Origin of the sequence: Ancylomarina sp. 16SWW S1-10-2, from assembly GCF_009669305.1 — a bacterium.
Classification (GTDB): domain Bacteria; phylum Bacteroidota; class Bacteroidia; order Bacteroidales; family Marinifilaceae; genus Ancylomarina.
Genome location: NZ_SADB01000007.1, coordinates 1 through 115,343, shown reverse-complemented (window position 1 = coordinate 115,343; position 115,343 = coordinate 1). Strand labels below are relative to the sequence as shown.

Annotated in this window: 96 protein-coding genes and 1 riboswitch (1 of these 97 running past the window's edge); of the genes, 38 read left to right on the top strand and 58 right to left on the bottom strand. The window is 33.5% G+C overall.

Annotation, left to right across the window (positions count from 1 at the left end):
• From carA to EMN46_RS07505, 3 genes are all read left to right on the top strand, one after another.
• Positions 1-896, top strand: partial view of a glutamine-hydrolyzing carbamoyl-phosphate synthase small subunit gene (gene carA / locus EMN46_RS07515; protein ID WP_154200185.1) — the 3' portion only. The gene continues 181 nt to the left of window position 1, outside the view; 896 of the gene's 1,077 nt are visible here — the last part of the coding sequence; its start codon lies beyond the left edge, outside the window; the stop codon is at positions 894-896.
• Between the two features lie 66 nt (positions 897-962).
• Positions 963-4,187 (top strand): carbamoyl-phosphate synthase (glutamine-hydrolyzing) large subunit, encoded by a 3,225-nt coding sequence (carB, locus tag EMN46_RS07510; RefSeq protein WP_154200184.1) that lies wholly within the window; start codon positions 963-965, stop codon positions 4,185-4,187.
• 254 nt (positions 4,188-4,441) lie between these two features.
• Positions 4,442-5,212, top strand: a complete 771-nt coding sequence (locus tag EMN46_RS07505; RefSeq protein WP_154200183.1) for an alpha/beta hydrolase-fold protein — start codon at positions 4,442-4,444, stop codon at positions 5,210-5,212.
• A gap of 4 nt (positions 5,213-5,216) precedes the next feature.
• On the opposite strand, the gene EMN46_RS07500 is transcribed toward EMN46_RS07505, so the two are convergent.
• Both EMN46_RS07500 and EMN46_RS07495 read right to left on the bottom strand, forming a co-directional pair.
• Positions 5,217-5,990 carry a hypothetical protein gene (locus EMN46_RS07500; RefSeq protein ID WP_154200182.1) on the bottom strand — a complete coding sequence of 258 codons (774 nt, stop codon included), beginning with the start codon at positions 5,988-5,990 and terminating at the stop codon, positions 5,217-5,219.
• 171 nt (positions 5,991-6,161) lie between these two features.
• The gene (locus tag EMN46_RS07495) at positions 6,162-7,664 is read right to left on the bottom strand and encodes a M28 family metallopeptidase (RefSeq protein WP_154200181.1); all 1,503 of its coding nucleotides are present in this window, start codon (positions 7,662-7,664) and stop codon (positions 6,162-6,164) included.
• A 120-nt stretch (positions 7,665-7,784) separates the two neighbouring features.
• Here EMN46_RS07495 and EMN46_RS07490 point away from each other — a divergent pair, with 120 nt between their 5' ends.
• The 3 genes from EMN46_RS07490 (at position 7,785) to EMN46_RS07480 (ending at position 9,463) form a co-directional block, all read left to right on the top strand.
• Positions 7,785-8,096 carry an ASCH domain-containing protein gene (locus EMN46_RS07490; protein WP_154200180.1) on the top strand — a complete coding sequence of 104 codons (312 nt, stop codon included), beginning with the start codon at positions 7,785-7,787 and terminating at the stop codon, positions 8,094-8,096.
• Positions 8,097-8,301: 205 nt separating this feature from the next.
• The gene (locus EMN46_RS07485; RefSeq protein WP_154200179.1) at positions 8,302-8,577 is read left to right on the top strand and encodes a hypothetical protein; all 276 of its coding nucleotides are present in this window, start codon (positions 8,302-8,304) and stop codon (positions 8,575-8,577) included.
• 244 nt (positions 8,578-8,821) lie between these two features.
• Positions 8,822-9,463 (top strand): protein-L-isoaspartate(D-aspartate) O-methyltransferase, encoded by a 642-nt coding sequence (locus EMN46_RS07480; RefSeq protein ID WP_154200178.1) that lies wholly within the window; start codon positions 8,822-8,824, stop codon positions 9,461-9,463.
• Positions 9,464-9,547: 84 nt separating this feature from the next.
• On the opposite strand, the gene EMN46_RS07475 is transcribed toward EMN46_RS07480, so the two are convergent.
• The 5 genes from EMN46_RS07475 to EMN46_RS07455 all read right to left on the bottom strand — a co-directional run bounded on the left by EMN46_RS07475 (position 9,548) and on the right by EMN46_RS07455 (position 16,538).
• Positions 9,548-10,723: a TolC family protein gene (locus EMN46_RS07475; protein WP_154200177.1), complete on the bottom strand. Its 1,176-nt coding sequence runs from the start codon at positions 10,721-10,723 to the stop codon at positions 9,548-9,550.
• Between the two features lies 1 nt (position 10,724).
• Positions 10,725-13,808, bottom strand: a complete 3,084-nt coding sequence (locus tag EMN46_RS07470; RefSeq protein ID WP_368667505.1) for an efflux RND transporter permease subunit — start codon at positions 13,806-13,808, stop codon at positions 10,725-10,727.
• Between the two features lie 85 nt (positions 13,809-13,893).
• Entirely contained in the window at positions 13,894-15,429 is a 1,536-nt protein-coding gene (locus EMN46_RS07465; RefSeq protein ID WP_154200176.1) for an efflux RND transporter periplasmic adaptor subunit, read from the bottom strand.
• A 146-nt stretch (positions 15,430-15,575) separates the two neighbouring features.
• Complete coding sequence (locus tag EMN46_RS07460; RefSeq protein ID WP_154200175.1) at positions 15,576-15,884, bottom strand: hypothetical protein; 309 nt, start codon at positions 15,882-15,884, stop codon at positions 15,576-15,578.
• Between the two features lie 246 nt (positions 15,885-16,130).
• Positions 16,131-16,538: a hypothetical protein gene (locus EMN46_RS07455; RefSeq protein ID WP_154200174.1), complete on the bottom strand. Its 408-nt coding sequence runs from the start codon at positions 16,536-16,538 to the stop codon at positions 16,131-16,133.
• Between the two features lie 329 nt (positions 16,539-16,867).
• Between EMN46_RS07455 and EMN46_RS07450 the strand changes: the two genes are divergently transcribed.
• Positions 16,868-17,383, top strand: a complete 516-nt coding sequence (locus tag EMN46_RS07450) for a DUF2892 domain-containing protein (RefSeq protein ID WP_154200173.1) — start codon at positions 16,868-16,870, stop codon at positions 17,381-17,383.
• Positions 17,384-17,449: 66 nt separating this feature from the next.
• On the opposite strand, the gene EMN46_RS07445 is transcribed toward EMN46_RS07450, so the two are convergent.
• Positions 17,450-18,544, bottom strand: coding sequence for a gamma-glutamyl-gamma-aminobutyrate hydrolase family protein (locus tag EMN46_RS07445; RefSeq protein ID WP_154200172.1), 1,095 nt, complete (start codon positions 18,542-18,544; stop codon positions 17,450-17,452).
• A gap of 375 nt (positions 18,545-18,919) precedes the next feature.
• Between EMN46_RS07445 and EMN46_RS07440 the strand changes: the two genes are divergently transcribed.
• The 6 genes from EMN46_RS07440 (at position 18,920) to EMN46_RS07415 (ending at position 27,404) form a co-directional block, all read left to right on the top strand.
• A complete protein-coding gene (locus tag EMN46_RS07440; RefSeq protein WP_154200171.1) occupies positions 18,920-20,014 on the top strand; it encodes a hypothetical protein in 1,095 nt (364 codons plus the stop codon).
• Positions 20,015-20,764: 750 nt separating this feature from the next.
• The gene (gene dhaK / locus EMN46_RS07435) at positions 20,765-21,832 is read left to right on the top strand and encodes a dihydroxyacetone kinase subunit DhaK (RefSeq protein WP_154200170.1); all 1,068 of its coding nucleotides are present in this window, start codon (positions 20,765-20,767) and stop codon (positions 21,830-21,832) included.
• A 131-nt stretch (positions 21,833-21,963) separates the two neighbouring features.
• Positions 21,964-22,605, top strand: coding sequence for a dihydroxyacetone kinase subunit DhaL (gene dhaL, locus EMN46_RS07430; RefSeq protein ID WP_154200169.1), 642 nt, complete (start codon positions 21,964-21,966; stop codon positions 22,603-22,605).
• Positions 22,606-22,611: 6 nt separating this feature from the next.
• Positions 22,612-25,089, top strand: a complete 2,478-nt coding sequence (gene ptsP, locus EMN46_RS07425; protein ID WP_154200168.1) for a phosphoenolpyruvate--protein phosphotransferase — start codon at positions 22,612-22,614, stop codon at positions 25,087-25,089.
• 107 nt (positions 25,090-25,196) lie between these two features.
• A complete protein-coding gene (locus EMN46_RS20410) occupies positions 25,197-26,075 on the top strand; it encodes an AraC family transcriptional regulator (RefSeq protein WP_154200167.1) in 879 nt (292 codons plus the stop codon).
• A gap of 423 nt (positions 26,076-26,498) precedes the next feature.
• A complete protein-coding gene (locus EMN46_RS07415; protein ID WP_154200166.1) occupies positions 26,499-27,404 on the top strand; it encodes a bifunctional enoyl-CoA hydratase/phosphate acetyltransferase in 906 nt (301 codons plus the stop codon).
• A 70-nt stretch (positions 27,405-27,474) separates the two neighbouring features.
• Here the strand turns inward: EMN46_RS07415 and tpx are convergent, their stop codons facing one another.
• Positions 27,475-27,990, bottom strand: a complete 516-nt coding sequence (gene tpx, locus EMN46_RS07410) for a thiol peroxidase (protein ID WP_154200165.1) — start codon at positions 27,988-27,990, stop codon at positions 27,475-27,477.
• Between the two features lie 175 nt (positions 27,991-28,165).
• Entirely contained in the window at positions 28,166-30,664 is a 2,499-nt protein-coding gene (locus EMN46_RS07405; RefSeq protein WP_154200164.1) for an ATP-dependent Clp protease ATP-binding subunit, read from the bottom strand.
• Positions 30,665-30,997: 333 nt separating this feature from the next.
• Between EMN46_RS07405 and gyrA the strand changes: the two genes are divergently transcribed.
• The 6 genes from gyrA (at position 30,998) to EMN46_RS07375 (ending at position 39,466) form a co-directional block, all read left to right on the top strand.
• Positions 30,998-33,610: a DNA gyrase subunit A gene (gene gyrA / locus EMN46_RS07400; protein WP_154200163.1), complete on the top strand. Its 2,613-nt coding sequence runs from the start codon at positions 30,998-31,000 to the stop codon at positions 33,608-33,610.
• 96 nt (positions 33,611-33,706) lie between these two features.
• Positions 33,707-34,876, top strand: a complete 1,170-nt coding sequence (locus EMN46_RS07395) for a tetratricopeptide repeat protein (RefSeq protein ID WP_154200162.1) — start codon at positions 33,707-33,709, stop codon at positions 34,874-34,876.
• Positions 34,877-35,495: 619 nt separating this feature from the next.
• Complete coding sequence (locus EMN46_RS07390; protein WP_154200161.1) at positions 35,496-35,894, top strand: BlaI/MecI/CopY family transcriptional regulator; 399 nt, start codon at positions 35,496-35,498, stop codon at positions 35,892-35,894.
• On the top strand, positions 35,881-38,091 hold the full coding sequence (locus tag EMN46_RS07385; protein WP_154200160.1) for a M56 family metallopeptidase: 2,211 nt from the start codon (positions 35,881-35,883) through the stop codon (positions 38,089-38,091). Before EMN46_RS07390 ends, EMN46_RS07385 begins: the two co-directional genes overlap by 14 nt.
• A gap of 127 nt (positions 38,092-38,218) precedes the next feature.
• Positions 38,219-38,575 (top strand): arsenate reductase family protein, encoded by a 357-nt coding sequence (locus EMN46_RS07380; protein ID WP_154200159.1) that lies wholly within the window; start codon positions 38,219-38,221, stop codon positions 38,573-38,575.
• Between the two features lie 501 nt (positions 38,576-39,076).
• Positions 39,077-39,466 (top strand): hypothetical protein, encoded by a 390-nt coding sequence (locus EMN46_RS07375; RefSeq protein WP_154200158.1) that lies wholly within the window; start codon positions 39,077-39,079, stop codon positions 39,464-39,466.
• 85 nt (positions 39,467-39,551) lie between these two features.
• Here EMN46_RS07375 and EMN46_RS07370 read toward each other — a convergent pair whose 3' ends face one another.
• The gene (locus tag EMN46_RS07370) at positions 39,552-40,400 is read right to left on the bottom strand and encodes a restriction endonuclease (protein WP_154200157.1); all 849 of its coding nucleotides are present in this window, start codon (positions 40,398-40,400) and stop codon (positions 39,552-39,554) included.
• A gap of 280 nt (positions 40,401-40,680) precedes the next feature.
• On the opposite strand from EMN46_RS07370, the gene EMN46_RS07365 reads away from it, so the two are divergent.
• A complete protein-coding gene (locus tag EMN46_RS07365; RefSeq protein WP_154200156.1) occupies positions 40,681-41,691 on the top strand; it encodes a tRNA-dihydrouridine synthase in 1,011 nt (336 codons plus the stop codon).
• On the opposite strand, the gene EMN46_RS07360 is transcribed toward EMN46_RS07365, so the two are convergent.
• A complete protein-coding gene (locus tag EMN46_RS07360) occupies positions 41,688-42,848 on the bottom strand; it encodes a twitch domain-containing radical SAM protein (protein WP_154200155.1) in 1,161 nt (386 codons plus the stop codon). The two genes, EMN46_RS07365 and EMN46_RS07360, sit on opposite strands and share 4 nt — an antisense overlap.
• Before the next feature lie 158 nt (positions 42,849-43,006).
• Between EMN46_RS07360 and EMN46_RS07355 the strand changes: the two genes are divergently transcribed.
• Positions 43,007-43,480 carry a superoxide dismutase [Ni] gene (locus EMN46_RS07355; protein ID WP_154200154.1) on the top strand — a complete coding sequence of 158 codons (474 nt, stop codon included), beginning with the start codon at positions 43,007-43,009 and terminating at the stop codon, positions 43,478-43,480.
• A 60-nt stretch (positions 43,481-43,540) separates the two neighbouring features.
• Here EMN46_RS07355 and EMN46_RS07350 read toward each other — a convergent pair whose 3' ends face one another.
• Genes EMN46_RS07350 through EMN46_RS07330 form a run of 5 tightly spaced genes read right to left on the bottom strand, consistent with a single transcriptional unit; the run spans position 43,541 to position 47,141 of the window.
• A complete protein-coding gene (locus EMN46_RS07350; protein ID WP_154200153.1) occupies positions 43,541-44,197 on the bottom strand; it encodes a TenA family protein in 657 nt (218 codons plus the stop codon).
• A complete protein-coding gene (thiD, locus tag EMN46_RS07345) occupies positions 44,197-45,003 on the bottom strand; it encodes a bifunctional hydroxymethylpyrimidine kinase/phosphomethylpyrimidine kinase (RefSeq protein ID WP_154200152.1) in 807 nt (268 codons plus the stop codon). Before thiD ends, EMN46_RS07350 begins: the two co-directional genes overlap by 1 nt.
• Before the next feature lie 5 nt (positions 45,004-45,008).
• Entirely contained in the window at positions 45,009-45,638 is a 630-nt protein-coding gene (thiE, locus tag EMN46_RS07340) for a thiamine phosphate synthase (RefSeq protein WP_154200151.1), read from the bottom strand.
• Entirely contained in the window at positions 45,625-46,434 is an 810-nt protein-coding gene (gene thiM, locus EMN46_RS07335; protein ID WP_154200150.1) for a hydroxyethylthiazole kinase, read from the bottom strand. The genes thiE and thiM overlap by 14 nt, the downstream gene beginning before the upstream one ends.
• Positions 46,431-47,141, bottom strand: a complete 711-nt coding sequence (locus EMN46_RS07330; RefSeq protein WP_154200149.1) for a class I SAM-dependent methyltransferase — start codon at positions 47,139-47,141, stop codon at positions 46,431-46,433. The genes thiM and EMN46_RS07330 overlap by 4 nt, the downstream gene beginning before the upstream one ends.
• Positions 47,142-47,262: 121 nt before the next feature.
• Positions 47,263-47,356, bottom strand: a riboswitch (TPP riboswitch).
• A gap of 131 nt (positions 47,357-47,487) precedes the next feature.
• Here EMN46_RS07330 and EMN46_RS07325 point away from each other — a divergent pair.
• Positions 47,488-48,141 (top strand): aspartate kinase, encoded by a 654-nt coding sequence (locus EMN46_RS07325; protein ID WP_154200148.1) that lies wholly within the window; start codon positions 47,488-47,490, stop codon positions 48,139-48,141.
• Positions 48,142-48,220: 79 nt separating this feature from the next.
• Here EMN46_RS07325 and EMN46_RS07320 read toward each other — a convergent pair whose 3' ends face one another.
• The 5 genes from EMN46_RS07320 to cobT (EMN46_RS07300) all read right to left on the bottom strand — a co-directional run bounded on the left by EMN46_RS07320 (position 48,221) and on the right by cobT (EMN46_RS07300) (position 52,938).
• Positions 48,221-48,955, bottom strand: a complete 735-nt coding sequence (locus EMN46_RS07320) for a hypothetical protein (protein ID WP_154200147.1) — start codon at positions 48,953-48,955, stop codon at positions 48,221-48,223.
• A gap of 257 nt (positions 48,956-49,212) precedes the next feature.
• Positions 49,213-49,743, bottom strand: a complete 531-nt coding sequence (gene cobC / locus EMN46_RS07315; RefSeq protein WP_154200146.1) for an alpha-ribazole phosphatase — start codon at positions 49,741-49,743, stop codon at positions 49,213-49,215.
• Between the two features lie 112 nt (positions 49,744-49,855).
• Complete coding sequence (gene cobS, locus EMN46_RS07310; protein ID WP_154200145.1) at positions 49,856-50,614, bottom strand: adenosylcobinamide-GDP ribazoletransferase; 759 nt, start codon at positions 50,612-50,614, stop codon at positions 49,856-49,858.
• Between the two features lie 78 nt (positions 50,615-50,692).
• Positions 50,693-51,730 (bottom strand): nicotinate-nucleotide--dimethylbenzimidazole phosphoribosyltransferase, encoded by a 1,038-nt coding sequence (cobT, locus tag EMN46_RS07305; RefSeq protein ID WP_154200144.1) that lies wholly within the window; start codon positions 51,728-51,730, stop codon positions 50,693-50,695.
• Between the two features lie 152 nt (positions 51,731-51,882).
• Positions 51,883-52,938, bottom strand: a complete 1,056-nt coding sequence (gene cobT, locus EMN46_RS07300) for a nicotinate-nucleotide--dimethylbenzimidazole phosphoribosyltransferase (RefSeq protein ID WP_154200143.1) — start codon at positions 52,936-52,938, stop codon at positions 51,883-51,885.
• A 746-nt stretch (positions 52,939-53,684) separates the two neighbouring features.
• Between cobT (EMN46_RS07300) and EMN46_RS07295 the strand changes: the two genes are divergently transcribed.
• On the top strand, positions 53,685-54,956 hold the full coding sequence (locus EMN46_RS07295; RefSeq protein WP_154200142.1) for a retropepsin-like aspartic protease: 1,272 nt from the start codon (positions 53,685-53,687) through the stop codon (positions 54,954-54,956).
• An 815-nt stretch (positions 54,957-55,771) separates the two neighbouring features.
• On the opposite strand, the gene EMN46_RS07290 is transcribed toward EMN46_RS07295, so the two are convergent.
• The 9 genes from EMN46_RS07290 to EMN46_RS07255 all read right to left on the bottom strand — a co-directional run bounded on the left by EMN46_RS07290 (position 55,772) and on the right by EMN46_RS07255 (position 66,486).
• Positions 55,772-56,929: a biofilm PGA synthesis protein PgaB gene (locus EMN46_RS07290; RefSeq protein WP_154200141.1), complete on the bottom strand. Its 1,158-nt coding sequence runs from the start codon at positions 56,927-56,929 to the stop codon at positions 55,772-55,774.
• 115 nt (positions 56,930-57,044) lie between these two features.
• Positions 57,045-57,557 (bottom strand): bifunctional adenosylcobinamide kinase/adenosylcobinamide-phosphate guanylyltransferase, encoded by a 513-nt coding sequence (locus EMN46_RS07285; RefSeq protein WP_154200140.1) that lies wholly within the window; start codon positions 57,555-57,557, stop codon positions 57,045-57,047.
• A 371-nt stretch (positions 57,558-57,928) separates the two neighbouring features.
• Entirely contained in the window at positions 57,929-58,876 is a 948-nt protein-coding gene (cbiB, locus tag EMN46_RS07280; protein ID WP_154200139.1) for an adenosylcobinamide-phosphate synthase CbiB, read from the bottom strand.
• Positions 58,858-59,883 carry a histidinol-phosphate transaminase gene (locus tag EMN46_RS07275; protein ID WP_154200138.1) on the bottom strand — a complete coding sequence of 342 codons (1,026 nt, stop codon included), beginning with the start codon at positions 59,881-59,883 and terminating at the stop codon, positions 58,858-58,860. Before EMN46_RS07275 ends, cbiB begins: the two co-directional genes overlap by 19 nt.
• Positions 59,884-60,075: 192 nt before the next feature.
• A complete protein-coding gene (locus tag EMN46_RS07270) occupies positions 60,076-60,990 on the bottom strand; it encodes a dihydroorotate dehydrogenase (RefSeq protein ID WP_154200137.1) in 915 nt (304 codons plus the stop codon).
• Entirely contained in the window at positions 60,984-61,748 is a 765-nt protein-coding gene (locus tag EMN46_RS07265; RefSeq protein ID WP_154200136.1) for a dihydroorotate dehydrogenase electron transfer subunit, read from the bottom strand. The genes EMN46_RS07270 and EMN46_RS07265 overlap by 7 nt, the downstream gene beginning before the upstream one ends.
• A 238-nt stretch (positions 61,749-61,986) precedes the next feature.
• Positions 61,987-62,421 (bottom strand): helix-turn-helix transcriptional regulator, encoded by a 435-nt coding sequence (locus EMN46_RS07260; protein ID WP_154200135.1) that lies wholly within the window; start codon positions 62,419-62,421, stop codon positions 61,987-61,989.
• A gap of 1,526 nt (positions 62,422-63,947) precedes the next feature.
• Positions 63,948-64,070, bottom strand: a complete 123-nt coding sequence (locus EMN46_RS20195; RefSeq protein ID WP_255447755.1) for a hypothetical protein — start codon at positions 64,068-64,070, stop codon at positions 63,948-63,950.
• A gap of 367 nt (positions 64,071-64,437) precedes the next feature.
• Positions 64,438-66,486: a TonB-dependent siderophore receptor gene (locus EMN46_RS07255; protein WP_154200134.1), complete on the bottom strand. Its 2,049-nt coding sequence runs from the start codon at positions 66,484-66,486 to the stop codon at positions 64,438-64,440.
• A 315-nt stretch (positions 66,487-66,801) separates the two neighbouring features.
• Here EMN46_RS07255 and EMN46_RS07250 point away from each other — a divergent pair, with 315 nt between their 5' ends.
• A complete protein-coding gene (locus EMN46_RS07250) occupies positions 66,802-67,317 on the top strand; it encodes a class I SAM-dependent methyltransferase (RefSeq protein ID WP_154200133.1) in 516 nt (171 codons plus the stop codon).
• Positions 67,318-67,323: 6 nt separating this feature from the next.
• Here EMN46_RS07250 and EMN46_RS07245 read toward each other — a convergent pair whose 3' ends face one another.
• A complete protein-coding gene (locus EMN46_RS07245) occupies positions 67,324-67,728 on the bottom strand; it encodes a thioesterase family protein (RefSeq protein ID WP_154200132.1) in 405 nt (134 codons plus the stop codon).
• A gap of 88 nt (positions 67,729-67,816) precedes the next feature.
• Entirely contained in the window at positions 67,817-68,563 is a 747-nt protein-coding gene (fabG, locus tag EMN46_RS07240) for a 3-oxoacyl-[acyl-carrier-protein] reductase (RefSeq protein ID WP_154200131.1), read from the bottom strand.
• Between the two features lie 551 nt (positions 68,564-69,114).
• Here fabG and EMN46_RS07235 point away from each other — a divergent pair.
• From EMN46_RS07235 to EMN46_RS07225, 3 genes are all read left to right on the top strand, one after another.
• Positions 69,115-70,728, top strand: a complete 1,614-nt coding sequence (locus EMN46_RS07235; protein ID WP_154200130.1) for an ABC-F family ATP-binding cassette domain-containing protein — start codon at positions 69,115-69,117, stop codon at positions 70,726-70,728.
• 176 nt (positions 70,729-70,904) lie between these two features.
• Positions 70,905-71,969: a CNNM domain-containing protein gene (locus EMN46_RS07230; RefSeq protein WP_154200129.1), complete on the top strand. Its 1,065-nt coding sequence runs from the start codon at positions 70,905-70,907 to the stop codon at positions 71,967-71,969.
• A gap of 31 nt (positions 71,970-72,000) precedes the next feature.
• Complete coding sequence (locus EMN46_RS07225; protein WP_154200128.1) at positions 72,001-73,119, top strand: lactonase family protein; 1,119 nt, start codon at positions 72,001-72,003, stop codon at positions 73,117-73,119.
• 75 nt (positions 73,120-73,194) lie between these two features.
• Here EMN46_RS07225 and EMN46_RS07220 read toward each other — a convergent pair whose 3' ends face one another.
• Entirely contained in the window at positions 73,195-75,402 is a 2,208-nt protein-coding gene (locus EMN46_RS07220) for a bifunctional alpha,alpha-trehalose-phosphate synthase (UDP-forming)/trehalose-phosphatase (protein ID WP_154200127.1), read from the bottom strand.
• Between the two features lie 101 nt (positions 75,403-75,503).
• Here EMN46_RS07220 and EMN46_RS07215 point away from each other — a divergent pair, with 101 nt between their 5' ends.
• From EMN46_RS07215 to mtaB, 5 genes are all read left to right on the top strand, one after another.
• Positions 75,504-77,312 (top strand): glycoside hydrolase family 15 protein, encoded by a 1,809-nt coding sequence (locus tag EMN46_RS07215; protein ID WP_154200126.1) that lies wholly within the window; start codon positions 75,504-75,506, stop codon positions 77,310-77,312.
• A 138-nt stretch (positions 77,313-77,450) separates the two neighbouring features.
• Positions 77,451-77,873, top strand: coding sequence for an alternative ribosome rescue aminoacyl-tRNA hydrolase ArfB (arfB, locus tag EMN46_RS07210; protein ID WP_154200125.1), 423 nt, complete (start codon positions 77,451-77,453; stop codon positions 77,871-77,873).
• Between the two features lie 309 nt (positions 77,874-78,182).
• Complete coding sequence (locus EMN46_RS07205) at positions 78,183-78,827, top strand: ferredoxin--NADP reductase (protein WP_154200124.1); 645 nt, start codon at positions 78,183-78,185, stop codon at positions 78,825-78,827.
• A 125-nt stretch (positions 78,828-78,952) separates the two neighbouring features.
• Positions 78,953-80,278 (top strand): tRNA (N6-isopentenyl adenosine(37)-C2)-methylthiotransferase MiaB, encoded by a 1,326-nt coding sequence (miaB, locus tag EMN46_RS07200; RefSeq protein WP_154200123.1) that lies wholly within the window; start codon positions 78,953-78,955, stop codon positions 80,276-80,278.
• Between the two features lie 50 nt (positions 80,279-80,328).
• On the top strand, positions 80,329-81,609 hold the full coding sequence (gene mtaB / locus EMN46_RS07195) for a tRNA (N(6)-L-threonylcarbamoyladenosine(37)-C(2))-methylthiotransferase MtaB (protein WP_154200122.1): 1,281 nt from the start codon (positions 80,329-80,331) through the stop codon (positions 81,607-81,609).
• Between the two features lie 87 nt (positions 81,610-81,696).
• Here mtaB and EMN46_RS07190 read toward each other — a convergent pair whose 3' ends face one another.
• From EMN46_RS07190 to EMN46_RS07170, 5 genes are all read right to left on the bottom strand, one after another.
• Positions 81,697-84,540 carry a PocR ligand-binding domain-containing protein gene (locus EMN46_RS07190; protein ID WP_195715208.1) on the bottom strand — a complete coding sequence of 948 codons (2,844 nt, stop codon included), beginning with the start codon at positions 84,538-84,540 and terminating at the stop codon, positions 81,697-81,699.
• A 369-nt stretch (positions 84,541-84,909) separates the two neighbouring features.
• Positions 84,910-85,560: a peroxiredoxin-like family protein gene (locus EMN46_RS07185; protein ID WP_154200120.1), complete on the bottom strand. Its 651-nt coding sequence runs from the start codon at positions 85,558-85,560 to the stop codon at positions 84,910-84,912.
• A gap of 669 nt (positions 85,561-86,229) precedes the next feature.
• Positions 86,230-86,694, bottom strand: coding sequence for an IS200/IS605 family transposase (gene tnpA, locus EMN46_RS07180; RefSeq protein ID WP_154200119.1), 465 nt, complete (start codon positions 86,692-86,694; stop codon positions 86,230-86,232).
• 308 nt (positions 86,695-87,002) lie between these two features.
• On the bottom strand, positions 87,003-89,315 hold the full coding sequence (locus tag EMN46_RS07175; RefSeq protein ID WP_154200118.1) for an ABC transporter permease: 2,313 nt from the start codon (positions 89,313-89,315) through the stop codon (positions 87,003-87,005).
• Between the two features lie 88 nt (positions 89,316-89,403).
• A complete protein-coding gene (locus EMN46_RS07170; RefSeq protein WP_154200117.1) occupies positions 89,404-89,805 on the bottom strand; it encodes a hypothetical protein in 402 nt (133 codons plus the stop codon).
• A gap of 536 nt (positions 89,806-90,341) precedes the next feature.
• Between EMN46_RS07170 and EMN46_RS20290 the strand changes: the two genes are divergently transcribed.
• On the top strand, positions 90,342-92,819 hold the full coding sequence (locus EMN46_RS20290) for a helix-turn-helix domain-containing protein (protein ID WP_154200116.1): 2,478 nt from the start codon (positions 90,342-90,344) through the stop codon (positions 92,817-92,819).
• A gap of 512 nt (positions 92,820-93,331) precedes the next feature.
• Here the strand turns inward: EMN46_RS20290 and EMN46_RS07160 are convergent.
• From EMN46_RS07160 to EMN46_RS07150, 3 genes are all read right to left on the bottom strand, one after another.
• Complete coding sequence (locus EMN46_RS07160; protein ID WP_154200115.1) at positions 93,332-93,976, bottom strand: hemolysin III family protein; 645 nt, start codon at positions 93,974-93,976, stop codon at positions 93,332-93,334.
• A 70-nt stretch (positions 93,977-94,046) separates the two neighbouring features.
• Positions 94,047-94,892, bottom strand: a complete 846-nt coding sequence (locus EMN46_RS07155) for a hypothetical protein (protein ID WP_154200114.1) — start codon at positions 94,890-94,892, stop codon at positions 94,047-94,049.
• 20 nt (positions 94,893-94,912) lie between these two features.
• On the bottom strand, positions 94,913-96,052 hold the full coding sequence (locus EMN46_RS07150) for an MFS transporter (RefSeq protein ID WP_154200274.1): 1,140 nt from the start codon (positions 96,050-96,052) through the stop codon (positions 94,913-94,915).
• A 93-nt stretch (positions 96,053-96,145) separates the two neighbouring features.
• Here EMN46_RS07150 and EMN46_RS07145 point away from each other — a divergent pair, with 93 nt between their 5' ends.
• Positions 96,146-96,661, top strand: a complete 516-nt coding sequence (locus EMN46_RS07145) for a nitroreductase family protein (RefSeq protein WP_154200113.1) — start codon at positions 96,146-96,148, stop codon at positions 96,659-96,661.
• Positions 96,662-96,720: 59 nt separating this feature from the next.
• Positions 96,721-97,686 (top strand): GTP-binding protein, encoded by a 966-nt coding sequence (locus tag EMN46_RS07140; protein WP_154200112.1) that lies wholly within the window; start codon positions 96,721-96,723, stop codon positions 97,684-97,686.
• Between the two features lie 182 nt (positions 97,687-97,868).
• Here the strand turns inward: EMN46_RS07140 and EMN46_RS07135 are convergent, their stop codons facing one another.
• The 9 genes from EMN46_RS07135 to EMN46_RS07095 form a co-directional block, all read right to left on the bottom strand.
• Positions 97,869-98,711, bottom strand: a complete 843-nt coding sequence (locus EMN46_RS07135) for a M48 family metallopeptidase (RefSeq protein WP_154200111.1) — start codon at positions 98,709-98,711, stop codon at positions 97,869-97,871.
• Positions 98,712-99,325: 614 nt separating this feature from the next.
• On the bottom strand, positions 99,326-99,754 hold the full coding sequence (locus EMN46_RS07130; RefSeq protein ID WP_154200110.1) for a pyrimidine dimer DNA glycosylase/endonuclease V: 429 nt from the start codon (positions 99,752-99,754) through the stop codon (positions 99,326-99,328).
• Positions 99,751-100,212 (bottom strand): SRPBCC family protein, encoded by a 462-nt coding sequence (locus EMN46_RS07125; RefSeq protein ID WP_154200109.1) that lies wholly within the window; start codon positions 100,210-100,212, stop codon positions 99,751-99,753. Before EMN46_RS07125 ends, EMN46_RS07130 begins: the two co-directional genes overlap by 4 nt.
• A 28-nt stretch (positions 100,213-100,240) precedes the next feature.
• Entirely contained in the window at positions 100,241-100,834 is a 594-nt protein-coding gene (gene plsY, locus EMN46_RS07120; RefSeq protein ID WP_154200108.1) for a glycerol-3-phosphate 1-O-acyltransferase PlsY, read from the bottom strand.
• Complete coding sequence (locus EMN46_RS19900) at positions 100,831-101,571, bottom strand: peroxiredoxin (RefSeq protein WP_229130300.1); 741 nt, start codon at positions 101,569-101,571, stop codon at positions 100,831-100,833. Before EMN46_RS19900 ends, plsY begins: the two co-directional genes overlap by 4 nt.
• A 5-nt stretch (positions 101,572-101,576) precedes the next feature.
• Complete coding sequence (locus EMN46_RS07110) at positions 101,577-102,353, bottom strand: DUF1295 domain-containing protein (protein ID WP_154200107.1); 777 nt, start codon at positions 102,351-102,353, stop codon at positions 101,577-101,579.
• 10 nt (positions 102,354-102,363) lie between these two features.
• Entirely contained in the window at positions 102,364-104,163 is a 1,800-nt protein-coding gene (locus EMN46_RS07105) for a DAK2 domain-containing protein (protein ID WP_154200106.1), read from the bottom strand.
• Positions 104,164-104,182: 19 nt separating this feature from the next.
• Entirely contained in the window at positions 104,183-104,590 is a 408-nt protein-coding gene (locus tag EMN46_RS07100) for a DUF2177 family protein (RefSeq protein WP_154200105.1), read from the bottom strand.
• Positions 104,591-104,613: 23 nt separating this feature from the next.
• Positions 104,614-105,168, bottom strand: coding sequence for a lipocalin family protein (locus tag EMN46_RS07095; RefSeq protein ID WP_229130299.1), 555 nt, complete (start codon positions 105,166-105,168; stop codon positions 104,614-104,616).
• 693 nt (positions 105,169-105,861) lie between these two features.
• On the opposite strand from EMN46_RS07095, the gene EMN46_RS07090 reads away from it, so the two are divergent.
• The 3 genes from EMN46_RS07090 (at position 105,862) to EMN46_RS07080 (ending at position 110,433) form a co-directional block, all read left to right on the top strand.
• Positions 105,862-107,127, top strand: coding sequence for a metallophosphoesterase (locus EMN46_RS07090; protein ID WP_154200104.1), 1,266 nt, complete (start codon positions 105,862-105,864; stop codon positions 107,125-107,127).
• Between the two features lie 400 nt (positions 107,128-107,527).
• A complete protein-coding gene (locus EMN46_RS07085; protein WP_154200103.1) occupies positions 107,528-108,016 on the top strand; it encodes a YkgJ family cysteine cluster protein in 489 nt (162 codons plus the stop codon).
• A 611-nt stretch (positions 108,017-108,627) separates the two neighbouring features.
• The gene (locus EMN46_RS07080) at positions 108,628-110,433 is read left to right on the top strand and encodes an ATP-binding protein (protein WP_195715207.1); all 1,806 of its coding nucleotides are present in this window, start codon (positions 108,628-108,630) and stop codon (positions 110,431-110,433) included.
• A gap of 550 nt (positions 110,434-110,983) precedes the next feature.
• Here the strand turns inward: EMN46_RS07080 and EMN46_RS07075 are convergent.
• The 7 genes from EMN46_RS07075 to EMN46_RS07045 form a co-directional block, all read right to left on the bottom strand.
• Positions 110,984-111,505: a 3'-5' exonuclease gene (locus EMN46_RS07075; RefSeq protein ID WP_154200101.1), complete on the bottom strand. Its 522-nt coding sequence runs from the start codon at positions 111,503-111,505 to the stop codon at positions 110,984-110,986.
• Positions 111,506-111,633: 128 nt separating this feature from the next.
• On the bottom strand, positions 111,634-112,791 hold the full coding sequence (locus tag EMN46_RS07070; protein ID WP_154200100.1) for a metallophosphoesterase: 1,158 nt from the start codon (positions 112,789-112,791) through the stop codon (positions 111,634-111,636).
• Between the two features lie 128 nt (positions 112,792-112,919).
• On the bottom strand, positions 112,920-113,339 hold the full coding sequence (locus EMN46_RS07065) for a ubiquinol-cytochrome c reductase iron-sulfur subunit (protein WP_154200099.1): 420 nt from the start codon (positions 113,337-113,339) through the stop codon (positions 112,920-112,922).
• A gap of 177 nt (positions 113,340-113,516) precedes the next feature.
• Positions 113,517-113,957: a DUF3795 domain-containing protein gene (locus tag EMN46_RS07060; RefSeq protein WP_154200098.1), complete on the bottom strand. Its 441-nt coding sequence runs from the start codon at positions 113,955-113,957 to the stop codon at positions 113,517-113,519.
• A gap of 9 nt (positions 113,958-113,966) precedes the next feature.
• A complete protein-coding gene (locus tag EMN46_RS07055) occupies positions 113,967-114,299 on the bottom strand; it encodes a 2Fe-2S iron-sulfur cluster-binding protein (protein ID WP_154200097.1) in 333 nt (110 codons plus the stop codon).
• Between the two features lie 41 nt (positions 114,300-114,340).
• The gene (locus EMN46_RS07050) at positions 114,341-114,670 is read right to left on the bottom strand and encodes a TfoX/Sxy family protein (RefSeq protein ID WP_154200096.1); all 330 of its coding nucleotides are present in this window, start codon (positions 114,668-114,670) and stop codon (positions 114,341-114,343) included.
• 11 nt (positions 114,671-114,681) lie between these two features.
• Positions 114,682-115,050 (bottom strand): DUF1801 domain-containing protein, encoded by a 369-nt coding sequence (locus tag EMN46_RS07045; RefSeq protein WP_154200095.1) that lies wholly within the window; start codon positions 115,048-115,050, stop codon positions 114,682-114,684.
• Positions 115,051-115,343: the final 293 nt, after the last annotated feature.

Sequence of the window (115,343 nt, the reverse complement as noted above, 5' to 3'; positions counted from 1 at the left end):
GAAACTATGGCGTTCCTGGAGATAGAAAAGAAGATGATTTGTTTCGCTATTTTGAATCTGATAAGATTCAACTTTCTGGTTTTGTTGTATCAGATTATACCGATGATTTTAGTCACTGGAATGCTAGCTTAAGCCTTTCTGATTGGATGAAAGAACATCAAATACCAGGTATTTATGGAATAGATACGCGTGCTTTAACCAAAAAACTCCGTACTAATGGAAGCATGAAAGCGAAAATCGTCGTTAATGATCAGGACGTAGCTTTTATCGATCCAAATTCTCGTCATTTAGTTTCTGAGGTTAGTACTAAAGAAGTAAAGACATATGGAAATGGCAAACACAAAGTTCTTTTGCTTGATTGCGGTTGCAAGAATAACATTATTCGTTGTCTGTTAAAGCGAGATACGACCGTTATTCGTGTTCCTTACGATTATGATTTTACTAATGATGATTACGATGGTTTATTTCTCTCAAATGGTCCCGGTGATCCGAAACTAAATGTTAAGGCTATTGATCATGTGAAAACGGCTCTGAGTCAGGATAAGCCAATCATGGGAATCTGTCTTGGAACCCAGCTGATGGCTTTGGCTGCAGGAGCCGATACTTATAAATTGAAGTATGGTCATCGATCTCATAATCAGCCCGCACTTTTAAAAGGAACTAAGCGTTGTTTTATTACCTCTCAGAATCATGGATATGCTATCGATACAGATACATTACCATCGGATTGGGAGGTTTTGTTTGAAAATGCTAATGATAATACCTGCGAAGGAATTAAGCACAAAACTAAGCCTTTTTTCTCGTCTCAGTTTCATCCTGAAGCTTCAAGTGGTCCAACTGATACAGAATTTCTATTTGATGATTTCATTGGAATGATGGAAGAGTACAAAGGATAAAGTACTCAAAGTAGTAAGGTTAAAGTGAAAAAAGGGATATTAGAATCAACATTAACTAAGAAAGACATGACTCATAATATAAAGAAAGTATTGGTATTAGGTTCCGGAGCGCTTAAAATTGGTGAAGCAGGAGAGTTTGATTATTCAGGATCTCAGGCATTAAAGGCGATGAAGGAAGAAGGTATCAAAACAGTACTTATAAATCCTAATGTAGCAACAGTCCAAACATCCAAAGGCATTGCAGATGAAATCTATTTTCTACCTGTAACGCCTTATTTTGTAGAACAAGTCATTCTAAAAGAAAAGCCTGATGGAATTCTTTTGGCATTTGGAGGACAAACAGCACTCAATTGCGGTATTGAGCTTTTTAATGCAGGCACATTAGAAAAGTATAATTTGAAGGTGCTTGGTACACCTATTGAGACCATCATAAAAACAGAAGATAGAGAGATATTTGCTAATGAACTTCGTAAGATTGATGTAAAAACACCCAATAGTGTCGCTGTTGAATCGATTGATGCAGCATTAGAAGCAGCAGGGAAATTAGGTTTCCCAATTATTGTTCGTGCAGCCTTTACTTTGGGTGGTCAAGGCTCAGGATTTTGTAATAATATGGATGAGTTAAGAGTCTTAGCAGAAAACGCTTTGTCGTACTCATCTCAAATTTTAGTTGAAGAGTCTCTTAAAGGATGGAAAGAGGTCGAATATGAGGTTGTACGTGATGCTTATGACAACTGTATTACGGTTTGTAATATGGAAAATTTCGATCCACTTGGCATTCATACGGGTGAAAGTATCGTTATTGCACCATCTCAAACGCTTACCAATTCAGAATATCACAAACTAAGATCTTTAGCTCTTAAAATTATTCGACACTTAGGTGTGGTTGGAGAGTGTAACGTACAATATGCTCTTGATCCAAACTCAGAAGATTATCGTGTAATTGAGGTAAATGCTCGTCTATCTCGTTCATCTGCACTTGCTTCTAAGGCAACAGGTTATCCTTTAGCATTTGTGGCAGCTAAACTTGGATTAGGTTATGCCCTTCAGGATTTGAAAAATGCTGTAACTAAAGTAACAACAGCTTGTTTTGAGCCTGCTCTTGACTATGTGGTTTGTAAAATTCCACGTTGGGATTTGAATAAGTTCGAAGGTGTAACCAAGGAAATTGGTTCGAGTATGAAGTCGGTGGGAGAAGTAATGGCTATTGGTCGTAATTTTGAGGAAGCTATTCAGAAAGGGCTAAGAATGATTGGACAAGGCATGCATGGCTTTGTGGGAAATGATAACGCCAAGTTTGATGATATAGATAAAGAATTATCTCATCCAACAGATATGAGAATATTTGCTGTTGCTCAAGCACTTGAGAAGGGTTATTCAATTAATCAAATTCATGATTTAACAGCAATTGATAAATGGTTCTTGAGTAAGCTAGAGAATATCAGTAAATTAAAATGGAAACTTAAAAAGTGTAATCAATTAGCTTCTCTCGATACTGATCTTTTTCGCAAGTCTAAAGTATATGGTTTCTCCGATTTTCAAATTGCGCGTTTTGTGTTAAAGCCTAAAGATGGGAATATGGAATCTGAGCTTTTACAGGTTAGAAATGCTCGTAAGAAACTTGGAATTATTCCAGTTGTTAAGCAGATTGATACACTTGCAGCTGAATATCCTGCACAAACAAATTACTTATACTTAACCTATAGTGGTTGTGAAAATGATGTGGTTTATGAACATGACAATAAGTCGGTTATAGTTCTGGGGTCAGGTGCATATCGTATCGGTTCTAGTGTAGAATTTGACTGGTGTAGTGTTAATGCCTTGAGTGGCGTCAAAAAAGAAGGATACCGTTCAGTCATGATTAACTACAACCCTGAAACGGTGAGTACAGATTACGATGTGTGTGATCGTTTATATTTCGATGAGCTTTCTTTTGAAAGAGTTCTTGATATTATCGATTTAGAGCAGCCTAAAGGCGTTATTGTATCTGTGGGTGGACAAATACCGAATAATCTTGCAATGCGTTTACATGAGGCTAAAGTTAAGGTTTTAGGGACTTCTCCTGAAAATATTGATAGGGCTGAGAATAGAAAGACTTTCTCAGACATGTTAGACAATTTGGGTGTAGATCAACCACGTTGGGCAGAATTGAGTAGTCTGGAGGCTATCCAAACCTTTATTGATGAAGTTGACTTTCCGGTTCTTATTCGTCCTAGTTATGTACTATCAGGTGCCGCAATGAATGTGGTGTCTAATAAGAACGAACTGGAGCATTTCTTAAACTTGGCAACGAAAGTTTCGAAACAATATCCTGTGGTTGTGAGTGAATTCATTCAGCAAGCTAAAGAAATCGAGTTCGATGGTGTGGCAAAAGATGGTATCGTTCTGATTGATGCGATATCTGAACATGTTGAGTTTGCAGGTGTACACTCGGGTGATGCGACGTTGGTGTTTCCACCACAGAAACTGTATTTTGAAACCATTCGTCGAATCCGTAAAATAGCAGGAGAGATTGCAAAATCTTTAAATATTACGGGACCATTTAATATGCAGTTGTTGGCAAAGGATAACGATATTAAAGTGATTGAATGTAATGTGAGAGCTAGTCGAAGTTTCCCATTTGTTTCTAAGGTAATGAACTACAATTTTGTGGAATTGGCAGCTAAGGCGATGCTTAACGGAATAATTCCAACACAAATGCCATCTATGTTCGAATTGGAAAATATTGGTGTGAAAGCCTCACAATTTTCCTTCTCTAGACTGTCAAAAGCTGACCCCGTTTTGGGTGTAGATATGGCTTCTACTGGTGAAGTTGGTTGTATTGGACCTGATTATTACGATGCGATACTAAAATCAATGTTATCAGTTGGTTATCGAATTCCGAAGAAGAGCATTCTAATTAGTAGCGGACCTATTCGCTCTAAAATTGAACTACTACAGAGTACTCAGATGTTGCAAGAGAAAGGCTACAAAATATATGGGACACGAGGTACTGCAAAATTCCTATCAGACAATGATGTTGAGATTGAAGCAGTCGCTTGGCCAGATGAAGAGGGTGAAAAAACAGCCTTAGATTTAATCCGATCTAAAGAAGTTGATTTCGTCATCAATATTCCAAAAAATCTAAGTGAAAATGAACTATTCAACGATTATCAGATTAGACGTGCTGCCATCGACCTTAATGTGCCTTTGGTAACCAATGCAAGATTGGCCAGTGCATTTATTTACTCTTTCTGTAAAAAATCATTGGAAACTTTAGATATCAATTCATATAACCACTATGTATCCTAAGCTGCTAATAGATTAACCAAAATAAATCCTGACAGTTCTAGTAATTGTCAGGATTTTTTAATTGTATGAATTAATAATGATAAGAATTTAGGCTTAAACACTGAAAGCGTTATTTTTGTCGTATCAATTAAGCTTAAACGGTATTTTTAAGTAAACATTTCAATAATTTATCCGATAAATGATTTGAATCATAGAAAATCATCAGATAAACGAAATAGAATTTGATAAGTTTCAATTAAACAGATTTATTAGAAATGACATTAGCCTTCGATATAACAAAAGCCAAAGGAAAGTATACATTATCAACTTTCGAAAGTAAGGCTCGTTCTATAGTACCTTATTTTGTCTATTTGCCTCCCAATTGGAATCCTGATATAAATTATAGGCTCATTTTATTTCTTCATGGTCAAGGTGGAGACGAGGGAGCTTTCAAAAAGTATATTGCAGCCCAACAATTAAATGACTGGATTTTAACTGGTGAGATTCCGAATATTGTAATTGCTGGAATAAGAGGTGATGAAAATAAAGATGATATTCAGTGGTTTACAAAGGAAAATGAAGCTTTATTGTCACCTAATGGTGAGTTTATAGCGTTTTGTAAGTCTAATTTTAAAGCTGGAGGAGAAAAAGGCGTTTCGTTTGAAGGTCATTCAAGAGGTGGAGGTGGCGTTTTACACTATATGTTTAAATACCCCAATAGTTTTAAGTCTGTTATCTCCATGGGATATGTGAGTGACTATACACTAGCTGAAAATAAAGATATGGCGATAAAAAATAAAGCTGCCTTAATTGATTCTGATGTGCAGCTTTTCATGGAAATTGGTACGGAAGATCAGTATGTTAGGAATAAGAATAGAAAGGCAAGTTTCCTGATGCATGATTTTTTGACAATACTAAAAATTCCACACACATTTAATCACCTATTTGGAGTTGAACATGGTTTAGATAGTTTTTGGAATCACTATTCAGATGAAGGCATACAGAATGGCCTATTGCATCTTAAAAGACATTGTGAAGGTTTATAAGCTACTAACCTAAAATTATTTTTCGAATGACTGATTCCATATCAATTGTTTCGTCGTCGAATTTGTAGCCAATTTGAAAAAGAACACCGTCATACCAAGCATAGTACATTTTTGAACCAGTAGATCGATGAATGATTTTAGATCCATCAAAAGAATAATAATTATACATAGTAGTCCAACTTGAAGGTGAAACCTTAAAGAATAGAGGTAAATCGGGATTTAATTTTAAATCCTTATATGTAACAACCTCTCCAGCAGTTTCGTCTCCATCAATATTAAACTCAGTTCTCCATTTATCAATTGGATCTTCTTCAGAATCTGGATCATCTAAAAATGGATTGTCAGCAAGCGTAGCAGCAGATATAATAAAGAAATCTTTATTGCCTGCGTCGTATTCTACATCATTTTTAAAGTATGAGATTTGAATTTGAAACATGAGCTTATTTTTAGTATTCCAAAAAGTAACAATGTTGGCCATTTCAGTACCAATTGTATCAAGTAGAGTACTAACATCAGGAAGATGAATACCATCTTTTAGTTCGTCGGGAATACTATTTAATGCAGTTGGGATATCAACAGGTGCATAGTAACGAGAATCTTGGATTCCTTTTAAAATCTGAAAATCCCAATTATATGTTCTAGAATTTCCACCTACACTATCTAATTTCTCAACTAATGCTTCATTGGGATCCACATAACCAGAATGTTTAGATTCTTTAGCACATGAGAATAAAATTAAGCTCAAGCAGAAAATCGATAAAGTTAGGATAGCTTTCATAAACATGATGTTGTTGATTATATGATACAAAAATAGCTTTTCTTATCTTAAAAGTAAGAATTTAATTGAACAAAAAATTAGATTAGTTGAATTCTTGTTTATTTTTCATTCTTGATAAAAGAGTTGAATTTATACACGAAACATACGAAAATCATGGTTTAGCTTATTAATTTAGTCTTGATTGGACAGTTCCCAAGCTGTGAGAAATACAAGTTGTGCAACGCGTTCAATGTTTTTATAATCTAATTTATTAGGCGTATCTTCTGGTGTATGATAATCATCGTGTAGACCATTGAAATACATGATTGAAGGAATTTTATTTTTTACGAAAGAAGCTTGATCTGAAGATCCATAGAATGGATTATGTGGCTGATCGTATTTATAATCAAGAATTAGATGTGAGTAAAGCCCATTTAAACTATCGCTTATTGGTTTTAGCTGAGGATTTAAATGAGAAGTACCCAAAAGATAGATATAGTTTGCTGATGAATGGTATTCGTCTATACGACCTAACATATCCATATTTAAATTGGCTTTAATTGATTTTAGCGGAACAGGAGAGTTTCTTACAAAAAATTCTGAACCAAGTAAACCTTTTTCTTCAGCAGTAAAAGCCGTAAAAATGACACTCCGTTTGGGTCTTTGACCTTTTAATTCAGCATATTTAAAAGCCTTAGCGATTTCAATAAGTGCTGCGGTTCCGGATGCATTATCATTGGCGCCGTAACAGATTAATTTTTTATCGACACCCAGGTGATCGAAGTGTGCAGAAATAATAATGAACTCTTCTGGTTTTTCGGTACCTTCTATTAAAGATATCACATTTTCTGTTTTTATTATTTCATCATTATTTTTTAATTGCAATTGCAGATGAGCTATTATAGGTGTGGTTTGGTTCTGATTTGCAAGGCTATTTTTTAACTGCTTTAGCTTTAAACCTGTTATTGCTTTTGTAAGTCGTACCGAAATAGGAATAATTTCGTGGGTTCTTAAGTAGTTATAAAAATCTGATTCTTTACCAAATATCCTTGAATCAACCGTATCAATAGGCTTTTTTAAACGAAATCGTTTATATCTTACACTTTTACTTGTATGTATATATCGATCAAACAAACTCGTGTTTATAGGATCGCAAAATAAGATTAAACTTGGTTTGGAATGTTTCCAGATGTCATACGCTTGAGAAAAAGCTTTATGGAAGTTTGAGGTAAGAAATAAAACAGCCTTATTGGTGAAATCAATTTCCGAATAGTTTTGAATTGGAGAATTGCCGATATAAACGATATCTAAGTCTTTAAATATTGAATCTTGGATAGAGCCAGCTACAAAGTCTTTATAATTATAAAAAGTTTTCTTATTTACTTTTATTGTTGCTGAAGGTAAGCCTAGTTTGGAAAGCTTTACAGATTGAAAATACGATAAGCTATCCTGACTTTTATCAACTGCCTGTAATCCTGCTTGTTTAAATTGAGAATAGATATATACTGCAGCATTCTTTTGTCCTTCAGTTCCTGTTTCGCGTCCTTGCATTATATCGGAACAAAGAGACTTTACATTTTTTTTTATACTTTTCTCAGAAATTTGAGCAGCAAAATCAATATTAGAATAGCTTTGTGAAAAACTAAACAATGGAAAGCTTAAGGTTAGTAGTAAACAGAGTCTAAATATTTTCATAAAAGGTTATATATTTTAAATCATCCAGAAATACTTCTCTTAAAAGTAAGAATTATATATTTAGATAAATAGCTTTTGGGGATTGAATGAAATAAAAAAACGAATATTATTTAAATTAAAATGGATAGAATACATTTTCACGAAAGTTTTTATCAAGATGTACTTCTTGGTCGAAAAGTACAAACAGCCCGAATAGACGAACCGCATTATCCTCTTGGTAAGGCAATGGCAGATTTTTCTAATGGTCTTAGTTTACCTATTGAGATTACTAATGTATCGTTTAAAACAATTGATAATATGAGTTTAGAAGAGGCGCAAAGGGATGGATTTGAATCAAAAGAAAGTCTTTGGAAAGCTTTAATGGGGTTTTATCCTAATTTAAAAGTAGAAAATTCCTTAATGTTAGTTGAATTTAGATGCATTGTAGGTTAGTTTGTTCGACATACATATATATGGCTGTAAATCTGTTCTTTAAGCACTTTGGAGAAATGCTAAAATCTCATTAATCAACAAAAAAGGTGTGTTTATGGAAGAAAAAGTGATGTTTACCTTTGTGATTGTAAATAAAAAGGTTTATAATTGTAACAGAAAGTTAATAAATCAAATATGTATTTTTTCAAACTAAATATTTACAACTATGAAAAATTTGACATCATATTCACATATCGTAGAGAAAGAAATTGAACAATACAAGATTGAATCAGGTAAGATTTTAGATAAGTTCGAAGATAAATTCAATAAGGGTAGTTTAGTGGTTGCTCATCATTTTAACAATGTTAGTTCAGAATTAATTAGAATTGTGAAGTCTGAATTAGAAACAGCAGGTTTTAAGCCTGAGTTTGTAGGAAATAGACCTAATGGTCATATTGTATTAAGGGTTAGCTTAATTCAATCTACTATGATGTGTAACTAACATCAATTTAGTCTAGTTCTTTGTTAAAAAAATAAGAGTTGTTGAGAAATCAGCAGCTCTTTTTTTATTCAAAAAAATTCCATTCATCCAAATACTTAAAAGCATATTAGAGATATTTCATATTTAATATATTATTGTAACTTTAATTTCTACAAAAAAGGGAATAATGAATAAATATCTATTAATATGCTTCTTCTTTCTGGGGATTCTGTGTTTGCAAAATAACGATCTAAGCGCTCAAAAGATGAATTACAAGGAATTAAGATACCAAATGGTTAAAGAGCAGGTTGTAGCTCGAGGAATAAAAGAGAAACCTGTGATTAAAGCTATGCAAAAAGTTGAAAGACATTTGTTTGTTCCAAATCAGTTCCGTCATCTCGCTTATTCAGATTCACCTCTTCCAATTGGTTTTGGTCAAACTATATCGCAGCCTTATATTGTGGGTGTTATGACTCAACTTTTAGATATTAATTCGAAAAGTAAAGTATTAGAAATAGGAACAGGTTCGGGTTATCAAGCTGCAATATTAGGCGAAATTTGTAAAGAAGTTTATAGTATCGAAATTGTTGAGGGCTTGGCTTTAAAAGCTAAATCGACCATAGAGTCATTAAATTATAATAATTTATTCCTCAAGTGTGGAGATGGATATAAAGGCTGGATAGAACATGCACCTTACGATGCAATTATTGTAACCTGTTCTCCTCGAAAGATTCCACAAGCTTTGATAGATCAATTAGTTGATGGAGGTAGTCTTGTTATTCCAATTGGAGAAAAGAACATTAAGAGTTTAGTCTTACTTAAAAAGTTAGATGGAGAACTTGTTAGAAAAGATGTTGTTCCTGTTCGATTTGTCCCAATGATTGATGAACAAGGTAGGGAATATTAGAAAATGAATTGAAGTAAAAAATATAAGGTATTAAAAAACCAGTTGATTGTTTTCAACTGGTTTTTTAATTTGTGTTTGCTTAGCTTAAAGCTGATATTTTAATAGATCGGCCACAGCTAGATGATATTCTTTTTCTACCTGAAGGTATGTGTCGTAGCTATCGTAAAAATAGATACTCTCCATAAAATATTCGATACTTGAAATTTGTCCAAAATCGAGAGCTTTCTTTAAAAGCTCATTCATATGACTACCTTCTAGTATTAATCGGTATTCAGCTAAAGAAGCCTTTAGGCCTTGGTAATTCTGATAGTTTTTCTGAATATCAGAAATTAGGAGCTTTTCTTCGGACAAATACTGACTTTCCTGTGTAAGTTGATTCAGTTTAGCAAACTTGACTTTGTTTCTACTTTCCCAAAGAGGAATACTAATACCTAGGTTAATACCGTTGAAAGATTTATTAATATCTGAATTTAAGTAACGATAACCCAAACTCAATTTTGGTAGAACTTGATTTTTAGCCAAGCTTATTTGTTTAGAAGCAATGTCCATATCAGCCTTCATTTTATTCAAATTGGGTGTGTTTTTTAAAACATCTATCTCAAGCTTAGTCAAATCCTCATCGATTGAAACAGTCGGATAAACCACTGAATTAAACTCAATAGCTTGTCCACCATTTAGTTGCTTCAATTCTTCTTCAAGATTTGAAACTTGTGTATTACAAAGTTGAAGTTGATTTTTGATGTTTAATAAAACGATCTTCACCTTATTCATCTCCAGAATATTGGCATCACCTTTATCAAGCTTCTTTTTGAAGAATGAAACCAACTTTTGAGCATTTTCGTAACGAATAGTCAATTGCTCTTTTTGTTTATTCTGGTAAATAAGGTTTAAGCAAGTTTTTTCAGCACTTAGTAGAATATCCTGTCGGCTTTGTTGCCTAAGATTATCAAGATTAGCTGTTTTCGCTTTCTTGATTTTATTCTTTTGAAAATATACCGTTGGAAAATCAAAGTCCTGACTGATGAGAATCTCGTAAGGATTACCATCTATATCGGAGAAATTCTTCTCAAATGCTAACTCAGGATTAGCCAAATTTGTTTCTGTTTTATAGCCAATTTTCTGAGATTCTATAAACTGATTTTGAGCTTTTAAACTCAGGTTGTTATTTTCCACAGCATGTAGAACTTCTTTTAGGTCTGATTGAGCTTGAGCATTAATGCTCAAGCCTAAAGCGAATAGACCAATTAGTAAGGATCTCATATTACTTCTTTTTTGAGTTTAATAATAAATACACAATCGGAATTATATATACATTTAGTAGGGTGGAAGTTAATAAACCACCTAAAATAACAACAGCCATTGGACTTTGAATTTCGTTACCAGGTTTATCACCTGCAAGAGCCATAGGAATTAAGGCTAAAGCTGCAGTTAGGGCCGTCATTAAAATCGGACTCAAACGATGAATTGAACCTTGAACAATAATTTCTTTTATCTCCAAGCCTTTATCTAACATACTTTGATAATTTGATATAAGTAGTATACCATTACGGGTTGCAATACCAAAGAGGGTAATAAAACCGATAATCGCAGGAATACTCAACATGCCAGAGGTAAAGTAAATGGTAAAAATACCTCCTATTAATGCTAAAGGTAAATTTAATAAAATAATACTAGCCAATTGGAATGATCTAAATTCCTGAAACAGTAATAGAAAGATAATCAAAAATGAGATGATAGAGGTTAAAGCTAAAGTTTTTGATGCCTTTGCTTCACTTTCAAATTGTCCTCCAAATTCAATACGATATTCTTCTGGTATTATAATGTCCTTATCAACTGCTGCCTTAATATCTGTGACAACAGAGCGAAGATCTCTTTCTGAAACATTGGCCGAAACCACTAACTTTCGTTGTACATTTTCACGACTTATGGTGTTAGGACCTGATAAAGATTTGATATCAGCCACGTAGCTAAATGGAATTTTTTTACCATCCCAAGTATCGATAAGTGCATTGCGGATAGCTTCGATATTACCCCGATTCTCTTCGTTGTATTTTACCACTAAATCGAAAGCCTTAACACCTTCGAATACGTCAGAAACCTTTTCACCAGCAAAGGCGATATCAATAAAATCAGAGAAATCTGAAATTGAGATACCATACTTAGCCAACATGTCACGTTTCGGTTTAATCTGTATTTGTGGGATTTCTACTTGCTGTTCAACATTCACATCTACAACACCTTCTATTTGGTCAATTGAACCTTTAATGTCATTAGCCATCAGGAACATTTTTGAAAGATCGGTTCCAAATATTTTGATAGCAATATTAGCTTTAGTTCCAGATAAGATATGATCGATACGATGACTTAAGGGCTGACCAATAGCGAAATTAACACCTGCAATTTCTCCCAATTTACTTCTTACATCAGCTAAGAATTCAGTTTTGGTTCTATCAGTAAGTGTAAACGGGACTTCAATCTCCGAGGTGTTTACGCCAAATGAATGCTCATCAAGCTCAGCACGACCTGTACGGCGAGCTGTTAATCGAGCTTCTGGAATCGTTAATAAGGCTTCTTCCGCAATAGTCTTAATCTTGTTCGATTCTTCAAGAGAAATACCCGGTTTTGTAATCGCTGTAATGGTTAGCGATCCTTCGTTAAAATCAGGAAGGAAATTACGTCCCAAGCCACTCATAATAATAAGTGAAGCAATAAACAGGACAGTTGCTGATACTAGAATGATTTTTTTATACTCCAAAGCTTTATTCAAAGATTTCTCATAAAGCCTGTTTAAGTTCCTTACCAACCAGCTTTCCTTATTCTTTCTGTCGAGCATTTTGTCGCCCGTTAGCATAAAACTACATAGCACTGGCGTGATAGTAAGTGCAGTGATTAAAGATGCAAATAGCGATATAATAAAGGCAATACCCAGTGGTTGAAGCATTCTACCTTCCATTCCTGTTAGGAAGAAAAGAGGTATAAACGCAGCAATAATAATAAAGGTTGCATTAATTACAGAGGAACGAATCTCGCAAGAGGCGCTATAAATAACAACAAGTGACTTCTTACGTTGTTCTTTAGGCAACTTAAAATTCTGGCGAAGTCGTTTATAAACATTCTCAACATCAATAATCGCATCATCCACAAGGTCGCCAATGGCAATCGCCATACCTCCCAATGTCATGGTATTAATAGTAATACCCAGTAGTTTAAGTGTGATAATTGTAAATAGTAATGATAAGGGGATAGCTAATAATGAAATAACCGTTGTACGGTAATTCATTAGAAAAACCAATAGAATGATAATAACGAAAATAGATCCCTCGTATAGGGCTTTCTTTACATTACCAATTGAGTTTTCAATAAAATCTGCCTGACGGAAAATATGTGTATTTACCGTTACATCTTCGGGCAAGCCTTTTTTGATATCAGCAATTGCTAAATCTAATTTTTCGGTTAATTTAAGCGTATTGACTCCGGGTTGTTTCTTAACTGTTAAAAGAACCGCAGACTTGGCATTAACACTTGCCAAACCAATTCTAGGAGCAGGAGCTTCTACCACTTCTGCGATATCGCTAATTTTAATAGGTGCTTTTTTATAAACTTTCACAACAGTGTTGCCTAGTTCCTTTACATCAGATGTTCTTGCAATACCTCTAATGTTATATTGGTTTCCAAATTCGTTAATGAAACCTCCAGCAGAATTTTGGTTGGTTGCATTGGCGGCTTTCATCAGTTCATCCAAGCTAATATTGTAATAACGCATTTTCTGCGGATTAACTTGTATTTGATATTGTTTGTAATCGCCACCAGTAACAACAATCTGTGCAACGCCACTAAGAGCTAATAACTGTGGACGAATGTTCCAGTCAGCTAGAGTTCTAAGGTCCATGTCAGATGTTTTGTCTGCCTGTAAACCGATCATCATCACTTCGCCCATTATGGATGATTGCGGTGCAAGAGTAGGGTTACCAGCTCCTGTAGGAAGACGATCCGATATGGACATCAACTTTTCACTCACAATTTGACGAGCAAGATAGATATCGGTACCCCATTCAAATTCGACCCAAACAACAGAGAATCCGGCAGATGAAGATGATCGTAAACGTCTGATATTTGTTGCGCCATTTACGGCGGTTTCTATTTGAAAAGTAATAAGTTTTTCCACCTCTTCAGGTGCCATTCCGTGTGCTTCAGTCATCACAACTACCGTTGGTGCAGTCAGATCTGGAAACACATCAACATCTATATTGGTTGTTGTGTAACTGCCTCCAACAATTAGGAGAAAAGCTGCAAACATAACCAGTATACGATTGTGAAGTGCGTATTGTATAATTTTATTTAACACAGTTTCTAAGTTTAAAGTGAACTTAAGTGGACTAGAATAGTATGCACCTAAGGTTTACATTCATTTTGAAAATTAATCCACAATTCTAATGATTGTGTCCTGATGGCAAAGCTCCAGACATAGAAGCTAGCTTTACAAAGTAAACGCCTTTGCTTACTACTCGTTCTCCAGCTTTTAAGCCACTTATAATTTCCATTTCCTTACCATTATCCGAACCAATAGTAACAAAGCGCTTTTCGTAGCTTTCACCATCAGTTTGTACAAAAACAAAGAAAATAGATTGATCTTCGAGAATGGCTGATTTGCTAACACTTAAAACCTTGCGTGTACTTTCCGATTTTAAATACACTTCGACAAAAGAACCCATATAAAGTTCTGGCGTCTTGTTGATTTCAAAATAAACAGGCGTTGTGTAATCATCTTCATGAATATCACGTGCATAAGCAATCAGCTTTCCATCTAAATCGTCTGTATTATAAACCTCATCGCGATAAGGCAATTTGAAATTTGCTGAATGTATTTTAGATAATTGTGTTACGTGTTTCTGAAATAGGTCGGCTTTTAGGATTAATGTTGAGTTTCGATCTACAATACCAATTACTTGGCCTTTTTCAACATACTGACCTTCTTTTACAAAAATATCACATACATATCCTGTTACAGGTGATGCTATTTTAATCCCCTTTGTACTATAATCCTTAGAAATCAATTTAAAATTGATATCAGCCTTCTCAAAATTTGATTTAGCTTCATTAAATTCCTTTTCAGAAATAATTTGATCGGCACGCAAAGCTTCAGCTCTTTTAAAATCAGCTTCTGTTTTATGAAACTCCGATTGAGCTGAAATGAAACGACTGATTAAGGAATTGCCAGAAAGACCGTTCCCAGAAATAAAGAATATGGGTTCACCCTTTTTGACCGTTTTCCCATTAACCATATCGGATGATGGCATATGAATGATACCACTCGACTGAGCTGAAATCCTAATTTCACTATTACTTGAAGCAATAAGCTCGCCAGTCGTTTTTATAATTTTATTGAAAATGCCATACTTTACATTCTCAGTACCAAAATCAATCTTCCAGGCTTGTTTCTTTAAAAAGGAAGTCTGATTTTCCTTCTGCTGAGCTGCTATAGCTTTCTCTGCCTTATCTTCAGAGGCGTAAACTTCAATATTCTCAGCTTTGAAGCGTTCCTTGCCAAATTTTGAATCCACTTCTATAACTAGTGTATAAAAACCAGCAGTATTTGGTTTTAAACTAGGCGTAAAAATTCCTGGTGAGCTTGGTGCATCAACTGATTTACGAATGCCATTACCATCTTTATCAATTAAAGTGATAGTAAGTTTCCCTTCACTATAAGGACTGTAAGTATCTAAACGTGTTACATGGGTAAAGAATTTTGAAACTTGCCCCACAACCAAAGGATGAAATTCGGCAAAAGCCTCAGTATGCTTAGAAAAAAGGGTTATTGTTTGATTCGTATGTTCTTCATGCGTTGTTCCGCCTGCCACTTCATCATGAGAATGGCCCTCATGTCCCTCGTGTGCCGAAGGAGTGGATGATTTACAGGAAAATAGAGAGAGTGATAACCCAATGGCTATCAAATATATTTTATTCATTGTATGAGATATTTATGATACTAGGATGGCTTGCCTGATTACATATTTGTAAGACAGTTAAAAACCATTATTTTTTTTATTGAGATTGATAATTATTCCGATAAAGGGAAGAGTAGGGAAGGCTAATAGCCGACCCTATCTAATTTTTAATGCTTATGTTCGCAATTTTCATGGTCATGACCTTCATGCTCTTCTTTTACTTTTTTAGAATCGCAGCAAGATTTCGTCTCTTCAGCAGTGCAACCAGATTTACAGCCTGAACAACTAGTTTTTGTTGTTGAATCTACCTTGAATTCCTCTTGATTATGTTCATGTCCTTCAACACCATGATCATGACCTTCATGATTGTGTCCTTCGTGTTGGTGAACTTCTTCTGTTTTAACTTTTTTACCAGTGCTATTGCACGAGGTAAATGCCAAGCCACAAATTGCTAAAGCAAATAATACTTTTTTCATGTGAGATGTTTGTTTTAGAGATAGTTCAATAACATTTTTATACTGAAATCAGCACAAAAATGACATAAACCATCTCTGATTGTTAGTAAAATAATTATCAATAAAAGTTGTATAAATACAACGGGGTTTACATGTTTGAGATCTACAAAACCAATTATTTAACAGACTAAACCAATGTGTGGTACGAAGAAAGTTATCCTAATTTGCTAAAAGCAAGTAGAATAAAAATTGACGTTGTAGAATAGTTTAGCCGAGTGGAGGTCCACGAAGTCCTGTGGATTCCCTATCGGGCTCAGGAACTAGATTGGAATTTGATACAAAGTATCTGATAGGTGCATCATCATTCGAAGGTAAAATAATATCTAAAATGATATGTGCGATCTGCATCTGAAACTTAAAAAATTTGAAGAAACGTAAATTCACAAATGAACAACAGATACTCTCATTATTTTTGTGAAAATGAGTAATATGCTGTCTTTTGTTATCTGAATTGCAGTAAGTTGTGTGAATTGTTTCATTATGACCTTGGACCAATTTTTCAAAATTGGCAGAAGTAATCGTTTTATGATGATGGTGAGGAATAATATCATGAGCAAGCATTACCAAAATTGGTAACACTAAAATTAAACTCAAAATTTTCTTATTTATCTTCATAAAATGCATTTCTGCATCAAAACTAAGTTTTTATTTTCGGTATGCAAATTATTATATATGAAATAATGTCAATTTTTAAACCAATTGTTTTATTTAAAATTGAGATTAAGAAAATTTACTGAAATTTATTTGAGTTTATTTTGCCATTAAAAAAAGATTTGATTTTAATCTTTTGGGATATATCCTAGGAGGATTAGGCATAGAAAATAGTCGTTTTGTAATTTATTTGACTCGTTAAAATAGAAATAAAAGAAAAAATACAGCTTTATGTTGCTTGTTTTTGTTAAAAAATGGTTTGTTTTGTATCATTAAATTTTAAAATATCTATTATGGTGAGAAAGTACCTTAGGCTTGTTATTGCTGGAATTATATTATCAGGATCTATCTTTTTGTTTGTGAGCAGTATGATATCATATGGCATATATGCTTTTTTAGTGGCTGGTCTATTTGTTTTATTCCATTTCAAAAATGAGAAAAATGTTTTGGCCTTTTATTTTGTTAGAAAATCTAAGTTCGATAAAGCACATGGTATATTGAGTGGTGTAAAACATCCTGAAGCGATGATAAAAAGCCAAGAAGCTTATTATTATTATCTTTCTGGATTAGTAGAAGCTCAACAAAACAGTAGCTCTAAAGCTGAAAAGCACTTCAAAAAAGCACTTTCTACAGGTCTTAGAACATCAACAGATCAGGCTGTAGCAAAGCTTAACTTATCTGGTATTTATTTGTCAAAAAGAAATAAAAAGCTTTCTAAATACTATTTGCAAGAAGCTAAAAAACTTGACAAACAAAAAATGTTGTCTGCTCAAATCAAAGAAATTGAAGCTATGATGAAACGTATCTAAGTTTTATTATCATATAACAATAGTAAAAGACCTAATCTGCAGAATAGCAAATTAGGTCTTTTCGGTTTATAAATTCTGCAATCTCTCATTTATACCCATCCAATAAGCTTTGTAGAAATTTAGACTTTCTATATCAATCCATTCCTGCAAAGTCTTTTTCTCGCCATTAGGTTTAAATTGCACCTTGCATGTAGGCATAAAAAAGTCGGAGCGTTCTGGGTGAAATTGTATGCCAAATACATTAGAAAATTTCTTGTGGTATATGGCTTCAATTATTTTACCATCAATTGATTTTGCCGAAACCTTAAATCCCATACCAAGATTATCAATAGCTTGATGATGGTAGGAGTTGACTGTTGGCGAAGCTTTTTTAGATACACCAGTTAATTTTGGAAAAAAGGAACCTTCAAAATCTATCTTGTGAAAATGAAAGCCTGTTAGTTCTAAACTATCATATTTTGACATCTGTTTGTAATAATTTCGGTGAATCTCATTTTCACCAAGCTTTGATAAGCCATTAGATTCGGTTCTATGGTAAATTTCAGATGGTATATCCTGTATTAAACTTCCTCCAGTAGCAATATTCATAGTTTGCATGCCAAGGCAAATGCCATGAACTAAATAATTAGGTTTTTGATTTAATAGAGCCGAGTAGTTTTTATTTTGAGAACCGCCCAATAGATGAAAAATAAAAGAGGCTTCGAAATAATGACGATATGGGTCGCAAACTTTAGTTAGTGGATTTAGTTCTTCTCCATAGATTGCTGGTGGTATATCAGGTCCACCAAAGAAAAAGGCAGCAGAACTGTTTTTAAAGAGTTCTATAAAATCATCACTCATATCATTTCGTTGATAAAGTTTGTCAGTAGATATACTATCCTTAAGTTCAACCAAATACATATTAAGAGTGCTAATTGTATCAAGTACAGCTTGAGAATTCCTGTATTCGTAATTTTCATTAGAATGATATATTCCTATTAGTTGAACCTTATTCAAATTGATTAAGCCTTTAGTAGAAAGCGTAGAAAGAATATGGATATTAGTGACTGTAGGGTGTGCAATTAAAATGCGTTTATCTAAATTATTAGGTAATGGTTTTAATAGTTGTGCTTGCAAAAAACTGATAGGTAAAAGCAGGAGCAAGAGTAATTTAATTTTCATTGTATTCTATATTAGTTAATTGGAGGAGTTAATAAGATTAATTCAAAAATAAGTTTTTATATCAATAAACAGAGTTATAAACTGCTTAAATAAAGTATATCGATTAATCAGAAGATCTTTTAGTTATAAATCGGGAGTTGATATGATAGTTATATTCAAATAATATTTTGTAATAAATAATTAAAATATGCTCTACTCTTTTTTGTGATTAATTTAATTAAAACAGAGATGAAGTAAACTAAAATTATTGGATTAAATGAATATTTTATTAGTTAAACGTTCAAAAAGTGATGATGAAAATCAAAATAAAGACAAAAAAGCTTGTTCGTTATAAATTATTATTATAAATTTCGGACAATTAGTTTAAATAAGATATTGTTTAAAACTAATAGAACAGTTCAAATTCATAATAAAATGCTGGAAAGTCAAAAACTCAATAATAAAGTGTTGGAATCTCAGGAGATAAGTGCTCTTGCTGATTATCGTGCTTTTGAGGAGCGTTTACTTCTAGTTATTAAAAATCACTTGTATAAAAATCAAGTTATAGATATTTTAAGTTTTAAGGAAAAGCAAATGATATATAGTCGTTTGTGCAACATTCGCCCACTTCAGAGTGCTACTGGATGTCTAATTCCTTCTTCTCAGTTAAATGAGATAAACAATGAATATCATAAAATAATCAATGAATTTAGATTTAAACTTGAAGGTAAAGAAATAAGTCTAGTTGATTTTAAAATTTTGGCTTCATTTTATGATGTTCTTTATCATGGAATTAAAAAACGCAAACGAAGAAGATTTTTAAAAGAGGCATTTGCTGTATCTATTTTAGAAGGTTTTTCTCTGCTTAAACTAGTGCCAAAAATGTATACGGCTTGTTTTTCTATACTAATTAATCATTTGAATGATATAAACAAACAGAATTGTTCCTTTGAAATACGTGCTAAGCAAGCAGGATTAGGAATAATACTTACACCTGTTTTAAATAGTAATACGGTGTCAATATTCTCTTCAAATAATAAATTAGACTTACTGTCGAGGTTGAAAGAAGAAAAGAAACAATACAAAACAGATTATCAAGAAATATATAATTTTAACAATTACAATTTAAATATACACACCATGCAAGAAGCAAATTATGAGGAATTTCTTTCTTACATTAAGCAAGGAGAAGATGCGAAATTAACAGTTAACAATTCTAATAGAGAAGAGTTGGCTTTGCAGAGTCATTCAATTTGGAAGCTTTTACAGCTTTTAGTAATCAATACATTGGGATTGATTGTAGCTCAGCTAGCAAAAATGTCGTATTCTTTGTTTTTTAAGTTGAAAAATTTATTTAAGCAAGGTGAAAATGTAGATATTAAGTCTAGCGAACAGGAATCAACTGAATACACGCCTTCAAAACTATTGGTGCCTAATAATTTTAATGTTACTATTGAAGAAAATAGTCATTTAAAAAAACGAGCAATTTAGTATAAATAATAAAGGTTTCCTCTTAAATGCAATTTGTGTAATTAGACAACACATATGTATAAAAATGTAGTAATTACAAGGCGTAAGTTTGTTTTAACTATATTGAAATTAAATTTACTATATACACAATAAAATCACCTTCAATCTTAAGTTATACTTAAGATTGAAGGTTTTTTATTGATTTCAATTGGCTATTAAAAATCACGTCAATTTTATCATCGCTTTATGTGAGTTTATAATATGTTTAAGCATAATTGTTTATCATATCAACCAGTAAAAGATATTAGTATGGAATATCTTCTTCTTACTTTTAATGATGGCCTATTTACTTTTATTCCCAACGAATTTTATTCCATATACTCCTTTTAAAAATTCCTATCTCGTAACATAGAAAAAGCACTTAATATTTCCCTTATAATATGTTCTTTTAGTGAATAATAGATTACAATAAGACTGATGAAATAGGTATTTACTAGAAATATAATGCACAATCAGTGATTAGTTATGCTGTTCGTTTAATTACCTCATTTACAATTGTTTAATAATAGCATGCTCGAACTGAATTTGGATTATGCAATCGTTTTAACCAAATTGGATAAGAAATGAGCCAAATAGAACATTTTGTGTAAAGTAAAACCGCTTATTTCACATTATAAAAGATATTAAATAATTACTGCGGGAAATTTTGTTAAGAAACTTTAGCCTGAAGAAAGTATATCTCTATAATTAATCCTGTACAAAACTTATTCTATGAAAAAATTAATTAATAAGGTAGACGATGTAGTTGTTGAGCAAATGCAAGGAATGGCGGCAGCACATAGTAGCATCAAGATTAATCTTGAACCAAAATTTGTATATCGTTCAGATTCTCCAAAAAATAAAGTAGCTATTGTTTCAGGTGGAGGAAGTGGTCATGAGCCTATGCATTGTGGCTTTGTTGGTTTGGGAATGTTAGATGGCGCATGTCCTGGTGAAATGTTTACTTCTCCTACGCCAGATCAAATGCTTGAATGTGCAAAGCAAGTGAATGGCGGCCCTGGTGTTTTGTTCTTAGTGAAAAATTATACGGGTGACGTCATGAATTTTGATATGGCAACTGAAATGTTACATGATGAAGAAATTCCAGTTCAAAGTATTTTAGTTGATGATGATGTGGCTGTAAAAGATAGTCTTTACACAGCAGGTAGACGTGGTGTTGGTACGACTGTACTGATGGAAAAGATTGTTGGAGCCGCAGCTGAAGCTGGTTACAGTTTGGATGAATGTGCTGATTTAGCTAGAAAGGTGAATTGTAGCGGTAGATCAATGGGAATGGCTTTAACTTCGTGTATTGTGCCTGCGGTTGGGAAACCAAATTTCGAAATTGGTGACGATGAAATTGAGTTTGGTGTTGGTATTCACGGCGAACCAGGCAGAAAAAGAATGAAGCTTAGTACAGCTGATGAAACGACAACTATGCTCGTTGATGGTATCTTGGATGATGAAGATTTTACAAGAACTGTAAGAGAGTGGGATAGAACAAAAGGAGAGTGGGAAGATAAGGAGATTACGAGTAAAGCTTTAAAAGCAGGCGATGAAGTAATTGTAATGGTGAATAGTTTAGGTGGAACGCCAGTTTCTGAGCTATATATTGTTTACAGAAAGCTTGCTGAAATCTGTGAAGCAAAAGGAATTAAAATTGTGGAAAAATTAATTGGACCTTACATTACTTCTCTTGAAATGCAAGGATGTACCATCACAATGGTAAAAGCAGATGAAGAAATTAAGAAATTTTGGAACGCTCCAGTAAATACGCCAGGTCTTCGTTGGGGCGTATAAGTTTAGAAACAGATTAAATATAAAATCAGGATGTTTTAAATCAAATTAAGACATCCTGTTTAAATATATTCTAGCTTATTTTTTAAGAAGAATATGATCAAATAAGTAGATTTAATTAAAATATAAGTGTAATGAGTGTTATATCACAAGTTCAGGTTAACGATTGGTTGAAAGGAATCGCAGCAGTAATGAGTAAAGACAAAGATTATCTTTCTCAGCTAGATGCTGCAATTGGTGATGCTGATCATGGTATCAATATGGATAGAGGTTTTCAAAAAGTTTTACTGAAAACAGAATTGTTTGATGGTAAAGATATAGGCGCAATTCTAAAAGACACAGGAATGACATTAATTTCTAGTGTTGGTGGAGCATCGGGACCTCTTTATGGCAAGTTTTTTATGCAAATGGGTATGGCCTTAAAAGGAAAGATGGAACTGAATTTGGCTGATCTTTGCGAAGGAATTTCAAAAGGCTTAGGTGGCGTTAAAGGAATCGGAAAAGCTTCCGTTGGCGATAAGACCATGGTTGATGTTTGGTCGCCGGTTGTTGAATCGCTTAATGAATCTGTTAATCAGAATGAAACATTAGAGATAGCATCTACTAAAATGGTTGAAGCTGCAGAAGTTGGACTAAAATCGACAATTAATTTGATTGCTAGAAAAGGTAGAGCGAGTTATTTGGGAGAAAGAAGCATTGGACATCAAGATCCTGGAGCAACTTCTTCGTGTTCTATAGTTAAGGTACTACAAGCAATAATTGTTGAAAATAAATAGGAAAAGATGATAGGTCTAGTAATCGTCTCGCATAGTAAAATGTTGGCAGAGGGAGTTAAAGAGCTTGCCCTGCAAATGGGGCAAAATAAAGTGAAGATAGAAGCTGCTGGAGGGCTCGATGATGATGAAAATCCAATTGGAACCGATCCCATGAAAATTGAACAGGCCATTCGAAATGCTTATTCCGAAGATGGTGTTTTGGTTTTGATGGACATTGGTAGTGCGATTATGAGTGCCGATATTGCTCTCGATTTTCTGGAAGATGAGATGCGCGATAAGGTGATTCTATGCGAAGCGCCTCTTGTTGAAGGTGCAATTGCTGCTGCTGCACAAGCTATGTCTGGCTCCAGTTTAAAAGAGGTTATTGCTGAAGCCAAAAATGCATTGCATGCTAAAAAAGTACTTTTGCAACCAGAAGAGGAAGAGGTTTCTATTGACGAAGGTAAAGAGATCGTTACAGAAGGAAAATCTGTACAAATTACGGTTCCGAATAAACAAGGTTTGCATGCCAGACCTGCAGCTAAGCTTATCGAGATTGTGAATCGTTTCGATGCAAATGCTATGGTGTCTGTAAATGGGAAAAAGCCTGTTTCTGCATCAAGTATTAGTCAAGTTGGTACTTTAGGTGCTAAACAAGGCGATGTATTAGACTTTATACTTTCGGGGAATGAGTCCGTTTTACTAGAGAATGCCTTAATTGAATTTCAAGATGCTAATTTTGGTGATAACGACAAACTAAGTGCCGAAACCGTTGAAAAAACAGTAAATAAGAAATCAAAAAATGGTGCAATTCAGGGAATTGCAGCATCAAAAGGTATAGCCATTGGGAAAGCCATGTGGTTTAAAAAGGAGTTGCCAACCATTGAAAAAGTGGACATTTCTGATGCTGATCAGGAAATAAACTTATTGCATCAATCGATTAATCGTGTGATTGTAGATTTGGAAACAATTCAACAAAAAATTACCAAAGAACTTAATAAAGATAAGGCTGAGATTTTTGAATATCATAAACTTCTTTTGCGTGATCAAGATTTACTAAAAGAAGTAGAAGAAACTGTCCGTAAAGAAAAAATAAATGTTGCTTTTGTATGGTCTAGCCAAATTGAAAAATTAAAAGCAGAATATCTAAAAATGGATAGTGCTTATTTGCAAGAAAGAGCTTCTGATGTGGTCGAAGTTGGGAATAAAGTTCTTTTGGAAATGCTAGGAGAGCCTCAGCAAAAGATTGTACTTACGGAAGCTTGCATTATAGTAACTGATGAATTGGGACCAGCCGAAACCGTTGATTTGGATCTTAATCTAGTACAGGGAATTATTACAAGGGCCGGAGGTGAGACTTCTCACTCTGCTATTTTATCACGATCCTTAGGAATTCCAGCAATTGTAGGTATTGGTGAGGAGATAGATCAGCTTATTAATGGTGAGGAAATTGCGATTAATGGAAAAACAGGAGAAATTTGGACCAAAAATCACTCAACTGTAATTGTTGATTTAAGAAAACAGAAAGAAGAAGAAGAATTTAAAAGAGGAGAATTGCTTAAAATAGCCAAAACTCCTGCTGTAACTAAAAATGGGAAAACTTATCAAATATTAGCAAATGTAAGTGGACCCAAAGAAGCAAAAATCTCTTTTGAGAATGGAGCAGATGGTATAGGACTTTATAGAACTGAATTTTTGTTTATGAACCGAGATAAAGCTCCATCGGAAGAGGAACAATATGAGGCTTATAAAGCAGTTTGCGAAAACATGAAAGGTTATCCAGTTACCATACGAACTCTTGATGTGGGTGGAGATAAGCCTATTCCTTATCTTAATATTCCTTCTGAAAATAATCCTTTTTTAGGATTGAGAGGTATTCGATACTGTTTGCAAGATACTGAATTATTTAAAACACAACTAAGAGCAATTTGTCGCGTGTCGGCAGAATACGATATTCGTGTCATGTTTCCTATGGTTGGTGTGATTGAAGAGGTTTATTCGGCAAAAGAATTGCTTAGTGAAGTCCAAGAAGAATTGAAAAAAGAGGGAATTTCATTTTCAAAGACAATGAAAGTTGGCGTCATGATAGAAGTTCCGTCAACCATATTTTTTATTCCACAATTGGCTGCCGAATTAGATTTTCTTAGCATTGGAACTAACGATCTTACCCAGTATCTATTGGCTTTAGATCGTGATAATAATAGCGTAGCTAAATATCATAGTCCGTTTCATCCAGCAGTATTGGAAGCAATTCGGGAGATTTTAGTTCGTTCTAAAGAAGTTGGAATAGAGGTTAGTATGTGTGGCGAGTTAGCGGGTAACACAAAGGCTACTAGTTTATTAATTGGCTTGGGGTTGGAAAAATTCAGCATGAATAGTCCAGCTATCCCATTTGTGAAAGAAGTAATTAGAAATGTTGATGTAGAGACGAATCCCAATGATTTTAAGTTAGATTCATCGATTCAGACTTTACAAGAGCTTAAAAAATCAGTAGAGGAAAGCTAGATTGTAGTATTCCTTCTTAAAATATTTATAAATTGTGATGGATTATAGATTAGATATAAAGTCTAATTTGTAATCCATATTTTATATCCAATAAAAAGAAGAATAAGGTGATTAGCGAGGAACTGAAAGCATATTTTGAACGATCTGAGGTTTGTAAAATCTTAGAATCCGATCATCAGTATATTGTTTATTATTCCAATACGGAACAAGAAATGTTGGAGAAGTTCTTTATTGGAGAACATACTTTAATGTTTATTTTAAAAGGCAACAAAGGTGTTGTTACCCCCAATCATTACTATCAAATTGAGGAAGGAGAGGCTATATTCATTAAAAAAGGTTCTATTCTTATCAATGAGAAATTGATACAAGGCAATCAAAATTCGGGAATCTTCATTTTTTTAAAGGAGGCGTTCATTGTCGAGTTTGTCGATAAATACAAACACATGCTTCATTCCACTGATGCTTTGGATATTAAAACTTGGGGAGCTTATCAATATCAAATGGATTCATGGATGCAGGTATATATTTCGTCCTTAATTTCTTATTTCCAGGTGCTTCCACCACCAGCTCCAGAATTATTAAGCAACAAGTTAAATGAGCTTCTGTTGGTGTTGATACAAGGACAGGAACGAAGCTATTTTATTAGTTTTCTTAGAGAAATTTTAATGGTGCGTAAATCTGCTATCGATACGGTTTTACAATCAAATATATATCGAAATCTGAATGTTGATCACCTCGCATTTTTATCAAATAAAAGTTTGTCTCAATTCAAAAGAGAATTTAAAAAGAAATACAACGATACGCCTGCCAATTGGATCCGAATAAAAAGATTGGAATATTCATCTCACCTTCTAATTAGTACAGATAAACCGGTTAATGACATCTGTTGGGAATCTGGTTTTTCTAATGTTTCTCATTTTTGCCAGCTTTTTCAGAAGCATTATGGTACTTCGCCTTTAAAACACCGAAATGTAATTCGTGACTAGGAATCGAACTAGTTCATCACATAAATTACTGCTAAGTCGTTTTTTTCTTAAATTCCTCATGTTGCAGTCTAGCTTATGGTTATACTCAATCCACATTTTCCGTAATCTAGTAGTAGCTTAAAGAGATTCTAAAATAAACGGATTAAAATTCAACGTGCTAAATAGTAATCTTGATGAATTACTCTTTTTTATAGGTGATTTTATCTATTATGAAACTTCAAAAACTCATATTCTATAACCACTAATAGTTACATATTATAATGTAATTGCTCTTTTTTATAATAAATAATAATATTTAAGCTGAATTTGAATGCAGTTCATTCATTATTTTATACTTTTGCCTTACAACATGAATGATATATCTAAGGAGGTATCAATCTGTTTATTTTAAAGAAACAAATACCAACAACAAAATATATCAAAATGATTACACGTTTAGATCAAGTTATCGAAAAGCTTAAAAGCAACAAAAAAAAGAGATTAGTCGCTGCATATGCAAACGATTCCCATACAATTGGTGCTGTTAACAATGCTGTAGAATTAGGAATTGTAGACGCAACATTAGTTGGCGATCAAGCTGAAATTGAAAAAACATGTAAGGAGAACAACTTCGATATATCTCGTTTTACAATTGTACACGAACCTAATGAGTTAAAAGCGGCTCAAAAAGCTGTTGAATTAATTAATAATGGTGAAGGTGATATGATTATGAAAGGTCTTGTAAGTACTGATAAGTACATGAAAGCCATTCTAAATAAAGAAAAAGGATTAATGCCTCCTAAGGCTGTTTTAAGTCACGTAACTGTAATGGAAAACCCAAATTATCACAAACTTTTAGTTGTGAGTGATGTTGCAGTGATTCCACAACCAGACTTGAATCAAAAAATTGCAATTACTAACTATGTCATTGAAGTAGCTCAAGCTTTAGGAATCGAGAAACCTAAAGTGGCTATAATTGCTGCTTCGGAGCAAGTATTAACTAAAATGCCTGCTTGTGTTGATGCGGCTATTATCTCTAAAATGGCTGATCGTGGACAAATTAAAGGTGCTTATGTTGATGGTCCTTTAGCTCTTGATGTTGCAATTGATAAGGAGTCGGCTAAGATTAAAAAAATGAATTCGATGGTTGCTGGTGATGCCGATTGTTTGGTATTCCCAAATATCGAAAGTGGCAATGTATTCTATAAAGTAAACACCAAATTAGCGAAAGCGGAATTGGGAGCAATGGTTATGGGAGCAAAGGTTCCTGCTATTCTGTCATCACGTGGAGATAGTGTGAAGACTAAATTGTATTCTATCGCAATGGCTGCCTTACTAGCTTCAAAATAAATATATTTATAAGATATAGAAAGAGGGCTAATCAATTAAGATTAGCCCTCTTTTAGTATTTTCAACTGAATTAAACTAAAGCTTTAGCGGCTTTAATTGCAGCATCAAAATCAGGAGCGTCAGTTACTTCAGGTACATATTCTACGTACTGAATTGTATTTTCCTTATCGATAACTACAACGCCACGAGTAAGAAGACGTAATTCTTCAATAGCAAAACCATACTTGTATCCAAAATCCATCTCTTTATGGTCTGATAATGTAATTAAGTTATCAATTCCTTCTGCACCGCAAAAACGTCCTAAAGCAAAAGGAAGATCGTTTGATAGAGTGATAATTTGAACTTGATCACCCAAATTAGAAGCTTCTTTATTGAAACGGTGTGCTTGTGCAGAACAAACTCCAGTATCTACAGATGGAAAAATCGAAAGAATTTTCACTTTTCCATCAAAATCGGATAAAGAAACAGGAGCTAAGCCTTGATTAAGAGCAGTAAAGTTTTCTGCTTTATCACCTTTTTTTACTTGATTTCCTACAAGTGTTATTACGCCACCAGCAAAGGTTACTTTTGTATTGTCTTTTTTCATTTTGTTTGTATTTTAATTTTATAATTGTTTAAATCAGAAATAAGGATAATAAATTCCCTTATTACTCAAATGATTATCAAAGATAATAATATTGATTATTTAAACTAAATAGTAATAACGTTTTTGTTAGATAAAAACAGATAAATAAATGCCAGCATAGCTGGCATTTTTAGTTTTATTCAACTTCTTTATTCTGTTTGAGAATCTTAGTGGTTATTTTTTCTTTTTTCTTGTCTAAACCAACAGATATCGTATCACCTTCTGTTAAAGATGCCTTTATAATTACTTCAGCCATCTCATCCTCTAAATATTTTTGAATGGCTCTTTTTAAAGGACGTGCTCCAAATTGGACATCATAGCCTTTTTTAGCGATAAAATCCTTAGCTGCAGCTGATATCTTGATTTTGAAACCTAGATCTTCTACACGGCCATATAAGCCCTTCAATTCTATGTCGATAATTTGATGAATATGCTCCTCGTTCAATGAGTTAAACATGATTAAATCATCAACTCGATTTATAAATTCAGGCGCAAAGGCTTTACGAAGCGCTTTTTGAATAATACTGTTTGCGTATTCACTATCTGAACTATTTTTAGATTGAAAACCAATTCCTTTCCCAAAATCTTTTAATTCTCTAGATCCAATGTTCGAAGTCATAATTACAATACAGTTTTTGAAGTCAACCTTGCGACCTAAAGAATCTGTTAATTGTCCATCATCAAGCAATTGAAGTAGAATATTAAATACATCAGGGTGTGCTTTCTCAATTTCATCTAAAAGAATGACAGAGTAGGGTTTACGACGAACTTTTTCGGTCAATTGACCACCTTCTTCGTATCCAACATATCCTGGAGGCGCTCCAATTAAACGAGATACAGCAAATTTTTCCATATACTCACTCATATCGATACGAATTAGCGCTTCTGAACTATCAAATAGATATTCCGAAAGAACTTTAGCTAATTGCGTTTTACCAACACCTGTTGGACCTAAAAATATAAATGATCCGATAGGTTTGTTTGGGTCTTTTAAACCAGCTCTATTTCTTTGTATAGCTTTTACAATTTTCCCAATGGCATCGTCTTGACCAATTACTTTAGTCATTAACTCTTCTTTCATTTGAAGAAGACGAAATCCTTCGGCTTGTGCAATACGTTTTACAGGTACACCGGTCATCATAGCAACAACTTCGGCAATATTATCTTCCGATACTTCTTCTTTTTGTTGACTAAGATCTTTTTCCCATTTATCTTTTTCGTTTTCAAGCTTATCTATTAGCTGTTTTTCTTTATCGCGAAAACTTGCAGCTAATTCAAACTTTTGAGATTTAACTGATTTAATTTTATTTTGACGCGTTTCTTCAATATCTGCTTCAAGTTCCTCAATAATCTTGGGAACAAGAATATTAGAAATATGAACCCGAGATCCAGCTTCATCAAGCGCATCAATTGCTTTATCTGGCAAATAACGATCACTTATATAGCGAGTAGTTAATTTTACACAAGCCTCAATTGCATCAGGTGTATAAAAGACATTGTGATGATCTTCGTATTTTTCCTTAATGTTATTAAGAATCAAAATTGTTTCTTCAACAGAGGTTGGTTCAACCAAAATTTTCTGGAAACGACGTTCTAAAGCACCATCTTTCTCAATGTGCTGACGATATTCATCAAGTGTTGTTGCGCCAATACATTGAATTTCGCCACGAGCTAAAGCTGGTTTTAGCATGTTGGCTGCATCTAATGAACCTGTTGCACCTCCAGCACCTACAATCGTGTGAATTTCATCTATAAATAGAATGATATCCGTTGTCTTTGCCAACTCATTTAAAATGGCTTTCATTCGTTCTTCAAATTGGCCACGATATTTAGTTCCCGCAACTATGGATGCCAAATCGAGAGTTACAACCCGTTTATCAAACAATACACGAGATACCTTTCGTTGAACAATTCTCAAGGCTAAACCTTCAACAATTGCAGATTTTCCAACACCTGGTTCTCCAATTAGTATTGGATTGTTCTTTTTACGTCGACTAAGAATTTGAGCCAAACGTTCAATTTCAACTTCACGTCCTACAATAGGATCAAGAGTTCCTTCTTCGGCAGCTTGGGTAACATCTACACCAAAATTATCTAGAACAGGTGTGTTAGACCTACTAGATGTTCCTTTTTGTGGTGTGTTTCCAGGTCTGCCGCCAATATTTTCTCTTTCCTCCGAAGGAAAATCAGCTTGAGCTTTAGGCAGATTTGTTTGAATATTATTTTTCACAGTATTATAATCTACATTTTTTGTACTTAAATAACGTGTTACAAGAGATTTTTCATCATTAAGTATTGCTAATAATAAGTGACTCGTATCAATTGTTTGATTTTTTAAAGCTTTTGCTTCTAGGTATATGAGCTTCAATACACGCTCTGCAGATTTTTGCAAAGGAATATCGATCTGTTCTAATTTATCCAGAGTCGTATTCTGAAGTTTAAATTCCAAATCATGTTTAATATCAAGTAGGTTGATTCCCAGCGAACTAAGAATATTAATAGCTACACCTTCACCTTCACGTAGTATCCCCAAAAATAGATGTTCGGTACCTATGGTACTATTTCCTAATCTTTCAGCTTCATCTTTACTAAAAGAGAGGACATCTTTTACACGGGGTGAAAATTTTGCGTCCATACAGTATATGTTTAAATTGTATATTATTTCAGTGTCATCTTTGGTGAATTTAATAAGAATATTTTTATCTCAACTAAACTTAAGTTAAAATTTTAGCTATTTAAACGCAGTTTAAGGCTAAACGACCAAATTTTAAGGTTTTAACATCATCGATAAAGGTATAATGTAATATTTATCTTAATTCTTCTTTAATTCCCCTCTATTTATTATCAAAATTGTACTTATTTTTTTACTTTTGCCTTTCTATGATTCGAAGTATGAAAACGTTTTTCATTTCATTAGAACATAGAAATTATATTTCCCATTACAGAATAGAATTTAAAAGAAAAATATATGACCACGGGAGAAAGAATCATACGCATTAATATTGAAGAGGAAATGAAATCTGCTTACATCGATTATTCGATGTCGGTAATTGTTTCTCGAGCTTTACCAGATGTTAGAGATGGACTTAAGCCTGTTCACCGTCGAGTTTTATTCGGCATGAATGAATTGGGTATAGCAGCAAATAAACCTCATAAAAAATCAGCGAGAATTGTTGGTGAGGTTTTGGGTAAGTATCATCCACATGGTGATAGTTCAGTATATATGGCCATGGTTAGAATGGCACAGGAATGGTCATTAAGATACCCTTTGGTAGATGGTCAAGGTAATTTTGGTTCTGTTGATGGTGATAGCCCTGCAGCTATGCGTTATACAGAGGCTAGAATGAAAAAAATTGCAGAAGAGACCTTAGCTGATTTGGATAAGGACACAGTAGATATGTCTCCTAACTTTGATGAGACTCTGCAAGAGCCAACTGTTCTTCCAACACGTATTCCAAACTTATTGGTAAATGGTGCTTCAGGTATTGCAGTAGGTATGGCAACAAACATGCCTCCTCATAATTTAACCGATACAATTGATGCTACAATTGCTTATATCAACAATAATGATGTAACAATTGATGAATTAGTTGATATTATTAAAGCGCCCGATTTTCCTACAGGAGGTATCATTTACGGATACCAAGGTGTAAAAGAATCATACGAAACGGGTAGAGGTCGAGTTGTTGTTCGAGCAAAAACAAATATAGAAGTAACAGATTCTGGTCGTGAAAGAATTATCGTATCAGAAATCCCTTATATGGTTAATAAAGCTGAGCTTATTATAAAAGCTGCTGATTTAATCAATGCTAAAAAAATTGAAGGCATATCGAATGTCAACGATGAATCGGATAGAAACGGTATGCGTATTGTTTTTGATCTGAAACGTGATGCAATTGCCAATGTTGTATTGAATAAACTATTCAAATACACACAAATGCAATCTTCATTCTCAGTGAATAATATTGCATTGGTAAAAGGCCGACCAAGATTGTTGAATCTAAAAGAATTGATTCTCTATTTTGTTGAGCATCGTCACGATGTTGTTGTTCGTCGTACTAAGTTTGAATTGCGACAAGCCGAAGCTAGAGCTCACGTTCTTGAAGGTTTGATTATTGCTTCTGATAATATTGATGAAGTTATCAAAATTATTAGAGGTTCTAAGAGTCCTGATATTGCTCGTGAATCCTTAATAGAAAGATTTGAATTATCTGATATTCAGGCTCGTGCGATTGTTGAAATGCGTTTGCGTCAATTAACTGGACTTGAACAAGATAAACTAAGAGGCGAGTATGAAGAAATCATGAAATTGATTACTCACTTGAATACAATTTTGAATGATCATGACATTCGTATGGGTATTATCAAGGACGAACTTCTTCAGATAAAAGCTAAATATGGCGATGAAAGAAGAACTGAAATTGTTTATGCTTCTGAAGACTTTAATCCTGAAGATTTCTACGCAGATGAAGAAATGGTAATCACAATTTCTCATATGGGTTATATTAAACGTACACCATTAACTGAGTTTAAAACGCAACATAGAGGTGGTGTAGGGGCTAAGGGATCACATACAAGAGATGAAGATTTCTTAGAGCATATGATTATGGCAAGCATGCATAATACAATGCTTTTCTTTACCGAAAAAGGTAAATGTTTTTGGCTAAAAGTATATGAAATTCCAGAAGGTTCTAAACAATCAAAAGGTAGAGCTATTCAAAATCTGCTTAATATTGAGCCAGACGATAAGGTAAAAGCTTACATTAATGTATTGACTCTTAACGAAGAAGATTATATTAATGATAATAACATTATTCTATGTACTAAGAAAGGTGTTGTTAAAAAGACTTCTCTTGAAGCGTATTCTCGTCCTCGTGTAAATGGGGTAAATGCTATCACTGTTCGTGAAGGCGATCAACTATTGGAAGCTAGATTAACAAATGGCAAAAAAGAAATTTTAATTGCAGCACGATCTGGAAAAGCAATTAGATTCGCTGAAACTCAGGTAAGAGCAATGGGTAGAACAGCTTCTGGAGTACGTGGAATCACTTTAAGAGACGAGGCTGACGAAGTAGTTGGCATGGTTTGTGTTGAGAATGGAGATCAGGACATCATGGTTGTTTCGGAACATGGTTATGGAAAACGTTCAAATATTGACGACTACCGAATTACTAATCGTGGTGGAAAAGGAGTGAAGACTATTAATATTACAGAAAAAACAGGTGAATTAATAGCTCTTAAATCCGTTAGCGATAATGATGATTTGATGATTATAAACAAATCAGGTATTGCAATTCGTTTAGCCGTTTCTGGACTAAGAGTTATGGGACGAGCAACTCAAGGCGTTCGTTTAATAAACTTAAGCAAGAAAGATGATTCTATTGCTGCAGTAGCAAAAGTTAACGCGGCTGGCGAAGAAGAATTAATCGCTGACGAGAATACAACGGAAGAAATCGTTGATCAGACTGAAATTAAAACTGAAGATTCAACTGAAACTGATGTTGATAACACAGAAGTTGATAATAAGGATGACGATCAGAAAGATAACGACTTAGATGGAGAACAAACCAGTCTATTTTAGTATTTAGACTAACTATTATAAAATAAATTGTAAAAACAGTTTTTTTTATTGATTTCAAATGAATAAAAAGGCTTTATAAACGAAAATTAATTACTGATGAAAAAAACAACATTCATTATGGTTTTTCTTTTGTGTGTTTCAATGGTAAACGCTCAAAAGAGTAAAGTAACAGGTGCTATTAATTATCTAAGTTCTGGTAAATTAGATAAAGCAAAGGAAGCCATTGATGCTGGTATGGATCATGAAAAATGTGTCGCTTGGCCTAAAACTTATCTAACTAAAGGTAAAGTTTATCAAGCTATCTTTGAAAGTCCACTTCCTGCTTATACTAAATTATCTGAAACGCCATTGCAGGTAGCTTATGAAGCATATTTAAAATGTATTGAACTCGATGTTAAGAATAAATATGGAAAGGCTGTCAAAGCACAAATGACAAATTTAATTCCTGATTTTACTAATAGCGCAGTTAAATTTTTCAATACTGAAGACTATGCTGGAGCATTAAGTGCTTTTGAAAAAGTTCTTGAAATTGAGAACATGGAAATGTTTAAGGCTGATAACTTAGCTGTTGATACTGCTGTAATATTTAATGCAGGATTAGCTGCTCAAAAAGCTAAGAATCTTGAAGCTGCAGCTAAGTATTATAAGAAAACTATTGAATACAATTATGGTGAAGCTAAAGCTTATGCATACCTTTCTAAGGTATTGGCAGATAGTGATAAAGCAGAAGAATCATTAATGTATCTTCAAAAAGGTTTTGAAAAGTATCCAGATGATGCTTATATGCTAGTTGAATTGATTAATCATTACCTAACTGGACCAAATCCTAATGAAGCAGCAGAGTATCTTGATAAAGCGATTTCTTTAGATCCTGAAAATGCATCTTACTATAGAGCAAAGGGAACTGTATTTGAAAAGACTAATGAAGTAGATAAAGCTAAGGAAATGTATAATATTGCCTTAACTAAAGATCCTAAGGATTATATCTCTTATTACAATCTTGGAGTTATACAATTGAACGTGGCTGAAGAAGCTCGTAAAGTTGCTAATGACATTATTGATCAAAAGAAATATGACGCAGCTATTAAAAACTTATTAAAATTGTACGAAGAGGCACTGCCATATTTCACTAAAGTAATTGAGATTAAGCCTGACGAAGAAAATTCAATTTCTACTTTGAAAGAGCTTTATTTTAAATTGAGAAATGAAAAACCTGAGTATATGAAAAAATACGAAGAGTATAAAGCAAAAATTGATAACATGTAAGTTTTACAACTTAAATATCTTTAAAGCCTCCAAAATAATTTTTGGAGGCTTTTTTTATGTTTTTTTTTCTAAAGCGAGGATCAATTTATGTTCTATTATTTAAAACACACCTTATTTATCATAATAACAATTATAAGACAAATCTGTTATTTCAGTGATAAGTGGAATTTAGACAAACTATGCTGAGAATTCAATATTTTAGGCTTATTCAAACATCAATACAGAAAATATAAATGTAATATAAGTTGCATTACTTTACACGATTTACACAACCTACTAATTTAACCTGAATAGTAAATATCTTTATTTTCGTTTGCAAACACTTCATATTAATATGATGTATCTAAGATTTAAACTATAGTTGTTAATAACAAAACCTATTTTGCATTTGATATGATAGCATAAAAGTTTGCTAATGATATTCTCATAGACTTTAAATTTCAAATACTGTATTTAAAGGTAACACAATGCTCTATTATTTGTGTTTGGTCGTTTATCTTCATTCATCTTAGTCGTATCAAGTTACGACATACGAAGTTTGTCGTAGTTAAATTTTGATATTCAAATTGTATCGCATATATTTGATACGAAATTAATCGTAATTCAGATTCACCACAGCATGAAACCACAGAAGATTAAACCAACTGCAGCAGAATTAGAGGTCTTACAAATATTATGGACCTATGGACCTTCCACTGTTCGTTTTGTTAACGAAAAGCTTAAAACAGAACGAGATGTTGGTTACACAACTAGCCTGAAGATAATGCAGATAATGACTAATAAAGGTATGTTAGATCGTTATAAGGAATCTCGTACACATATATATTCTGCATTAGTTGAAGAAGAAGAAACTAAAAACCAACTTCTCGATAAGTTTGTGACAAGTCTATTTGGTGGATCAGCTTCAGGTATGGTTTTACAGGCACTTGGTAACCACAAATGCAGCACTGAGGAATTAGATGAAATAAAGAAATTAATTGAAAATATAGAAAAAAATAAGGATCATGAATCTAAGTAGCATAAGCATTCATAGCTTGTCCGAAGCTTTGGCATGGACTATTTTCCATTCTATTTGGCAAGCAGTATTAATTGCAGGACTTTTAGCCTTAGCTTCTCGTATTATTAATAAGAATAATGCACAATTACGATATACAATGGCTAGTTTAAGCATGCTGTTAATATTTGTATTGGCAGGTTTTACATTTTTTTTATCCTTACCCAAGGAAACATTACAACTTCGTTTAAGTTTATCTAGTTTAGATTCGAATGTTATTGTTGATACGACAAATTCGACTTACACTTGGAGTTATTTAAAAAGCCTCTTACCCACTCATATATTGTTCCCCATTCTTTTAAGAACCTGGTTGATTGGCACTTGTTTGCTATCATTTAGAATGGTGATTAATTATACAAGAGCCCTTCGCTTAAAAAATCATAAGGCTTTTCCTCTTAGTGAAAAGTATATGATTCTAGCTAATAAAGTGTTGACTCAGTTTGAAATCAAGAAAAAGATTCTTTTTAGAGAATCAGCTTCCATCGACTCTCCATCCTTAATTGGATACTTTAAACCGGTTATACTTCTCCCAATTAGTTTAATGAGTGGCATACCTGATAATCAATTGGAAATTATAATAGCTCACGAATTGGCTCATATCAGTCGTCACGACTATCTGGTTCAGTTTATACAGGGCATAATCGAAATACTATTTTTCTACCATCCTATGGTTTGGTGGCTATCTTCTGTGGTTAATACCGAAAGAGAACACATTTGTGATGATCTGGCGGTAAAGGTTTGTGGTGAATCCTTAACCCTAATTAAAGCTTTAAATAATATGGAAAGTATTAGAAGAAAGAAACCTGAATTGGTTTTAAATTTTTCAGGAAAGAAAGCGAACCTTTTACATAGAGTTCGTAGAATATTGAATCCCGTAACTGTTAAACATCCAAAGCTAGAGCGTGGGTTAATGAGTGTCTTATTTGTATTTGCAGTCTCAGTGATGATTCTATTTTCGAATCTTGCAAATTCTAAGAATAAAGTTCAGTTAGAGCCTGTAAATGTCAAACAGCTTAGTTTTAATGCACTAGATAATGAAGAAATTCAAGATTCTAAAATTATTCTACCTCTTAAAGCTGAACCGATTAAATTAAATCAACTCGATAGTTTAAACAAAAAAAAGAAAGAAGAAATTAAAATAACTAAGATCAAATTGGATTTAAAAAATCAACCACTCTATATTATCGATGGTGTAGAACTATCCAAAGATAAATCGGTTGATGATATCGATCCAAATGAAATAGAAGCTATTGATGTCTTAAAAGATAAATCAGCTACTGAAAAATATGGCAATAAGGCTGCAAATGGCGTTATTCTTATAACAACTAAGAGCGATAATAAATCACTGCAAAAACCGAATAAGGCTAATGATGTTGTAATCATAGATTCACAATCGAATGATAAAATAACACTTAAAGTATCTAGCAAAGGAGATACGAATAATCCTCCACTTTATATTGTTGATGGTGTAGAGTACAATGGTGATAAGTCAATGAAAGATATTGATCCAAATGAAATAAAATCGATTGATGTCTTAAAAGATAAATTAGCTACTGAAAAATATGGTGTTAAGGCTGAAAATGGCGTTATTCTTATAACAACTAAGAGCGATAATAAATCGCTGCAAAAACCGAATAAGGCTAATGATGTTGTAATCATAGATTATAAATCGAATGATAAAACGACAGTTGAAGTATCTAGCAAAGGAAATACGAAAAATCCGCCACTCTATATTGTTGACGGCGTAGAGTTCAATGGTGATAAATCGATGAAAGATATTGATCCGAATGACATTGAAACAATGAATGTACTTAAAGGAAAATCAGCTATAGAAAAGTATGGTGCAAAAGGTAAAAACGGTGTTATTGAGATAACAAGTAAAAAAAATATAGACCTAAAGAAGAAATCGAAGAAGCGTAAATCCATTAAAATTAAAGGAAAAACAAAGAATCCTCCACTTTATATTATTGATGGTGTTGAGTACAAAGGGGATAAGTCGATGAAAGATATTGATCCGAATGACATTGAGTCGATGAATGTGCTTAAGGGTAAAACTGGAATAGATAAATATGGAAAAAAGGCCAAAAATGGTGTTCTTGAAATAACAACTAAAGGAAACAAGAAAGCTCAATCATTTAATGAGTATATAAAAGAGCAATAAAATATTATTATTATTATCTCTTGAACATTACAAAACGGCCTTTATGGGTCGTTTTTTTATGCACTTTATTTGAGATATGAAAGATTAAAATATGTTAGCTTTGAGTTTTAAACTTAAATTAACTTTCATGAAAAACAAAATATACTACTTGTCAACCTGTTCAACCTGTTTAAGAATAATGAATGAATTAGAAATTGATGATACATTCGAAAAGCAAGACATTAAGCACGAAAATATTAAGGAAGAAGATTTGGATCGTATTGCTAAACAAATTGGCTCTTACGAAGCCTTATTCAGTAAACGTGCGATGAAATACAAGTCGATGGGTTTAAAAGAGAAAAATTTATCAGAACAGGATTTCAGACAACTAATGCTTGACGAATATACCTTTCTCAAACGACCTTTTATTCTTATTGATGGTGAAGCCTTTATAGGTAATGCGAAAAAAACTGTTGAAGCTGCTAAAATAAAACTAAATAAATAATTGTTCCTTCTACTGTTTTGGCTTTAAAAATGTCGAAGCTTTTTAATAAACCCGTTAATGCTTTTTTTACTTTAACGGAAGAAGATTAGAAACGGATATATAATCTCTGAACACAATCCTATTGCTTTTATGAGCAGTAGGATTTTTTAGTTTAAACACGATCCAACATCTATTAGGTTTGTGATTTGATTCCTTATTTCTAGTCGTAAATAAACAAATAATTCATCGTGATATCTCGTATGTTTTGAGTTCTCAGATTGATAAGATACCAGGCTTGAAATATTTAAATTTTGATATCTCATAAGTATCGTATATATTGAACATAGGACTAGCTGTAGTATCAACTAAACTACAGAAAATTAGACCAAATGAAATAAGAGTTGCATACAAATCGCAAGCTTTATACACACATATATATTCTGCTCTAATTTTCAAAAGACAGATAAGGTCAATTGAGAATTAAAGACTTATTTGAATTTAAATCACTTAAACTTTAAAATTATGAGAGCTTATTATTTATGTCCACATTGCCGAGGAATATTAAATGCTAAAGACGATATCATATTGTCAGCAGAAAACTCAAAAGGAGAAAAAGGACTGCTTTTATTGCATCCGGAGATTGGAAATTATTCTAGTTCAAAGAGCAAAAAATTTAAAATAGATAAAGGAGATAAATTATCTTTATACTGCTCTATTTGTCATTCCAGTTTAGATAGTAAGAAACACAAAAATTTCGCTCAAATTCAATTATTAGATGTAAATAACCATGAATCTACTATTATCTTTTCAAAGATATATGGAGAAAAAGTCACTCTTAAGGTAGATGAAAGTGATACTTTATCATATGGAGAGCATTGTAAAAGATATTCTGATCCAGAATGGTTCTTGTAAATATGCTACACACTTTTAAAATAGCCAAGGAAGTATTACTTTCTTGGCTATTTTTTTCATTATGATGAAAACGAGATATTCCCAGTTAATAACAAATAGACTTAAGTTCTCTAATTAGTGCTTTTTTCTTATTTTCAGTCAAGCTTAATTCTTCAATCAAACTCAAATCTTTAAGTAATTGTGCACAGGTTACAATCCCTTTATCAATCAGTAATTTCTTTCCTTTTTTAGTCAACCTTTGCAAAATAGTAACAGGATATAATTTCATTGATTCTACCAAATGCTTTAAACCCTTATTTTCGGGATAATTCCAAGCCAATAGTTCCAAATCATTACATTTTCCATACTGAATTGAGTCATCAGAAAAGCGTGTATTTGTAACAACCCAAGCTTTAAATGTCAGATTTTTATATTCTTCCATCTTTTCTCTTTTACGCACAATATCGTTTACCCTAGAATGTACATACAAAGGAACTTGGATGCTCACTTGTTTCCCTTGGTCTTTATGATATTTGCACTCCATCAGGTTTTGAACCTGGTCCTTTGTTGCAATCACATCCATTTCGTGTGTTATAGAATAACCATCGACTACAATACCGACTTCAATATCATAATTTTCATGTTTAAATATCTGTCCTATAAATTGTTCGAATGGATAACCTGTTGGTCCTAAGGCAATAATTGCTTCCTTTAACTTATAACGCATCGCAGTATGTGCTTTATCATGTCGTAGAATTTTAAAAGCACGCGAGTAAATCTGTTTTGTTGTGACTCCAGAATAAATCCATTTTTGAATATCATCAATAATCTTCCAAATTATCAATTCTTCAGCACCAGCATTGTGCAAGGATCGTTCTAACTTTTTAACATCAAAATACTCATCGTCGCCCGATGCTTTTCTAATTAGAATTTTATTACTGTTTGTTTGTTCCATATATGAAAGGCTAATTTGTTAATTCTAAATTTTCCTACGATTAATCTTGTCTTAAATCTAGATAATCTTCTTCTTAATTACTAACTAGATTCATCAAAAAAGGAGATTATAAAATAAACAGACGATATATCTTTAGATTCCGAAAAAAGAACTTATTCTTAAATCGTATAAAGTCTTACCCATTAAAACTAAATTGTTTTAAGAGTTAAGACTTTATTGTATTTGGGAATTGATATAAAAACCTTAGATTTGCAATCCTTATTAATTCTAAATAAAAGTAATGCAATCCAATTTTTGGAAAGAACAAAATAGTCCCTCGTTTTCATTAGCTCCCATGGAGGATGTTACAGATACCGTATTTAGGGAAATTGTGATGAGAAATTCGGAAGTAGGAAAGCTACATCTTCTATTTTCTGAGTTTACATCAACAGACGGCATGTGCCACGAAGTTGGTCGCGATAAGGTCAAACATAGATTACAGATTAATAAGAGTGAAAAAGAGCTGCTAAAAGCTAAATCTGTTAAGCTTATTGCTCAGATATGGGGGAAGAATCCTGAGAAGTACTATAAAACGGCTCAATATATTGCCCAAGAAACTGATTTTGATGGCATTGACATCAACATGGGCTGTCCGGTTAAAAATGTTGTGAAATCGGGCTGTTGTTCTGCTCTAATTAAAGAACCTGAATTGGCTAAAGAAATTATCCTAGCAACTAGAGAAGGTTCTAAACTACCTCTAAGTGTTAAAACGCGAATAGGATTTAATGATGTTGTAACAGATTCATGGATTTCTCATCTATTAGCTATGCCCATAGATGCACTTATTATTCATGGACGTATTCAGAAACAAATGTCTGACGGATTAGCTGATTGGGATGAGATTGCTAAGGCTGTGAATCTAAGAAATCAGCTTGCTCCTCATATTAAGCTAATTGGTAATGGTGATGTTTTATCGTATCAAGACGGTTTGGATAAAGTGAATCAATATGGTGTAGATGGCGTGATGATAGGTCGAGGTATTTTTAAAAATCCATGGCTATTTAGTCCAGAAATGACAGATATAGATGAAGAAACTCGTCTAAAAATGCTTTGGGAACATGCAGACTTATATTGCCAAACTTGGGATGATAAGAAGAACTTTGCTATACTTAAACGCTTTTTTAAAATTTACAGCAAAGAATTCCGTGATGCAGCAAAACTCTGTCATCAATTAATGCAAACGTCATCTGCCAACGAAGTAAAGGAAGCCATTGCATTACATCGGTCAAATAAAATGGTTTTGATTGATTAATCCAGTTCGAATAGATCTTTAAGAAATGGAGAAGATTCATGACGTAATTCATCGAAAAGAGCCGTTTCAGCAATGAATTTATTCCAATGCTTACTTAAATCATCAGCTTTCATATAATCAATACATTCTTTGAATTGATTTATCACTGAGTGTGGAATTTCGTTGTTAACTGCCCATATATAAAATTGATCAAAAGACTTAGAAATCTTCAGTTTAAACTCCGCAGGAATTGCTTTTGTATTGTAATAATAAGGACGTTCTAAAATGTTAATATAGAAGTCCTCTTTCCCGATAATATTTAGTTCTAAACAAGTTTTGTAGAGATTTGGAAGATTAGCAATTGAAAGAACCGAAATGGTCGGTGCAATTTTAAATTGGATATGCTTCAAGTTTCGAATTGCATCTCTATTTTTCACGAATTGATTCCAATTGAAGCCCCTACGGATGTATTCTCCAAGACTTTCATGAGCATCGATACTTGCTAGAATTTCTATGTTTTCGAATTCCTTCCAATAATCAAGTATATTTTTCCCTTTATATTCAAGAATCGAGAAGTTTGTATTATATCGTAAGCGAAGTTTTGTGTGTTTATTCTCAATCAGATATTCTAATAGCAAATAATGTTCCTCACTCATTAAAGGCTCTCCACCAGCAAAATAAATTTCTTCTGCTTGTAACAAAGCTTCTCCTGTTTCAGAAATAAAGTGTTCAAAATCTGTTATATTTTGGATAATAGCTTCATTTCCACAGTTACGTTTCAATTTTTTAGCCTCAGGAAACCAAGCAGAACTCGCACCATGCCAACACGTACGACAAGCAAAATTACAGACATTTGAAAAGCGAATATCAAAATAAGTAGGCAAAGAAATTGCTTCGCTTGTATTTTTCAATGAAAATCGTTCAAAAGTCTCTTGACGAATACTCTTGCCTCCCGCTTTTTCTATATTTAAACAAACGGCACAACGTGGATCGGACTCACCTTTTTTAAATTTAGTCCTCAGCTTGTTTATCGCTTCTCCATTCCACACATCATCAAAAGATTGTGTATTACAATTTCCATAAGTGATATTGGCAACGCAGCAAGCTTTTACATAACCAGAATTACCAATATGGTAGTGTATAAAGGGCATTAAACAAAAAGGTGTTTTAGAGTTCATGATACAAATATAAAAGAATTGATTGTCTTGCAAGTTGTACTAAGCTTATATTGATCAACATTAAAGTCTTATATATTTTCTATTTAGCCAATTAATATTTTTAGATCTCGCTTATTTAGATTAATTTCAATTAAAATTTAAAAATAAAATTAGAAGTTATGAAAAAGATAAAAGTATTAGTTCTTGCTTACTTAATGTTTATAGGGCTTGGATCAATTAAGGCATACGCTCATTGCGAAATCCCTTGTGGAATTTATAACGATAAAGCGCGTGTGGAACTGATGTATGAGCATATTCAAACTATAGAAAAAAGTATGAAATTGATTATAGAACTTTCTGCTGCAGAAAAGCCAGATTATAATCAACTCGTTCGTTGGATCAATAATAAAGAGGAACATGCTAATAAATTACAAACAATCGCTACTCAATATTTCATGTTCCAACGTGTTAAAGTGAGTGAAGATCCTGCAGTAAGAGCTAAGAGTATGAAGCAACTTGAGCTGTTGCATAAAATTTGCGTTTATGCAATGCAAGCCAAGCAAAGTACCAATATAGAGATGATCAAGAAATTAAACGATACGGTTCACGATTTTAGCCATGAATACTTGGGTGAAGTAGAACACAAGCATTAGACTATTTTAATTATAAAAAAGGAAGCCTCTTCGTCAATTGAAGAGGCTTTTTTTGTGATTCTATTGCTTCGGAGTTTCTATTTTAATTGCTTCTATAAAGATATTTAGTTCATACTGCATACCTCTTTTAAAAGTTTCTATAGCTTGATTTTCATCTTTACAGGTTTGTCCATGCTTCTCAACAATTTGTAAGAATTGTTTCGTATATGATCTATATTCATCGCCTGAATAAGTGTCGATAAATTTTTGATAGGGATTATTATCTACAACTTGCTCAATAGTATGAATTTTCATAGACGAATACAGCCAAAAACAGGGTAATAAAGCAATTAATGCCATCTCATAGGGTGAATTTGTACTCTGATCTAAAATAAATTCGCTGTATTCTAAAAATGCAGGTGACTGAAAGCTTGCGGCTTCCAATTCAAAATATTTTAGATATTCATTTTCAAGGACATATTCTATCTCAAGACCATCTCGTTCAAGTTTTGAGAAAAACACTTTTTCATTTTCGCACTTTGCTCTTTTAGAAAGCATGCCTAGTGCCTCTGCATCTTTTTTTAGGTAAAGAATATCTTGCGTTAAGAAGTGAGCAAAATTTTCTTTTTTCAAAGTTCCTTTGGTTAACTGTTTTAAAAACTGACAATTAGTTATCTGATTAAAGATAGGTAAACTGCCTTGCCAAAGCTTTTGAGTAAATGGTCCGTATGCTTCCATTAGTCCCAAAATTGATGAAAATGATGAACAGGACCGTGTCCTTTACCTATTTCATATTCAGTTCCTTCTATAATCGATTTTGCGATATAGTCTTTTGCTTTTATAGCAGATTCAGAAATACCAAAACCTTTAGCAAGAAAAGCCGCTAATGCTGATGATAAAGTGCATCCTGTACCATGAGTATTTTTCGTATCTATTCTTTTTGATGCCAGATCGGTCCATTCTGATGTCTCAAAATTATAGATAACATCAACCAAATTTTCTTCACTTAAGTGACCAGCCTTTAAAAGGACCGAAACTTGATACATCTCGGCTAATTCTTTAGAAATTTCTCTAAATCTTGATTGTTCTTTAATTTTGCGACCCAATAAAATTTCAGCTTCTGGCAAATTAGGTGTAATGATTCTTACTCGTGGAAAAAGCACATTCTTTAAATGAGAAATAGCGTTATCCTGGAGTAGTTTATCTCCCGAGGTTGCTACCATTACAGGATCAAGAACCACATTTTTAATCTGATACTTATCTAAACAATCGGCTACTCCTTGAATAATTTCAGTAGAATGCAGCATCCCAATTTTAATACTATCTGTCCCAATATCATCAAGAACAGCTTCAATTTGTGATTTTAAGATGGCAACAGGAATAGAATGAATATCACGTACCCCAATAGTATTTTGTGCTGTGATAGCTGTAATTGCTGAGCTCGCATAACAGCCACAAGCCGAAATACTTTTAATATCCGCTTGTATACCTGCACCACCTCCGGAATCGCTCCCAGCAATAGTAAGAACTCTATTGTATTTCATGATTTCTAATTTTTACGTATGCATTCAGCTAGTTCTTCAGCCGCTTGCTTTGGATTTTTATGACACAAAATGGCCGAAATAACAGCAACTCCTTCTGCTCCGCTATCTACAATAGCTTTAGCATTTGTAATATTTATACCACCAATACCCACCATTCTATGTTTGCTAATTTTCGCAATTTCTTTAATGCCATCTAAGCCTAAAGCTGGAGCAATATCCGACTTTGTATTCGTATAAAATACTGGTGATAAGCCGATATAATCCACATCGAGAGAATTAGCTGCATAAGCTTGTTCCTTATTTTCAACCGATAAGCCTATAATTTTATTAGGTCCGAGTAACTTACGAGCAATCGCGTAAGGCAAATCAGATTGTCCAATATGCAGGCCGTCTGCATCAACAGCTAATGCAATATCCACACGGTCGTTTATAATCAGAGGAATATCATAAGGAGCTAAAATACTTTTAACTCGCATTGCACATTCGTAAAAATCCAAGCTTGTACATTTTTTTTCTCGTATTTGGACTATAGTTACACCACCTTCTACGGCTTCTTTCACAATCTCTTCAATCGGTCTATCTTGTGTTAAATCTCTATCTGTGACCAGATAAAGACTCAGATCAATTTTTTTCATAATCTGTATTTAGGTGTGTTTTAATCTCTTCTTCAGACAGATTATAAAGCTGATCGATAAAATTAACTTGCAAACTACCTGGTCCTGAAGATTTTTTTGCTGCTAATTCACCCGTTATACCCATTATAACCATTGTATGTGCTGCAGCCTCAAGTAAATTTGAGTTTACTGCTGCAAAAGCACCCATAAGTGCAGTTGCTGTACATCCCATTCCCGTTACACGAGGCATTAAAGGCGATTCGTTACGAATATAAATTAAAGTTTTTCCGTCAGTTATGATATCGACTTCACCACTAATTACAACTATCGATTTTGTTTGAATAGCCAGTTGCTTAGAAGCCTCTACAGCAGTAAAGGTAGACTCTGTACTATCAACACCTTTGGTTTGCACTTTAGTATCAATTAAGGACATAATTTCAGATGCATTTCCGCGAATAATATGAGGTTTACACGTTTCAATAATTTGCTTAGCAGTTTCTGTCCGGTATGTGGTTGCGCCCACACCCACAGGATCAAAAACAATTGGTGTATTCTTCGATCTGGCAACAACACCAGCTTGTAGCATCGCATCAACCCATTGTTCACTTAGAGTTCCCATGTTTATGACCAAAGAACTAGCGATATTAACCATATCAGTAACTTCATTTAAGGCGTGAGCCATAACGGGTGAAGCACCTATGGCTAATAGAGCATTAGCTGTGTTATTCATCACTACATAATTGGTAATATTATGAACCAATGGCGATTTTAAACGGATTTTCTCTAAATCTTGATATACTTTTTCAGCTTGTATCATACTATCTCGTTTTTTAATGCACAAATAGCCACATAGTCTCCCGAATCGTATCCTTCAATTGGTTCTTCAGCAACTTGATTTGAATAAAGTGGATGTTTAGTTAAGGTTTGAGCAAACTTGAATTCTTGAAATCCTGCCTCACTTAAATTATCAATTTTTTCCTGTGTAGTTCTCCAATTAGCAACTCGTACCAACTCAATTGGATATGGATCTCTCGGGTTAACTCCTTTAAGAAGCGGATGATCCCAAGTATCAACAGCCTTAGCTAAATTATACATGGTTGCGTATGAACTTTCCTTAGGAACATCGATAACAATAATTTTTCCCCCTGGACGTAAGGCTGCATAAGCTTTATCGAAGGCTAATTGTAAATTGGTAATATAACTCGGTGTCCCATTAAAAAGTATGGTGTCGTACTTTGCTTCACCTAAATTAATTTCTTCGACAGTGCTAATTTCAACATTTAAACCACGTTTGCGAGCAATTTCAGCCATTCCTACTGATGGTTCTAAGCCATTTTTAATTGTGATATTGAATTCTTTATCTAGAATTTCTTCGAATAAACCACTACCACAGCCTACTGAAAAGACGTCGCCTGGATTAGAAAGAAAATGTGCTACAAGTTTAACTTCAGAGTAAAGGAGGTTTTGATTCTCTAGGAACCAAGCATCGTAATCTGATGCATACTGATCAAAATTTGATTTCATGTCTTAGTTTAATTGATTTATTAAAAGTTCACTCAAATTATGAATGAAGATTATTAATATAAGACCGATAGCTGAAAGAAGGATTTACGAAAAAGAAGAAGTGAGTAGTTTGTGCACTACTCTATATTAAGAATCGTTTTCCTACGCTGCAATTACGCATATCAGGTTCTAGGGTTTTATCTCAGCCTGTAATTCAAGCACCCCTAACGGTACAACAAAGATATTATTTTTATGAATATAGCAATGAATGAAGAGAATTCATTTATTGCTATATTGAATCAATACTTATATTCGATTTAGTGTGAAAATTTAAACATTTTGTCTATGTTTGAAAAAAAATACACATATGCTAAGTATTTCTCAAATAGTAGAAAAAATTATTGCACATCAGCCCTTTTTGGCTGAAGCTCTGGTCGAAGGATTAATTAATGTTTCCTCGTTGGCCCGTAAAATACAACCTGAGGTAACACAACATTTTGGGTCTGATGTAAAAGATGGTGCGATCGTGATGTCGATTAATCGTTTGATCCCCAAATTAAAAGGTAAAACAGATCATCTAGGTGCCGAAGTAGTTGTTCGAGATATTATTGTGCGTTCACAATTGGTTGATTATACCTATAGAAATTCAAGTATGCTTATTGAAAGACATACAGACCTTCTTAGGGTAATGGGATCAAATCAGGAGTATTTTTACACTATGGTTCAAGGTGTTTTTGAGTCAAACTTAATAGTCAGTCAGTCTTTATCAGAACATGTTGAGGATATTTTTCAAGAAGAAAATTTATTGAGTAAAAGTGGAAAGTTATCTGCTGTCACTTTAAAATTGCCTTATGAAAATGCACAGCAAGCAGGCTTTTATTACCATATACTAAAGAGTATTGCTTGGGCTGGTATTAATATCCACGAGGTAATTTCTACAACTAACGAATTTACAATTGTGGTGAGTGATGATGCTATTGATAAAACTTTTTCAGTACTAAAGAATTTAGGACAGGATTAAATAATAAGTATTTTCTTTACTTAAAAGACAAAAAAAAAGGGATGCCGATGGCATCCCTTTTATATTCTATAGCGATTGATTATTTCAATACATCTTTTACTTTTGTTAATAAAGAATCAATATCTTCTCTTGCTGGAGAAAGAGTTTTAGCTTTTGTGTACTGAGCAGCAGCTTTCGTGTAGAAAGATTTTGCTTTTGCAATCTCAGAAGCAAATTTATCTTTATCAGTATTTGCGAATGGATTAGCTGCCGCTTGAATTTTAGCACCTTCACCAAAATATAAAGAACCAAGACTTACAATAGCATCAGTCTTCATTGAAGATTTTACTTCACTTGCTTCTTTATACAAATTCTCAGCTTCTTCAAATTTAGAAGCTTTCTGAGCTGCTTGACCTGTAAGTAAGTAATGCTTAGCAAGAGTCTTAGCTAATTTAGCATTCTTTGCAGGAACTGCAGCTATACCAGCTTTTAATGTAGCAACCATGTCGTCATATTTTTTAAGTTTCTTTTGAGACGTCGCTTTTCTTAAATAAGAGCTAGATAATTTATACTTAGCAGCAATCGCTTTATCAAAATAGATAACAGATTTTGCGTAATCTTTAACCTTGTAAGCTGCATAACCAACATTGTATACTGTTTTAATATCTTCTGAAGCTTCAGGAGTTCTTAAATAGTTTTCTAAATGAACGATAGCTGATTTGTAATCTTTAGCTTTAAGGGCGGCATTACCGTCATTTTTCAACTTCACAGCATCTTGAGCAAAAGCTCCTAAAACACTTAAACAAACAACTAGAGTAAGGATTAATTTTTTCATATTCTTTAATTAATTTTTAATTTTTTGATCAAGGTCACAATACAATATTAATTCAATTTCTTTTTAAGAATTAAAAGTGTTTTGCTTGTTGATCGATCTTATTTTATATTTCTAATTAGTATTCTATTTTTTCAAAACAAGCCTAAAAATAACTATTTCATTAAATAATCAAATAAAAATTTTAAAAAAAATAGTGAGATTAATATATTTCTAAGTGTATACGCTAACATAATCAGACAATAGGCTAATAATTAAATTTAAAATTCTAGTTGAACAAGCTCTCCAAAATTTGCGGGCGTTTCGTTAAAAGCTTCTTTCAGTTGAATATTTTTACATATTGCCTGTAATGTTCTGATAACGCCACCATGAGTAACAATAGCGATATTTTCATGTTTCGATTGCTTTAATTCTTCCAAAAACTGTGCCACACGATCATGTAGCATCACAAAAGATTCCCCATTGGAACATTTCTTATTCACAAAATCTTCCATCCATTTGTCAAGAAAAGGGTCTTTAATCTCGTCCCAAGCTTTACCTTCCCAATCGCCAAAATTCAATTCCATCAAGCGATCATCATACATAACAGCTTCACCAAATAAATCGGTAGCTAGAGTTTTTGCACGTGTTAGAGGACTAGAATATATAACATCAAATTTTAAATCTTTAATTTGTTCTTTAACTGCGATAAGCTCTTCTGGATAAGTTTCAAGCAGTTCAACATCTTTTTGACCGTAACAAACGCCTGGTTCTACATTTACTTTGGTGTGTCTAATAAGGTGAAGTATCATATTTGTTTCTTTTTTTTAGATGAATATGTAAAAATAGTAATATGAAGTGAATACACACATAAAAGCCACCTATTCGGGTGACTTTTATTAGTTTTCACATTAAAAATAGGCTTTATATATGCATTGTTATGATATAAAAACTCAAATAAATCACAATTTCTACAATTTGTTGAGTTGCACCAATACAGTCTCCCGTAAAACCACCTATCTTCTTTTGGAAAAATCGACCTAATAAATATTTAGCCAAGAAAGCTGGAATAATAATTAAGAAATATTTAATATCCTGCAAAAGGAAAATAGGCAAAAGACCTGTTAGCCATAAGAATAAATGATTTCCTGTACTTAACTTGTGCGTATAGTCCTTAGCCTTAGAGTTTTCGACACGAGCATAAACATGACTATTTACCAAACTACCCGCTAAAGTTCTGCTAAATGAATGAGCAATAATTAAAACGATTGGAAGTAAACTGGCCGAAATGGCTTGCATACCAAAGAAACGTGTCATAATTATAAAAATAATACCCGAAATACCATAAGCTCCTACTAGAGAGTCTTTCATAATTTCAAGAATACGTTCCTTGGTCCAACCACCACCAAAACCATCACATACATCCATAAATCCGTCTTCGTGCAAAGCACCTGTTAAAAAGGTTGTAAATACCATGCACAGAATAAGGGAGATGTTGAAAGGTAAAAGCCAATTGCATAAGGCAAATAACAAACCACTAAGTCCACCAATAATTAAACCTGCAATTGAAAAGTACTTGACAGCCTCGTATTGGTATTCTTTTTGAAACTTGGCCCATTTGGGAAAAGGAATTCTAGTAAAAAAGGAAAGAGCAGTAAAAAAAATATTGAGTTCTCTAAACATGAAAGTTTGATTAATAATTAGTGATTAATAATTATCAATTGAAAATTCTTAATCACTAATTACACATTGTAAATTTAATTAGTCGGCATTACTAACACCAGCATCTTCGAAACTAGCCATCTCGTTAAGGAAGTTGACAGCCGATTGAATTAATGGATAAGCAACAGCAGCACCTGTACCTTCACCCAATCGCATACCCATATCCAATAGGGGTTCAGCTTTTAGCTGATCTAGCATTAATTGATGTCCTTTTTCTTGCGACTTATGTGTGAATATACAATAGTCTAAAATATTAGCATTCATTTTTGAAGCAGCTAATAGAGCCGATGTAATAATAAAGCCATCTACCATAATGATCATTTTTAGCTCTGCTGCCTTAAGCATAGCACCAGTTATCATTACAATTTCGAAACCACCAAAGTAGGTTAAAACATCCTCGGCCTTATTGCTTCCACGATATTTTGAAAGGGCACGACCAAGAATTTCGTATTTGCGTTGCAAACCTTTTTCATCCCATCCAGTACCAGGACCAACACAAGCACTAAGCTCTATATTGCTAAGAAGATGAAGAATAACAGCAGCCGATGACGTATTCGCTATTCCCATCTCGCCAAATCCAATAATATTAGATCCTTCGGAGTAAATACGTTCTACCAAATCAGAACCTCGCTTCATCGCTTTTTCAAATTGCTCAGTCGTCATGGCTGACTCATTTAGATAAGATTTTGTTCCGTGCGCAATTTTGGCATTTAAAACGCCAGAACTCTTATCAAAGTCGTAATTAACACCAGCATCAATAATACGAATATCGATGCCATGTTGTTTGCCAAAAACATTAATAGCAGCACCGCCATTTATGAAATTAGCAACCATTTGCCAAGTCACTTCTTGTGGATAAGGACTTACGCCATCATTAGCAATACCATGATCGCCAGCAAAAACCATTATAACTGGTTTCTTAAGTTCAGGACTCAAGGTATTTTGAATACAACCAATATGTTTGGCCATATCTTCCAGTTTACCCAAAGAACCAAGTGGTTTTGTTTTTAAATCGATTTTATGTTGAAGTGCTTCAGCCTTTTCTGTGCTAAGTGCTTCTATATTATATTGTATCATATTATATGTATTTGTGTAAGAATTTTCTTAAGTAATATCTAAGATAGATATTTTGCTTTAAAAATAGACTTTGCGACTCGTATTTTAACTTTTATCCAGCGAACATTCGATTTTGCTCAATGCAACGCCTTTTTTACTTTAACCTTGATACTTTAAACTGTAGCTTCTTCAACGGCTTCGCTTACGCCAGCATCTTCAAAGGATGCCATTTCGTTAAAATACAGAACTGCCGATTTTACAAGAGGGTAACAAACCATAGTACCAGTTCCTTCTCCCAATCGCATGTCGATATCCATAATTGGTTCAGCACCAAAAATATTAAGCATGCTAATGTGAGCCTTTTCGTTAGATTTATGTGCGTACAAGCAATATTCCAAAACCTTAGAATCGATTTTAGATGCCGCCAACAACGCCGATGATATAATAAAACCATCAATCAAAAGAGTCATTTTTAACTCGGCAGCCTTTAACATGCCACCCATAATCATGGCTATTTCGAAACCACCAAAATAAGTCATCACTTCCAGTGCGTCGTCTTTTTTACCTGTATATTTTGAAAGACTTTCGTTTAGCAGCTCATATTTACTTTTCACACCTGCTTTATCAAGTCCAGTTCCTCGTCCTACGCAATCTTCCAAAGGAATATTTCCCAAAAGACTTAGAATAAGTGCTGCCGAAGAGGTATTACCAATTCCCTTTTCGCCAAAAGCGATAAAATTAGAGCCTTCATTATGGCAATCTTCAATAATACCGGCTCCTTTTTCAATAGCTTCAAGGCATTGTTCTTTGGTCATGGCTGACTCAAAACGATAGTTTTTTGTTCCATAAGCCACCTTGCGATTGATGATATTCAAATCAGGTTCAAAATCATGATCGACACCTGCATCAACCACCTTAAAATTAATACCATGCTGACGTGAAAAAACATTAATAGCTGCTCCACCACCCATATAATTATAGAGCATTTGATAACTCACCGATTTGGGATAAAAGCTCACACCATCGTCCGCAATGCCATGATCACCAGCAAATACGATAACTGTTGGTTCTGTAATTTCAGGATTCAGACTTCCTTGAATCTTAGCAATTTTACAAGCAATACGCTCAAGAATTCCCAATGATCCTAATGGTTTCGTTTTTGTGTTGGTTTTATTTAATATTTTATCATCAAGCTCGGTCGATAAGCTTTCTATATGGAAATTTTGCATAAAATGTAGTTTGTTTTGTAAGGCTCGCAATTTACACAAAAAGGGAAAGTTCGTTAGAAAATTAAGAGTGAAATTAAGATGCTAAAGAATATGTTTTTTTGTATGCAGAAGTATTAACTGATTGTCTCATTTTTTGTGAGGCGCTCAATAATAAAGAACAGCTGTCATTACGAGTGAGCCAAAGCGATTGAAGTAATCTCTCAATAAAAAAAACTCAACTTAATACAATCACTGCGCATTTATCATGAGATTGCCACAAGCTCGTTCCTCGCTTTCTCAATGACATATTTCTTTATTCTTGATACGACCGAATTGACAATCTTTAGTCATACCCTGACATTTGCAGCTTGCTTATAACTAGAGTATGACGGAATAAGAATTTGAGGGTCTCACTTTTTTTTGTGAGGTTCTCAATAAAAAACAGCATTGTCATTACGAGCGAGCCTAAGCGATTGAAGTAATCTCAAAATAATTAAGCTCCCACTAATTAACATTCTCCTATTTTGTTAAATTTACAATCCCAACTCTAACACAACTCACATGGAACTCCTATACGTTTATAAAAATGAATACTCAATATTATTCCTAATCATATTTATATAGCGTCTTAAAATTATCTACATTAGTCGTTAAATACAAACACATCAAAAACAAAATAGAATGATTATTATACATGTGAATTACAACGTATTTAATCTGATTTGTAAATTTAATTAGTAAAATAGAAACTCTAAATAAAACAGACTATGAAATCTATTGTTTATTTGTTAATAGTATTCGTTTTAGCATCATGTTCTTCACACAGTACTCAGTCTAAAAATGAAATTGATAAACAGCTTAAGTCACTTAATTTCTTCGAAGCAAAAAGGGAACTTGAAACTTCAAAAACTAAATTATTAAAACAAGATTACCTGTACTTTTCGGGAATAATTAATAATGCTTTTAATAAGAATGCAGAATCACTGAACAATTTCCAAGAATTATTAGAAGATTATGGACCGAAGTTAAGCGATTCACTTAAAGCGAAGGTATTGCAGACACAACTAAATTTATATTTAAAGATTTTTGAATATAAGAAAGGAAGTCTTGTTGGTGAAGAATTGATAAAGCATTATTCAAAAGTTCTAAAACCATCAATTTTAAATGATATACGAAATACTTTAGATATTTGCAGGATCTTAAAACAAATACCAAATCAAATAATTACAAAAAATGAGGACGATGTTGTTGTATTACCTATTGTTCGAGACAAAGCAAACTTACAACGCATTCCAGTTAGAATAAGTAATATAGAAAAAAATATGATATTCGATTCGGGAGCGAACTTATCTCTCATGTCTGATAGTTTTGCCAAAAAGGTTGGTGTTACAAAATTAAAAGGTACAATTAATGTAGGTACGGGAACAGATGACGTTAAGGTTTCCTTAGGTGTTGTTAAATCAATGTATTTAGGTAGCATTCTATTTGAAAATATCATCTTCCTTATATTTCCTGACGCGATGTTATACAGTGCCGAGATAGATTATAGCATGGATGCCATTATTGGTTACCCTGTTATGAGTCAGTTAGGTGAATTCACAATTGATAATATCAATAATCAATTTATTATTCCAATTGAGCCAGAATTGACAGGTGTCTCTAACTTTGCATTAAATGAACTAAATCTACTTGTATTGGCAACTCACAAAAATGATAGTCTCTTGTTTCATTTCGACTCAGGATCAGATAGAACAAGTCTGTTTAATAGATATTATCTAAAACATAAAAGTGAAATAGATAATCTTCAACTTAAAACTGAACAGATCAATCTTCAAGGGGCTGGTAGTACTAAACAAATTGATTCATACTCTATTCCTGATTTTGACATTCAATTTACGTCTAAGAAAATACATTTTAATTCGATTGATTTATATTTAGAAGAAGTTAGTGAATATGATGGACGAATAGGACAAGATATTATTTCTAATATGAAGAAATTGACTATGAATTTCGATAAGATGATAATAAAGGTTGAATAGTTTTTTCCTGATTTAATCACTAATTTAAGAAAATAGGTGCTTATTCTGTAATACAAAAAGCGGCCATCCCAATAGTGATAAACGCTTTAATAGTAGAAAATTCAGAGGAGCTTTATTTCTTTGCATAGAAAAGGCATCATATTGAACCCGAAGGGTTCATATATCTTTAGAAAATCATTAATATTGGATAAATACGACTCAGAAGGAGTCGAACTATAAAAAACGCATAAGGCTATAGACATGCAATCCATTCTGGATTAAAAGTTCTATCCGTATTTCAAAACCTATTGTTTTAATCTCAAAAATCTCATATATCAATTTAAAATCAACAATGTTGGATTAATTCAACTCCAAAGGATTCAGATAACAATATATTCCAAAAGGCAAAAGTCCTTTCTCAAAACTCACTCGTGATATTACTCGCGATGTTGGTTTTCTAAAATAGCAACAAACCACCTCGCCTTCATTCTTCAGGCACTCCTCCTTAACCAAGGAGGAGAAACAAAATGAACAGGAATAAATCTGTTAATCTGTTTCAAGCCTAACAGTTTAGAATATACAAAAATCGGTTACAGCTCACCAACTCATAACCTGCAGATAGCATATCTGCAGGAGCTGCTTATGGTTAGGATATTCCAAATCAACTTTAATGAATTTGTGCGAATCTGTAAAATTTGCTTACAAGTTTGTTAATCTGTTAGTGGAGATCGTTTTGGGAGATACTCAAATCTGCGATTATCTTTTATATCTGCGGGAAAATAGAAGCGGTCATCCCAATAGAGATGACCGCTTATTTATTCACAACATGCTATTCGCTAGCTGTTTGTGCCTAAAATAGCTTTCAATGCTTTCAAATTCTTCTTCAATTGTATTTTGATATTCTTATCGTTCTCTGTCATAACAGCTGCTTCCAAATCGGGAATGGCATCGGTTCTTTCCAATTGGATTAATGCCCACGAAGCTTTCACTCTCACCATAGCATTCTTATCGCGAAGCAAACCAGGAATCCATTTTTTAGACGACCAGCAAGCTAATTCGATCACTTTTTCGATACCTTCCAATTTTTCAGCTTTAGTACCGCTCAATTGCTTCTGGTATTTAGTCTGTAAATCGTTAATTTCTTTGGTATAGATAATCTCATTCTTGAAAAAATCAGGACGAACCACATTTTTAGGATATGAAATCAATTCCTTATTGCAGGTCCAACGTACCATGCGAGGTAACATCCAACGCATACCTGGCGTACATTCAGGATGACCAACAAATGAAGCGACTCTTCCTATACCAACCTGTGCAGCAACCACAAAAGGACGCTTATTGGTCATGTAAGCAGGTGAATCTTCAACGGTATGTACATCGCTGAGCATCGTTGCCAACTCTATAAATTTAGCACCCGATTTGGCAGGTACCAAAACAGGACCTTCGTAATACTGACAAAATGAGATTTTTCTATCCTTTAGTTCAGGAAATATTTCTTGACCTTCTTTGGTCAATGAAAACTTAGACAAACCATGTCCACGATGATCATGTTCAATATCAATTGCTTCACAGCCATTTAAGGCTAAACTCGGATAATCAGGCGTTTCGGTCATAATATATGCACCTGCGCAAATTCCAACAACGGCTTTACCCTGTTCTTTCACCATTTTCACCAGCTTTTCCATACCAAGCTCACCCATACTCTGAGTTTCGCCACGTCCACTGCCTCCTGGGAATACAATTGCATCGAACCCATCTAACTCGCCAGACATAATTTGAGAAGCACGAATCACTTCAGCTTTTATATTGGGATCGATATGCAAAGCTTCCAAGGCATCGGTAATACACCATGGACTATCTCCATTTTTATCGAAAACACCTACACGGATGGTTTCCTTAGTTTGGCTTTGTTTTTTCTCAACTCTTCGGCAAGAGCTTAATAAACAGAAGCTAATACAAATTGTTAATAGAAAGATGATTTTTAGTTTGGTCATTTTTGTTTAGGTTTTGTTAGTCAGTTGTTTTGTTGGTTATAAAGGTAATAAAAGAGATGGGTTGGAAGTCAATTAATCAATCTTGTAATAGCCTATACAAATGAATCATTATTACCTATTTAGGAGATTTAATTTCCAAAGGAATACCCGAAATAACCAAACTCACAAAATCTGCTTTTTGGGCAATATATTGATTGATTCTCCCTTGTAAATCATTGAATCGCATGGCTATCGCATTACCGGGATGACCACCTAAACCTACTTCGTTGCTAACAATAACCCAATCACAATCCTGAGAAAGGGTTTTATCCAATTCAGCCTTAGCATCTTCCAAGGTTTTATCGTCCTGATCGCCATTGTCAAAGAAGATATTCGTAAGCCAAAGGGTAATACAGTCGAGTAAAACAACTCTGCCCGTAAAATCGTGAGAGCTCAAGGCTTTTTCTTCTTCAATATTCTCCCATTCCTTACCACGTCTGGCTTTATGTGCCTCAATTCGTGCACGATGTCCATCATCCCAAACACGAGATGTTGCCAAATAAATAGGGTTTTCTGATTGTTCGAGAACCAATCGTTCGGCGTATTCGCTTTTTCCACAGCGTTGACCGCCTGTAATAAGATGAATCATGATGTTAATTTAAATATTTCGAACTAAATAATGCTAATTATAAACCAGCTATAACGGTATATATTAGTGCAAAATGAAGAAGGATAATAAAGAAAAAGGATACCTTTTCGTGGCGTGTTTTAAGCCTACCAATATACATTTTTGTGAAAAAAAGTAATATAGGGAAAAAGTAAAATATGTATTCGTTGATGTATTTATGGATGACTAAAAAAAATGAACCATAATAAGCCAACAACATAAACCTATCAATGAGATTTAAGATCGTTTTTTTGTTGAAAATCGTTGCCATCGAGTTATGTAAATTATAAGTTTTGAAAGACCTTATTTTAAGATAAATACTGATCTTTTAGATGTGAAATCTAACTGATTTATTAGAGTAGCATGTTGATAGCTAGATAAAAAGCTATGATTAGTATAATTGTCGTGAAACAAACAGCATGATTGATATAAGCAATGCGTTTGATCTCCGAATTTTCAATTTTCCGATCCAATTCCCCGATATAAGGTTTTACAACAACATCTCCACCATAATCATGAGTACCACCAAATCGGCAGTTGAGAATACCTGCTAAGGCTGATTCAGGATACCCCGCATTAGGGCTAATATGAGAACGACCATATCGAAATATAAAGACAAAACCTCTGTACCTCAGACTAACAAGCACCATTAAAAAGGCCGTAATACGAGCAGGAATAAGATTCGCCACATCATCGATATAAGCTGCAACTCGACCAAAATAGAGGTATTTCTCATTCTTATATCCAATCATAGAATCCAAGGTGTTAACCATTTTATAGGCCATCATAGCAGGCAAACCACCCACGGCATAATAAAAGAGAGGTGCAACCACACCATCCGAAAGATTCTCAGATAGTGTTTCGAATACCGCCAAACGTATTTCTTGTTCGCTAAGATCTTTAGTATCACGACCTACAATCCACGACAGACGTTTCCGTCCAGCTTCCAAACCTTTCTCCTCAAGCTCTTTAAAGACCTCGTAGCCTTCTTGCAATAAGCTTTTATTAGCCAAACCATAAAAAACAAAAATGGAGGTAAATATGATAAAAGCCCATTTCTCCCAACCATATATAAGTATTGAGAGAAAGTAAAAGGAAAAATAGATGAGTAGAATTAGACTCAAACTCATAAAAGCACCCTTTAATAAACGATGCTTACCATGATTGAGTTTTTTAGTCCCAAGAGTAATCATATTCCCAAACCCAATAATTGGGTGAGGGATATTACGAGGATCTCCCAATATAAGATCCAAAATATAGCCTATAATAAGAGGTAGTATAATTAGTTCAATTTGCTCCATTGAGTCAGTGCGTCAATTAAAAGTTGATTTTTTTCTTTTGTTAGTGTTGCCACTCGAATGAATTTCTCATTCAGTCCTCGAAAATTACTTGCATCACGAATTAGGAGTCCAAATTCAGAAATTAGGTAATTTTTAAGCTCCGAAGCACTTGATTTCTCTAGTTCGATTAAAAAATAGGACGTTTCTGAAGGCCATATTTTCAAGGCTGGAATTTGAGCCAATTTTTCAGCAAATTCCTTTCGGTCTGATTTGTATTGTTTTACAGGAGGCAAAAAGCTTTGTTTCCTTTGCAAAATGTACTTTCCAACCTCAATTGCTATGGAATTAACCGTCCAAGGAGGCTTGAAAAATCGGATATTCTGTACCATTACCTTGTTTGAAATCAAATAGCCCAATCTCAGACCAGGAATGGAGAAATTTTTAGTCAATGACTTCACCAGAATCAAATTTGGGTACTTATCAATCAAATCGATTGCAGATGAAATAGCATCAGTAAAATCGATATATGCTTCATCTATCACAAAAGTGGACTTCGGATTGTTTTTAAGAAGCGTTTCTAGGAAAGTCTTCTCAACAACACGACCATCGGGATTATTAGGATTGCAAAGCCAAACCAAACCCTCGGCAAAAAGGGTGGTAGACTGCAAATTGGACCAGTTTATGAAATTAAGCTGATGTTTATTGACCATACAAGCATCTTCATACTCAGCAAAAGTTGGTGTAATTATAATCGAAGTCTTTGAATGATAGGCTTGTGCAATAAGATAAAAGGCTTCTGTAGCTCCATTGCAAGTCAGAACTTGATCTGAACTGACATTTTGATCTAATGCAATTAAATCGTTAAGACTTTCTGCAGCTGCCTCAGGATAAGCATATATCTTATCCAAATTATCTTTAATAAAGGTGTTTAGATTCTCAGATTTGCCACCATACCAGATATTTGTCGAGAAATTCGCTTTAATAGCGTGTTTATATAAATAGGCGTCGTCGCCATGACCGTGTAACATATTGTAAATGAGTCGTATTTGAAATTAATTGTCTATAAAATTAGACAGTTCAAATTAAGCGAATAAAGCCAATAAAAGCAAATAGGTTTACAAGTGTAATTACACATGTAAACCTATTTTATTCTATTAAAGAATTAATTCTTTAATTAAACTTTTTATTAAAGAAATATTTCTTTAATGGCGTATATCATTCTATGCTAGACTAATAGCACCAATCAAATCATTAATATCACTCACCTTATGGCGAATCATATAGTCTTCTATACCTTTTACAATCTTCACGCTCACTTGTGGATCTATAAAGTTGGCAGTACCTATTTGAATAGCCGTTGCACCAGCAAGAATGAACTCGATAGCATCTTTTGCATTCATAATACCACCCAAACCAACGACAGGAATACCAACTGCTTGAGCAACCTGCCATACCATTCTAAGCGCAACAGGTTTAACACAAGGACCAGAAAGACCACCCGTAACTGTAGAAAGAAGCGGTTTACGCGTTTCAGCATCGATAGCCATTCCTAAAAGCGTGTTAATCAGCGAAACAGAATCTGCTCCTTGTCCCTCAACAGCCTTAGCAATAGAAGTAATATCGGTTACATTGGGCGATAATTTCACCATTAAATGCTTCTTATATACCTTACGAACCTCACGGACAACCTCTTCAGCAGAAGCGCACGATGTTCCGAAAGCCATACCGCCTTCTTTTACGTTAGGACAAGAGATATTAAGCTCAATGCCAGGAATATGATCCAATTCATTGATCATAGCAGCCGTTTCCACGTAATCGCCAACCACAGAACCAGAAACATTCACCATTACATTGGTCTTATAATCCTTAATTCGTGGGTATATGTCGTTGCAGAAGTTCTCAACACCTTTATTCTGTAATCCCACAGCGTTAAGCATTCCTGATGCCGTTTCAGCCATTCTAGGATAAGGATTTCCCTCTCTGTGATGTCTTGTGGTTCCTTTTACAATAAAGCCGCCTAAATCGCTTAAATCGATAAAATCAGCAAATTCCTCACCAAAGCCAAATGTACCTGATGCTGTCATAACGGGGTTCTTTAGAACCAGATCCTTAAGTTTTACTTCTAAATTCACCATTTTAAGTCTTTTATATTGAAGATAGGACCTTCAGTACATACACATTTATTACCTTTTTTGGTATCTGTAACACAGCATAAACAAGCTCCAAAACCGCAAGCCATCATGTTTTCAAGCGAAACCTCACAAGTCACATCATTGGCCTTAGAATAAGCTGCTACAGCCTTCATCATTGGTTCAGGACCGCAAGTAAAGCTATAATCAAAACTCTCATTCGTTAGAACTGAATGCTGAGTAGGATAACCTTTCTCACCTTGAGAACCATCTTCAGTTGTCACTAAAACACGTCCGTAAGGTTTGTAAGCTTCAAGGCTAACAGAATCGTGAGCTGAACGAACACCTAGAATGATAGTTACCTCGTTGCCAGCTTGATGTAAAAATTTAGATAGGTAAAGTAAAGGAGCCACACCACAACCACCGCCAATAAGCAGTGTTTTAGCATTTTTAGGGATAGAGAAAGCGTTTCCTAGAGGATAAACCACGCTAAGCGTATCACCAATTTTAAGCTCTCCCAAAGACTTGGTTCCTTCACCTACACGTTTCACAAAGAGTTGAATAACGTTTCTTTCGTAATCTACATTGTGAATAGATAAAGGACGACGCAAAAAGACCGAACTGTTATTATCGACTTTTACGTTGACAAATTGGCCAGGTAGAATCTCAGGTAAGGCTTCTTTAGCCTTAATATCGAGCACAAAATGCTCACAATTGAGTTCTTTGTACTTAATAAGCTCAAAGTCCTGAATTAGTTTCTTCATACTTTCTTAAGGATATAAAATGGAAGCATAAGTGCTTTATTGAGCATCAAATGCTGTTTAATAGTAAATTGAGATCAAAGATAAGTGAAAAATTAGCTTGTACAAAGTGAATATTTAGTCCCGATAAAGATTTTAAAATAAATCTAATCCAATAGATTCAAATAAGACACAAAAAAGAAGCCCTAGACACATGATCTAAGGCTTAAATATTCTTACTAAAATGCTTTGTAAAGTTGATTTATGAAGGGTTGTATTCTTTAAAAGTCTTGTCGGTATAGAAGACAACAACTTTTTCAATTTTTTTGCCTGATACAAATGCAGACATATCTAAGTTGGGACTCTGATCAGGTTTGTTCAGCGTACTGGTAGGCGCTTCCTTTTTAAGTCTAGGAGGCTGATTAGCAGAATAGGATCCTGGCGTTTCATCGTTGATTGTTTCCTGGAACAAAGGAGCTGAAGCTTGATTTTTGGTCATTTCACCACCACCTGAAAGTAACCAATCACCACTAACATCAGGAAAAGATCGCATAATCTTCTGAATAAAGTCAAGACTGGGGTTATTACGGCCCGACAAGATATGAGACATGCTAGAGCGTTGTACACCAATGATATCTGCAAATTTAGAGGCGCTTAAACCTTCCGTATTTAGCAATTCCATTATTCTATCTTTCATGTTTTTACAATTTATATCAAAAAGGGTGAAATAATCTTGTTTACAAAGAGTTGTTACAAGTGTTAATTCTAACAACAATACAAATGTAATTTAAAATTAACAATTATCAAAATTTAATGTTTACAGATCAGAATTTTAATCGTACACAAAAGTAATCTAAATAAAACGAATCAAAATCACATATGTTATCAAAATTCACTAATTACATTTGTATTTATAATTATTACCAAACAGAAGGAAATTACCTACTAAAACCTAACTAGTTAGGTAGTCTGTATACAATAAAACATTGTATACAAGTGTGTATCTATGGCATGTATCTATGGCATGTATCTATTCAAAAAGTAATACCTAAAGGCTGTAGATTCAATTATATAAACTTGTTTACATCATAAATAAAGAGATTATACAATTAAATAATTAGTTTAAATATAGGCATAAAGCTTTTGATTAGATAAACGTTATATATTACTGGTTATAAAGCAACTTAAATCATGATATATGCTCGTTTATATCATACTACTTCACATTTGTTACACACGTAAACATGTTATTAAATAATAACTTTAATTTAAGTGCTTAAGATACTGATTAGGTGATTACTAAGACTTTTAGATAAATAACTATTACGAGGGTTTTATAAAATGCCATACTTGAATTATACCCCCTTGAAGGTAATTGCAAAACGTAACACTACTTGTTTAATGTTACATAACTAACCCATTCTCGCCACTTGTATTTGTAACATTGATATACAATTGTACATTCTTAAAGATTCACTTATGTAACCTGTCTCTAATTGTTAAAATTCACAATAAAATGAAATTTGTAATATCTAGAAATGACATATGACTCCCCCACTAAGATAAATTTCCTTTTACAATTGTAATTTCAATGTCCTATTTACTTCTAAAAATTAAATATGTGAATCTCAGGAGACTTTCTACAAAGGAATAATCAGCTGTATCTACTGATAAACAAGGCTTTGATGAGGAATTTACCACTATTATAGTGTGCATTAATCTTACTCAACTAGAGAAAAATGGCATAAATTGAACTTTTGGGGCATAATTTTCGTTCAAGAAGAAAAAAAGGAAGTGTATCGGCAGCTAATAATACATTATTATCAAGCCAATGTAAAAATGCACTGAAATAGAATATCTCTCCTTTTAGATACGGAAAAGGTAAATGAAGCAGCGACAAGATTTAGTTATATTCATACTGGTGGAAAAAATATCTTCTTTTATAAAGTTTATTGAGCTTATCCTTGCTTATGGTACAGTTCAAATTAAATATGAAATTCTCAAGACATTAAATGTCTTCAAAAGATTGGTTTACATCTATATTATCAAGTGTTTATAGGTGGTTTGTCAAGTTTGTAATTCTTAAACAACTAGATAAAAACATGTGTTTTCAAGTTTGTTTTAAAATTTTGAGTGAATTTCGATGACGAATGGGCTAAAAAAACAAATGCCAAAATTTATTTTCATATCTACATTCCTTTTAAAACATTCAGAATTTAAGTTTCAGTTTTGAATGGTAAAGCGAGCACTTATCTTATCAGCATCTAAACCCAATAAGTTTGGGCGAGCATAATCTTCATTTGTAATTTGAATACGTCTAACAGCTTGCACGAAATTATAAGACATACAAATTTGTAAAGACAAAGACTATTTTCAGCATTTGATTTAAAATGATTTACCACTCCATTTTGTAGACCATTTCCTGAACCCAATAAAATAATGAACATAAAAATTACCCAAGAAACACGAAACCAGCAAGTATGGTGCGAAGTTTATTCTTTCGGATGGTCTCATCAGTTTCTTGTCAATTATCAAGATCGAATATGTGCTCGTTTGTTTATTCTATTATCTAAAAAAGAATAATGCCCCAATGGTCGTTTTAAAAGATAATGCAGTGGTTTTTTCTCAATCTAAGGAAAGATTCAGTAATGTGTAGAATAAAAAAAAGTCACCCGAAGGTGACTTTTAACATATTTGTGTCCTAAATGATGATTTATAGGTTAAGGTTTAATTTCACACCTGCACGAATCCATCGACCAGGTTGTGTAATATTACCCATATCGTAATACTCATGATCTAACAAATTACTAGCTTCTAAATAGACTGTATAAGTTGGCTTTTGCCAATAGAGTTTCGTATCAACCAACCAAAATGGACGATAAGTTCGCTCCTCTGTTTGACTCAAATCACTTTTATTATACCAAGTGTATGAACCATTTCTATCTTGCCAAGCCATTTGCCAAGAAGCTCCCAAAGATTTATAAATTTTATGATTTACGGATATGTTCAGTTTATGTTTTAACTGATCGAGAACGTATCGGGAGATAAATTCACTAGATGCTTTATTCACATCTAAATACGCATATTTAACAGAAATATCCTTGATAAAGAAGTTATCAGAAATTAGATACTGCAAGTTGAAATTTGATGATAACTCGATTCCCCAAGTATCCAATTTTGTAATATTTTGGGACTGCCATTTATCTTCAGAATTGGCCTTAACCCAATCAATCATATTTCGTCCTTCTCTCTTAAAGACTCCAGCATGAGCCTTAATCCCCGATTTATTGAATTTAATACCTGTTTCATAGGTCGTTGCTTCTTCAGGATCTAAATCTGTATTTCCAATATTGGTTGGTCCTACATAATACAAATCGGTAAAGGTTGGCATTCTCAATGCTTTATTTACCGAGGCATATAACTTACTATTCTCACTAATTTGGTAGCTCACATCTAAACCTGGATAGAAGCTGAAACTTCTATCTAAATCTGAATTCCAATTGGCTAAAACGCCTGCTGTAAAGGTGAACTTGTTAAGAAAAACATTGTGTTCTAAAAAGTAACTCAAGTTTGTTCGGGTATGACTTTTAGTAAAGAAAGCTCCCGACTCACCTGGTACTTTCATTGGTGTCTCCATCAATTCACCCAATACATTACTCCACACATTTTCGGACCTGAGCTCAACACCTGCCGCTGTTTTTCCAAGGCTCGATGAGAAAGCAAAGTTCATGCTAGTTCCATAAACATCAGTCAAATGATAATTATGTCCGCTATACCATGAAGCTGGATTATCTCGAAAAAGTTCGAATCTATCCTGACTACGTCTCCAATAAATATTAGGTGTCATTTTTACTTTGCCATTTGTCGTTAAACGTAGGCTTGCAAAGGTGGTTTTGTTTTCTTCAAATTGGTTTGGGTAAGATGCTGTGTAGAATGAATTAGCACCATAAGCCTTTTCGTTGTATCCCAACTGTAGATCTAAAAGTCCAACTTCGGTTGAAAGTTGTCCTTGATAAAAAGCATTTGAATTTTTAAAGTCTGTGTTGTCAATATAACCATCGCTTGATTTGTGTGCTAAAGCGACATACGATTTCAATTTACCAGTGATAATCGTTGTATTCGCAGATCCGGAATAAAAACCATTTTCTCCTGCTGAAACATTTATTTTCAGCTTATCTTTATTCCCGGTTCCTGTTATAAAATTAATGGCACCACTAAAAGCATTTGGACCGTAGACTCGTGCCCCAGGTCCTTGGAGAACCTCTACTCTTTCAATACTCTCAATATCAACTGGAAGGTTTAAACTCAAATGACCAGTTTGAGGATCGGTAATATTTACGCCGTTAAGCAAAATCATAGTTTGATCAAAACTACCACCCCTAATACTTACATCGGCTTGTACCCCATGATTACCTCTTTGGCGTACATCAACATTCAAAACATACTCTAACAAATCTTGTAAACTTTGAACAGGAGCCGACTCAATTGCTTCTTTATCCATTATTGTTACAACTCTTGCCATTTGGGAATAGGTCACTGAGGCTCGTTGAGCACTGACGACGACTTCATCGAGCTTTTGATTGTTATTTACTAGCACAGTATCAGCTTGTGCGAAAATGTTTTGTGGTGTTGCAACTAATATATAAGCTACAAGTAAAGATGAAATAACACACTCTCTTTTAATACTATTAAAAATGGAATATGAATGTCTTGTCCACTTCTTAAAGTAGGACAATTCTGTATTTTTAATTAATTTTTTCATAAAATTCTGTTTCAAAATAATTTCAACGTATTGTTTTCAACTTATAGTTTCTGTCGAGTCAAAACAAGAATCTATAAGACCGACAAATATAGATAATATATACTAACTAGAAGATCAACTCTTGCTTGTCTTTTAGATAAATGAAGCTTTAAAGCCAATTTCTAAAACATATAAATAATTAGCATAACTATGGATAAATCTATTCAACGGTTTAATAAAATATATGGAGAACCATCATCGAATAAGCATTCCTTGGAATGCTTTAGATTTACCTTTAGCCATAAAAGAGCTCATAAATAGTAATATTATTACAGCCTGCAAAAAGCCATAGATATTGGTTGTGGACTAGGAAATTACAGTCGCGAATTAGCAAGAATGGGATTTGAAATGTGTGGAATCGATTTTTCTAATGTAGCTATAGAAAGAGCTAAAGCTTTGGTTAGTAAAGACAACTTGTCTATAGAATTCTTAATTGCGGATTTCACTCAAGAAATTATATTACACCTATCGGAATTTAATTTTGCTTTTGATTACGGCTTATTGCACCATATATTTCCCAAATACCGAGAGGTATATGCTAGAAATGTAGCCAAACTTCTTAATATAAATGCTTATTATCTTTCAATCGCCTTTAGCGAAGACGACGATTACTTTGGAGGTAAAGGGAAATACCGCAAAACACCAACAGGTTCTGTTCTTTATTTTTCAAATACCAATGAGATAAAGGAACTCTTCTCTCCACTATTTCATATTCGGGACCTAAAAAATATAACCATTCCTGGGAAGAATGGCAATCACAGAGCCTATTATGCTTTAATGCAAAAGAGGTGAGCCTAATTAGTTTAGATGATCAGCAAAAAGCTCATCGAAAATTTCACCTTTAGTCAGTCTACCATTATTTAAACAAACAGTATATACCTTTCCTTTAGCACAAAGTTTATTATCTGATAAACGGTATATATTTTCATGAAAAATCAACTTTGGTCCATCTCTGTCGATATTTATTTTGATTATAAATTCATCGCCTGAAGTTAGTGATGTTTTATAATCAATTTCAACTCGAGAAACCATAGCATCTAAGCCTTGTTCATGTAAAGCTTTGAAATTATTTCCTATAGATTCTAGAAATTCGTGACGAGCATGTTCCATATAGTTCTGATAAACTGAGTTATTAACAACACCTTGCAAATCACACTCATAGTCACGAACTTTTTGTTTTAATTCGAAGATATAATCTTTCATTCAATTGATTTTTATTTTGAGAATACAAGTTTATAAAAAAAGGATTGTCAAACGACAATCCTTTTCATATTTTTTGTTAATCCTAAGATTACATATTCATACCACCACAAACGTGAATAGTTTGACCCGTAACATAAGAAGAAAGATCACAAGCTAAATAAACGCAAGTTTTTGCAATTTCTTCAGGAGTACCACCTCTTTTCAAAGGAATTTTACTAGCCCACTCTTTTACTACATCCTCAGGAAGTTTACCTGTCATTTCAGTAATAATAAAACCTGGAGCAATTGCATTAGAGCGAATTCCACGAGAACCTAGTTCTTTAGCTACTGACTTAGTGAAACCAATAATACCTGCTTTTGAAGCAGAATAATTAGCCTGACCAGCGTTACCGCTAACACCAACTACAGAACTCATGTTGATAATTGAACCACTACGTTGTTTTAACATAGTACGTTGAACAGCTTTTGTAAAGTTGAATACAGATTTAAGGTTTACGTTAATAACCATATCCCATTGCTCTTCAGTCATTCTCATTAATAATGTATCCTTAGTAATACCAGCATTATTAACCAAAACATCAATTGCACCAAATTCCTTAGCTATTTCAGCAACAACTTTATCAGTGTCAGCAAATTTACTTGCATCAGAAGCGTATCCTTTAGCTTTAACACCATATGAAGCAATTTCTTTTTCAGTTTCCTGAGCTATTTCATCATAGAATAAATCGGTGAATGCTACATTAGCACCTTGTTTAGCAAATTCGATTGCTACTGCTTTACCAATACCGCGAGAAGCTCCGGTAATAATTGCTGTTTTTCCTTCTAATAACTTCATTTTAGAATATTTTAGACATGAGAACCTAATTAAATTAAGGATAATAAATCATGCTTAATTAATTGTACACAGTACAAAAATGCTGTATATTATCTCAATAATTAAAAATTATTACATTTTACGAGTTGATTTTTAAGCTCTTATGAACATATAAAAACCCCCTATCCCTTTTTGTTCATCAAAAATTGACGAACAAATATAAGCTATTTTAAACAAAATGTAAGGACTTCATTTGAAGATATATCTTATCAGTCCCTATTTGCTTAAAAATAAGTTAGTTTCAAGTTTGATTTAGGCATCTCTTTATTTCCTAAATTCATCTAAAAAAAATCTTCTTTCAGATATGCTATATTTAAATCTATTATTCTTAATTTTGCAGATCAATAAATAAAAAATTTCATAGCTTTAAAATTACTTTTAAAACTTAATCTAAAAGTAAGAACACAAAGTTATCTATACAGTACATTTATATTGTACTAACTCATATATTTTTAATTGCCTCTCTCCTTATTTTGGGAGATGTAAGAGCTAAAATAAAAGAATTTCGTTTAATGATTTCAGTTTCAAATCTATCCATTCAGTTTGGCAAACGTACACTTTTCCAGGATGTTAACTTAAAGTTCACTCCAGGTAATTGTTACGGTATTATTGGTGCTAATGGTGCCGGAAAATCAACTTTCTTAAAACTTATTTCTGGTGAACTAGACTCTACTTCAGGACGTGTTTCCATGGAACCAGGGGAACGTTTAGCAGTTTTAAATCAGGACCACTACAAGTTTGACGAGTATACAGTTTTAGATTCTGTTGTGGCTGGCCATTCTGAGCTTTGGGCTATAATGCAGGAAAAGAATGACCTATATGCTAAACCAGATTTCTCTGAAGCAGACGGTATTAAAGCTTCTGAGTTGGAAGAAGTATTTGCTGAAATGGGCGGATGGAATGCCGAAAATGATGCTGCTGAACTTTTAAGTGGTTTAGGTATTAAGGAAGCATTACATTACAAACAAATGTCTGAATTGAGTGGTAAGGAAAAAGTACGAGTTCTTTTGGCTCAAGCTCTTTTTGGTAATCCAGATAACTTGCTTCTTGATGAACCGACCAATGATCTTGACCTTGAAACAGTCATGTGGCTTGAAAACTACCTTGCTAACTTCAACAATACTGTAATCGTGGTATCTCACGACCGTCACTTTCTAGATTCTGTTTGTACTGATATCGTTGATATTGACTTTGGTAAAGTAAAAATGTTCTCTGGTAATTATACATTCTGGTATGAGTCTTCTCAGTTAGCTGCTCGTCAACAAGCTAATCAGAATAAAAAAGCCGCAGAAAAGAAAAAGGAACTTCAAGAGTTTATTGCTCGTTTCTCTGCCAATGTTGCAAAGTCTAAACAAACGACTTCTCGTAAGAAAATGATCGAAAAGTTAAATATCGAAGACATTGAACCATCTACACGTCGATACCCAGGTATTATATTTGAACAAGAACGCGAAGCTGGTGATAAGATATTCTCTTGCATGGGTTTAAGCAAGACAGTTGAAGGGGAAACGTTATTTAAAGATGTTGAATTTACTATTGAAAAAGGTGAGAAAGTAATTTTCTTATCACGCGATCCTCGTGCCATGACGTCTTTATTTGATATCATCAACGACGAAGATAAGGCTGATTCTGGTTCTTACGAATGGGGTGTTACGATTACACCAGCTTACTTACCTGTTGATCACAATTCCTTCTTTAATGATAATATTACACTTAAAGATTGGTTAGCTCAATATTCTCCAGATACTTCTGAATTTTTCTTAAGAGGTTATCTAGGTAAGATGTTGTTCTCTGGCGAGGATATCTTTAAGGAATCTAATGTTCTTTCTGGTGGCGAAAAAGTACGTTGTATGGTATCAAGAATGATGCTAAAAAATGCCAACACTTTAATATTAGATACACCTACCAACCACTTGGATTTGGAATCAATTCAGTCGTTTAACAACGCATTGATTAACTATGGTGGTACCATAATGATGGCATCTCATGACCACGAATTTATTAAAACAATAAGTACCCGAGTTATTGAGCTAACACCTAATGGAACTATTGACAAACTAATGCCTTACGACGAATATATTACTAGCGATAAGATTAAAGCTCTTCGCGAAGAAATGTATAAGTAAGCTATACAATATATATAATTATCCTCTTTGACTTTATTGTCATGGAGGATTTTTTTTTGAAATGATTTTTGAGGGAATTATATCAAGTCTTAGTTATCTTTATAAAATAGTTTGATTAAAATATGTTTTATCTCAAATTATTAAAGATTCAATAAATTTATAAATATTAAAATCCGATGTTTCTTCTTTTAGCCTATCTCTGTTTAGCCATTTTTATATCATTTCTGTGTTCTATAATGGAATCAGTCTTACTTTCCACGCCAATGTCTTTTTTGGTGGTGAAGCAAAAAAAAGGTTATAAATCAGCAGATGTTTTTATAAAACTTAAAAACCAAGTTGAAAAACCACTCGCAGCTATTCTTTCGTTAAATACCATTGCACATACGATTGGTGCTGCTGGTGTTGGAGCTGAGGCTACACGTATTTATGGCGAAGTTTACTTTGGAATAATTTCAGCAATTCTGACTTTTTTGATATTGATTTTTTCAGAAATAATACCTAAAACTATTGGAGCCACTTATTGGAGGCGAATAGCGCTTACATCTGGACTTATTATGAATGCTATGGTCCTTATTTGCTATCCACTAGTCATTATGTCGGTATATCTCACTAAGATGTTCTCTAAGAGTTCTAAAGATGTTTCTGTAAGTAGAGAAGAAATATCTGTTATGGCCGATATTGGTACCGAAGAAGGTGTTTTTAAAGAGTCTGAAAATATGATTCTCCAAAATTTAATAAAACTTAAAGCCATTAAAGTAACAGAAATAATGACACCTAGAGTCGTTGTTGTTGCTGCCGATGAAAACATGTTACTAGAAGATTTTCTAGCGAATAAGGATTTTCTATATTACTCCCGAATCCCAATATATAATGATAATATTGAAAATATCACAGGTTACGTTTTTCGTCAAACCGTATTCGAAAAACTTGCTGAACAAAAGAAAAACTTAAAGCTAAAAGATATTAGTCGCGAAATTGTGATTGTTCATGAATTTCAAACACTTCTCAAACTATGGGAAACCTTACTCAAAAAGAAAGAACATATTGCCCTTATAATAGATGAATATGGTGGTATGGATGGTATTGTAACTATGGAAGATGTTATTGAAAGCATTTTAGGTGTTGAAATTCTGGATGAAAGAGATAAAATTACCGACATGCAACAATATGTCAGAGAACGTTGGGCAAAACGTAAAGCTAAATTTGACATTCTGAATACATCAGATGAATCAAATTTCTAAATTACCAAATAGAATTTTAAATTATACACCTATGCAATACCAAATCATTTGTATAATCCTTGTTCTTTTAACAGGATGTAAAACAAATAACAAAGAAATGAAGCAAGACAGCAACAATTATTCTTTTTACGTGGGTACATATACCGATAAAGAAAGTGAAGGTATTTATAAATACGTACTGCAAAAAGATGGACACATTAAACCAATAGGTTTAGTTGCAAAGTCTGAGAATCCTTCTTTTTTAGCCATGAGTGATAACAAACAATACTTACTAGCTGTTAATGAAATTAGCAATGATGATGAAGTAGGTACAATTGAATCTTTTTCCATTTTAAATGATAGCCTTTCGTTTAAAAGTAAAAGTACAACAGGTGGAGCTCATCCTTGCTTTGTAAATATAAATGCTGAGGGATATGTTTTAACAGCCAATTATACAGGTGGTAATATTGGTTTACTAAAGCTAGATAAAAAAGGAGAATTATCTGATTTACTTGATATTCAACAGCACAGTGGTAAAGGTATTGGTGACAGACAACAAGAACCGCATGCCCATTCTGTTTGGTTCGAATCCTCAAACAATGATGTTATTTCTATAGATTTGGGAACCAATGAGCTCTGGTTTTCTCAACTTGATACGAACCTTAATAAATTTCAGGCTAAAGATCCATATAAACTAAAGATGGATGACGGAGCTGGACCACGACATTTGGCATTTCATCCTAATAACAAATGGATTTATGTTATAAATGAACTCAATAGTACTATAAGCCTAATACTGAAAGCAGATAATAATCAATATAAAATGGGTCTTTCTTATTCAACTTTACCTAAAACTTATACCGAAGCTAATGCTCCAGCTGATATTCATATTTCGTCAGACGGAAACTTCTTATATGCATCAAATAGAGGACATAATAGCCTTGTTATTTATAAGATCAATAAAAATGATGGATCTCTAAATCTATTGGATCATGTATCTACTCATGGCAAGTGGCCACGTAATTTTTCACTGTCTCCTGATGAAAACTATTTACTCGTTGCAAATCGACATACAAATAATATCGTTTCATTTAAACGTGATAAAAAAACTGGTTTATTAGAATATGTTGACCAAATTGAGGCTTATAGCCCAGTATGCATCTTATTTTAGGAAACACAAGAAATATATAGACATAAGAAAGGCGACATGAATAATCATGTCGCCTAAAAAATGCTATTTATTATTTTATTCTTCCAATTTAGCTAAGAAAGTGCGAACGCCACTCACCGACTCAACTTTATAGTTGGCTGCAGTGTGTGTTAAACCAACTTTAATGGTGTAAGCTGTTTCGGGTAATTCCCTAAACATGTATTCATCGGTCCAGTCATCGCCCATAGCAAGAATAAAATCGAACGATTTATTCTTAATAAATTGCAATGCAGCTATACCTTTATTAATACCACCAGTCTTAACCTCAATCACTTTATTTCCTTCCAAAATTTCCAGATTGTGATTAGCGATCATCGTTCTTAGTTCATCCTTTAGTTCATTGGCTCTTAATTCGGCTTGTTCTGGTTCTGCTTTTCTAAAATGCCAAACTAAGGAATAATTCTTTTCTTCGATAAATGTCCCTGGAGTTCTGTCAACAAAAGACTCAAGAATTGGTTGTATACTCGACTTCCATGTATCCGTTGCATTGGTAAGCATTTTCCATTCCTTACCAAATTTCTTACTCCAAACCCCATGCTCTACAATGAAATTTATTTTGTGCCCTTCGAACCAATTCTCAAGACTTTCTCTATCTCTACCGCTAATAATGGTAATTATATTTTTTGGATCGGCTTCTAACTTATAAAGCAATTCATGTAATTCTTTGTCGGGGCATGCATCATTAGGTTTCTTTTTAAATCCAGTTAATGTTCCATCATAATCCAAGAAAATAGCACGCATCTTTGAATTCTTATAACTAGACTGAATTTTCTCCATTATATGAGTATTAACTCGTTTAGCGTGTAAAGAATGCTGAATTTTTTGAACCTTGCCAAGTGAATCTACAAATTCACTAGCCCATTTGAAAACATCGTAACGTTTAATTCTATCTTGAAGAAAAACCATACGTTCTCGCTGTTCTTCAAGAGACATGGTTAATGCTTGTTGAATACTATCAGCAATTTCGTTGGTATTATTGGGATTAATAATCAAGGCCTCTCCCATTTCTTTAACAACACCAGCCATTTCACTTAAAATAATCACACCCGTATGATTCGTTCTAGATGCTACATATTCCTTGGCAACTAAATTCATTCCATCACGAACTGGTGTTACAAGGCACACATCGCATGAGCTGTACAATTCTATTAAACTTTCGAATGGCATAGAACGGTAGAAATACCAAACTGGAGTATAATTAATGTTTCCAAATTGACCGTTTACCTTTCCAACTAACTCATCAACCTCGCTTTTAAGATTAATATAATGTTCAACCGTACCTCGAGATGGTACCGCAAGCATTATTAAAGTCACTTTCCCTACAAATTCAGGGTATTTTTCAAGAAATTCTGCAAATGCTTTTAATCGATTTGGAATTCCTTTCGAGTAATCTAACCTATCAATTGATAAAACCAATTTTCTATCGGGAGAAAGTAAGAAGTATTTCTCCAACTCGCGATGAAGCTCGGATTTTTCTTGAAGTGGTTTTTGAACAATATCTATCGCTGCATTTTTAAATTTATCGTAGTCGATTCCCATTGGAAAGGCATCCACAATAATAATTCTATCTTCAATTTGAATTTGATTAAAAGAAATTTCATAACCCATTAATCGACGTACAGAACTAAAAAAGTGACGTTGATAATCATAGGTATGGAATCCAATTAAATCGGCTCCTAGCATTCCTTGAATCAACTCTTTACGCCAGGGTAGAATTCGAAAAACCTCAAATGAAGGGAAAGGTATGTGTAAGAAAAAACCAACAGTAACGCCAGGTCTTTTCGATTTAATCATTTCAGGAACCAAGAGTAATTGATAATCATGAATCCAAATAGTATCACCTTCTTCTAAAGTTTCAATAGCTTTATCAGCAAATTTCTGATTCACGCTAACAAAAGATTCCCAAAGCTTAGGATCATAGTCGATATATTGTGCAAAGTAATGGAATAAGGGCCAAATTGTTCGATTACTAAACCCATCGTAATATAAATCGACCTCTTCTTTAGTAAGATGAACTGGAACACAATCTTCCTTTTCTAACTCTGTATCTATTTTATTAGATAAATTTTCGTCGATATCATCACTAGGCAAACCGGGCCATCCTATCCATTTACCATTATACTCTTTATATACAGATCTCATACCAGTGGCTAGCCCGCCAACACTGGGAATAAGATCAATTTTTTCGTTATCCACATTAATACTAAATGGGAGTCTATTTGAAACGATATGGATTCTATTCATAAATAAATGGTTTTATTTTGCTAATATATTTGGTTAAAGTCATGAAAAATTAGTTTTTTTAGAACTTGTTACGTGACCATTTACTAAAGTAATCTTTTTTTATGAAAAATTTAAATTATGGTGTAGTCGGAAATTGTCGTTCTGCGGCAATGGTGTCAGAAAATGGATCTTTAGACTGGATGTGTTTACCTCAATTCGATTCTTCATCAGCATTTGCAAAACTTCTCGATAGTGAAAAAGGTGGAAGTTTTGAAGTTAAACCAGAGAAACTTATTCGCACAGTTCAATACTATAAAAAAAACACTAACCTACTGCATACCTGTTTTATATGTGAAGATGGTGTGTTTGAACTAATCGATTTTATGCCTAGGTATATTACTGATAACAGCAACTATTTTGCACCACCAGATTTTGTTAGGTATTTTAAACATATCAAAGGAAGACCTACTTTTCGTATTATTTACAATCCGAAATTGGATTATGCGCGAAATGAAACTAAAAATAAAATAGCTAAATCTGAATTTATAAAATCCTATACAACATCTGGAACCTATGATTCACTTTATTTGTATACCAGTTTTGATTGTGAATCGATCTTAAATCAAGAAGTTATTAGTCTCTATAAGCATGAATTTTGCTTAGTAACCTATAATCAAAAATTACTAAAGCAAACTTATGATAGAATTTACCTGGTGATGCAAAGGACCAAAACATATTGGTTGAATTGGTCAGAAAAGACTCAGGTTCACTCAAGGTATGCTGAAGAAATGGGACGATCAGCTTTGGTTTTAAAATTGTTAAGCTATCAAAAAACGGGTGCCGTGTTAGCTGCTTTAACCACATCCTTACCAGAAACCATTGGAGAAGTACGCAACTGGGATTATCGCTTTTGTTGGATACGAGATGGCTCTATGGTTGTAAAAATCCTAACTCAATTGGGTCATTATAATGTTGCCAAACGTTATCTCGATTTCATTATGGATATTATTCCAGAAAAAAGAGAGAAAATCCAGATTATGTATGGCATTAATGGTGAGAAAAAACTCTCTGAGTACGAATTGGAGCATTTGGCTGGTTATCAAGATTCAAAACCAGTTCGCGTTGGTAATGCAGCTTATAAGCAAAAACAGAATGATATTTACGGCATTCTTCTGGATTTAATTCATCAGCAATTCGAATTATTTGAAAATTCGTTACTACATACCGAAGAACTTTACACTATTGTAAGAAGTATTGTAAAAGTTGTGGAGCAAAATTGGCGTAAACCTGATCGTGGTATATGGGAAATTAGAGGAAAAAGTCTTCATTTTACCTTTAGTAAGGTGATGTGTTGGGTCGCTTTCGACCGTGCAGTTAAAATTGCAAAACTCCTTGAGGATGACTATTATATGGACAAATGGGCTTCTTATCGTGATGCTGTTAAAAAGAATATCATGAAAAATGCTTGGAGCGAAAAGAAACAGGCATTTACTCAACATTATGGTTCTGAGGACCTCGATGCATCGGTTTTATTAATGGAGAGCTATGGTTTTATAGAGGCTGATGATAAAAAATATATTTCTACGGTACTTACCATCCAAGAAGAACTAGAACATGATGGATTAATGTTCCGCTATAAGAATACCGATGACTTTGGTACACCAAAATCTGCTTTTACAATTTGTTCTTTTTGGTTGATAAATAGTTTATTCAAAATTGGAAGAAAGAAAGAAGCGAGAGAAAAATTCAACATCCTACTGAGTTATTCCAATCATCTCGGTTTATTTTCTGAGGATATTGACTTTAAGACAAAAGGCTTGCTAGGAAATTTCCCTCAAGCCTATTCACATTTAGCTATAATTGAAACAGCTACTAATTTAGCATCCGATGATGTTGAATCAGATGGTTTAATTGAGAACCTAAAAAGTTAGATTTTATATCTCAAAATAGGAAACCAGTTAGTTTAATTTCTCTACTAACTGGTTTTCTTTTGCCTTATCTATTCATTCAAAATTATACTTTTGTACTTTTAACCCATCAAACTCAATTAATACGTTCTATTTAAAATCATGAGACTACCTATTACCGATAGAAATACTTTCTTTAGAGAGTTCAAATTTCAGACTTCACGCAGCAGTGGACCTGGTGGGCAACATGTGAACAAAGTAAGTTCGCGGGTAGAGTTACGTTTTAATGTGAGAGATTCTCAGATATTAAGTGATGATGATAAGACCAAACTATCAGCGAAGCTTATAACTCGTATTAATAATGAAGGTGTTCTTAGTATCGTCGTACAAGCCGATCGTTCTCAATTAAAGAATAAACAAGCAGCCATCGAAAAATTCTTCGATTTGCTTACTCAAGTCTTTACACCAATAAAAAAGCGTAGACCAACAAAACCAACTCGTGGCGCTCGCGAAAGACGATTGCAAACTAAACGATTGGGTTCTGAAAAAAAGTCGCGAAGGAGAAATCCAAACTTGGAGGACTAAGACGAATTGTCATTGCGAGTCTGAGGAACGAAGGCGTGGCAATCTCATAAAAAATCTTACGTGCTAATATTAAGAACAGTTCTATTATTGATTGTACTCTGCCTTAAGCTCAATTGCAATTACATCCTTTATCGCTTCACTCCCACACTCAGATAAATAACAACGCTTATCATCATCACAAAAGTCTTCAAGCATTTGTTATTTCGGATAAAAACATCTTATTTTGCGAAACTCTATTTTTATTGATTCCATATAATATATATCAATACGAATACAGCTCTATTTAATAATAAGCAAGAAACAAAATAAATGAAATCACATCAAGTCATAAACCTCCGACACCTAACGCCATCGGCCTATATCATTCGATTGGAAAAAAAGAATTTTACATTCAAAACAGGACAATATATAACCCTAGGTTTTAGTGGTAGCATAGATCGTAGAGAATACTCTATATATAGTGCAGAACAAGATGATTATATTGAAGTTCTTATAAAAGATGTTGAAAATGGTTTGCTATCGAAGAAACTTAAAAAGTGCAAACCTGGCGATATGCTTGATATAGATGGCGCATTCGGACATTTTTCTTTAAAAGATGACGAAGTGAAAAATAAGAAATTCATGTTTATATGTACCGGTACGGGCATCTCTCCTGTTCATAGCTTTATACACACGCATCCAGAAATGGATTACACCCTTTTACATGGCATTCGCCATAAAGAGGAAGCCTACGAAAAAGAGACATACGACTCGAATCGATACGTTTTGTGTACTTCAGGTGAAAATACAGGCGATTTTAACGGACGCGTAACAGAATATCTTCTAAAAAATCCGGTATCACCTGATACAATCTGTTATCTTTGCGGCAATTGTCATATGATATACGAGGCTTATGATATTCTTGAAAAACAGGGTGTCAAATTGGGTCCTATTCATACCGAAGTTTATTTTTAGTAAACAAGTACAATAAAATAAGTCAGTATTGTTTGGCTTTTAGTTTTAGATTACGAATTAGTAAAATGACAGAGAGCAGTATTTAGCACCTGTGCTTTAACTAATCATCACATTATCAGATTAAAATGAAATATCATCTTATATCGCTTGGTTGTCAAATGAACGCTTCTGACGGAGAACGTGTTAGAACCGTAATTGAACAAATGGGCTACACCTATACGGAGCAGGAAGAAGACGCTAATTTGATTGGTATTCTAGCTTGTTCTGTTCGTCAAAATGCAATAGATAAGGTTTATTCTAAGATTCATAAATGGAATAAGTGGAAGAATAAAACGAATCTAATCACATTTGTGTCTGGCTGTGTATTGCCTTCTGATCATGAGAAATTTTTGAAGCTTTTTGACATTATCTTTAAGATGAAAGATTTGCCAAATTTGCCTGAGATGATCCAACAATATGGTATTACAACACCCAATGGTATTCAAAATGGCTATGATGTTCAAAACGATCAGATTGCTGAGTTTTGGAATGTAAAGCCCGACTATGCTTCGGATTTTGAAGCTTTTGTGCCCATTCAGAATGGTTGTGATAAGTTTTGCTCTTTTTGCGCCGTACCCTATACCAGAGGTCGTGAGGTTTCTCGTCCTTCAGTTGAGATTATTAATGAAGTTAGATCATTGGTTGAACGAGGCTATAAGTCGATTACCTTATTGGGGCAAAACGTGAATTCTTACGGTTTAGATAAACCCGATACTGAAATCATGTTTCCTGAACTGCTCCGACAAGTTGGTGAAATTGGAAATGAAATGGGAACCGAATTTTGGGTTTATTTCACCTCACCACACCCACGCGATATGACCGATGAAGTGATTGAAGTAATTTCACAATATAAATGTTTAGCAAAGCAAATACACTTACCTTTGCAATCTGGCGACGATAAGCTTTTAATTGCGATGAACCGTAAGCATGGTCTTGAAAAATACCGCCAATCTGTTTCAACTATTCGTCGATTAATTCCTGAAGCAACCCTATTTACCGATATTATTGTAGGATTTACAGGTGAAACCGATGAGCAATTTGATGCGACTCGTGCTGCCATGAAAGAATTCGACTTTAATATGGCATATATAGCCAAGTATTCGCCTCGACCAGGTGCATTAAGTCATCGTTGGTTCGATTCAATACCCTTGGAAACAAAAAAGGATAGACATCAAGTTTTAACTCAGGACTTAAAATTGTCATCAAGAAGCTATAATGATAGCATGATTGATAAAACTTATAGAGTATTGGTAAGAGCAGCTGCCAAACACGATGGCTATCTTGCTGGTTTAACTGAAGGAAAAATCAATGTGCGATTTTTGTCTGATAACACAGATTTAATCGGACAAATTGTAAATGTCAAAATTAAATCGGCTATAGCTTTCTCCGTAGAAGGAGATTTAATAGCTTAAAATAAATACCCAAACACAAGATAAATAATAGTATTTACAATAAAATTAGAATGAAAACAATTGCCTTTAAAACGCTTGGATGCCGTTTAAATCAATACGAAACAGACGCCTTAGCTTCTCAATTCCAAAACAATAACTATAAATTAGTTGATTTTGATGAAGAAGCTGATGTTTATGTGATTAACACTTGTACTGTGACACATCAAAGCGATCACAAATCAAGAAATTTCATCAATCAAATCACTAAGCGACACAAGGATTCTATTTTGGTTGTAACAGGTTGTATGGCCGATAATGCAAAAGATGAATTAGAAAGTAAAGATGAGATTAACTATGTTCTCGAAAATGATAATAAGTCAGCTTTATTTTCTTTGGTTGAAGCCCACTTTAATGGTGAGATAAAACATACAGATCAACTAAATAAGGATCGTTTTGATTATGGTTCTACCGAAAAAGGTTTTCATACACGCAGCATGATCAAGATTCAAGATGGTTGTGATAACTTTTGTACATTCTGTATCATTCCATCCGTTCGTGGTCGAGCTAAGAGTCGTCCTTTCCAAGATATTATCGACAATATACAATCTGTTATCGATGGAGGTGCCAAAGAAGTGATTATCACTGGTGTGAATATTGGCAGATATGAATACGAGGATTATAAATTCGACGATTTGGTTGAGGCTATTCTTAACTTGGATGGTGATTTTAGATTAAGAATCTCATCGCTAGAGCCAGATGGTTTTGGTGATAAATTTTTAGGCTTATTGTCTCACCCTAAAATGACGCCTCACCTCCACCTTTGCCTACAATCGGGTTCTGATAAACTTCTTTTAGGAATGCGTCGTATGTACACGATTAAAACCTTTAAGGATACGGTTGAAAAAGTGAGAGCCATTCGACCAGACTTTAATTTTACAACGGATATGATCATCGGTTTTCCAGGCGAAAGCGAGACTGATTTTACCGATAGCTGTAATATGATTCAAGACATGCAATTTGGTCATGTACACACCTTTAAATACTCTATACGTAAGGGGACTCGCGCCGAAAGAATGCCCGATCAGATTCCTGAAAAGCTTAAAACAGAACGTAGTGCGATATTAAGAGATATTGCCGAAGCATGTAAGCTTAAATATAGAAGTCAGTTTGTTGGTAAAACGCAACGCGTACTTGTGGAAAATATTAACGGAAATATAGGTAGAGGTTATGGTGAACACTATATTCCAGTACAGTTCGAGGCCGAAAACCTTAAGCAAAATACATTCTACGATGTGACTATCAAGAAAATTCATACAGATAAGGATATTCTGTTGATTGGGGAATTGATCTAATCTTCAGAATTCAAATTTTATATCGTAAAAAGGTATCTCAAAACTGTTTGAGATACCTTTTATTTTTTTAAAAGCCTTTTAAATTTACTAATTTCTTAAGGTGAAATAGAAAGTGCTTCCTTTGCCATATTCAGATTCTAACCAGATCTTACCTCCCAATTTTTCCACGTAACCTTTACATATCGAAAGTCCTAATCCCGACCCTTCGTATGACCTGGTATTCTCGAAATCGGCTTGCATAAATCCATCGAATATTGAATTGATCTGTTTTTTAGGAATTCCAATACCATTATCTCTAACATAACATCGAATGTGGTCCTTTTCAAGCTCGTAACCAAAATGAATTTCTCCCTGAGAGGTGAATTTTATTGCATTGTCTAAAAGGGTGTTTAAAATACTATCAAGTTTTTCAACATCTGTCTTTATCCTTGTTGGGGAAAGCGCATCAGAGATATCAAGAACAAGATTCAGGCCCTTGCTTACTGATGCCATTTGAAAAGAATTTAAGTGATATTGGAAGATAAGATAAAGATCAACCTCTTTTATTTTCAATTGTATATCGTCGGCTTCAATCTGTGAGAATTCTATGATATTATTTATTGTCGTGAGGAGCCTATCACTACTCTCTATAATGTTAGTTGAACATTCGCCCTTTTCCTGATCAGTGAGATCTGGAGTCTGAAGTAACTGCATAAAACCCATGATTCCATTCATGGGAGTACGTATCTCATGTCTTATGTTGGCAAGAAAAGCTGATTTTAGCTTATCAGACTGTTCGGCTCTTTTTTTAGATCGTTGCAAGTCTATAATCATCCTCTTACTAGCAGAAATATCCCGGATCTCAGTTACACGTACTTTTGTTTCCTTATAAGGAATCATATTGCCATGCATTTCAACGGGAAAAGTTTCTCCATTTTTTTTGCATGCAACAGCTTCATAGCGTTTTTCAAATTCTGTAATAATTTTATTCTCAACTATATCACATGAGTTTGGGTCAAATAAAGAGAGATAATCCATACCAATCAGTTCTTTCTGAGAATAGCCTGTTAGTTTCTCCATACCTTGATTAACATCTATAATGATTCCTTTGTCATGTATAGCTATTCCGCCAAAAGAGGCATCGTGTAATGCTTTAAATCGTATTCCGTTCTCTTCGGCAATCAATTTGGCCTTACGCAGTTCCTCATTTTGCTTCTTAAGCTCCTCCTTAGCAATCTTAATATCAGACACATCGTTAAATATGGATACAATTTCGCCGCTGGGTAGTTTATAAATATAATTCTCACACCACCTGCTCGATTTGTTGCCTTGACAGAGAAATGGTGGAATATGCAATTCTACCCCTGTTTGGTATACTTTTTTGATCCCTTTATACAAAGGGGTTTGACGTATATTAGGAAATTCTGAGAATAACAGGTGCCCAATTTTTTTATCTTTTGATGTATTGTACATCCTCTCAGCTGCTGCGTTATAACCCACAAACATAAAATCTCTACCGTCATCTACGGCCCTATATACGGCAACACCACTAGGGAGATGTTGAGCTAACTCTCGATATCGTTTCTCATTATCTTTCAGTTGCTGGCTTATCCTTTTTTTCTCGGTGATATCTGTATTTGTGCCTAAAACCCTTATGGCTTCTTTCTTATCATTGAAAATGATACCTGCACGCACTAATATATGCTTCCAAGAACCATCTTTATGTTTCATCTGAACTTCGAAATCCAACTTATCTCTCTCTCCAGAAATAAGCTTTTTAAGTAGCCTCTGTGATTTCTTAACATCCTCAGGTTTTGTTAGTCTTTCCCAGACATAAAAATCGTTGGGTAATTCATTAGGCGCATAACCCAGAATCTCTTTCCAACGAGGAGAAAAGTAGGTCTCATTGGTTATCAAATTTCTATCCCAGTGACCATCAAGAGTCACTTCCATAGCTAATTTTAAGTGCTCTTGCGCCAAGGATTCCTGTTTCTCTAATTTTTTCAGAGACAACTCTGTTTTTTTTAACTTGGAGATATCCTTAGTAACACCGAAAAATTTTATTATGTTGCCCTCTCTATAGCTTCTTCCTCTGCCTTGGAACCATCCAATTGTACCATCACCCATCCTTGCCTCATAGATGGCAGAATAGACAACACCTGTATTTTGCAAAGCCTTATGAAACGTTTCATATAAATCATCAACATATTGTGGCAATACATACGAGAGCACCTGATATAAACTATTGTTAATTGTTCCTGGAGGGAGAAGTAATAATTCATCAGCGACTTTTGAGATATAGGTGGATCCCATTTTGTTTTCAACAAGATTCCACTCAGCCTTCCAGGTGATGTCAGGCAAACAGTTTGAAATCTCCTTCAACTCTTTATTTGCTTGATTTAAACGATATTTATTGTAGGCATTCTCTACGAATTGATTGACATAAACATTCAATAGACTTACAATTTGATGTAATCTGGATTCCTCCATGAAAGGCACCTCATTAAAAGCATTGAGAAATAGGTCTTTATCAACACCAAGTTCCTGTGCACATTCAGCAATTCTATTGGTATTATGATTTTCGCATCTTACCTGTCCAATAGACCAATTGGCAATGTGTTTATCACCAATAGTTACATTAACTACGGCATCCATCAATCCAATATTTTTACATTCGTTGAAAGTAGGTCCATCAGGATTAAATTTACCAACAATTAGTTTGGATTTAAGACATCTCTCACGACCTTTCTCTGTTTGTCTTATAATGTCTTTGCATAAACTGCAAAAATTGGAAGGCTTAGTAATTTGTCTGCCATCGGGATAGGTTATTGAAGAAGCAACATGATGGACATCAGCAAATAGATCTTGTAACTTTTGGAGTTCTTTTAACTCAATAAGCTGAAGAATATCAACAACTTCCTTATTTAATATATTACTTGGTCCTGAGATCACGCTATTTTTATTGGTGTAATTAAAATATTTCAGCAAAATTTTCTTAAAAATAGAACAACCACCTTAAAAACAAACATAATAAATGTTAAAAAAAACCTTAGTGAACGACAAATTGAAGAGGCTACAGCAAATTCAATAAATTCCCTGAATTATCATTACACATAAAAGGCTGTCTCATTGATTTGAGACAGCCTTCTGTATATTCTAATCTTTAAAATTACCTTCCCTACAGGAATATTGAGTATTATAACAAGTCCTTTGCTGTATAAATTGTTGCAGGTATTTAAAATACATATAAACAAAATACAAAATCAATGAAGTCAAATTGTTTTTACACTACACAAAAATCATTCTTTTTTAACAAAGCCCTTAAGACAGATTTTTCAATGCCTCAATAATCTCATTAGGCTCTGAACGTGTTCTATAATCGACATTGACATAATTCCATTTAACGACTCCATCACATCCCAACACAAACGTAGCAGGAATCGGTAATATGTTACCATTCCCATTATTGATTTTTTCTAAATCAAGATTGCGATCTACCCGCATATGTTCCTCCAAAAACTCCGGCACTTTCCAAGCAACACCATATTGTGAAGCAACCTTTGCATCTTGATCCGACAATACAATAAATTCCATTTCACTAATTTCATTTTTTGTCATTGATCCGTCAGGTACTTGTGGACTTATAGCAATTAATGTAGCACCTAGTGCTTTGATATCGCCTAATTTAGCTTGCAGAGCTCTAAGTTGTAAGTTGCAATATGGACACCAATCACCACGATAAAACGTGATAACAACCGGACCTTTTTCTAGTAAACTATCTAAGCTTATTAATTTTCCTTCAGGATTTGGTAGTTTAAAATTTGGAGCTTTTTGTCCAATTTTAATGGCATTCTTTCCTTGTTGCAAATCTTTTGCTTTTAGAATAATATCATCAACGCCTTTCATGAAATCAGGATTAGCTTGTCGACCCTCTGCAATTTTAGCATCAGTTTGTTCTTTTAAACTTTTCATTATTTTTTATTTAATTATATACACCTATAACACAATATTTTAAAATAGGTTCTAGCTAATTGTAATTGTTGGTATCAATTCATCATTTATTATCTATTCATTTTTGCTATAATGATAGCATCCCTTTGGGATTAAATTAGCGTTTCAATCAGTATTTCTTTTTCTTCTATTTATTAAATAGTCGTGCAGAATATTAAATATATAAGATTAACAAAACTGCTGATAAAGTGACAAAATAGAGATATTACCCTTTCAAATATCTTGTTTTAAAGCCTAAAAGGCTGGCATGATTATAAAACAATCATATACCTACGAACCCTGAAAGGGTGAAGTCATTTGTATTTATGCTTGCGAAGATATTCCAGACATATTATTTGATTTTATATCACCCCATTCGGGGTTTACTTGTTACCTATCAATTTTTGCTACAATAATATCATCCCTTTGGGATTAAATTAGCATTTCAATCAGTATTTCTTTTTCTTCTATTTATTAAATAGTCGCTCGGTGTATTAATTGATCTATCAAACAAAATTATCAACAAGTACATAAAAAGCTAACATGGAATAATTATCCTTACAATTACAAACAGTTGCTTTTCAAGCCCAACGGGCTGATATGATTATAGAACAAAACAATTATATTTTTGCGAACCCTAAAAGGGTGAAATCATTTATCTATCCATTCAAATAAATATTTCTCATCATAATCCACCTCGAATCGTTTAAGAAATTGAAGATATTCTTCTTTAAATGTTGTTTTATGGTGATGTTGCTCTTGATTCAAAATATAATTATAGACTTGATCTATTTGTGAATGTCCATAAGAAAAAGCACCAAATCCTTCTTGCCATGAAAATTTACCTTTCACGAATTTCTTCGAGTTTATAAAATTTGAAGAGTTGTTTTTAATGTCTCTAACTAAATCTGAAATTGACATGGATGGTTTTAAACCTACAAATACATGAATATGGTCAGGCATACCGCCTACAATTATAGGTTGCTGACCTTTATTGGTAATAATCCCTGATATGTATTTATGTAATTCGGTGTTCCAGGTTTTAGATATCAAATTTTCACGCCCTCTAACGGCAAAAACAATTTGTATGTAAACTTGCGAAAATGTTCCAGGCATATTATTTGATTTTATATCACCCCATTCGGGGTTTAATTTTCATCTATTCATTTTTGCTACAATAATATCATCCCTTTGGGATTAAATTAGCGTTTCAATCAGTATTTCTTTTTCTTCTATTTATTAAATTAGGGTAACTTACTCAATTAAGCACTGGTGTATTCTCAGTATATTTATCTATTAAAATTGTATACGCTCTTAATGCAGCTTTAGAGAGAACTAAGTGCAAAAAAACTCTTTAGTAAAATACGTTTAATACCTTAGCTTTGCTTATTTAGCAAAAGAGCCTTGCAAGCTAAAAAATAGATTTATTCACCACCTAAATTCTCAATCACGTTCACTTTTTGTATTTTAAATATAATAAATGAGACTGCTAATACTGTTAAAAAAATTGTAATAATTAGTGTTTTTATAAAAATGAGACATCCAATATCTATCCTGAACTGAAAATTACTAAGCCATTTTTCCATTATCAAATACGTAATCGGTATGGCTATAGTATTTGCTATTAATACAATCATTATTTGTTCTTTAGATAATAACATTAATGTATTATTTAACTTTGCCCCAAATAGTTTTCTTATACTTACTTCCTTTATTTTTTTCTTAATCAGAAATAAAGTTAATCCTAAAAGACCAAGTAAGGCAATAAAAAAGGTAATTAGCGAATAAAACTGAAAACTACTTTTTAAATCTATTTCAGATTTATACATTTTTTTAATTCTATTCTCTACAAACTCGTAATTAAAATCGAAATCAGGAGAAATTATTTTACAAACATCGCCAATATATTGAATAGTAGACTTTTGGTTTGCACTTGATATTTTTACTTGTACAATATCACCTTTATCAGTGCAATAGATGACCAATGGTTCAATCTGATTATGTAATGAACTAAAATTAAAATCACTCACAACACCAATGACTTCACTATTTTCAAGTTTTGTATTTACAGAATTATTAGTTCCAAAAACACGACAAGCCTCTTCGTTTAGAAGGCAAGCATTTTTAACATCTGTGTTCATATCCCACGAGAAATTCCGTCCTTCTTTAATTTTAATATCGTATAAATTCAGATAACTAGGGTCAATATAACATTGATTACAAATATGGATATTATTATCATTCCCTATTGGTGCCTTTCCAAATGCTTCTCCAAGTATGGAATTAGAAAAAGAGACAACTTTTATATTCGGATTTTCCAGAAGTTTATGTTTTAATAACTTACTTTTTTGAGCAATTTCTGACGTTAATTTAAAAGATAGAACATTCTCATAATCGAAACCAAGATCCTTATTAAAAACATAGTTAATTTGGCTATTTATAATAAAACTTGCATTTAAAAGTGTGGCTACAATTAATAGCTGAAATACAAGAAGTATTTTTCTCTGAAAACCACGAGATTTAAAACCCATATCATTCTTTAGTGCATTTATTACTTTTACCTTAGATAGGAAAACACCTGGAAACAAGCCTGTTATTAATCCTATAAAAACAATTCCCAAAAAATATATGAGATACAATTTTAGCCTATTTAACGAATTTGAGACATTTACATTTAAAAGGATGCACAATTGAGGCAAAAATAGTTCTATAAGTAATATGGCTAGACAAAAAGATATAACTGCCGTTGTGATTGCTTCAAATACAGTTTGTTTAATAATTTGTGATTGCTTTGCCCCATTAACTTTTCTGATTGCCATTTCCTTTATTCTTGTTACAGAAATAGCTATCGAAAGATTTATATAATTGATGACAACAAGAAATAAGATGAGAATGGATATGGCAAGATATAATAAGACGGTTTGGAAATTACCATGTATTGAGCCATCGTACTTATTATTTTCAGCATCAAAATATATTTTCCCCAGGGGTTCTAATGATAATGGCATTTTACCATCACTTGATCTCATCTTGAAATTCTCAAGTACATTGTTGATTTTTGTTTCTACTTGACTACAAACTGCCCTCTCTGATAAACAGACGTAAGTTAGATTTGACCATGAACCACAATTAAATGCGTCTTCACCTTCTGTATGCCTTATAGTTTCAATTGAAATAAATGCCTCAGCCTGCAAATGTGAATGATATGGAATATCTTCCATTATCCCTGTTATGGTATAAATAACTCCATTTTCATCTGTAATTGTATTTCCAATAGGAGAATTACTCTTAAATAATTCCCTTGCCTTAGATTTATTAATAACCATTGAATATGGTTCTTTTAATACCTCTGACGCATTTCCAAACAATAATTTGAATGAAAATTCCTGGAAAAGCTCTGGATCAGCAAAATAAATATCACCAAAATCTAATTTCTCATTATTCTTATCAATTTTTAATGCTTTATATTTGAATCGTATAACATTTCTAATTTCAGGAATTTTATTTTTTAATTTATCAGCAAAACATAAAGGAGTCACTCCATAGCCTCCACCATGTATTCTATAAATAGTATCCGAATTCTTGTGGAACTTATCAAAGCTTAATTCTTGATAGACAAAAGAAAATATAATGGTTAGTAATAAAAAGCCTACTGAAAATCCGAATAAGTTGATTCCATAGAAAAATCGATTCTTTTTAAAACCAACTAAATATGATTTAATATAATGAGTAAACATAGTATCTACATTTTAAGTTAAAAATATACGGGCCCACCTTATATACTTATAAGGCAGAGAAATACATAAACATACTAGTCTATGTGTATTAACTTAAAATAAAATTGTCGTCACACGTCTCCAAATATAAATGTATGGAACGCGTGTAAATGGGAAGAGGCTTTAGTGTTAGAGCCAAATTTTTGAAGAAAATTTTCTGTTGAAGTTCTATTCTATTGTCTTGTATAATTTTAAAATTCTCATTAAAGGTATTTAAGTTTAGTCTATCGATACGACTAACTAAATGTTGACTATAACTAGGCACTTTAGCCTGATCCATAATTATAGTGTTGGAATTACCTGAAAGATATTCTATAGCTTGATCAAGCTGTATTTGTTCTTTAGATTGATCTGTAACCTTGTTTGAAAAAGAAGATAAAATAAGCATAAAGAAAGCAATAAACATTACTTTTCCAATCGTATCTAATATTTCACTTTCTCGTACAATCATGTTCTAAAAGTAACAAATTATTAATAATTATTCATCGCGTTGAATACTCTTATATTCTATCATCCTTTCGGGATTGAATCAGTTTTTCCAAACAGTATTCTCTTATCTTCTATTTATTAAATAGTAGTCCGCTGTCTACTTGCGTATAAGTTAAATAATACTGCCGACAAGTGTATGAAATGCTAATATTAAATGATTATTCTTACAATTACAAAAGCTATATTTTTAAAGCCTAAAGGGCTGATATGATTATAGAACAAAACAATCATATTCCGACGAACCCTAAAAGGGTGAAATCATTGTATCTAAATATGCGAAAATGTGCTAGGCATATTATTTTATATCACCTCATTCGGGGTTTGCTTGTTATCTATTCATTTTTTCTACAATTATCTCATCCCTTCTGGATTAGATCGTGTTTTTCTATCATTATTCCTTTTTCTTCTATATATTAAATCGTAGCGATTCGAAAAAACACTCAATAAATAGAATTGAGATTGCCCGATTCTTCATCTAAAAGACTAATTTTATAGTTTATGATTCTTGAGGATAAAATGGAAGAAAACAAAGAGAGAAAACTAGCTTACGACTATATAGAAAATACGAATACCAATATTTTTCTAACAGGAAAAGCTGGTACAGGTAAAACTACATTCTTACACCGCTTACGAGAAGATTCACTAAAAAGGATGATTGTTGTAGCTCCTACAGGTGTTGCTGCCATAAATGCGGGTGGTGTTACTGTGCATTCCTTTTTCCAGCTTGGCTTCGGTCCTATTCTTCCCGAAGATGAATATACAAACAAGGGTGGAAAAGCCCCTGAAAAACGTTTCAATAAGACCAAGATAGATATCATAAAATCACTAGATTTATTGGTGATTGACGAAATATCAATGGTTCGTGCCGATTTATTAGATGGTATTGATGCTGTTCTGCGTCGTTATCGTAATTCTAAATTGCCCTTTGGTGGTGTGCAATTGCTCATGATTGGTGACTTGCAACAATTACCTCCTGTGGTAAAACAGGAAGAATGGTCAATTCTGAAACGTTTTTATACCACAGAGTTTTTCTTTAGCTCAAGGGCTTTACAAAAGTCACCACATATTTGCATCGAGTTAAAACACATCTACCGTCAAAAAGATCAAGATTTTATCCAAATTTTAAATGAGATTCGAAATAATAAGCTTTCGGATGCTTCACGACGGAGACTTAATGCCAACTACAAACCTGATTTCGATCCTGATGATAAGGATGCTTACATCACGTTGAGTACGCACAACAGAAAGGCTCAAGATATCAACGAAATTAAGTTAAAGAAGCTTGATGCTGATAAAAAAAGTTTTAAGGCTAGCATCGACGGACAATTTCCAGACTACGCCTTCCCTACTCTCGAAGATTTAGAACTAAAAAAGGGAGCGCAAGTCATGTTTGTAAAGAATGACTCCAAACCAACCAAACGTTTTTATAACGGAAAAATTGGTACGATCACCTTTATTGATAAGGATAGTATTAGTGTAAAATGCGAGGGCGACCAAGATGTGATTGAGGTTGAAAAGGAAAGTTGGCAAAACATTAAATTCACCATAAACGAAAAGACTAAGGAAATTGAGGAAGAGGTGATTGGCTCCTTCACACAATTCCCATTGAAACTAGCTTGGGCAATTACAATTCATAAATCTCAAGGTTTAACCTTCGATAGAGCCATTATCGATGCCGCATCGGCATTTGCTCACGGTCAAGTTTATGTGGCACTATCTCGCTGCAAGTCGCTCGAAGGCATGGTTCTAAAAACAGAAATTAATCCGCATGGAATTATCTGCGATAGCTCGGTAACTAGCTTTAATCAGGATATGAAGGATAATCCTCCAAAACAGGAAGATTTATACAAGGCCAAGCGTGACTATGAACTTTCGCTACTGAAAGAGCTTTTCGATATGGATTTAATTTTCCATTACACTAACCGCTTGAATCAAGTTTTTGAGGCTCATCCAACAACTTCTCAAGGTGATTGTAAGGAAAAGGTAGCGGCAGTTATTGATAAAATTAAACCAGAACTGGTGAAGGTTGGTCAACAATTTTCAAATCAGCTTTTCCATATGTTTGGTTCATCTCCCGATTTGCGTAACGATAAACTCTTTCAGGAACGATTACATAAAGCCTGTGAATACTTTATCCCAAAGCTAGAACTCTACCTTCTAGAACCTGTACATCAGGCATATTTCGATACTGATAATCAATCGTTAGCTAAGACAGTTAAAGATTTACGTACTCGAATTGTTGAATTGACTCAAGTAAAAGTAGCTTGTATGCTGCATTGCAATCATGGCTTTATTCTTAAGGACTTTTTGGAACTTAAGGCAAAAGAAAACCTAAAAAATGTGACATTTAAGCGCATGCCTCAACAGGAAGATTATGCAGCTGTTGTCGATTATCCGGAGTTTTTTAAACAACTTAAAGACTGGAGATACGCTAAAGCTAATGAATTAGACACCTCAGTTGCTTCAATTATAAGCTTTAAAGTGATTGTTCAAATCTGTAATAATCTGCCCCAAAACAAAATAGCCTTAAAACAAATTAAAGGCTTGGGTCCTAAAAAGATTAACGATTATGGTTTGGAACTTATTAAACTAGTTGACACTTTTAAAAAAGAAAATAATCTGGCAGAAACGCCTGATATCTTCACATCAGCAAATGCCCAATCACCTAAAAAAGTAAGTAGTAAAGAAACTAGCTTTTTAATGTTTAAAGAAGGTAAAAGTGTGGCTGTAATTGCCGCTATGCGCGATTTAGCTCGCTCTACCATTGAAGGACACTTATGCTATTATGTAGGTATAAATGCCTTACCTATCAGTCGATTTGTTGATGATGAAAAACTAGCTATAATCATGAATTATTTCGATAATCATAAAATTGAAGCTTTGAATGATGCGAAAAATGATCTTGGCAACGAGATTAGCATGAGTGATTTGCGTTATGTTCTAGCTCATTGGGAAAATGGGTCGGAAAGTGAATAAGGTTGAGTGAAACAATTCCGATAACCATCGGAACGCCTCAGGCGTGATTAAAGTGTAGAAAGGTAAAAAAGTATAAAGGTAAAAGAGTAAAAACGCAGTAAGGAAGTTGGACTGTTAGACTGTTAGACTGTTAGACTGTTAGACTGTTAGACTGTTAGACTGTTAGACTGGAAACTAAAAAAAAGAAGAAAGTATAAAGGTTGAGTGAAACAATTCCGATAATCATCGGAACGCCTCAGGCGTGATTAAAGAAAAAGTGAGGAAGAAGGAAAATAATCATCAGCTTTCAGTAGCTCTAATTCGACAATTAAAATTGTGAGATGATTTTTTGTCTGAGACCTCGGCAACGCAAGTGGGGCCTCATAGGTGAAAAAGGTGTTAAAAACAGAATGCTGTTTGAGTGAGGTACGAACGAGTTCAGTCTGTTTAACCTTTGAACCGTGATGGGTCACTGAGTGCCGGAGTCATTGATTTTTGTTACTTTTCATCAAGGAAAAGTAAAGGAACAAAACTTATACAACGTAGAGATATATCGCCATATAATGACAAAAACTTCCCACGAGAACTAAAATATGGAAACTAGCGTGATTAAAAGGAATACGCTTAATGCTATATAGAACAGCTCCAATTGTGTAAGCCAATCCTCCTGCAAATATCCAATACAAACCCTCAGGTGCTATATTCTGGTAGAGTGGTTTAATCATGAATACCATCATCCAACCCATAAATAGATACATCAAAGTTGAAAAGACCGAGAATCTTCCTGTGAAAAAGAGCTTAATACAGATACCAACCAAAGCAAAACCCCAAACTACAGTAAAAAAGATAAGTCCCAATCTATCAGGCAATGTCACCAGACAAAAAGGCGTATATGTACCTGCGATTAGCACATAAATAGATGCATGGTCCAGTATTCTCAGTCGAGATCGTTTAACAGGATCCGTCGCTCTATGATAAAGTGTAGACGCTGCAAATAAGATCATCATACTTAAACCAAATACCCCGAAACTAAGGATTTGACTCCAATCGCCACGGGGTAAAGTCAATATCAGCAAAAAAATTAAACCAATGGAAGCAATAATAAAACCCAATCCATGAGAATAAACATTTATTTTCTCCTCAAGAGCTGAATAGGTCTTCGTTTTTGAACTTGCCATCGATTAAATTTTCACTGTTATATTTTAAGTCTGCTAAAGTTAAATTAAAAATTAGCTGAACTTAGGAAGCTTATTTAAAATCCTTAAAGAAGACATCTAGCTTATCTAAATCTTGATCACCAATTAGAGATAAGAATTTAGAGAAACTTGGAGCTACTGTCTTCAAACTATCCTTAATCTTAAACATAGCATTAAACTCAGTAATAAACTCAGCACGCATATCGAATGCACTAACTAAGGTTTCGTAGAATACTTTAAAGAAAGTTTGATCACTATTCAACAAGGCATCATCCAAAGAAATCACCTTAAGTAAATTCTTTAACAATTGAGTATCCTTATATTCTATTGCAACCGCAAGCCCTTTTGTGTAATGAGCAAATAAAAGTTGTAGGGCTTCTTTATCGTTATAAGCGTTAACTGGAACCGGCGTAAATTTAGCATCCTTATAAATGGCTAAAGCCTTTTCTTTTTCACCTAAACTCATCAATATAAATGCCTTTACATTCGATAAGGTTAATTGATAGAATTCACGATATTGGTCGAATACAAGATCCTTCTCGGCTTGCTCCAATACAGGCAAAGCCTCAGAAAGCACTTCTCTTAATTTAGCTTTCCCTCTGTTAAGAGAATACTCAGCCAAATATTGCAAAGACCAATTTAATCCATAAACCCACTTACCTGAAGTTGAGCATGAAGAATAACCCTTTGCATACTCTTTCCCAGCCTCACTTAACTCACCAAACAAAGCATAAGCTGCAGCACGATGTTGTAAGATTTCCAAATAGAAACGAGGATTATCTTTTAAAGCAATATGTGTATTATCATTCAAGAACTCTCTAATAATTTTAGGTTCCTTTTCCGTAATGCCCTTGTTGTATAATTCTACAAGACTTTTGTATATATTCTCTGTTGTCATATTAAAATGATATTTTGATTCTAAATTTTATTAATCTTAATTTTCTGTACAAATGCCAATGAAACCACACTCAGTATAGCTCCTGCTATAAAGGGTATTTGCCAATGCCACATCCATAACAAACCACCACATACTGGAATTACCACTGCCGAAATATGGTTAATCGTAAAACCTACCGCCATTGAAGGTGCAATATCTTTCTTATCGCCTGTTTTATGAAAATAGGTATTAATTCCCATCGAAAATCCGAAGAAAATATGATCGAAAATGTATAAGATAGCAACGACCAAACCGTTTTCTATAAAAGCATAACCAAGGAATATAAATATTAAAAAGAAATACTCTAGGCTTAGCATTATGCGTTCACCATAACGGTTAATTCCCTTTGCTATATAAGGCGATATAAAATAAGTAATAATATTATTGATAATGAAAAGGATAGCGACATTTTGTATGCTGAATTGATATTTCTGCACCAACATAAACACGGCAAATACGACAAATATTTGTCGTCGAGCTCCACTCAAGAAATTCAAGACGTAGAACAACCAATAACGCTTATGCAGAACCAGTCCCTTATTCTGAACAGGAATATTTTCATCCTCAGGTTTCCAAAACAGAGCCCATAATGCCATTAATATAATGATAACTCCAGCAACTATAAAATTCATCTGAAGCGATAAATGATCAGCTAATAACAAAATGAAAGCTCCCATTGCAATATTAGCAACCGCAGCCCAACTCTTTTGCTTAGCAAAGACATATGGTGCTTGTTCGTAGTTAAAATATTGTAGCGTTAGGGATTTATTGGTCGTTTCGAAATAATGAAAACCAATAGACATGATAAGTGTTGTAAAAATCAGTCCATAAAACGAGGGGAAATACCCTGTAAGAGTAACCCCAATACCAACCAATAAAACCGATATGGCTGACAAACGGTGCTCTTTAACAAAGAACAAAACATAGATAACTAGTAGAGATAAAAAACCAGGAATCTCTCTTACCGACTGAATAACACCAAGTTGAAATCCATTTATTCCGATCTCATCAACAGCTAAATTATTAAATAGAGTACGCCATGCTTGATGTCCCGCCGTAGCAGCAACCACCAATAACATGAGGTAGGCATACATTTTATTTTGTTTGAGTTCCTTGAGCATAAAGCCATTATTAATTAAGGCTGCAAAGTTATAAATAGATAGCTTAATGCACATGAAAATTTTATATTTTTACAGCAAATCTAAATTACAATTATGAGCTTAATAGATACCATTAAAAACCGTTATTCGGTTCGATCATATTTAGACAAAGAAGTTGAGAATGAGAAGTTAATGCAAATTTTAGAAGCTGGTCAATATGCACCATCAGCGGTTAATTTTCAATCATGGCATTTTATTGTGATTCGCGAAAAAGAAAACCACGATAAGTTTTCTGCTATTTACCATCGCGATTGGTTTAACAAAGCTCCCATATATATCGTGATTTGTGCAGACCACAACAAATCGTGGAAACGCGCTGAAGATGGTAAAGATCATGCCGATATCGACGCTGCAATTACTACTGACCACATGACTTTGCAAGCTACAGACCTTGGTTTAGGTACTTGCTGGGTTTGCAACTTCGATGTTCAAAAATGTCGTGATTACTTTATGCTTCCTGATCATATCGAACCTATTGCTATTCTATCTTTAGGATATCCTGATCATGAAAAACAACCTGCAAAAAAGAGAAATAGTGTAGATGAAATTGTTCATTGGGAAAAATTTTAAATTCCAAGCTAGATTCATAAGCATTAACACATTATAAAAAATTCAATTCGTATAAAAGAATGAATAAAATACCTGTTACAGTTATAACTGGTTTTTTAGGCGCTGGGAAAACTAGCCTTTTAAATCAACTGATAAAAAGCCATAAGGATAAGAAATTTGTTATCATCGAAAATGAATTTGGCGAAGAAAATATCGATTCTGAATTGGTTACTAATATAGAAAACGACGATTTGTTTGAATTGAGTGGCGGTTGTATTTGCTGTAATCTTAACACAGAGCTTTTCTTAGTTCTTGAGAACCTAATCAAGAATAACCATTCATTCAATCATCTGTTAATTGAAACAACAGGTATTGCCGATCCGGGTAATATATTGGCATCGTTTATTGCAGATCCTGGTATTAAAGCCAAATTTGAACTCGATTCTGTTATTTGTTTAATTGATGCAGCCAATGCTGAGAACGATCTTAAAAAGGAAGACATTCTAAATAAACAAATTGTCATATCTGATACCCTAATCCTCAACAAAATAGATCTCTCTAGCGAAGAAGAAACAAAACAGCTCCACTCAAAAATTAGAGAAATTAATCCAACTGCAAATATCCATCAAGCAGTACAATCGAAACTTGATGTCGAATTACTTGATGTATACGCTTACAATCCAAAAAATATCTATAAGTTTCTATTCTCGGTAGATAACAGCAATAATAAAAAGAAACACCATCACCATCACGATATTGAAAACTATTGTTTTAAAAGTGACTTAGCTTTTAATCAAATGAAAATAGGTGGATGGTTAGATGCCTTTTTACAATTCAATCCCGATACCATATATCGCGTGAAAGGTATTCTTAATATTTCGGGTGTTGATAACAGAATTATTTTACAATCGGTACACACGCAAATTAATGCCACAGTAGGACGAGCATGGGACGAGAATGAAACTAGAGAAAGCAAACTGGTATTTATTGGTAAAGAATTGAATTCTGAAGTGATTGAGAAGAATCTAATTGAACTTTGCGATTAAATATTCCCAACACTAAATTATAGAAAACCCTAAATATGAATATCATATTTAGGGTTTTACATTCTTCTTAAAATATGACGTCATAAATTGGAAATAGAGTACCAATTTTTTAAAACTAATTTGAATTCAAGGATTAGAAATCACATATGAATATAATTAATCCTAGAGTCAAATGATATTTATTAAATTTCACTTTTTGCAATATTATTTATCCTTTTCTCTAAACTTGGATGGTTAGAATTTCCTTTCGTAAATTTACCTTCTGTTATTTCATCTAGCTTTGTTAATGAATCTATTATTGCACTCCTATCATAATGACTTGCAGAATATTCATCAGCATGATATTCAAAATAAAAAGAAACTTTGTTGGGAACAAACCAAAATAATAGGCCTCCAATAGCTCCTGCCAATGCTACTAACAAACCTTCCAAATACACAACTGAAATATGGAGCTTTAAAATTTCTGAAAACATTACAAAAAATATGGTTTGTAATATAATGTTTACAAAAAAAAGTTTGAGAATATGTTTTCTTTTATGATGACCTATTTCATGGTATATAATTGCCTTTAATTGAGCCTTAGTTAATTTCTCTTTTAAGTTTTTCCCGACTATTATTATTTTATGAAAAGGAATGATTCCTGTCGCAAGTGCATTAGAGACAAACTGATCAGTAAAAAGTATTTTATAGTTATACCCTTCTGATTTTATTTCATCTTCTAATTCATTATCTCTAAAATATTTTTTTGCTTTAAATAAATATTTTAAAGGATTAATAATAAACCAATAAGATGAAATTATAGAAGCCATTAGTATAAATAGAACTATTTTATAATTGATTGAATCCCACACTCCTGTAATCAAAGAAAACATAATTCCAATAAAAAGAGAAGCACCAATGAACGATAACAAATTCTCTTTAAATGAAGGCTTGTCTTTCCCCTTCGACAAAAAATAGAAAACAAAAAATTGAACTAATAAAACTGTGAAAATTGTTATTGTGTAAATTATAGCTTGTTTTATCATCGTTTTGTTTTTATTAAAACTAATAATTATAAAGTACCAAGAATGCAGATAGCATACACTTTATGCTTCTCAATGCAACGAACTTCAATACCAGAATAAACTTTCAGGTCCCAAACAGTAGCTAAAATTACAACTGTTGCTTCTTCACCAAATTTTCAAGAACTACATTCATTACAGCTCATAAATTTACAATTTCAAATTAAACATCATATATAAATACTGTAAAATATTTTACTCGATTATTATAAGTAACTGACGTAAATAAGTTTTGGTATTTGTAAATAAAAGGTGAGCCCCTTTATCATCCGACATTCCTACAAATCTAAAATGGACTTCGTAGAATTTATTCACCTCAAGTCTCTACCCTAGTTGAAATACTTTAAGAGTAGGCTAATAAAGTTTTTAAACACGGATAAATACCTAGTTCTAGTAAACTAGGCAACACAGATGATATGAATAGAGTTTTAAATTTTCTGAATCAACAAACCTCTTTCTGAAAAGAACTTCAATTAAAATATTCTTCATAAAAAAAACAGAAATACCCATTAAATCAAGCACTGTTCATATTGAGCAGTGTTTACCAAACGAAATCATAGGTGTTTACAGCTGAAACTTTACACTATCTCCCAATCTTCGATATCACCTTGTACTAAATGGAAAAGCGGATGAAGTTCAATAACTGTTTCTTTTGATAGAATGTGAAATTTCTCCAAATCTCTGACTTCCAATTTCTTCAACAAATGTTCTTTTTCATATTGAATCTGACCATCAGTAACAGCTATTTTAGAAGCCGTAAATTGCCAATCAATTTTAGACCTATTGAAATTATAATTTCGCCGCAGAGCTTCTTCGTAAACTTCCGCTAAATACTGGTTAATTCTATCAAGGGGATTATCTGTAGCTTTAAAACGAATAAGTTGCGGATGGTTTTTATAGCCCTTTGTATTGCCCTGCAAAACATTTTTTGCAAGCAGTGTTTCGCGCCAAAGAGCTACTAAGCCTTTTGCATCGAGATATTTTGGATGAAGTGACCAGATTCTCATTGTGGAAATATTTTTTCAAGTATTGTGGTTCTATAATCGAAGATTTCGTTCAATTTGTTTTTAATCATCAACTCGTTGGCAATGCTACCCAAAAACCCAAATGGCGGAACATAACTAATGATGTCTTTCATTAATACCTTATCACCTTGCTGCTTAATAATATGCTGATGATGCCACATTGAATACGGCCCAACTCTTTGTTCATCAACAAAGTATTCCTTTTCTTTTACATGTGTTATTTCAGTCACCCAATTTGTTTCAATGCCAAAAACGGGCTTCACAATGTAACTAATAATCATTCCTTGGTATATTTTTCCAGGTAGGTCTTTAGAGCTGATATCAAAACCCATGTAATCGGGTGTAATTTTTTTCAAGTTTTGTGGAGAAGAAATAAAATCCCATAATGCTTCAATAGAAGTATTCAGAACTTGTTCTCTCTGAAATTGATAAAAAGCCATATTAGAGTGTTTTTAATAATCAATATTGTTAACAGGATTCTGTTCCATTAAGTAATCGGATCATGTTTTTTTGATGCCTAAGTATAATTAGGACCGAACTAAAAGCCAAGTAAAAAAATGTAGGTGTTATTTCATGTAATATCAGTTCGACTATGGGCATGGCAATAGCCAAGGCAATTGAGCCCATTGAAACGTATTTAAAACGCCATTTTACTATAAAATATATGGCTACCGATATAAAGACTGAATAAGGAGCAATTAAAACGGAAGCTCCCAATGTTGTATTGACACCTTTACCTCCTTTAAACTTTAAAAAGAGGCTGAAATCATGCCCAATAATGGCTACTAAAGCAAGCATGAAAATGAAATTAGGATTCGCTAAAGAAGTGCTAAAAGTCAAAAACAGAGCAACAGGAATAAGTCCTTTTAGCATATCTAAAAGTTGCGTTACAATTGACATCTTTTTACCTGCAACACGTCTCACATTAGTAGATCCAATATTACCGCTTCCATGCTTCAGTATATTTTTCCCGGTAGAGAATTTAATCAAAAGATAGCCAAATGGAATTGAACCCAATAAATAAGTTAGTACTAACAATACTATTTTAAGTTCTAAAGTCATTGTATTTCCTGTAAAATACGTAATGCCTCATCAACATGTTTCTCCGCTTGTGTTTGCGAGTTAAACATATATATAACCTTCCCTTCTTTATTGACAACATAGGTTACTCTGCCTGATATTAATCCAAAGAGATTGCTCGGTACGCCAAATAACTTACGAACTTTATTGCCTGTATCGCTCAATAGCGTAAAGTTTAAGCGATGTTTTTTCGCAAAATTAAGATGACTCTCTACCGACTGTGCACTTATTCCAACAATTACAGCATCTGTGTCTTTAAACACTTCAAACTGATCTCGAAAAGCACAAGCTTCTTTAGTACAACCTGGCGTATCATCTTTAGGATAAAAATAGATAACCATATTTTTTTTGCCCAAAACAGATTCGAGTTGAAAATTTTGTCCATTTTGGTCTTGTAATTCAAAATTGGGAACCGTACTCCCTATATCGATTTTTTCCATTGTTTGAGCATTTGTATGAAAATTCAAATAAAAAATAAATAAAATGAAGTAACCCAATAAGTATAGCGAGTAAAAATTTCTGAACTTTTTGTATTTCATATTATCTGGATAAATATTTTTAAATAAGCCTTTAATTTCTTTCCAAAATACGGGTTTAATGTTGATAACCCAACTGTCGGTTTGGTAAATAATCTTTCGAAACTTGCTGCGGTAAAAGCCTAAGGGTAAACCCCACACAACAAAAAGAATCAACCATATATTTTTAGTTATAAAATCCATCTTCTTTACTTTTTAGGAAACCAGGGCAAAAAGGAATTCGTTTTTTGAATGTATTCATGATATTGAGGCTTATCTTTATTCAGTGTCTTTTCGAGCAATGCAACTCCTGAAACTTTAATAATTAAAAGCGTCATAAAAATTGCACCTATAAATGTCCAATAACTGCCAGCAGCTAAACTAAAAATACCAAATGACCACCAAACAGCAGTATCTCCAAAATAATTGGGATGTCGTGTATATTTCCAAAAACCGGTATTTAAAACGCTGCCTTTATTGTTCGGATTATTCTTGAATTTTGCCAATTGATAATCACCACCTGCTTCAAAAACAAAGCCAATAATAAAAACAAGAACTCCCAGATAATCCAACACGTTTAAACCATTAAAATTGGTTTGTGAATGCACACCCAATAAAGGTAGCGAGACAAGCATCATTAAGCCAGCTTGCAACAAAAAAACCTGAAAATAACTATACCACCAATATCGCTTTGCTCCATAATTTCGCCTAAATTCTTGGTAGCGGAAATCTTCTCCTTTACCTATATTTCGCCATGCGAGATAGATAGAAAGCCGTAATCCCCATAAACTAACCAAAGCCAATAAGAGTATTTTACGCGAAGAAAAATCTCCAGAACTATAAAAGTAGACGGCATTTATAATTACAAATCCCATTCCCCAAAATATATCAACAATACTAACATTAGTAATGATGACGCTTAACACCCAAATTAGGCTTACGAGCACAAAAATGATTAACAGAGCATGTAAAAATAAAGTTAGCATAGGCCAGATTTTAATTTTGAAACAACAATGAAATTGCAATGGCTCCATTACCGGCATGCATACCTATTACGGGCGATATATCAACCACCGACACGGGTTTCTTACCTGTAATTTCCAACATCTTTAATTCAGCAGTTTTTGCTCCATCCGGATTATGTGCATGCAAAACAATATAATTCCATAGTGACTTTCCACGACCAATTTTTTCGATATGTTTAAATATCTTTTTCAGGCTTGCTTTCTGACTAAAGGTCTTTCCAAACAAGAGTGATTTTCCCTCTTCATCCATCGATATAACGGGGTTAATCCCCAATGCATTGGCAATAAATCCGGCAGGTTTAGAGACTCTCCCACCTTTTATCATGTACTTTAACTCTTTAACACTCACAAATATTTTGGTGTTGGAAATATCCGTTTTTATCGATTCCACAATAGATTCAGCCGTTTTACCAGCCTCTATACTTTGTGCTGCTTTAAGAACAAGTAAACCCAGTGCTCCCGATAGGTTTTTAGAATCTATATTATAAACTGGCTTTTTAAATTCATTCTCGATGCGTTGACCTGCCTTAACACTGTTTGCAAAGGTTCCGCTAAACTGCGATGTGAGATGCACCGAAATAATTGCATCATAATGCGAAGCTAACTGCGAATACAAATTGGTAAAAGTACGTTCGTTAATCTGCGATGTATTGGGGAATTCCTGACTACTATCGAGCAAATTATAGAACTGTTCTGGCTGTAAGGTTATTTTATCGAGATAATGATTATCCCCAAAATTTAAGTTTAAAGGCACAATATTAATCTGATAGAAATCAATCAAATCTTGAGATAAATCACAGGTAGAATCTGTCACCAATGCAATATTCCATTTCCTTTTATTTGCCACTTCTTGCTGACGCTGCATATCGTCAACTTTCTGAAAGGTAATTGTTCCAATATCTTTAAGCTTATCAAAAAGTTGAGCCGGATGATTGGTATGAATATGAATTCGACAGGTGTTTTCGGAACCTGCCACAACAACAGAATCACCATCTTTCACTAAAATTTGCTTTAATAAATCAGTTTTAACTTGTAGATTTTTTATAATAGCCTCGGTACAATAGCGGAAAGTGATTTCCTCATCCAAAGATTCTTCGGTATGAATAAGCGACACGTTTTCAATTTCACCTAAAGCAAGATTCCTTATATTTCTATCTTTTATAAATTCGATAACGCCTTTTATAAAAAAGACGAATCCCTTGGCACCAGCATCAACAAAGCCAAACTTCTTTAGAGCTTTAAGTTTCGAAGTTGTTTCATTTAATGATTTTTCTAAAACGTCAATCGATTCAACAATCACTTTCTGAAAATCGTATAAGCCTTCTTTTTTACTACTTAAAAAATCGGACCAATCACGAATAACGGTTAACATTGTTCCTTCAACAGGGTTAGCTATTGCCTCATAAATATATGGAATTGATTTCTTTACGCTTTCAGCAAACTCATAAAGTGTGATAACATTTTTGTTCTTCGTTTCCTTACTCAAGCCATATAAGAATTGAGCAAATATAACTCCAGAATTACCACGAGCTCCTATTAAAGCAGCTTCTGCAATATTCCCAATTGTTTTTTTATATGATTTATGAGGTTTAATATTATCGATAACTGCACGAATAGTAGATGCAAGGTTTGAGCCAGTATCTTTATCACGTACCGGAAACACATTTATCCGATTAAGTTCTACCTGATTTTGTAAAACTTGTAGGCTTCCGGCAATAAATCCATAATAAAGGATTTTCCCATTGATTGCTTGTTCAGATAATGCATTCATATTTAAATATAATTGAAAATTAACCAATAAACTTTACCATATAATAACCAAATAAACTTACCGTTGCTGTTAATACAATTCCCCAAGCAATATCGATAAATACAATAGGTAGTGGCCAACCTTTGAGTGTTGCTAAATTTGTTAAATCGTATGTGGCATAGGCAAAAAATCCGAACAAGGCTCCCAAAAAAATAGCACTTAAAGCCGAATCTTTATGAACCGACGGATAAATGGCAAAAATGGATATTCCTAAAACATAAATCAGATAGAAAATAAATGCAGCAGTCCAGTTAACTTTTTCACTCAAAAAATCGCCCAAATATTTTTGATACACATTTTTGGCAATTAATCCCAACCATGCCATGTCTATAATTAGGAAAAAAATGAAAGTTAAAACGTAATTAATTAAAATACTTTTAATATGCATAAGCTATTTTTTAGTATTCGATTTTACATTTTTTTTTGCTCTACTTTTATCAGTTTTGATACATCGTATCCTCGTTTTTCCAGATTAAGAAGAAGTGTATCGTACAAATCTTTGTCTATTTGTGGTGTTCTATTTAGTATCCATAAATACTTATCAGAACGACTACCAATTACGGCCCATTGGTAATTTTCATCGAGTTCCAAAACATAATAGTCTCCATAAAAAATCCAAAAGAAGGATACCTTTAACTTTCCAGGTTCATTTTCGGGATCTGGAATCTTTGCTTTTCCAATGGCTTCAGAAAATTCACCCGATAAACTATCCTTGTAACCACTATTAAGCACCTTTATTTTCCCATCGTCGCGCATCGAGTAATCAGCTGTAACACCAACCATTCCTCGTTCAAAACGATGATCGTAACGAGCAATTTCATACCAGGTACCCAAGTATTTTTCAATATCTAACTCTTTAACTACCGTTTTATCAATCATCGATTTTGGACTATTAAAACTATTGAAGACAATACCAAAAATTAGTAAACCAACAACAATTAAAAAGTTACTTGTCTTTTTACCCATTCCTAAGTTCTTATATAATTTATAATACCAATTTTGTTATTTCCACTTTAAGCCTATCAACAAATAAACTGAATAACAATGTATTAAGTATTACTATCTGTGATCACATTAACCAAATATTCATGTCATGTATTTATCGGACGCTATGCTCTTAAATTTAAGCATTCATTATCACAAATCCTTGATATTTCGCTGACTTTTCTACCTATTTCTAATAAAACATGCACTCTATTTTGAAAAACAGGACTAATTATAAGTCCTGAAATTACAAATTCAAACTAAACATCATAGATTAATACTGTAAAATACTTTTTAAAATTATTATCAATAGCAGAATAAATAGGTCTTGGTATTTATGAATAAAAAAAGGAGACTTTTTATCGTTCTACATTACGATATCGTTAAAATAGACTTCGTATCGTTATGCATTGCCACAGTTCTCCACTCCTATTCAATGTTCTTTCGGAATGGCTAGTGAAAACCTAGAATATCTAATAAACAAGGTACACCTATTTCAGTATAATAATTTCAGTTTAATTTGAGATTATGTTGTCATAATCAAACAAAAGCTAGACTTGTTTAAAATAAAAGATTGAATAATTTTTTCAAAAAATAACGAAAGCAATTGATGACCAAATCAATAAGTAAGAAAAATGTTTATCTTTGATCCAATTATTAAATTCAGATTAGACTATGAAAGCTAGCGCCTTTTTAATTATTCCACTTTTAATTTTCATGTTAATTGTGGATTTATATACATACAGAGGCCTAAAGCCACTCATCAATAAATTTCAAAATCTATTGATTAGAAAAGTACTAAAGATTTTCTATTGGTCGATATCAATAATTATGTTTGCGGCATTTGTTTTATTCTTTTTAAGAATTGAATATGTGCAAAAAGCAGAAACGTATGTTTATGTTGGATATTTAACTGCAGGCTTCGCTCTGTTTTATGTCCCTAAATTTGTTCTTGTTTTTTTCGTATTACTTAGGGATGTGCAGAAAGCAGTAAGTTGGCTCATTGGCCTATTTACTATGATGGAGAAGGAAAATAAGTTAGAATCAAAATCGAAAAGAAAAATGGAACGATCCGAATTTTTATATCAAATGGGATTAATGCTTGCGGCCATTCCTTTTGCCTCAATACTTTATGGTGTGACTAAGGGGAAATTCAATTTCCGTATTATGCAGGAAAGTCTACACTTTCCAAATCTACCAAAGGCTTTTCGAGGATTAAGAATTGTTCAAATTTCAGATATGCACTTAGGCAGTTTTAATAAAAACTACGAAAAAATTGAAAAGGCAATAGAGCTCATAAATGAACAAAAACCTGACATTATTCTATTTACAGGAGATTTGGTAAATAACTTTGCTGAAGAAACCGAAGGTTGGGCACCTGTGCTTAGCAAGATGAATGCAAAAATGGGAAAATACTCCATATTAGGTAACCATGACTATGGCGATTATTCACATTGGCCATCAGCCAAAGCTAAAGCAGATAACCTAAAAAAGATTAAAGATTTTCACCAAAACATTGGTTTTAAGTTACTCTTAAATGAAACTGAACGACTTAAAATTGATGAAGATGAAATCGCCTTAATTGGCGTTGAAAATTGGGGTAAACCTCCTTTCCCTCAACATGGTGATTTAGATTTAGCTATGAATGGTAATGAAGATTTAGCTTTCAAATTACTGATGAGTCATGATCCATCGCATTGGGATGCAAAAGTACTAGATACAGATGTTGATCTTACTTTTGCAGGTCATACACACGGTATGCAATTTGGAATAGAACGAGCTGGTATTAAATGGAGCCCTGTTCAATACAAATACCCTCGTTGGGGCGGTTTATATAACGTAGGTAAACAATTTTTATATGTGAATCGTGGCTTTGGTTATATTGGTTTCCCTGGCAGAATAGGTATGCCACCAGAGATTACACTTATTGAATTGAGTTAAAAGATAAGGTTAAAGGTTAAAGAGTGAAAAGGTAAAAAAGGAAACAAGAATAAAGGTATAAGTAAAAAAGATAAAGTTTTCTTTCTACTAGTTGCTGTAAATTTAGGAATCAAACAAGCTAAAGATGCTCTGTATAATGCCTTTTCATTGAAAAGTGTATAGACTTAATAGAAACAGCATTTATAAAGTATTTTAAATTAGCATTACTACCAATACTATAACTACATTTGCGCTTCGCAAATATAAGCCAACAAGACAATTATTAAATTGGTTTATAAAAAAGGTGTTACTATCCTACCATATGAGGATGATAAACACCTTTTTTCAATAATAAATTTTGAAATAACATCAATATTGATGTTAAAAACACTGACTCGACAGCCTTGCTCAAACCATAACTATGAAGAATTTAGAAAGTAATCTCGAAAAGATAGAGCAATTAGCTGAGGAAAGATTGTCTGAAAATCTCGCATTTCAAACTTACCTTAAAACACAAAATTCGCTAAAAATAGATGAAATTGTTCATCGACTTTACAAAGAGGTTGAAAGTAAAATAGACTGTAGAGATTGTGGTAATTGTTGTCAAAATCTAAGACCTATAGCCTCACATAAGGAGCTTAGGCAATTTGTTGCAGAAGAAGACATTGAATCTGTTATGTATGCTGAAAGCATAAAGTGCATGCACCACAAAAATAAAGTGTGTACAGATTATTTTAACCGACCAGAAGAGTGTCGTTTATTTCCATATCTAGACCAAGATAATTTTATAAGCAAAACTTATAGTGCGATTCAAAACTACAGAATATGCCCACACGTTTTTAATGTTGTAGAAGGTTTAAAAGCAGAATTAAAATGGGATTACAAAAATGTAAAGAACACAAAGAAATAGTTCTTTAGCTGAAGCTGAAGAAAACAATGGCTGCTAATTGATGATTAGCAGCCATTGTTTTTACCTCGAAAGCAAAATAGATTTTCAAAACGTAATTCGTTCCCGATAGAGATCGGGATCACAACTTGTAATTAACTATTCATAATCAAAAAGAACACCTCCTCAATCCCCTAAAGAGGGAAGTTCATATAGTAAAACTGAACAAACTCAAATATATACTCGGATTGTAATTCATAATTCGTAATTATTAGTTCACAATTATAAAAAAACACCCCACCGAACACGTTCGGCACCCTCCTTGAAATAAGGCGGGGAAACTGTTAGCTTTTATTAAGTTTAAATATAGAACCGTATATCAAAATTCTCCTCCTTTGTTTAAGGAGGAGTACCCTCGGAACGAGGGGGAAGTGGTTATTTCTTAATTTAAATAATACACCATAAAGGGGAAGTTCAGTTAGTGAAATGAAACGCACTGATATATATATTCGGATCGTAATTCGTAATTACCAATTATATATTATGATATAGTTTAAATGTATTTGTTTTTTTTAGTATTTTGCCCATCCAATTTTAGAAAACCTTACCAGGGAATTTATTTTAATAAAAATTGCATGAATATCGAGAATATGACAAATAAAAAAGAGGATTATTTTAAAATAGCAATGTCATTTCCCTCTGAAATTGAAAAGTTATATAGAAAGAAATATTTTGATACCTCGATAGTACAACTTCGGGTTTCAATACTCTTGGTGATGATTTTATATGGCTTGTTTGGACTTTTAGATCCATTAATGTTTCCCAATCACGTTGATTTCTTCTATATCATTCGTTTTTATATCATCTTACCAATTAATATTTGTATTCTTCTTTTATCATTTACTAAAATTTTCGAAAAAATTTGGCAGGCTGTAATAACCATTGATGTCATATTCGGCGGAATTGGTATTAGTCTTATGACACTACTAGAGCCTGATAATTATTCGTATTATGCAGGTTTAATGCTCGTCTTTTTTTCAGGTTATTTATTTCTTAAACTTCGTTTTATATGGGCAGCAGTTTGTGGGTGGCTCCTTCTTATTATTTTTAATATTCTCGCTATTTTTTACGCCCATTCTCCAATTGCAACAATTATCACTAACAACTTTTTCTTTATCAGTGCAAATCTTATAGGTATGTTTGCTTCATATTATATGGAGTCGCAAAACCGTAGGAATTTTTGGTTAAACAGAAAGCTTGATAAAGAGAAACTATCGGTTGAAGAACAAAATAAATGTTTGGAGCAAACGGTTAATGAAAGAACCAAAGAGTTGCAAAGTGAAAAGAATATCACAGAAACAATTAATGCTAATATTACTGCTATAATAGAAGGCACCAAGAATAGTATTTGGGCTTTTAATCTTGATTATGAAATACTCTATCTCAATCAGAAATTTAAAGATGAGTTTTATGAAGCCTTTGGTGTACATCTAGAGCTAGGAGTTAATCTTTTAAAACCCCTTCCCAAATCGCTTATTGATATTTGGAAATCACAATACGACAGGGTGTTAGCAAATGAACAATTTACTTTTGAAGATGAAATAAAAACTCCCAATGGAAGTATTTATATTGAAGTTGCTTTTAACCCTATTGTGAAACAAGGCAAAGTCGTTGGAGGCTCATGTTTTGGAAGCGATATTACTTATAGAAAACTAGCTGAACTAGAAATAATAAAAGGCAAGGAAAAAGCTGAAGAAAGTGATCGTTTAAAATCAGCCTTTCTTGCTAATATGAGTCATGAAATACGTACTCCAATGAATGGCGTACTTGGTTTTACCGAATTATTAAGAGAGCCTGAGCTTACTGGGGATGCGCAAAAAGAATATATAGATATTATTCAAGAAAGTGGTAATCGTTTACTCAACATTATAAACGATATTGTTGATATTTCTAAAATAGAAGCTGGTTTAGTAGAAGTAAATCTTCAAAATACAAATGTTAATGATCTTGTAGATCACATTTACTCTTTTTTTAAACCCGAAGCAGAAAATAAAGGCTTACAACTTTTCCTTAATAAACCAGAATTAACAGAAGCCCTTATTGTGAAAACGGATAATGAAAAATTATTTGCAATTCTTACAAATTTGGTTAAAAATGCCATAAAATATACAGACTTAGGTTCAATTGAATTGGGTTTTAAAGTGTGTAGCGAAAATTTGGAGTTTTATATTAAAGATACTGGTATCGGTATTTCGGAACATAAACAAAAAGCCGTTTTCGAACGTTTTATTCAAGCTGATACGACCAATAAACGACTACAAGAAGGAGCTGGACTTGGTTTATCAATCTCTACAGGATATGTTAAAATACTAAATGGTAAAATTTGGTTAGAAAGCCAAGAAGGAAAAGGAAGCACCTTCTATTTTACGCTACCACGTTAATCTCTGTTACTGCTTATTTTACACACCTCTCCCATTTACTCATCATGTATTCTTAATTTATAATTAGCTTAGCCCGCTTGCTGAGCGGAGTCGAAGCAAATTTTTCATAAATCACAATTCGTAATTACTAATTCATAATTTAAACAGACCACCGAACACGTTCGGCTTCCCTCCTTGAAATAAGGCGGGGAAACTGTTAGTTTTTATTGAGGTTAAATCTAGAACCGTTTATCAAATTTCTCCTTCTTTGTTTAAGGAGGAGTACCCTCGGAACGAGGGGGAGGTGGTTATTTCATAATTCGTAGTTCAAAGAACACCCCCTCAATCCCCCTGAAGGGGGAACTTTGCTAGTGAAACTAAGACAACTCAAAATATATACTCGGATCGTAATTATACATTCATAACTTATAATTACTAATTCATAATTTAAAAAAACACCCCCTCAATCCCCCTAAAGGGGGAAGTTCAACTAGTAAAACTAAGCCAACTTAAATATAGTTTTAGTACGTAAAGATTCTGAAACAAGTTCAGAATGACGAATACTACACTTTTAAAGCTCCAACTTGTAATTCTCAGGTATCACAAATAGTTTAATTGCAATAATAGCACAAGCATAAGCATCGTCAAGAGCCTCATGATGATTACGCATCTCGTAACCACAATATCTCGATACGGTATGAAGTTGATGATTTTCAAGATCGGGGTACTTCTTTCTTGATTCCTTTAAAGTACAGTGGAAATCATAATCGGGATAATCCATATTATAAGTCTTAAAAACAGCTTTCAAACATCTTTCATCAAATCGACTATTGTGGGCAATAAGCGGTAATCCCTTAATAAGTGGTGCAATATCTTTCCAAACCTTCGAAAACACAGGAGAACCATCGGTATCATTAGCCGTAAGACCATGACATTTAGTATTCCAATAAGTATAGTAATTGGGCTCAGGCTGAATCAAACGATAGAACTTATCGGTAATCTCACCATCTCTTACCACAACCACACCAACAGCGCATACACTACTACCATTCTGATTAGCGGTTTCAAAATCGATAGCTGCAAAATCTCTCATAATTTTCTATTTAATTTTAAAGGCTTAAGTATAATAAAAAAGAGGACAAACCCAATATAGATTTGTCCTTTTTAGAGTTTGTCTTGCCCTAAACAATTATCACGAATTTGTTTAGGACAAGACAACGACTACTTTTTGACTAGAGAAAGATTAAAAACGACTAATTCTGGTCTATTTCCTGTGCGTACTGGCGGTCCCCAAGTTCCATAGCCCGACGATGTATAAAACCAGGTATTTACTTTTTGCATCAGGCCAAAATGATTTTCATACACCATATTCGTAATATATGAGAGAGGCCACAATTGTCCTTTGTGTGTATGTCCCGACATCATTAAATCCACACCATTTTCTGAGGCTTTATCGTATTCAACGGGTTGATGATCGATAAGTAACAAAGGCAGATCGGTAGCGCTATTTTTCATGATTTCATCCATACTCTTTCTAGCATCTTGGGTAAATTGACTTTTGTCTTTATCGTCGCGACCTAAAATTTGTACAATTCCGTCGATATTGAGTATTGTGTCTCGAATATAAGTAACTCCATGTTTCGTAAAGTAATTGATAGTAACATCTGGTTTGCCCATAAATTCATGGTTCCCTGTAACGGCATATACACCAAGTGGCGCATTAATTTTTTCGATATAAGTACCCATATCGTATTTCATTACAGGCGATGGATTATGGTCTACTAAATCGCCACCAAACAACACGATATCTGGCTTTTGAGCATTTATTTGTCGTACTAATTTTTGAGCGTGATTTTTGCCTAGCATCACACCCAAGTGAACATCTGTTGCCAATAATACTTTGAGAGAATCACGATTAGAATTCTTCTTTCCAATTTCTAAATTGATCTCTTTAACAATTGGATTGTGGGCATTTACAAAACCACCAATAGTAATTACAGTACTTAACGAAAGGCCATAAATAAAGAGCATTTTACCCGATAGAAGTCCTGAAGTAAGCGAAGTTGGAATAAAGTGAAAATAGTGTTGTAGTACTCTTACAAAATCTACAAATAAAACAAATAAAAGAAGGTATAAAAGAAAGGCTAAACCAACCGAACCTGTACGACTTATTATGGTAGCAAATACGCCTGGTTCTCCTCGTTCCAATATTTGACCTACAAAAAATGTGGCTACCAAAAGCCAAAATGCCCAGGTGAAAACGGATAACATACTATTACCTTCCAGTGCCAAAGCTCCTCTACTGTATATATACCAAGCAATCGTTCCAAACACTAGGATTGCAATTGCCATAAAAATCATCATCATCGATTGTTTCATATTTCACTTTTACTACAAAATTACTATAAACTACTCCCAGAAACTTATACTTATTACATAATTGCTAATACATTTTACAAAAAAAGCCAACATTTATGTTGGCTTTTCATTCTTACTTCAAATTACGCTTAGTTAAGTGTAATAATCAATTTATTGTTGTCAATAGTGACAGGATGTGTCTTTAATGGTTTTTTTGTTGGTCCTTCAATAACTTCTCCTTTTTGATTGAAAGTAGTACAATTAACACTACAGCATTGAACGGTCTCGGTTCCTGGAACAGGATCTACTCGACGCCCCATATGAGTACATTTATTGTCATAAGCCTGATACTGGTCTTTTTTACCATGTACAAGTATAATTCTGTTGGGAAGTCCTTTGCCTTCTAAACGAACTGCACCGTCTACTTTGCTTAAGCCATTAGCTTTATCGAGATTAACCGTAATTTTGCCATCAGTAAATGACCAAAAATCATTATTTCCAGGTAATTCTGTAGCTGGTTTTCCGAGTAAACGTTGAAAAATACTGCGCTTTAATTTAATTACTTTCATAGTTATTTTATATTTATTTTAGACCTAAAATAGATTATTTCCCTTTTGTTGATTATTTAAAATACATCATAACCAAGATTATCTAAGCAAGTTTAAAATATCGTGAATTTTCATTTTTTTTCATCCGAAAAGTGAATGTGCCAAAGCCAAAATTTTCAATTAAGAATCTAGTCAGATTTAATCTAAAGTTGGCGCTTGACCATAAGCAAATTTACCTTTAAAATATTTTTGCTGAATCATTGGTGCTTCATTTGCCCATTCTTCCAAACCAATTAGCTTGATTCTGCTAAGATTATATATTTTAGTATTGTGAGGAACCATGCTCGCCATATCGGCAACTGGCATTAAATAATCGCATGGAAATTCATTACATTCCGAACAGTTATGAATACCCTTACTCGCAACACACTCTTTTGTTTTACAACCCTTTCCTTGAGTCATAGGAACAGATACAGAGCATCCCTTTTCACTTCTACAACCATCACATGCAACATCCTCAATAAGCATATTTAATCGTGCAGCTGTAGCCTGAGCTACTTCCTCGGTAATATTGTCTTTATATATGCCACAAGCCCAACAAGCCAAGCCACAAGGCGCTGTTAATTCTTTTATATCCATTAGTCTTATTTAATTTTTTTTCGTTTTGATATCAACTTTCTTCTTGTATTCAATAATTCGCTCTTCCCGTAGCTGATTTAAATCTTCTCTGTCAACAACTATATGCATCCCTTTTTTAGGTTTTCTTCGGCACGCATAACTCTGTTTTTCGTCAATTTCAACCACACATGCTTTACATCCACCATACTTTCTCTTATCATCAAAACAGGGTGCTGGAATATCGAATCCTGCACCTCTTGCAACCTCTAATATACTTAAGGATGAATCTGTTACAGTTACTGTCGTATTATCTATTTTCACCTCAAATTTAACAGGTTTAGTATCTAGATTTTCTTTTGTCATAACGCTATGTTTATGCCTTAAATTCTGCCTACGTTTTATTCCTATCGATTTTTCTTTATCTGAATTTCCAATGATTCTTTTGCCCATTCAATAAAAGCTTCCGAATCTTCAAATATATCTGGAGGAACCATGTAAAATGATTTTACCAGAGCATCACTTTTAAAGGGTTTTAGTGGTGTAGAACCTTGAGCAATGAACTTATCGATATTGGTTTCATCCACTTTCAGATAAACCACATCCCTAGCAATCATAGCAAAGGTAAAATCATCACGAAAGAGTGCAACCCCGCCGAACATCCTTTTTACATAGATCTCACCCCAATCCGATAAAAGATCGAGAACATAATTCAGAAAATCCTTTGATACAGCCATAACCAATTCTCTTATTTGATTTTTATTCTGCCATTTTTATATAAATCCAATGCCTCATTTAAAAGCAAGCTTATCGTCTCAATGGGTAAATCGTGCTTTGCATCTACCCTATATATTTTCATTCGTACACGCTCACCTTGTTCCAATTCTGGATGATTCAAAAGGCCACCTTCAACAAAAAGAATATAGGGCTGATTACTTTCCTTCTCTACATTTATAAAGCAAAACATTTTGCCCTTATAGCAGAAACAAGGCAAGTTCCATTTCATCGTTTCACTTACCAACTCATCTGTACCAAGAATAATACTTCGCAGAGCATACAAACAATTCTGGTTCTCCTCATCGTGCTTGGAATAATACACGTATAGTTCATCAATCATGATAGAATAAATAAGACATAATTAAAACTGACAGTCCTTAATCCCCCTGAAGGGGGAAGTTTAGCTTGTGAAGCTAAACATTCTCAGATCTATTTTCAAAGCGAAATTAGCTATTTATAATTCTAAAAGACCACCCCACCGAACATCCCGAATTCTATGGTTAATCCAAGAATTTAGGTTTAAAATTTATATTTATTTAAGCTGCTATATTCATATTATTCTGGTAATAATTTTTGTCATATTCCTGTCCGGTAGTTATTACAGCATATATACGATGTATCAATTTGTTTCTC

Excerpts from the sequence above, each read along its gene's own strand:
- EMN46_RS07105 (WP_154200106.1), bottom strand. The coding sequence starts at position 104,163 with ATGAATGCATTATCTGAACAAGCAATCAATGGGAAAATCCTTTATTAT.
- EMN46_RS07370 (WP_154200157.1), bottom strand. The coding sequence starts at position 40,400 with ATGGAACAAACAAACAGTAATAAAATTCTAATTAGAAAAGCATCGGGC.
- EMN46_RS07230 (WP_154200129.1), top strand. The coding sequence starts at position 70,905 with ATGTTTCTTCTTTTAGCCTATCTCTGTTTAGCCATTTTTATATCATTT.
- cobT (WP_154200143.1), bottom strand. The coding sequence starts at position 52,938 with ATGCAAAATTTCCATATAGAAAGCTTATCGACCGAGCTTGATGATAAA.
- EMN46_RS07135 (WP_154200111.1), bottom strand. The coding sequence starts at position 98,711 with ATGATAAAACAAGCTATAATTTACACAATAACAATTTTCACAGTTTTA.
- EMN46_RS07085 (WP_154200103.1), top strand. The coding sequence starts at position 107,528 with ATGAAGAATTTAGAAAGTAATCTCGAAAAGATAGAGCAATTAGCTGAG.
- EMN46_RS20290 (WP_154200116.1), top strand. The coding sequence starts at position 90,342 with ATGATTCTTGAGGATAAAATGGAAGAAAACAAAGAGAGAAAACTAGCT.
- EMN46_RS07350 (WP_154200153.1), bottom strand. The coding sequence starts at position 44,197 with ATGGAAGCATACGGACCATTTACTCAAAAGCTTTGGCAAGGCAGTTTA.
- plsY (WP_154200108.1), bottom strand. The coding sequence starts at position 100,834 with ATGACTTTAGAACTTAAAATAGTATTGTTAGTACTAACTTATTTATTG.
- EMN46_RS07075 (WP_154200101.1), bottom strand. The coding sequence starts at position 111,505 with ATGAGAGATTTTGCAGCTATCGATTTTGAAACCGCTAATCAGAATGGT.
- EMN46_RS07175 (WP_154200118.1), bottom strand. The coding sequence starts at position 89,315 with ATGTTTACTCATTATATTAAATCATATTTAGTTGGTTTTAAAAAGAAT.
- EMN46_RS07265 (WP_154200136.1), bottom strand. The coding sequence starts at position 61,748 with ATGAAGAAACTAATTCAGGACTTTGAGCTTATTAAGTACAAAGAACTC.
- EMN46_RS07140 (WP_154200112.1), top strand. The coding sequence starts at position 96,721 with ATGAATAAAATACCTGTTACAGTTATAACTGGTTTTTTAGGCGCTGGG.
- EMN46_RS07255 (WP_154200134.1), bottom strand. The coding sequence starts at position 66,486 with ATGAAAAAATTAATTAAAAATACAGAATTGTCCTACTTTAAGAAGTGG.
- EMN46_RS07235 (WP_154200130.1), top strand. The coding sequence starts at position 69,115 with ATGATTTCAGTTTCAAATCTATCCATTCAGTTTGGCAAACGTACACTT.
- EMN46_RS07145 (WP_154200113.1), top strand. The coding sequence starts at position 96,146 with ATGAGCTTAATAGATACCATTAAAAACCGTTATTCGGTTCGATCATAT.
- cbiB (WP_154200139.1), bottom strand. The coding sequence starts at position 58,876 with ATGGAGCAAATTGAACTAATTATACTACCTCTTATTATAGGCTATATT.
- EMN46_RS07485 (WP_154200179.1), top strand. The coding sequence starts at position 8,302 with ATGAAAAATTTGACATCATATTCACATATCGTAGAGAAAGAAATTGAA.
- EMN46_RS20195 (WP_255447755.1), bottom strand. The coding sequence starts at position 64,070 with ATGTCTTATAATTTCGTGCAAGCTGTTAGACGTATTCAAATTACAAAT.
- EMN46_RS07375 (WP_154200158.1), top strand. The coding sequence starts at position 39,077 with ATGAGAGCTTATTATTTATGTCCACATTGCCGAGGAATATTAAATGCT.
- EMN46_RS07095 (WP_229130299.1), bottom strand. The coding sequence starts at position 105,168 with ATGGGTAAAAAGACAAGTAACTTTTTAATTGTTGTTGGTTTACTAATT.
- thiD (WP_154200152.1), bottom strand. The coding sequence starts at position 45,003 with ATGAAATACAATAGAGTTCTTACTATTGCTGGGAGCGATTCCGGAGGT.
- EMN46_RS07460 (WP_154200175.1), bottom strand. The coding sequence starts at position 15,884 with ATGAAAAAAGTATTATTTGCTTTAGCAATTTGTGGCTTGGCATTTACC.
- cobC (WP_154200146.1), bottom strand. The coding sequence starts at position 49,743 with ATGATACTTCACCTTATTAGACACACCAAAGTAAATGTAGAACCAGGC.
- ptsP (WP_154200168.1), top strand. The coding sequence starts at position 22,612 with ATGATAGGTCTAGTAATCGTCTCGCATAGTAAAATGTTGGCAGAGGGA.
- tpx (WP_154200165.1), bottom strand. The coding sequence starts at position 27,990 with ATGAAAAAAGACAATACAAAAGTAACCTTTGCTGGTGGCGTAATAACA.
- EMN46_RS07270 (WP_154200137.1), bottom strand. The coding sequence starts at position 60,990 with ATGGTGAATTTAGAAGTAAAACTTAAGGATCTGGTTCTAAAGAACCCC.
- EMN46_RS07205 (WP_154200124.1), top strand. The coding sequence starts at position 78,183 with ATGAAATCACATCAAGTCATAAACCTCCGACACCTAACGCCATCGGCC.
- EMN46_RS07090 (WP_154200104.1), top strand. The coding sequence starts at position 105,862 with ATGAAAGCTAGCGCCTTTTTAATTATTCCACTTTTAATTTTCATGTTA.
- EMN46_RS07390 (WP_154200161.1), top strand. The coding sequence starts at position 35,496 with ATGAAACCACAGAAGATTAAACCAACTGCAGCAGAATTAGAGGTCTTA.
- arfB (WP_154200125.1), top strand. The coding sequence starts at position 77,451 with ATGAGACTACCTATTACCGATAGAAATACTTTCTTTAGAGAGTTCAAA.
- dhaK (WP_154200170.1), top strand. The coding sequence starts at position 20,765 with ATGAAAAAATTAATTAATAAGGTAGACGATGTAGTTGTTGAGCAAATG.
- EMN46_RS07150 (WP_154200274.1), bottom strand. The coding sequence starts at position 96,052 with ATGCTCAAGGAACTCAAACAAAATAAAATGTATGCCTACCTCATGTTA.
- EMN46_RS07295 (WP_154200142.1), top strand. The coding sequence starts at position 53,685 with ATGAAATCTATTGTTTATTTGTTAATAGTATTCGTTTTAGCATCATGT.
- EMN46_RS07325 (WP_154200148.1), top strand. The coding sequence starts at position 47,488 with ATGCTAAGTATTTCTCAAATAGTAGAAAAAATTATTGCACATCAGCCC.
- EMN46_RS07060 (WP_154200098.1), bottom strand. The coding sequence starts at position 113,957 with ATGGATATAAAAGAATTAACAGCGCCTTGTGGCTTGGCTTGTTGGGCT.
- EMN46_RS07275 (WP_154200138.1), bottom strand. The coding sequence starts at position 59,883 with ATGTTACACGGTCATGGCGACGACGCCTATTTATATAAACACGCTATT.
- EMN46_RS07285 (WP_154200140.1), bottom strand. The coding sequence starts at position 57,557 with ATGATTCATCTTATTACAGGCGGTCAACGCTGTGGAAAAAGCGAATAC.
- EMN46_RS07130 (WP_154200110.1), bottom strand. The coding sequence starts at position 99,754 with ATGAGAATCTGGTCACTTCATCCAAAATATCTCGATGCAAAAGGCTTA.
- EMN46_RS07415 (WP_154200166.1), top strand. The coding sequence starts at position 26,499 with ATGATTACACGTTTAGATCAAGTTATCGAAAAGCTTAAAAGCAACAAA.
- miaB (WP_154200123.1), top strand. The coding sequence starts at position 78,953 with ATGAAATATCATCTTATATCGCTTGGTTGTCAAATGAACGCTTCTGAC.
- EMN46_RS07495 (WP_154200181.1), bottom strand. The coding sequence starts at position 7,664 with ATGAAAATATTTAGACTCTGTTTACTACTAACCTTAAGCTTTCCATTG.
- EMN46_RS07100 (WP_154200105.1), bottom strand. The coding sequence starts at position 104,590 with ATGCATATTAAAAGTATTTTAATTAATTACGTTTTAACTTTCATTTTT.
- EMN46_RS07245 (WP_154200132.1), bottom strand. The coding sequence starts at position 67,728 with ATGAAAGATTATATCTTCGAATTAAAACAAAAAGTTCGTGACTATGAG.
- thiM (WP_154200150.1), bottom strand. The coding sequence starts at position 46,434 with ATGATACAAGCTGAAAAAGTATATCAAGATTTAGAGAAAATCCGTTTA.
- cobS (WP_154200145.1), bottom strand. The coding sequence starts at position 50,614 with ATGTTTAGAGAACTCAATATTTTTTTTACTGCTCTTTCCTTTTTTACT.
- cobT (WP_154200144.1), bottom strand. The coding sequence starts at position 51,730 with ATGATACAATATAATATAGAAGCACTTAGCACAGAAAAGGCTGAAGCA.
- EMN46_RS07185 (WP_154200120.1), bottom strand. The coding sequence starts at position 85,560 with ATGAAAAGTTTAAAAGAACAAACTGATGCTAAAATTGCAGAGGGTCGA.
- EMN46_RS07050 (WP_154200096.1), bottom strand. The coding sequence starts at position 114,670 with ATGGCTGTATCAAAGGATTTTCTGAATTATGTTCTCGATCTTTTATCG.
- EMN46_RS07455 (WP_154200174.1), bottom strand. The coding sequence starts at position 16,538 with ATGAAGATAAATAAGAAAATTTTGAGTTTAATTTTAGTGTTACCAATT.
- gyrA (WP_154200163.1), top strand. The coding sequence starts at position 30,998 with ATGACCACGGGAGAAAGAATCATACGCATTAATATTGAAGAGGAAATG.
- mtaB (WP_154200122.1), top strand. The coding sequence starts at position 80,329 with ATGAAAACAATTGCCTTTAAAACGCTTGGATGCCGTTTAAATCAATAC.
- EMN46_RS07380 (WP_154200159.1), top strand. The coding sequence starts at position 38,219 with ATGAAAAACAAAATATACTACTTGTCAACCTGTTCAACCTGTTTAAGA.
- EMN46_RS07365 (WP_154200156.1), top strand. The coding sequence starts at position 40,681 with ATGCAATCCAATTTTTGGAAAGAACAAAATAGTCCCTCGTTTTCATTA.
- carB (WP_154200184.1), top strand. The coding sequence starts at position 963 with ATGACTCATAATATAAAGAAAGTATTGGTATTAGGTTCCGGAGCGCTT.
- fabG (WP_154200131.1), bottom strand. The coding sequence starts at position 68,563 with ATGAAGTTATTAGAAGGAAAAACAGCAATTATTACCGGAGCTTCTCGC.
- EMN46_RS07065 (WP_154200099.1), bottom strand. The coding sequence starts at position 113,339 with ATGAAAGTAATTAAATTAAAGCGCAGTATTTTTCAACGTTTACTCGGA.
- dhaL (WP_154200169.1), top strand. The coding sequence starts at position 21,964 with ATGAGTGTTATATCACAAGTTCAGGTTAACGATTGGTTGAAAGGAATC.
- EMN46_RS07450 (WP_154200173.1), top strand. The coding sequence starts at position 16,868 with ATGGTGAGAAAGTACCTTAGGCTTGTTATTGCTGGAATTATATTATCA.
- tnpA (WP_154200119.1), bottom strand. The coding sequence starts at position 86,694 with ATGCCTGGAACATTTTCGCAAGTTTACATACAAATTGTTTTTGCCGTT.
- EMN46_RS07215 (WP_154200126.1), top strand. The coding sequence starts at position 75,504 with ATGAAAAATTTAAATTATGGTGTAGTCGGAAATTGTCGTTCTGCGGCA.
- EMN46_RS07445 (WP_154200172.1), bottom strand. The coding sequence starts at position 18,544 with ATGAAAATTAAATTACTCTTGCTCCTGCTTTTACCTATCAGTTTTTTG.
- EMN46_RS07355 (WP_154200154.1), top strand. The coding sequence starts at position 43,007 with ATGAAAAAGATAAAAGTATTAGTTCTTGCTTACTTAATGTTTATAGGG.
- EMN46_RS07055 (WP_154200097.1), bottom strand. The coding sequence starts at position 114,299 with ATGACAAAAGAAAATCTAGATACTAAACCTGTTAAATTTGAGGTGAAA.
- EMN46_RS07290 (WP_154200141.1), bottom strand. The coding sequence starts at position 56,929 with ATGACCAAACTAAAAATCATCTTTCTATTAACAATTTGTATTAGCTTC.
- EMN46_RS07080 (WP_195715207.1), top strand. The coding sequence starts at position 108,628 with ATGAATATCGAGAATATGACAAATAAAAAAGAGGATTATTTTAAAATA.
- EMN46_RS07045 (WP_154200095.1), bottom strand. The coding sequence starts at position 115,050 with ATGATTGATGAACTATACGTGTATTATTCCAAGCACGATGAGGAGAAC.
- EMN46_RS07170 (WP_154200117.1), bottom strand. The coding sequence starts at position 89,805 with ATGATTGTACGAGAAAGTGAAATATTAGATACGATTGGAAAAGTAATG.
- EMN46_RS07475 (WP_154200177.1), bottom strand. The coding sequence starts at position 10,723 with ATGAGATCCTTACTAATTGGTCTATTCGCTTTAGGCTTGAGCATTAAT.
- EMN46_RS07220 (WP_154200127.1), bottom strand. The coding sequence starts at position 75,402 with ATGAATAGAATCCATATCGTTTCAAATAGACTCCCATTTAGTATTAAT.
- EMN46_RS07155 (WP_154200114.1), bottom strand. The coding sequence starts at position 94,892 with ATGACAACAGAGAATATATACAAAAGTCTTGTAGAATTATACAACAAG.
- EMN46_RS07070 (WP_154200100.1), bottom strand. The coding sequence starts at position 112,791 with ATGAAACAATCGATGATGATGATTTTTATGGCAATTGCAATCCTAGTG.
- EMN46_RS07480 (WP_154200178.1), top strand. The coding sequence starts at position 8,822 with ATGAATTACAAGGAATTAAGATACCAAATGGTTAAAGAGCAGGTTGTA.
- EMN46_RS07395 (WP_154200162.1), top strand. The coding sequence starts at position 33,707 with ATGAAAAAAACAACATTCATTATGGTTTTTCTTTTGTGTGTTTCAATG.
- EMN46_RS07125 (WP_154200109.1), bottom strand. The coding sequence starts at position 100,212 with ATGGCTTTTTATCAATTTCAGAGAGAACAAGTTCTGAATACTTCTATT.
- EMN46_RS07385 (WP_154200160.1), top strand. The coding sequence starts at position 35,881 with ATGAATCTAAGTAGCATAAGCATTCATAGCTTGTCCGAAGCTTTGGCA.
- EMN46_RS07225 (WP_154200128.1), top strand. The coding sequence starts at position 72,001 with ATGCAATACCAAATCATTTGTATAATCCTTGTTCTTTTAACAGGATGT.
- EMN46_RS19900 (WP_229130300.1), bottom strand. The coding sequence starts at position 101,571 with ATGGATTTTATAACTAAAAATATATGGTTGATTCTTTTTGTTGTGTGG.
- EMN46_RS07260 (WP_154200135.1), bottom strand. The coding sequence starts at position 62,421 with ATGAAAGATAGAATAATGGAATTGCTAAATACGGAAGGTTTAAGCGCC.
- EMN46_RS07160 (WP_154200115.1), bottom strand. The coding sequence starts at position 93,976 with ATGGCAAGTTCAAAAACGAAGACCTATTCAGCTCTTGAGGAGAAAATA.
- EMN46_RS07490 (WP_154200180.1), top strand. The coding sequence starts at position 7,785 with ATGGATAGAATACATTTTCACGAAAGTTTTTATCAAGATGTACTTCTT.
- EMN46_RS07320 (WP_154200147.1), bottom strand. The coding sequence starts at position 48,955 with ATGAAAAAATTAATCCTTACTCTAGTTGTTTGTTTAAGTGTTTTAGGA.
- EMN46_RS07505 (WP_154200183.1), top strand. The coding sequence starts at position 4,442 with ATGACATTAGCCTTCGATATAACAAAAGCCAAAGGAAAGTATACATTA.
- EMN46_RS07330 (WP_154200149.1), bottom strand. The coding sequence starts at position 47,141 with ATGAAATCAAATTTTGATCAGTATGCATCAGATTACGATGCTTGGTTC.
- EMN46_RS07500 (WP_154200182.1), bottom strand. The coding sequence starts at position 5,990 with ATGAAAGCTATCCTAACTTTATCGATTTTCTGCTTGAGCTTAATTTTA.
- EMN46_RS07405 (WP_154200164.1), bottom strand. The coding sequence starts at position 30,664 with ATGGACGCAAAATTTTCACCCCGTGTAAAAGATGTCCTCTCTTTTAGT.
- thiE (WP_154200151.1), bottom strand. The coding sequence starts at position 45,638 with ATGAAAAAAATTGATCTGAGTCTTTATCTGGTCACAGATAGAGATTTA.
- EMN46_RS07360 (WP_154200155.1), bottom strand. The coding sequence starts at position 42,848 with ATGAACTCTAAAACACCTTTTTGTTTAATGCCCTTTATACACTACCAT.
- EMN46_RS07110 (WP_154200107.1), bottom strand. The coding sequence starts at position 102,353 with ATGCTAACTTTATTTTTACATGCTCTGTTAATCATTTTTGTGCTCGTA.
- EMN46_RS07465 (WP_154200176.1), bottom strand. The coding sequence starts at position 15,429 with ATGAATAAAATATATTTGATAGCCATTGGGTTATCACTCTCTCTATTT.